Origin of the sequence: Streptomyces sp. NPDC088400, assembly GCF_044753355.1 — a bacterium.
Classification (GTDB): Bacteria; Actinomycetota; Actinomycetes; order Streptomycetales; family Streptomycetaceae; genus Streptomyces.
Genome location: NZ_JBIVMZ010000009.1, coordinates 57,672 through 172,136, shown reverse-complemented (window position 1 = coordinate 172,136; position 114,465 = coordinate 57,672). Strand labels below are relative to the sequence as shown.

The 114,465-nt window shown below is 69.0% G+C and carries 100 protein-coding genes, 2 tRNA genes, 1 pseudogene and 1 riboswitch (2 of these 104 running past the window's edge); of the genes and pseudogenes, 32 read left to right on the top strand and 71 right to left on the bottom strand.

The genetic code is table 11. The features are described from left to right. The 5 genes from ACIQD6_RS23330 to ACIQD6_RS23310 form a co-directional block, all read right to left on the bottom strand. A protein-coding gene (locus ACIQD6_RS23330) for a class F sortase (protein WP_401885238.1) crosses the window boundary here: on the bottom strand, nt 1-229 show its 5' portion. It extends 407 nt beyond the left edge of the window; the window shows 229 of its 636 coding nt (coding positions 1-229); its start codon is at nt 227-229; the stop codon falls past the left edge of the window. Nucleotides 230-359: 130 nt separating this feature from the next. Further along, on the bottom strand, nt 360-1,148 hold the full coding sequence (locus tag ACIQD6_RS23325; protein WP_401885235.1) for a hypothetical protein: 789 nt from the start codon (nt 1,146-1,148) through the stop codon (nt 360-362). Between the two features lie 210 nt (nt 1,149-1,358). Further along, the gene (locus tag ACIQD6_RS23320) at nt 1,359-2,138 is read right to left on the bottom strand and encodes an HAD-IIA family hydrolase (protein ID WP_401885233.1); all 780 of its coding nucleotides are present in this window, start codon (nt 2,136-2,138) and stop codon (nt 1,359-1,361) included. A 234-nt stretch (nt 2,139-2,372) separates the two neighbouring features. After that, nucleotides 2,373-3,302: a hypothetical protein gene (locus ACIQD6_RS23315; RefSeq protein ID WP_401885232.1), complete on the bottom strand. Its 930-nt coding sequence runs from the start codon at nt 3,300-3,302 to the stop codon at nt 2,373-2,375. Between the two features lie 233 nt (nt 3,303-3,535). Further along, nucleotides 3,536-4,699, bottom strand: a complete 1,164-nt coding sequence (locus tag ACIQD6_RS23310) for an ROK family protein (RefSeq protein WP_401885571.1) — start codon at nt 4,697-4,699, stop codon at nt 3,536-3,538. Nucleotides 4,700-4,957: 258 nt separating this feature from the next. Here ACIQD6_RS23310 and ACIQD6_RS23305 point away from each other — a divergent pair, with 258 nt between their 5' ends. Together ACIQD6_RS23305 and ACIQD6_RS23300 are read left to right on the top strand one after the other, a co-directional pair. Continuing rightward, on the top strand, nt 4,958-6,058 hold the full coding sequence (locus tag ACIQD6_RS23305) for a Gfo/Idh/MocA family oxidoreductase (protein ID WP_401885229.1): 1,101 nt from the start codon (nt 4,958-4,960) through the stop codon (nt 6,056-6,058). Continuing rightward, nucleotides 6,055-6,588 (top strand): heme-degrading domain-containing protein, encoded by a 534-nt coding sequence (locus ACIQD6_RS23300; RefSeq protein WP_401885228.1) that lies wholly within the window; start codon nt 6,055-6,057, stop codon nt 6,586-6,588. Before ACIQD6_RS23305 ends, ACIQD6_RS23300 begins: the two co-directional genes overlap by 4 nt. A 116-nt stretch (nt 6,589-6,704) precedes the next feature. On the opposite strand, the gene ACIQD6_RS23295 is transcribed toward ACIQD6_RS23300, so the two are convergent. The 5 genes from ACIQD6_RS23295 to ACIQD6_RS23275 form a co-directional block, all read right to left on the bottom strand. Beyond that, nucleotides 6,705-7,562, bottom strand: coding sequence for a fumarylacetoacetate hydrolase family protein (locus tag ACIQD6_RS23295; protein WP_401885226.1), 858 nt, complete (start codon nt 7,560-7,562; stop codon nt 6,705-6,707). Nucleotides 7,563-7,814: 252 nt separating this feature from the next. Continuing rightward, the gene (locus ACIQD6_RS23290; protein WP_401885224.1) at nt 7,815-8,582 is read right to left on the bottom strand and encodes a YidC/Oxa1 family membrane protein insertase; all 768 of its coding nucleotides are present in this window, start codon (nt 8,580-8,582) and stop codon (nt 7,815-7,817) included. A 106-nt stretch (nt 8,583-8,688) separates the two neighbouring features. Further along, on the bottom strand, nt 8,689-9,006 hold the full coding sequence (locus tag ACIQD6_RS23285; RefSeq protein WP_401885221.1) for a DUF6412 domain-containing protein: 318 nt from the start codon (nt 9,004-9,006) through the stop codon (nt 8,689-8,691). 216 nt (nt 9,007-9,222) lie between these two features. Next, nucleotides 9,223-10,800 carry a sodium:solute symporter gene (locus ACIQD6_RS23280; RefSeq protein WP_401885218.1) on the bottom strand — a complete coding sequence of 526 codons (1,578 nt, stop codon included), beginning with the start codon at nt 10,798-10,800 and terminating at the stop codon, nt 9,223-9,225. Beyond that, nucleotides 10,797-11,033, bottom strand: a complete 237-nt coding sequence (locus ACIQD6_RS23275; protein ID WP_401885217.1) for a DUF3311 domain-containing protein — start codon at nt 11,031-11,033, stop codon at nt 10,797-10,799. The genes ACIQD6_RS23280 and ACIQD6_RS23275 overlap by 4 nt, the downstream gene beginning before the upstream one ends. Before the next feature lie 72 nt (nt 11,034-11,105). On the opposite strand from ACIQD6_RS23275, the gene ACIQD6_RS23270 reads away from it, so the two are divergent. The 3 genes from ACIQD6_RS23270 to ACIQD6_RS23260 all read left to right on the top strand — a co-directional run bounded on the left by ACIQD6_RS23270 (nt 11,106) and on the right by ACIQD6_RS23260 (nt 13,620). After that, nucleotides 11,106-12,104, top strand: a complete 999-nt coding sequence (locus ACIQD6_RS23270) for an SEC-C metal-binding domain-containing protein (protein WP_401885214.1) — start codon at nt 11,106-11,108, stop codon at nt 12,102-12,104. A 76-nt stretch (nt 12,105-12,180) separates the two neighbouring features. After that, on the top strand, nt 12,181-13,125 hold the full coding sequence (locus ACIQD6_RS23265) for a NaeI family type II restriction endonuclease (RefSeq protein WP_401885212.1): 945 nt from the start codon (nt 12,181-12,183) through the stop codon (nt 13,123-13,125). 9 nt (nt 13,126-13,134) lie between these two features. Continuing rightward, nucleotides 13,135-13,620 (top strand): very short patch repair endonuclease, encoded by a 486-nt coding sequence (locus ACIQD6_RS23260; RefSeq protein WP_401885210.1) that lies wholly within the window; start codon nt 13,135-13,137, stop codon nt 13,618-13,620. On the opposite strand, the gene ACIQD6_RS23255 is transcribed toward ACIQD6_RS23260, so the two are convergent. Together ACIQD6_RS23255 and ACIQD6_RS23250 are read right to left on the bottom strand one after the other, a co-directional pair. Continuing rightward, entirely contained in the window at nt 13,555-14,868 is a 1,314-nt protein-coding gene (locus ACIQD6_RS23255) for a DNA cytosine methyltransferase (RefSeq protein ID WP_401885207.1), read from the bottom strand. The two genes, ACIQD6_RS23260 and ACIQD6_RS23255, sit on opposite strands and share 66 nt — an antisense overlap. Before the next feature lie 92 nt (nt 14,869-14,960). After that, nucleotides 14,961-15,668: an HNH endonuclease gene (locus ACIQD6_RS23250; protein WP_401885204.1), complete on the bottom strand. Its 708-nt coding sequence runs from the start codon at nt 15,666-15,668 to the stop codon at nt 14,961-14,963. A 152-nt stretch (nt 15,669-15,820) separates the two neighbouring features. Here ACIQD6_RS23250 and ACIQD6_RS23245 point away from each other — a divergent pair, with 152 nt between their 5' ends. After that, entirely contained in the window at nt 15,821-16,912 is a 1,092-nt protein-coding gene (locus ACIQD6_RS23245) for a DNA cytosine methyltransferase (RefSeq protein WP_401885202.1), read from the top strand. Between the two features lie 48 nt (nt 16,913-16,960). On the opposite strand, the gene ACIQD6_RS23240 is transcribed toward ACIQD6_RS23245, so the two are convergent. The 3 genes from ACIQD6_RS23240 to ACIQD6_RS23230 form a co-directional block, all read right to left on the bottom strand. Continuing rightward, complete coding sequence (locus ACIQD6_RS23240) at nt 16,961-18,793, bottom strand: DEAD/DEAH box helicase (protein WP_401885199.1); 1,833 nt, start codon at nt 18,791-18,793, stop codon at nt 16,961-16,963. Continuing rightward, nucleotides 18,790-20,205, bottom strand: coding sequence for a transcriptional regulator (locus tag ACIQD6_RS23235; RefSeq protein ID WP_401885197.1), 1,416 nt, complete (start codon nt 20,203-20,205; stop codon nt 18,790-18,792). Before ACIQD6_RS23235 ends, ACIQD6_RS23240 begins: the two co-directional genes overlap by 4 nt. 84 nt (nt 20,206-20,289) lie before the next feature. Then, the gene (locus ACIQD6_RS23230; protein ID WP_401885569.1) at nt 20,290-20,973 is read right to left on the bottom strand and encodes a hypothetical protein; all 684 of its coding nucleotides are present in this window, start codon (nt 20,971-20,973) and stop codon (nt 20,290-20,292) included. A gap of 304 nt (nt 20,974-21,277) precedes the next feature. On the opposite strand from ACIQD6_RS23230, the gene ACIQD6_RS23225 reads away from it, so the two are divergent. Further along, a complete protein-coding gene (locus tag ACIQD6_RS23225; RefSeq protein WP_401885195.1) occupies nt 21,278-22,033 on the top strand; it encodes a hypothetical protein in 756 nt (251 codons plus the stop codon). A gap of 5 nt (nt 22,034-22,038) precedes the next feature. Here ACIQD6_RS23225 and ACIQD6_RS23220 read toward each other — a convergent pair whose 3' ends face one another. After that, the gene (locus ACIQD6_RS23220) at nt 22,039-22,671 is read right to left on the bottom strand and encodes an ATP-binding protein (protein WP_401885193.1); all 633 of its coding nucleotides are present in this window, start codon (nt 22,669-22,671) and stop codon (nt 22,039-22,041) included. Nucleotides 22,672-22,888: 217 nt separating this feature from the next. On the opposite strand from ACIQD6_RS23220, the gene ACIQD6_RS23215 reads away from it, so the two are divergent. Further along, on the top strand, nt 22,889-23,734 hold the full coding sequence (locus ACIQD6_RS23215; protein ID WP_401885192.1) for a helix-turn-helix domain-containing protein: 846 nt from the start codon (nt 22,889-22,891) through the stop codon (nt 23,732-23,734). After that, on the top strand, nt 23,734-23,946 hold the full coding sequence (locus ACIQD6_RS23210) for a DUF397 domain-containing protein (RefSeq protein ID WP_401885190.1): 213 nt from the start codon (nt 23,734-23,736) through the stop codon (nt 23,944-23,946). Before ACIQD6_RS23215 ends, ACIQD6_RS23210 begins: the two co-directional genes overlap by 1 nt. Before the next feature lie 57 nt (nt 23,947-24,003). Here ACIQD6_RS23210 and ACIQD6_RS23205 read toward each other — a convergent pair whose 3' ends face one another. After that, nucleotides 24,004-25,248: a DNA cytosine methyltransferase gene (locus ACIQD6_RS23205; RefSeq protein WP_401885189.1), complete on the bottom strand. Its 1,245-nt coding sequence runs from the start codon at nt 25,246-25,248 to the stop codon at nt 24,004-24,006. A gap of 130 nt (nt 25,249-25,378) precedes the next feature. On the opposite strand from ACIQD6_RS23205, the gene ACIQD6_RS23200 reads away from it, so the two are divergent. Beyond that, on the top strand, nt 25,379-26,593 hold the full coding sequence (locus ACIQD6_RS23200; protein ID WP_401885187.1) for a restriction endonuclease: 1,215 nt from the start codon (nt 25,379-25,381) through the stop codon (nt 26,591-26,593). A gap of 367 nt (nt 26,594-26,960) precedes the next feature. Continuing rightward, nucleotides 26,961-27,872 (top strand): hypothetical protein, encoded by a 912-nt coding sequence (locus tag ACIQD6_RS23195; protein ID WP_401885184.1) that lies wholly within the window; start codon nt 26,961-26,963, stop codon nt 27,870-27,872. 14 nt (nt 27,873-27,886) lie between these two features. On the opposite strand, the gene ACIQD6_RS23190 is transcribed toward ACIQD6_RS23195, so the two are convergent. Both ACIQD6_RS23190 and ACIQD6_RS23185 read right to left on the bottom strand, forming a co-directional pair. Then, nucleotides 27,887-28,837, bottom strand: coding sequence for a hypothetical protein (locus tag ACIQD6_RS23190; RefSeq protein ID WP_401885182.1), 951 nt, complete (start codon nt 28,835-28,837; stop codon nt 27,887-27,889). Between the two features lie 338 nt (nt 28,838-29,175). Beyond that, nucleotides 29,176-30,717: a DUF445 family protein gene (locus ACIQD6_RS23185; protein ID WP_401885179.1), complete on the bottom strand. Its 1,542-nt coding sequence runs from the start codon at nt 30,715-30,717 to the stop codon at nt 29,176-29,178. A gap of 158 nt (nt 30,718-30,875) precedes the next feature. Here ACIQD6_RS23185 and ACIQD6_RS23180 point away from each other — a divergent pair, with 158 nt between their 5' ends. Continuing rightward, nucleotides 30,876-32,201: an SGNH/GDSL hydrolase family protein gene (locus ACIQD6_RS23180; RefSeq protein ID WP_401885177.1), complete on the top strand. Its 1,326-nt coding sequence runs from the start codon at nt 30,876-30,878 to the stop codon at nt 32,199-32,201. Nucleotides 32,202-32,353: 152 nt separating this feature from the next. On the opposite strand, the gene ACIQD6_RS23175 is transcribed toward ACIQD6_RS23180, so the two are convergent. From ACIQD6_RS23175 to ACIQD6_RS23160, 4 genes are all read right to left on the bottom strand, one after another. Beyond that, nucleotides 32,354-33,100, bottom strand: a complete 747-nt coding sequence (locus tag ACIQD6_RS23175; protein ID WP_401885174.1) for a DUF1707 domain-containing protein — start codon at nt 33,098-33,100, stop codon at nt 32,354-32,356. A gap of 31 nt (nt 33,101-33,131) precedes the next feature. Further along, a complete protein-coding gene (locus tag ACIQD6_RS23170) occupies nt 33,132-34,199 on the bottom strand; it encodes an ATP-binding cassette domain-containing protein (RefSeq protein ID WP_401885172.1) in 1,068 nt (355 codons plus the stop codon). A 137-nt stretch (nt 34,200-34,336) separates the two neighbouring features. Next, nucleotides 34,337-35,185 carry an ABC transporter permease gene (locus ACIQD6_RS23165; protein ID WP_401885568.1) on the bottom strand — a complete coding sequence of 283 codons (849 nt, stop codon included), beginning with the start codon at nt 35,183-35,185 and terminating at the stop codon, nt 34,337-34,339. A 103-nt stretch (nt 35,186-35,288) separates the two neighbouring features. After that, nucleotides 35,289-36,089, bottom strand: coding sequence for an ABC transporter permease (locus ACIQD6_RS23160; protein WP_401885171.1), 801 nt, complete (start codon nt 36,087-36,089; stop codon nt 35,289-35,291). A gap of 314 nt (nt 36,090-36,403) precedes the next feature. On the opposite strand from ACIQD6_RS23160, the gene ACIQD6_RS23155 reads away from it, so the two are divergent. Beyond that, nucleotides 36,404-38,932, top strand: coding sequence for a transglycosylase domain-containing protein (locus tag ACIQD6_RS23155; protein ID WP_401885168.1), 2,529 nt, complete (start codon nt 36,404-36,406; stop codon nt 38,930-38,932). Nucleotides 38,933-38,991: 59 nt separating this feature from the next. Here the strand turns inward: ACIQD6_RS23155 and ACIQD6_RS23150 are convergent, their stop codons facing one another. The 3 genes from ACIQD6_RS23150 to ACIQD6_RS23140 form a co-directional block, all read right to left on the bottom strand. Further along, nucleotides 38,992-39,312: a DMT family transporter gene (locus ACIQD6_RS23150; protein WP_401885165.1), complete on the bottom strand. Its 321-nt coding sequence runs from the start codon at nt 39,310-39,312 to the stop codon at nt 38,992-38,994. Nucleotides 39,313-39,344: 32 nt separating this feature from the next. After that, a riboswitch (guanidine-III (ykkC-III) riboswitch) is annotated at nt 39,345-39,431 on the bottom strand. Between the two features lie 108 nt (nt 39,432-39,539). After that, nucleotides 39,540-39,842: a GroES family chaperonin gene (locus ACIQD6_RS23145; RefSeq protein WP_401885566.1), complete on the bottom strand. Its 303-nt coding sequence runs from the start codon at nt 39,840-39,842 to the stop codon at nt 39,540-39,542. A 212-nt stretch (nt 39,843-40,054) separates the two neighbouring features. Continuing rightward, the gene (locus ACIQD6_RS23140) at nt 40,055-40,375 is read right to left on the bottom strand and encodes a DUF3618 domain-containing protein (protein ID WP_401885163.1); all 321 of its coding nucleotides are present in this window, start codon (nt 40,373-40,375) and stop codon (nt 40,055-40,057) included. Nucleotides 40,376-40,531: 156 nt separating this feature from the next. On the opposite strand from ACIQD6_RS23140, the gene bcp reads away from it, so the two are divergent. The 3 genes from bcp (at nt 40,532) to ACIQD6_RS23125 (ending at nt 42,882) form a co-directional block, all read left to right on the top strand. Beyond that, entirely contained in the window at nt 40,532-40,999 is a 468-nt protein-coding gene (bcp, locus tag ACIQD6_RS23135; RefSeq protein WP_401885161.1) for a thioredoxin-dependent thiol peroxidase, read from the top strand. Nucleotides 41,000-41,160: 161 nt separating this feature from the next. Further along, on the top strand, nt 41,161-42,657 hold the full coding sequence (proP, locus tag ACIQD6_RS23130) for a glycine betaine/L-proline transporter ProP (RefSeq protein WP_401885159.1): 1,497 nt from the start codon (nt 41,161-41,163) through the stop codon (nt 42,655-42,657). A 141-nt stretch (nt 42,658-42,798) separates the two neighbouring features. Then, nucleotides 42,799-42,882, top strand: a tRNA-Leu gene (locus tag ACIQD6_RS23125). 82 nt (nt 42,883-42,964) lie between these two features. Here the strand turns inward: ACIQD6_RS23125 and rdgB are convergent. From rdgB to ACIQD6_RS23105, 4 genes and pseudogenes are all read right to left on the bottom strand, one after another. Continuing rightward, nucleotides 42,965-43,567: an RdgB/HAM1 family non-canonical purine NTP pyrophosphatase gene (rdgB, locus tag ACIQD6_RS23120; RefSeq protein WP_401885157.1), complete on the bottom strand. Its 603-nt coding sequence runs from the start codon at nt 43,565-43,567 to the stop codon at nt 42,965-42,967. A 59-nt stretch (nt 43,568-43,626) separates the two neighbouring features. After that, nucleotides 43,627-44,088 carry a hypothetical protein gene (locus ACIQD6_RS23115; protein WP_401885155.1) on the bottom strand — a complete coding sequence of 154 codons (462 nt, stop codon included), beginning with the start codon at nt 44,086-44,088 and terminating at the stop codon, nt 43,627-43,629. A gap of 142 nt (nt 44,089-44,230) precedes the next feature. Next, a complete protein-coding gene (gene rph / locus ACIQD6_RS23110; protein ID WP_401885152.1) occupies nt 44,231-44,962 on the bottom strand; it encodes a ribonuclease PH in 732 nt (243 codons plus the stop codon). Between the two features lie 128 nt (nt 44,963-45,090). Beyond that, nucleotides 45,091-45,342 (bottom strand): annotated as a pseudogene (locus ACIQD6_RS23105) (glucose PTS transporter subunit EIIB); the annotation flags it as partial. A gap of 246 nt (nt 45,343-45,588) precedes the next feature. Here ACIQD6_RS23105 and ACIQD6_RS23100 point away from each other — a divergent pair. After that, entirely contained in the window at nt 45,589-46,881 is a 1,293-nt protein-coding gene (locus ACIQD6_RS23100) for a PTS transporter subunit EIIC (protein ID WP_401885151.1), read from the top strand. Between the two features lie 347 nt (nt 46,882-47,228). Next, nucleotides 47,229-48,506 carry a PTS transporter subunit EIIC gene (locus ACIQD6_RS23095; RefSeq protein WP_401885149.1) on the top strand — a complete coding sequence of 426 codons (1,278 nt, stop codon included), beginning with the start codon at nt 47,229-47,231 and terminating at the stop codon, nt 48,504-48,506. Between the two features lie 109 nt (nt 48,507-48,615). On the opposite strand, the gene ACIQD6_RS23090 is transcribed toward ACIQD6_RS23095, so the two are convergent. From ACIQD6_RS23090 to clpS, 8 genes are all read right to left on the bottom strand, one after another. After that, the gene (locus ACIQD6_RS23090) at nt 48,616-49,368 is read right to left on the bottom strand and encodes an MBL fold metallo-hydrolase (protein WP_401885148.1); all 753 of its coding nucleotides are present in this window, start codon (nt 49,366-49,368) and stop codon (nt 48,616-48,618) included. A 278-nt stretch (nt 49,369-49,646) separates the two neighbouring features. Then, entirely contained in the window at nt 49,647-50,597 is a 951-nt protein-coding gene (locus tag ACIQD6_RS23085; RefSeq protein ID WP_401885146.1) for a PLP-dependent cysteine synthase family protein, read from the bottom strand. Continuing rightward, on the bottom strand, nt 50,597-50,899 hold the full coding sequence (locus tag ACIQD6_RS23080) for a MoaD/ThiS family protein (RefSeq protein ID WP_401885144.1): 303 nt from the start codon (nt 50,897-50,899) through the stop codon (nt 50,597-50,599). Before ACIQD6_RS23080 ends, ACIQD6_RS23085 begins: the two co-directional genes overlap by 1 nt. Nucleotides 50,900-51,001: 102 nt before the next feature. Beyond that, nucleotides 51,002-51,118: a putative leader peptide gene (locus ACIQD6_RS23075; protein WP_401885142.1), complete on the bottom strand. Its 117-nt coding sequence runs from the start codon at nt 51,116-51,118 to the stop codon at nt 51,002-51,004. A gap of 98 nt (nt 51,119-51,216) precedes the next feature. Then, nucleotides 51,217-51,630 (bottom strand): Mov34/MPN/PAD-1 family protein, encoded by a 414-nt coding sequence (locus ACIQD6_RS23070; protein WP_401885139.1) that lies wholly within the window; start codon nt 51,628-51,630, stop codon nt 51,217-51,219. 220 nt (nt 51,631-51,850) lie between these two features. Continuing rightward, nucleotides 51,851-53,350 (bottom strand): amino acid permease, encoded by a 1,500-nt coding sequence (locus ACIQD6_RS23065; protein WP_401885138.1) that lies wholly within the window; start codon nt 53,348-53,350, stop codon nt 51,851-51,853. A 374-nt stretch (nt 53,351-53,724) separates the two neighbouring features. Continuing rightward, complete coding sequence (locus tag ACIQD6_RS23060) at nt 53,725-54,303, bottom strand: DUF2017 domain-containing protein (protein WP_401885136.1); 579 nt, start codon at nt 54,301-54,303, stop codon at nt 53,725-53,727. Further along, entirely contained in the window at nt 54,303-54,608 is a 306-nt protein-coding gene (gene clpS, locus ACIQD6_RS23055; protein ID WP_401885134.1) for an ATP-dependent Clp protease adapter ClpS, read from the bottom strand. The genes ACIQD6_RS23060 and clpS overlap by 1 nt, the downstream gene beginning before the upstream one ends. 226 nt (nt 54,609-54,834) lie before the next feature. Here clpS and ACIQD6_RS23050 point away from each other — a divergent pair, with 226 nt between their 5' ends. Next, nucleotides 54,835-56,163 (top strand): nicotinate phosphoribosyltransferase, encoded by a 1,329-nt coding sequence (locus ACIQD6_RS23050; RefSeq protein WP_401885133.1) that lies wholly within the window; start codon nt 54,835-54,837, stop codon nt 56,161-56,163. Between the two features lie 206 nt (nt 56,164-56,369). After that, nucleotides 56,370-56,966, top strand: coding sequence for a nicotinamidase (locus tag ACIQD6_RS23045; protein ID WP_401885131.1), 597 nt, complete (start codon nt 56,370-56,372; stop codon nt 56,964-56,966). A gap of 117 nt (nt 56,967-57,083) precedes the next feature. On the opposite strand, the gene ACIQD6_RS23040 is transcribed toward ACIQD6_RS23045, so the two are convergent. Continuing rightward, complete coding sequence (locus ACIQD6_RS23040; RefSeq protein WP_401885129.1) at nt 57,084-57,437, bottom strand: hypothetical protein; 354 nt, start codon at nt 57,435-57,437, stop codon at nt 57,084-57,086. A 124-nt stretch (nt 57,438-57,561) separates the two neighbouring features. Then, on the bottom strand, nt 57,562-59,958 hold the full coding sequence (locus ACIQD6_RS23035) for an immune inhibitor A domain-containing protein (RefSeq protein WP_401885127.1): 2,397 nt from the start codon (nt 59,956-59,958) through the stop codon (nt 57,562-57,564). Between the two features lie 453 nt (nt 59,959-60,411). Between ACIQD6_RS23035 and ACIQD6_RS23030 the strand changes: the two genes are divergently transcribed. Then, nucleotides 60,412-60,717 carry a hypothetical protein gene (locus ACIQD6_RS23030; protein ID WP_401885124.1) on the top strand — a complete coding sequence of 102 codons (306 nt, stop codon included), beginning with the start codon at nt 60,412-60,414 and terminating at the stop codon, nt 60,715-60,717. Between the two features lie 96 nt (nt 60,718-60,813). Here the strand turns inward: ACIQD6_RS23030 and ACIQD6_RS23025 are convergent, their stop codons facing one another. After that, nucleotides 60,814-61,596, bottom strand: a complete 783-nt coding sequence (locus ACIQD6_RS23025) for an RDD family protein (RefSeq protein ID WP_401885123.1) — start codon at nt 61,594-61,596, stop codon at nt 60,814-60,816. A 191-nt stretch (nt 61,597-61,787) separates the two neighbouring features. Next, nucleotides 61,788-63,455: an RDD family protein gene (locus ACIQD6_RS23020; protein ID WP_401885121.1), complete on the bottom strand. Its 1,668-nt coding sequence runs from the start codon at nt 63,453-63,455 to the stop codon at nt 61,788-61,790. A gap of 729 nt (nt 63,456-64,184) precedes the next feature. Between ACIQD6_RS23020 and ACIQD6_RS23015 the strand changes: the two genes are divergently transcribed. Beyond that, nucleotides 64,185-64,661: an SsgA family sporulation/cell division regulator gene (locus ACIQD6_RS23015; RefSeq protein WP_401885119.1), complete on the top strand. Its 477-nt coding sequence runs from the start codon at nt 64,185-64,187 to the stop codon at nt 64,659-64,661. A gap of 109 nt (nt 64,662-64,770) precedes the next feature. Here the strand turns inward: ACIQD6_RS23015 and ACIQD6_RS23010 are convergent, their stop codons facing one another. Continuing rightward, on the bottom strand, nt 64,771-66,138 hold the full coding sequence (locus tag ACIQD6_RS23010) for an FAD-binding oxidoreductase (RefSeq protein ID WP_401885117.1): 1,368 nt from the start codon (nt 66,136-66,138) through the stop codon (nt 64,771-64,773). A gap of 98 nt (nt 66,139-66,236) precedes the next feature. Here ACIQD6_RS23010 and ACIQD6_RS23005 point away from each other — a divergent pair, with 98 nt between their 5' ends. Then, nucleotides 66,237-67,862 (top strand): tetratricopeptide repeat protein, encoded by a 1,626-nt coding sequence (locus ACIQD6_RS23005; protein WP_401885115.1) that lies wholly within the window; start codon nt 66,237-66,239, stop codon nt 67,860-67,862. Between the two features lie 97 nt (nt 67,863-67,959). On the opposite strand, the gene hppD is transcribed toward ACIQD6_RS23005, so the two are convergent. Next, nucleotides 67,960-69,039: a 4-hydroxyphenylpyruvate dioxygenase gene (gene hppD / locus ACIQD6_RS23000; protein ID WP_401885564.1), complete on the bottom strand. Its 1,080-nt coding sequence runs from the start codon at nt 69,037-69,039 to the stop codon at nt 67,960-67,962. 335 nt (nt 69,040-69,374) lie between these two features. On the opposite strand from hppD, the gene ACIQD6_RS22995 reads away from it, so the two are divergent. From ACIQD6_RS22995 to ACIQD6_RS22975, 5 genes are all read left to right on the top strand, one after another. Beyond that, complete coding sequence (locus ACIQD6_RS22995) at nt 69,375-69,863, top strand: Lrp/AsnC family transcriptional regulator (protein WP_401885112.1); 489 nt, start codon at nt 69,375-69,377, stop codon at nt 69,861-69,863. A gap of 74 nt (nt 69,864-69,937) precedes the next feature. Continuing rightward, a complete protein-coding gene (locus ACIQD6_RS22990) occupies nt 69,938-70,585 on the top strand; it encodes an ABC transporter permease (protein WP_401885110.1) in 648 nt (215 codons plus the stop codon). 64 nt (nt 70,586-70,649) lie between these two features. Beyond that, on the top strand, nt 70,650-71,924 hold the full coding sequence (locus tag ACIQD6_RS22985; RefSeq protein ID WP_401885562.1) for a betaine/proline/choline family ABC transporter ATP-binding protein: 1,275 nt from the start codon (nt 70,650-70,652) through the stop codon (nt 71,922-71,924). Next, nucleotides 71,921-72,778, top strand: coding sequence for an ABC transporter permease (locus tag ACIQD6_RS22980; protein ID WP_401885107.1), 858 nt, complete (start codon nt 71,921-71,923; stop codon nt 72,776-72,778). The genes ACIQD6_RS22985 and ACIQD6_RS22980 overlap by 4 nt, the downstream gene beginning before the upstream one ends. Further along, nucleotides 72,778-73,881 carry a glycine betaine ABC transporter substrate-binding protein gene (locus ACIQD6_RS22975; protein ID WP_401885105.1) on the top strand — a complete coding sequence of 368 codons (1,104 nt, stop codon included), beginning with the start codon at nt 72,778-72,780 and terminating at the stop codon, nt 73,879-73,881. Before ACIQD6_RS22980 ends, ACIQD6_RS22975 begins: the two co-directional genes overlap by 1 nt. A 77-nt stretch (nt 73,882-73,958) precedes the next feature. Here the strand turns inward: ACIQD6_RS22975 and ACIQD6_RS22970 are convergent, their stop codons facing one another. From ACIQD6_RS22970 to ACIQD6_RS22955, 4 genes are all read right to left on the bottom strand, one after another. Next, a complete protein-coding gene (locus ACIQD6_RS22970; RefSeq protein WP_401885102.1) occupies nt 73,959-74,747 on the bottom strand; it encodes a S16 family serine protease in 789 nt (262 codons plus the stop codon). A 124-nt stretch (nt 74,748-74,871) separates the two neighbouring features. Next, a complete protein-coding gene (locus ACIQD6_RS22965) occupies nt 74,872-75,513 on the bottom strand; it encodes an IclR family transcriptional regulator (RefSeq protein ID WP_401885101.1) in 642 nt (213 codons plus the stop codon). Between the two features lie 527 nt (nt 75,514-76,040). Next, nucleotides 76,041-77,831 (bottom strand): DEAD/DEAH box helicase, encoded by a 1,791-nt coding sequence (locus ACIQD6_RS22960; RefSeq protein WP_401885099.1) that lies wholly within the window; start codon nt 77,829-77,831, stop codon nt 76,041-76,043. Between the two features lie 162 nt (nt 77,832-77,993). Next, entirely contained in the window at nt 77,994-79,529 is a 1,536-nt protein-coding gene (locus ACIQD6_RS22955; protein WP_401885097.1) for an MFS transporter, read from the bottom strand. 279 nt (nt 79,530-79,808) lie between these two features. Here ACIQD6_RS22955 and ACIQD6_RS22950 point away from each other — a divergent pair. Beyond that, a tRNA-Cys gene (locus ACIQD6_RS22950) sits at nt 79,809-79,880 on the top strand. Nucleotides 79,881-80,086: 206 nt separating this feature from the next. Here ACIQD6_RS22950 and mycP (ACIQD6_RS22945) read toward each other — a convergent pair. The 15 genes from mycP (ACIQD6_RS22945) to ACIQD6_RS22875 form a co-directional block, all read right to left on the bottom strand. After that, a complete protein-coding gene (mycP, locus tag ACIQD6_RS22945) occupies nt 80,087-81,205 on the bottom strand; it encodes a type VII secretion-associated serine protease mycosin (RefSeq protein ID WP_401885095.1) in 1,119 nt (372 codons plus the stop codon). A gap of 164 nt (nt 81,206-81,369) precedes the next feature. Further along, on the bottom strand, nt 81,370-82,725 hold the full coding sequence (locus tag ACIQD6_RS22940; protein WP_401885094.1) for a hypothetical protein: 1,356 nt from the start codon (nt 82,723-82,725) through the stop codon (nt 81,370-81,372). A 44-nt stretch (nt 82,726-82,769) separates the two neighbouring features. Continuing rightward, nucleotides 82,770-83,258 (bottom strand): hypothetical protein, encoded by a 489-nt coding sequence (locus tag ACIQD6_RS22935; RefSeq protein WP_401885093.1) that lies wholly within the window; start codon nt 83,256-83,258, stop codon nt 82,770-82,772. Between the two features lie 290 nt (nt 83,259-83,548). Beyond that, nucleotides 83,549-84,919 (bottom strand): type VII secretion-associated serine protease mycosin, encoded by a 1,371-nt coding sequence (gene mycP / locus ACIQD6_RS22930; RefSeq protein ID WP_401885090.1) that lies wholly within the window; start codon nt 84,917-84,919, stop codon nt 83,549-83,551. 32 nt (nt 84,920-84,951) lie between these two features. After that, nucleotides 84,952-86,490, bottom strand: coding sequence for a hypothetical protein (locus ACIQD6_RS22925; RefSeq protein ID WP_401885087.1), 1,539 nt, complete (start codon nt 86,488-86,490; stop codon nt 84,952-84,954). A gap of 39 nt (nt 86,491-86,529) precedes the next feature. After that, a complete protein-coding gene (locus tag ACIQD6_RS22920) occupies nt 86,530-87,030 on the bottom strand; it encodes a hypothetical protein (RefSeq protein WP_401885086.1) in 501 nt (166 codons plus the stop codon). Between the two features lie 178 nt (nt 87,031-87,208). Beyond that, on the bottom strand, nt 87,209-89,518 hold the full coding sequence (locus ACIQD6_RS22915; RefSeq protein WP_401885083.1) for a xanthine dehydrogenase family protein molybdopterin-binding subunit: 2,310 nt from the start codon (nt 89,516-89,518) through the stop codon (nt 87,209-87,211). Then, nucleotides 89,515-91,041 carry a 2Fe-2S iron-sulfur cluster-binding protein gene (locus ACIQD6_RS22910; protein WP_401885081.1) on the bottom strand — a complete coding sequence of 509 codons (1,527 nt, stop codon included), beginning with the start codon at nt 91,039-91,041 and terminating at the stop codon, nt 89,515-89,517. Before ACIQD6_RS22910 ends, ACIQD6_RS22915 begins: the two co-directional genes overlap by 4 nt. Then, complete coding sequence (locus ACIQD6_RS22905) at nt 91,038-91,934, bottom strand: FAD binding domain-containing protein (RefSeq protein WP_401885078.1); 897 nt, start codon at nt 91,932-91,934, stop codon at nt 91,038-91,040. Before ACIQD6_RS22905 ends, ACIQD6_RS22910 begins: the two co-directional genes overlap by 4 nt. A 304-nt stretch (nt 91,935-92,238) precedes the next feature. Continuing rightward, on the bottom strand, nt 92,239-93,888 hold the full coding sequence (locus ACIQD6_RS22900; RefSeq protein WP_401885077.1) for a beta-N-acetylhexosaminidase: 1,650 nt from the start codon (nt 93,886-93,888) through the stop codon (nt 92,239-92,241). A 98-nt stretch (nt 93,889-93,986) separates the two neighbouring features. Then, nucleotides 93,987-94,826, bottom strand: coding sequence for a carbohydrate ABC transporter permease (locus ACIQD6_RS22895; RefSeq protein ID WP_401885075.1), 840 nt, complete (start codon nt 94,824-94,826; stop codon nt 93,987-93,989). Further along, nucleotides 94,823-95,971 carry a carbohydrate ABC transporter permease gene (locus ACIQD6_RS22890; RefSeq protein ID WP_401885074.1) on the bottom strand — a complete coding sequence of 383 codons (1,149 nt, stop codon included), beginning with the start codon at nt 95,969-95,971 and terminating at the stop codon, nt 94,823-94,825. Before ACIQD6_RS22890 ends, ACIQD6_RS22895 begins: the two co-directional genes overlap by 4 nt. 5 nt (nt 95,972-95,976) lie before the next feature. Beyond that, nucleotides 95,977-97,281, bottom strand: a complete 1,305-nt coding sequence (locus ACIQD6_RS22885) for an extracellular solute-binding protein (protein WP_401885073.1) — start codon at nt 97,279-97,281, stop codon at nt 95,977-95,979. A gap of 386 nt (nt 97,282-97,667) precedes the next feature. Then, the gene (locus ACIQD6_RS22880; protein WP_401885072.1) at nt 97,668-97,961 is read right to left on the bottom strand and encodes a DUF3039 domain-containing protein; all 294 of its coding nucleotides are present in this window, start codon (nt 97,959-97,961) and stop codon (nt 97,668-97,670) included. Nucleotides 97,962-98,096: 135 nt separating this feature from the next. Then, the gene (locus tag ACIQD6_RS22875) at nt 98,097-98,657 is read right to left on the bottom strand and encodes a YqgE/AlgH family protein (RefSeq protein WP_401885070.1); all 561 of its coding nucleotides are present in this window, start codon (nt 98,655-98,657) and stop codon (nt 98,097-98,099) included. 263 nt (nt 98,658-98,920) lie between these two features. On the opposite strand from ACIQD6_RS22875, the gene murA reads away from it, so the two are divergent. Continuing rightward, nucleotides 98,921-100,261 (top strand): UDP-N-acetylglucosamine 1-carboxyvinyltransferase, encoded by a 1,341-nt coding sequence (murA, locus tag ACIQD6_RS22870; RefSeq protein ID WP_401885069.1) that lies wholly within the window; start codon nt 98,921-98,923, stop codon nt 100,259-100,261. Nucleotides 100,262-100,603: 342 nt separating this feature from the next. Here murA and ACIQD6_RS22865 read toward each other — a convergent pair whose 3' ends face one another. The 8 genes from ACIQD6_RS22865 to ACIQD6_RS22830 all read right to left on the bottom strand — a co-directional run bounded on the left by ACIQD6_RS22865 (nt 100,604) and on the right by ACIQD6_RS22830 (nt 111,415). Continuing rightward, nucleotides 100,604-100,885, bottom strand: coding sequence for an HU family DNA-binding protein (locus tag ACIQD6_RS22865; RefSeq protein ID WP_004571953.1), 282 nt, complete (start codon nt 100,883-100,885; stop codon nt 100,604-100,606). 466 nt (nt 100,886-101,351) lie between these two features. Further along, nucleotides 101,352-102,788, bottom strand: coding sequence for an NAD-dependent malic enzyme (locus ACIQD6_RS22860; RefSeq protein ID WP_401885067.1), 1,437 nt, complete (start codon nt 102,786-102,788; stop codon nt 101,352-101,354). 439 nt (nt 102,789-103,227) lie between these two features. Then, nucleotides 103,228-105,795: a HelD family protein gene (locus tag ACIQD6_RS22855; protein WP_401885066.1), complete on the bottom strand. Its 2,568-nt coding sequence runs from the start codon at nt 105,793-105,795 to the stop codon at nt 103,228-103,230. A gap of 62 nt (nt 105,796-105,857) precedes the next feature. Continuing rightward, nucleotides 105,858-106,709: a zf-HC2 domain-containing protein gene (locus tag ACIQD6_RS22850; protein ID WP_401885065.1), complete on the bottom strand. Its 852-nt coding sequence runs from the start codon at nt 106,707-106,709 to the stop codon at nt 105,858-105,860. After that, nucleotides 106,706-107,293 (bottom strand): sigma-70 family RNA polymerase sigma factor, encoded by a 588-nt coding sequence (locus tag ACIQD6_RS22845; RefSeq protein WP_401885063.1) that lies wholly within the window; start codon nt 107,291-107,293, stop codon nt 106,706-106,708. Before ACIQD6_RS22845 ends, ACIQD6_RS22850 begins: the two co-directional genes overlap by 4 nt. A gap of 508 nt (nt 107,294-107,801) precedes the next feature. After that, nucleotides 107,802-108,404, bottom strand: a complete 603-nt coding sequence (locus tag ACIQD6_RS22840) for a CGNR zinc finger domain-containing protein (RefSeq protein ID WP_401885061.1) — start codon at nt 108,402-108,404, stop codon at nt 107,802-107,804. 208 nt (nt 108,405-108,612) lie between these two features. Next, complete coding sequence (locus ACIQD6_RS22835; RefSeq protein ID WP_401885060.1) at nt 108,613-109,752, bottom strand: uroporphyrinogen-III synthase; 1,140 nt, start codon at nt 109,750-109,752, stop codon at nt 108,613-108,615. A gap of 283 nt (nt 109,753-110,035) precedes the next feature. Continuing rightward, nucleotides 110,036-111,415 (bottom strand): nitrate/nitrite transporter, encoded by a 1,380-nt coding sequence (locus ACIQD6_RS22830; RefSeq protein ID WP_401885059.1) that lies wholly within the window; start codon nt 111,413-111,415, stop codon nt 110,036-110,038. Nucleotides 111,416-111,912: 497 nt separating this feature from the next. On the opposite strand from ACIQD6_RS22830, the gene ACIQD6_RS22825 reads away from it, so the two are divergent. Together ACIQD6_RS22825 and ACIQD6_RS22820 are read left to right on the top strand one after the other, a co-directional pair. Further along, complete coding sequence (locus tag ACIQD6_RS22825) at nt 111,913-113,298, top strand: family 2B encapsulin nanocompartment shell protein (protein ID WP_401885057.1); 1,386 nt, start codon at nt 111,913-111,915, stop codon at nt 113,296-113,298. Then, nucleotides 113,285-114,465 carry the 5' portion of a SufS family cysteine desulfurase gene (locus ACIQD6_RS22820; protein ID WP_401885056.1) on the top strand. 187 nt of this gene lie beyond the right edge of the window, so 1,181 of the gene's 1,368 nt are visible here — the first part of the coding sequence; it begins with the start codon at nt 113,285-113,287; the stop codon falls past the right edge of the window. Before ACIQD6_RS22825 ends, ACIQD6_RS22820 begins: the two co-directional genes overlap by 14 nt.

Below are 114,465 nucleotides of genomic sequence, written 5' to 3'. Positions count from 1 at the left end.
CCAGGCCGCGCGCCTCGACCGGGGCCGAGATCCCTATCGACGGGATGTCCACGCGCCTCGGGTCCGCCGGCTCCACGGGTGTGCGGGGTGGGGGCAGCGGACCCGCCAGCGGGCGGCCGACGGCAGCCACATCGCCGGTGGTGGGGGCCGAGTTGGCGCCGGGGCCGTTGGCGTCGCGGCCCCAGAGCCACAGCCCGAGCAGCAGTACGGCCCAGGCCACACCGGTCATCAGCCGGCCGCCGCCGGGCGCACTCGTCGTACTGCTTGCACTCCTCGTACTCGTCGTACTCCTCGTGCCCGAGGCGCGTCTCGCGCCCCCGGCACCCACCGCGCTCCTCAGGCCGTCCCCGAAGGGCATGTTAGTCCGAGTCCCGCGCGCCCGTACGGTTGCGGCGCACGCTCCGGAAGGCCACGGCGACCGCCGCGACGCCCGCCAGAACCAGGCCGATCACCGCGTGCTGGGTGCCCGGTCCGGGCGAGCCCGCCTTGTCCCCCGAGGCGGCCTTCTCGCCTGAATCCGCGGCGAGTTGTGCCGTACCGCCGCCTCCGGCCCGTACCGGCGCGGTGGGCCTGGAGAGGTGGTCCGGACGTGAGTGGTGACCGGGCTGCGACTGGTGATCAGTCCGTGACTGGCCATCGGGCCGCGACTGGCCATCGGGCCGCGACTGGCCATCGGGCCGCGACTGGTCACCGGGCCGCGACTGGCCATCGGGCCGCGAGCGGGGATCGGACCGCGACCGGCTGACGATGTCGAAGCTGCCGGAGTCCGGGTGACCGTGTCCGTCGCACCTGATGTCGATCTTGTGCCGTCCCTCGGTCGCGGACGATCTGATCCTGGCGTGACCGGACAGCGGCACAGGGCGGTCCCGGTCCCTGCTCGACGCGGCCTGGTCGCGGTTCCAGTCCTCGCCCCAGGCGCGCGTGGAGAGCGCCGCGTCGGTGTCGAAGACCCGGGACCTGGCCACGGCCGTACGGCTCTTGCAGCCCTCGGCCCGGATCTCGATCGTGCCGCCCGGGGCGACCGTGGACGGGATGACCGTGACCCGTACGGAGTCATGGGCCTGAGCGGCGGTGGTGCCGAGGACCGGCGCGACCACCAGTACGGTGGCAGCACACGTGGCACGGAGAGCGATCAGCGTTGGACGCATGGTGAACCTCCTGGTGCCTAGAAGACTCACCCTCGCGACGGGTTCTCGCATCCGCAGCGGCGCGATTGCCTGCCGACAGCGGTCCGACTGCCTGCCGACAGCGGTCCGACTGCCTGCGGACAGCGGTCCGACCGCCTGCTGCCGCCGGTCCGGTCACCTGCCCCCGAACGTGCCCCCGGACCTCGCTGACGTGCTCAGACGCTCAGACGCTCAGACGCGGTCGATGAGATCGGCGATCGAGTTGACGACCGTGGAGGGTCGGAAGGGGTAACGGTCGACATCACCCGGTGTCGTCACCCCGGTCAGCACCAGGAAGGTCTCCATTCCCGCCTCCAGACCGGCCAGCACGTCGGTGTCCATCCGGTCGCCGATCATCGCGCTCGTCTCGGAGTGCGCGCCGATGGCGTTGAGGCCGGTCCGCATCATCAGCGGGTTCGGCTTGCCCGCGAAGTACGGGTCCTTGCCGGTGGCCTTCGTGATCAGCGCGGCGACCGCCCCGGTGGCGGGCAGCGGGCCCTCGGTCGAGGGGCCGGTCTCGTCGGGGTTGGTGCAGATGAACCGCGCACCGCCGTTGATCAGCCGGATCGCCCTGGTCAGGGCCTCGAAGCTGTACGTACGGGTCTCGCCCAGCACCACGTAGTCCGGCTCGTGGTCGGTCAGGATGTAGCCGATGTCGTGCAGGGCAGTGGTCATCCCGGCCTCGCCGATGACATACGCCGTACCGCCGGGCCGCTGGTCCTCCAGGAACTTGGCGGTGGCGAGCGCCGAAGTCCAGATGTTCTCCACCGGCACGTCGAGGCCCATCCGGGCGAGCCGGGCCTGGAGGTCGCGCGGGGTGTAGATGGAGTTGTTCGTGAGGACCAGGAAGGGCCTGCCCGACTCCCGCAGACGCTTGATGAACTCGGCGGCGCCGGGGATCGGAACGCCCTCGTGAATGAGGACACCGTCCATGTCGGTGAGCCAGGACTCGATCGGCTTGCGCTCTGCCACGGGACTGTTCTCCGCTCTGCGGTGGCCAATAATCCACTGTCCGACACGCCCAGCCTAACCATGGCGTTCGAAGATCCGTGCGGGTGTCCACCGCTCGGTCGGAGCGGGCAGGAGCGGAGGCGGACAGGCGAGCGAGCGGGGTGGGCGGAAGGGGTCGGGTCGCCGGGGTGCGCCGGGCCGGGTGTCCGGGTGTGCCGGGCCGGATGTCCGGGTGTGCCGAGGTACGCGTGGGTATCAGTAGCGCTCGGTCCGCAACCGCCGGATGCCCGCGAACAAGATGGCTCCGGCGACGCACAGCGCCAGGGCGGCGGTGATATGGCTCAGGGGGTCGCCATCGGTGCCGGTGCGGGCGCCCGCGACTTCATGGTGCCCTCCGGAACGCTGGGGGCCGGGGGTGCCGGAGGCATTGGGGTCGCCCGGGGCGCCAGGGTTGCCGGACGCGCTGGGATTGCCGGAAGCGTGGGGGTTGCCGGAAGCGTGGGCACCCGTACCGGCGTCACCGTCGCGGCTCCTGGCGCCCTCGCCATCCCTCCCCGGCTCGTCGTCGACCCCGGCCTCACCGACCTCGAAGCGGTAGTCGTTGGACTCGCCCACCCAGTCGCCGTCGTCACCGCGCCGCTGGACGGTCGCGGCCGTCATCACGACCTCGTTCGGGCTCGTGTCCGCCGCGAAGGCCAGCCGCGCGCGAACGGTGACGGTCCGGCCCGCCGGTACGTCGAATCCGGGGGAGCCGTCGTCCAGGACGCCGATGATCTCGTCCTGGTCGGACTTCTCCAACGACAGCATCCGCCAGCGCTTGTGGTCGTCGCGGGTCTCCAGCGTGACCTGGGGATTGCCGAGCGTCCGGTCCCGGTCGACGAGGACGACGACGGGGTGGATGTCGCCGCAGAGCCGGTCGGTGGTGTTGGTCAGGTCGAGATACCAGGTCCCGGCGTCGCCCCCGGGCCGGTAGGAGGAGGGCCCGCCATGGATACGGGTCTCGATCGGGAAGTCGCGGCCGGACGCCTTCGCGCACGTCGGACGCCGGTCGGCCGCCCCCGCGCCGTCGGGCGCAACTGCCGCTGCCGCCAAGGTGGTTGGCGTGCACACGGGCAGTACCGCGAACGAGACCGTCACAGCCGTGGTGACTCCGGTGGCGAGGGCATGACGCAGACGTAGACGCATGAGTGACGTGGCCTTTGCTGGTCGCGAAGCGGGCGGGACGATCGGGATGGGTGCGGCATCGGCGGCATGGGCGGGGCGTCGGAACGCAGGCGCCCGGTCGGCCGGTTCGGCCGCCACCAGGCTCAGAATTCGGACTCCCCGACGCTGCCATGCCCCGGCGTCCCGCTCCGGGCGCCATGGCCCCGAACGGCCGGGCCCTCACACGAATGCACCTCATCGGCCCAGTCGCGAGGTTACGAGCGGCGGCCCAGGCCGTGGCCGAACAGCGGCGCGAGGACGAGTTGCGCCGCGCCTTCCGCCACCGGGTGCGCGCCTCCTTCCGCCAGGGTGACGGGGACGGCCGCGCACCGGGCGCGGTCGGCGACGACGGCGCCCACTCCCCGTACGAAGCACTCCTCGTGCGCGGCGATCGTCCGGCCGCCGAGCAGCACGCGGTCGATGTCGAGCAGCTCGACCAGGTTCGCCGCCCCGGCACCGAGCACCCGCGCCGCCTCCGCCGGCTCGCCTCGCGCGACCGCCGCCAGGCAGAGCGCCTCGATACAGCCACGGTGTCCGCAGTCGCACACGGGCCCGTCGAGCTGGATGACCTGGTGGCCGAACTCGCCCGCCCCGGTGCGTCCGCCACGGTGGAGCGCGCCACCGAGGACGAGGCCGGCGCCCAGCCCCGTACCGAGATGGAGGTACGCGAAGGAGTCGCCGGGCCCGCGCAGGGTGAGGCCGAGGGCGACGGCGTTGGTGTCCTTGTCGAGGACGACGGGCAGCTGGAGGCGGGCGGCGAGGGCATCACGCAGCGGGAAGCCCTCCCACTGCGGAAAGCCGGTGACGCGTCGCGGGACGCCGGTGACGTGGTCGAGCGGTCCCGGCATCGCGACCCCGACACCCAACACGTCCCGCGCGCCGGGTGCCGTATCCGTACGGGTACGCGCGCCGGTATCCGTACGGGTACGCGCGCCGGTATCCGTACCGGTGCGCGCGCCGGTATCCGTAACTCCGGCGTCCAGCCGTACCGCGTCCGCCCGTACCGCCTCCACCTGCTCCGCCGCCGCCTCGACCACCCGCTCCGCTCCCGCGCCGAGGTCGAACGGGACGGTCCGTACGGCGACCGGTGTGCCGGACAGATCCATCAGGACCGCGGTGAGTTCGTCGCGGTCCAGGTGGAGACCCACGGCGTGCGCGGCGGAAGGGACGAGCCGCAGTACGGTCCGGGGCTTGCCGCCCGTCGAGGCGCGGCGGCCGGCCTCCGCCGCCATGCCCTCCGTACGCAGCCTGGCCGTGATCTTGCTGACCGCTTGCGGGGTGAGCCGGGTGCGTTCGGCGAGTTCCAGTCGGCTGATGCCGCCCTCACCGGCGGCGCGGAGCAGGTCGAGGACCAGTGCCGCGTTGTGGCCGCGCAGCATCAGCAGATTGGCGCCCCAGCCGGTCGTGTTCCCCGGCTCGTCGGCGCCCGTTGCCGGGGCGGCGCCCGTCACCTCATCGGCGCCCGTCACCTCGCCGGGGCCCGTTGCCTCGCCGGGGCCCGTTGCCTCGCCGGGGCCCGTTTCCACCTGGCCCGCGCCCGTCTGTCCCTGATCGGCGCCCGTATCCGTACCCCTGTTCACACCGGCCATTGTGCACCGGCCTTGCACTTTGGCAACAGCGTTGCTTAAGTGGAATGCATGACTGGTACAGGCACTCCCCTGCGCGTCGGGCTCGTGGGCTACGGGCTCGCGGGCTCCGTCTTCCACGCCCCGCTGATCACCGCCGCCGAGGGGCTCGTCCTCGACACCGTCGTCACCTCCAGCCCGGAGCGCCGGGCGCAGGCGCGCGCGGAGTTCCCGGACGTACGTTTCACCGCCTCGCCGGAAGAGCTGTGGGCAGGGGCGCGCGCGGGCGAACTGGACCTGATCGTCATCGCCTCCCCCAACAAGACGCACGTCCCGATCGCGGCGTCCGCCCTCAGGGCCGGTCTGCCCGTCGTCGTGGACAAGCCGCTCGCGGGCAGCGCGGCCGAGGCGCGTGAGCTGGCCGCGCTCGCCGAGGAGCGCGGGCTGCTGCTCTCCGTCTTCCAGAACCGCCGCTGGGACAACGACTTCCTCACGCTCTCCCGCCTCGTCAAGTCCGGTGAGCTGGGCGACGTACAGCGTTTTGAATCCCGGTTCGAGCGCTGGCGCCCCCAACTGAAGGGCGGCTGGCGCGAGTCGGGCGCGGCGGAGGAGATCGGCGGGCTGCTGTACGACCTGGGCAGCCATGTCGTCGACCAGGCGCTGGTGCTGTTCGGGCCGGCGGTACGGGTGTACGCGGAGCGGGACGTACGGCGTCCGGGCGCCCAGGCCGACGACGACACCTTCATCGCGATCACGCACGCGAACGGCGTCCGCTCCCATCTGTACGTCAGTGCCACCACGGCCCAACTCGGCCCGCGCTTCCGGGTGCTGGGCTCGGCGGCCGGTTACGTGAAGCACGGCCTGGACCCGCAGGAGGCGGCCCTGCGCAGCGGCAGGCGCCCCCGCGCGGAGAGGGGCTGGGGCGTGGAGGGCGAGTCGCTGTGGGGCCGGATCGGCGCGGGCGAGTCGGCGCTGACGGGCGGCGGCAACCCGGTGGAGACCGAGCCGGGCGACTACCCGGCGTACTACGCGGGGATCGCCACCGCGCTGCGCGAGGGCACCGCACCGCCGGTGACGGCGCACGAGGCGGCGGCGGCGCTCGACGTACTGGAGGCGGCGAAACTCTCGGCCGCCGAGGGCAGGACGATCACACTGGAGGTCACGCACTCATGAGCAACCCCACGGCCGCCGAACCGGAGGCGCGGGAGCTGGAGGCGCAAAAGCTTGAGGCACGGAAGCTGGAGGCGCGGGAAGCCGTCGCCGAACTGGAGGCGCAGGAAGCGCGCCTGACGCTTCCTCACTTCACGTACGACGACGCCTGGATGCTGGGCAACCTGCTGGTCGAGCTGGCGCGCGAACGGAACGCGCCGGTGGCGATCGACATCCGCCGGGGCCCGCAGCAGCTGTTCCACTGCGCCCTGCCGGGCTCGTCGGCGGACAACGACGCGTGGATCGACCGTAAGCGCCGGGTGGTCGAGCGGTACGGCGCCGCCTCGTTCCTCGTGGGGACCCGTTTCCGCGCGAAGGGCACGACCTTCGAGGAGTCGTCCCGCCTGGACCCGGACCTGTACGCGGCGCACGGCGGTTCGTTCCCCATCGCGGTGGAGAACGCGGGGATCGTCGGCTCGGTGACGGTCTCGGGCCTTCCGCAGGCGGAGGACCACGCACTGGTGGTGGAGGCGCTGGAACGACTGCGGGGGTGAGGCGAGGGAGTGGGGTGGGGCGCGCGCTTGTGTGCGCCCCACCCCCACTCCTTGCGCCGGGTGCCCTTGAGCTCCCTACGCGTCCTTCAGTTCTCCCTACGCGTCCTTAGTTCTCCCTACGCGTCCTTCAGTTCCTGCCGCTGACGGCCCAGCCCGTCGATCTCCAGCTCCACCACGTCCCCCGCCCGCAGGTACGGCTTCGGCTCCGGCTTGCCCATGGCCACCCCGGCCGGCGTCCCCGTGTTGATGACATCGCCCGGGTACAGCGTCATGAACTGGCTGACGTACCGGACGACTTCACCCACCCCGAAGATCTGCTCCGCGGTCGTCCCGTCCTGCTTGAGCTCGCCGTTGACCCGGAGCCTGAGCGGCAGCGCCTGCGGGTCGGGCACCTCGTCCGCCGTCACCAGCCAGGGGCCCAGCGGGTTGAACGTCTCGCAGTTCTTGCCCTTGTCCCAGGTGCCGCCGCGCTCGATCTGGAACTCGCGCTCGGAGACGTCGTGCGAGACGGCGTACCCGGCGACATGCGCCAGGCCCTCCTCCACGGAGTCCAGATAGCGGGCGGTCCGTCCGATGACGACGGCGAGTTCGACTTCCCAGTCGGTCTTACGGCTGCCCCGGGGTACGAGGACGGTGTCATGAGGTCCGATCACCGTGTCCGGCGCCTTGAAGAAGATGATCGGCTCGGCCGGGATCTCCGCACCGGTCTCGGCGGCGTGATCGTGGTAGTTCAGCCCGATGCACACGATCTTGCCGATCCGGCCGAGCGGCGGCCCGACCCGTACCCCGTCGGCGTCGAGTACGGGCAGTTCGCCGGAGGCCCCGGCCGCCCTGATCCGGTCGAGCGCGGCCTCATCGGCGAGCAGGGCACCGTCGATGTCCGTGACCAGGGCCGACAGGTCCCGAAGGGTTCCGTCCTGGTCGAGCAGCGCCGGGCGCTCAGCCCCCGCCGTACCGACACGCAGCAGCTTCATGGTCTGTGTCTCCCTCTGACGGGGTGGATCCGGCCGACGGGGTACGTCCCAAGCCGGTGGGCGCGACCGCCGGCGGACTCGGCCGATCCTGCAAGACATCGGATCACCCCGCAATACCCGGTTCACACACTGGACTCACTGCCGACCGACCGACCGACCGCCCACCCCACCCGCGACCGCTACTGCCCGACCCTCGCCGCGAACCATTCGCCGCGAACCGTTACGCGGCACCCGGTCTCGACCGGACAGGGCCTACGCGGCACTCGTCGCGCTCGCGGCCCGCACCCCCGCGACCCGCATGTCCCGGTAGAGGAAGTACCGCTCGACCGCCGTCCAGGTCGTGCTGGTCACCACGTACAGCGCGGCGGCCAGCGGTACGAAGCCGACGGTGAAGAGCGTCGCGAAGGACATCAGCGGCATCATCTTCGTCATCGTGCCCATGCCCGGCACGGGCTGCCCGTCGGGTCCCGCCGGCATCGTCGTCGGATTGGCCGCCATCTGGCGCTTCGTCTGGTGGAAGGTGAACGTGGCGACACCGGCGACGATCGCGAAGAGGGCTACGTACACGATCCCCGCTCCGCCGAACAGCCCGCCGTCCGACAGCGCGTCCGCCCAGCGGTCGCCGAGCGGCGCGGCGAAGAGCGAGTGGCCGAGCAGTCCGTTCGGCTCGCCGCCGATCTCCCGGCTGGAGAAGAGGTGGTACATCAGAAAGAACGCGGGCATCTGCAACAGGCTCGGCAGGCAGCCGGACAGCGGCGAGACCTTCTCCTTGGCGTGCAGTTCCTGGAGCGCCTTCTGCATGCGCTCGGGGTTCTTGCCGTGCTTCTTGCGCAGCTCGGCGATCTGCGGCGCGAGCTTCGTACGGGCCTTCTGGCCACGGGCGGACGCCCGGGAGAGCGGGTGGACCGCGAGCCGTACGCAGGCGGTGAAGAGGATGATCGCCGCAGCGGTCGCTCCGGTGTGGAAGAGCGGCTGGAGCAGATCGGCCAGGTGTCCGACCAGGCTGGCGAAAACGGACATGGTGAGTAGCCCTCCGTGGGGTCTCTCGTCGTGCCGGATGGATGCGACTCGGCATGACGGACCCACGCGGGGTGCGACAGGAACGGAGAGAGGGTGCCCTGTGCCCCTACGCGGCCGTCGGCAGGCGACGGCCCGGGGCTCGGGGCCTGGTGCGGCCCGAGGCGTCGGGATCCCGTTGGGGCAGGAAGGCGGTGCGTTGCTCGCGGTCGCGGATGGCCGTCCGTACCCGGTGACGCGGTACGGCGGGCACGGAGCGCGCGCTGATCACGGCGCAGACGACGAGCGCGGTTCCCACGGCGGCGGTGGCGGTGGCGGCGAGCGCGACGGTGGCGGTGAGGCCGCCGGCGTCGATGAGCAGGACTTCGGCGAGGAGGAAGAGCAGCAGACCGGCGGGGCGCAACTGGCGCAACGTGCTGCGGACCATGTCCTGCTCCCTTCTCGTCCGGTTCATCCGATGCGTGGTGCGAGTGTCATTTCAGTACAGCGCAACCACTCCAGCCGTTATACACGATCGGGCTACATCGGCTGAAGCCGCTGACGGAGACGGAGCGGGGCCCGGCCGAACCGGATCCTGCGGGTCCGGACCGGGCCGCGGATCCGGTTCGGACCGGGCCGCGGATCCGGTTCGGACCGGGCGTCGCTACGGACCGGGCGTATCGATCGCGCCACCCGAAGAGCCCGAGGCGCCCGGAGCGGCCGAAGCCCCGGAAATACTGGATGCGCCCGGACCGACCGGGTCGCAGGCGAGCACGTCCCCGTCCACGTCCCCGTCCGGCCGCCGGTCCCGGCCGCCCGCGTACGTCACGGCCAGCGCGACCAGCAGGTTCGCGGCGAGCGCGACGACCCCGGCGTTCATGCCCCACACCGGATCGTGACCGGTGAAGACCAGCCCGCACACCGCCCCCACCCCCACCGCGAGCCCGGTCAATCCACCGATCAGGGTGAACCTCCGCCACACCAGACCCAGCAGCATCATCGGCAGGAGCTGCGCCATGCCCTCGTACGAGATGAGGGAGAGCCGTACGAGCGTGCTGGGCGCCACGTACGTCAGCACGAGCGCGATCGCGCCCGCCGCCACGACCACCACCTGCGCGGCGCCCTTCTCCCGGGTCCGCCAGCGCGGTACGAGCGAGAGCACGCTGCGCCCCCACATCGTGCCGATCACCAGCATGAACACGGCCATCGGCACCACCGACGAGAGGGCCGCCGCCACCCCGATGATCCCGACCGCCCAGGCGGGCAGCGAGTCGACGACGAGCTTGAAGAGCGCGAGGTTCGAGTCGGCGCCGGTGAGACCGGGGACGACGAAGAGCGCGGCCATCCCGAGCAGCATGGGGACGAAGAGCAGCACGTTGTAGGCGGGCAGCCAGATCGCGTTACGGCGCAGCGCGTCGGCGTCGCGCGCGCCCAGATACCCGGCGACGGTCGTGGGGAAGATGACGACGGTCAGCGCGTTCAGCAGCGAGGTGGTGATGAACCACGCCGTGCCCAGCCCGCTCGCCGCCTGTCCGGGCTGATGTCCGGGCAGGGTCAGCCACTCCCTCTTCTCGGCCACGAGCCGGTCGAGGAGCGGTCCGTACCCGTCGAAGTAGTGCAGCGGCACATAGACGGCGAGGAACCCGAGGGTGCCGATCACCAGCACGTCCTTGAGCACCGACACCCAGGCACTGCCCCGCAGCCCGCTGACCACCACAAACCCGGTGGTGACCGCGAAGCCGAGGAAATAGGCCCAGTCGAGGCTGATCGCTCCGTACGAGATGGTCGAGACGACCACGCCCATGCCGGTGATCTGAAGCTGGATGTACGGCAGCAGGAAGACGGTCGCGAGTACGGCGACGAGCGCGCCGAGCCAGGGCCGTCCGAAACGGTGGGCGAGTATGTCCGAAATCCCCACCAGATCATGGCGCCGGGCGTACTCCCACAGCATGGGCCCGACCACATAGCCGACGGCGTAACCGCAGGACATGTAGGCGACCACGTAGAGCACGGGGGCGCCGTAGTTGTAGCCCCAGCCCGCGGCGCCCAGATAGCTGAAACTGGTGTAGCTCTCGCCCGCCATCAGCACCCAGATGAAGACGGCGCCGAGGCTGCGCCCGCCCACGGACCACTCGGCGAGCCCGCCGGTGCCTCCGCCTCGCCCCCGTACGGCGAGAAGCCCAAGTCCCACGGTGCCCACCATGAAGACCGAGAAGATCGAGGTGGCGATCACCGCGTTCATTCCTCGCCCTCCCCCGATATCGGCTGCGGCGCCGACCGCCGCCGCAGCCGCTGATCGCTGCGCCACGTCAGCCATACGGCGAAGGGCGTGGCCACGGTCGCGCCGAGCAGCCACAGGAAGAGGAAGGGCAGCCCGAGGATGACGGGATCGACCCGGTTCGCCCAGGGCAAAACCACCAGGAACAGTACGAAGGGAACGAGCAACCAGAGCAGATGAGGACGGTGTCGAAGCACGTCAGGACCTTAGACGGCCCGTCCCGGCCATCCCCCTCCGCCCGTGCCCCGTACAGCAGTACGGTGTGCATCATGCGCCCCGATATGCCTGCCGATCACACCACGGAAGCCGAGCGCCTGCTGCGCACGGCTGCCCAGTACCCCGAGGACCACGAGCCCCTGTTCCTCCAGGCCGCGGCCCATCTGGAACTGGCCGGCGACCGCGACCGCGCCGCCGGCCTCTACGACACCCTCCTCGCGGCCTCCCCCGACCACCCCCACCTGGTGAAGGCCCTCAAGGCCGCCAACCTCTGGGAGTACGGCCACGAGGCCGAGGCCCGCGCGATCATCGACGGCCTGCGCACCGCCGCCCCGCTGGACCCGGCGCCCTGGGAGATCGTGGCGGAGACCCTGGAGCACCACGACGAGCTGGAAGAGGCCCACGACTCCTTCACCACGGCCCTCAACCTGCTGCTCACCCCGAGCGAGGAAGTCCCGTACGCCACCCACACCCTGCTGATCGGCCGCCACCGCGTCCGCCGCCTGCTGGGCCTGGACCACGACCCCTGGGACGCCCTCGCCGACAGCGTCCACCCGTCGCCCGTCGGCCTGGACGAACTCCACGACCCCAAGCGCCTCTGGTCCCTGGGCTCCGACAACCCGGCCGAACTCCAGGCCGAGATCGCCCGCCTCCGCGCCGAACTGGGCTCCTACCGCACGGCCCTCTCCCGCCCGTTCCCGGTCGCGGTCCTGCACTGGCCGGCCCCGGAACTGAGCGAACTCCTCGCCGCGTACCCGACCCTGACCGCCGAGTACCCCTCCCACGAGGCCCACCTCACCCAACTGGAAGCCTCCCTCCGCGACCTGGCCTCCACGGGCACCCCCAACCTGGGCATCGTCACGGCCACGGTCCCCTCGTACGAAGCCTTCGCGGCCTCGGAACAGTCCTCCCCCTCCAACGCGGACCTGCTCCCCCAATACGCCACCACCCTGGCAGCCCGAGGCCGAGCCACCCCTTGGCCCCCGCCCCGCAACGCCACGTGCTGGTGCGCTTCGGGTCGGCCGTACCGCGAGTGCCACGGCGCGGGCTGACTCTCGCCCAGCCTTTTGGGCCACTTTCACCCCCGGATTATTCCGGCAGGGTCCAGAACAGGAGCGAAATTTCCATATGGCACGGCTCGTCCTACAACAGCCCGGAGAGATCTGCACAAACGCGGATAAAGGGGAGCATTCTCTCCTTCACCCGAAAGATGACTCCGAACTGCAGGATGTTCTCGGTTGGTTCAGCGACTACCCCGTCGGCGAGTACTACACCGAGGCAATCCGTAATTCGATCGACTACGTCCTTGACGGCGGCAGAACTGGCCGTTTTGACCTGCTGTCGCCGGAAGTTCACCCTGGTGAGCGTGCATCGGTCGGCGCGAAACTGGAGTACGAAGTCCTGCGGATATTCAACCTCTCGAAGGCCAAACCGCTGGATACGCTGATCGCCAGAGCTCCCGTGGACATCAAGGCCACGGTTGGGGACAACTGGGCTATTCCAACAGAAGCACACTGCCAGCTATGCATCTGCACTCAAATACGACTCAAGGAAAATCGGCACCGCTCCTGGCTCGTCCGAGCGCATCGGTCTTGGCTGTACCGGGGCAAGGGCAATAAGGACCGTAAGCGCGGGCTTGCCGTCCACGCTCGCGACCATTGGAGCGTGCCGCTTTACGACTGGGCCAACCTTCCCGTCAACCCTCTTCGGTACCTCACCGAGGAACAGGCAGACGAAGTCCTGGCGAAGAAACCTGGACAAGTTAAGCGCCTGCTGAAGATGTTCGAGTATCTGGAAGGGCATGTCATTCCCAGGAATTCCATCCTTACAGTCGGCGCAGGGAAAGACGACCCCGTACGCCGCGCCCGAGAGGCGCGGGGTGAGGCAGAGCGCGCTGGACGTATCCTGCTATGCGGCGACTGGGTAGAGTCACGCAACATCGCTGCCGCACGTGGAATTTCCCTACGCCCTGGGGAATGGCTTGCGCTGAGCATAGACGACGCAATTAAGCTGAATAAGGAGTCTGCTTCACAGACCACCATCGCGGAGCCAGAGCCCAGCCAACTATTCTAAGAAAACGCGATGCCAACTCCCGAGGAGTCAACAGCGGTGCCTGAGCCCGAAGCATGGATCCCGCCGGATGGTTCGTGGGCTTCCTCTGCGGCGAGGCGGCGGAACATGCAGGCGATCCGGAGCCGGGACACGAAACCGGAGCGGGTGATCCGGCGACTCGTCCATGCCAACGGCCTACGCTATCGAGTCGCGGCTAGGCCTCTGCCTGACCTTCGCCGAACTGCCGATCTGGTTTTTCGTCCAGCGAAGGTCGCAGTTTTCATCGATGGCTGCTATTGGCATGGCTGCCCCGAGCATTACGTGCCGCCAAAAACCAATTCAGGCTACTGGTCAGACAAGGTCGCCCGGAACATCGCCCGCGACCGTGACACTGACCAGCGCCTGAACGACGCGGGCTGGCTGGTCATCCGCTTCTGGGAACACCAAGATTCAGACGCCTGCGCCCTCGCGATCACTAACGCCGTGCGGCAGCGTCGGCACGATCTGCTCCTGTAGCGGATCCGCCACCCCTGCTTCCTTCTTCTCGTCTCGCTCGTGGGCCGCTCGCAGCACCTTAGCGATCTCACTGCCCACAGCGTTGGCGACGGGGGGCGGAAAAGCATTTCCAACCTGTCGGTACTGGGCCGTCTTCCCTCCGGAGAAATTCCAGTCACCGGGGAAGCCTTGAATGATGGCAGCTTGACTAACTGTCAGCATAGGACCGTCGGGGCCGAAGAGATCCCGCTGATGACTATTCTTCACAAGGCAGTCTGCTGGACTATTGGCAACCCCTAGCCCAGAAACACCCAACTGCCGCCATGCAGCCTTTGCGCGGCTTGGACCAAGATCAGCTCCGCCATGCTTCTTGGAGCCCCCGACCAAAGTCGGCGCGATGCCGCCGTCTGGCCTCGGAGCCGCTTTCGCTGCCTTATCTTTCCACTTATCAAGGCACCGCTGAGCGGTCTCTGCTACCTCGCCACCCATCTCCAAGTATGGAGTGTATCTTTCTTCCATTGAAATTTTAAGCGCATCAAATACACTCTGCCGTTCGACAGGGCGCTCGACAGGGCGCCTCGCGGGCCAGACAAACTCTAGATTCCCCAGAACGTCCTTTCGGATAGCGACAAGAACAGCCCGAGGGCGCAGTTGAGGAACTCCGAAGTTACTCGCTTCCAGTACATCCCACTCGCACACCTTGTAACCAAGGCCCAGGAAGTTTTCCTCTACACCATCTTCCGGCCTCTTAGCCCGCCCCCCTTGCATACGCGCCTTGATATATGTCCGATAGTCCTCAAATTTGGCATCCATGATACCTCGAACGTTTTCAATCATCACCGCTCTAGGGCGAAGCTCGTCAACAAGTTCCAGCATTCGAGGAAATAGATCCCGCTCATCGTCCTTCCCCAACTGCTTACCAGCGTGCGAGAAAGGAGGGCAGGGAACACCGCCAGCGAGTAGATCAAGACGCTCCCTCTTGAGAGGGCCACCCAAGAATTTAACAGGCTTCTCCAAGCCACCCTTAGGGTTCTTCTTATCTGGGAGCGGCTTAAATTCGTTAACATCTCCAGAAACTACGTCGCAGTAGTCTCGCTCCCAGCTCCACCTTTTCAGATCCCTGATGTTGTCTTTCAAGGTCTGCACGGCATGCTTGTCAATCTCGACAAGCGCAAGGTGCTTGAAATCAGCCTCATGGAGACCGATTGCCTGCCCTCCCGCCCCCGCACAAATCTCAATAGATGTCAGGATGTGTTCGCTGGGCCCCATCGGCTCCTCCTGGTGTGACTGATGCAGACACGCAAGTGTCGCATCTACCACAGACAGAGCTCTCGACGCTTGGCCCGCCTCAGCTGACGCGTTCAGCTCTCCAGCAGATCATGCAGATCTTGCTTCATCTCATCCCGAACTGCGGCCGGGAGCTGCCGGTACATGCCCCATGCCTGCTGCACCGGGCTCAGCGGCCGGACATCGCCCGCCATCCAGGCGTGCAGCTCCCGCTTCTGCCGTACAGGAAGCTCCCGGACGCGAGCCCAGACCTGTCCACGGCTCATCTGGACCCCGGTCAGATCCCTTACGGACTCGTTGCACCTTGCGCACTCAGTGATGAGGTCTTCCGCTTCAGCGCCACTCCCCGCAGCATGCGGGTTCACGTGACCGAGCGTGAGCCGGGCATGCGTGCCGGGTTCGCCTGGGTATGCCTCAGCCGCACCAACGCCACAGCGCCGGCACATGTGGCCGTCCCGCTCATAAACAAAGCGCCGCGTCTTCGCACTGATCTGACGAAGACCAGCAGCCCGGTGCTCCTGCTCCCAGACGGGCAGCCCGATCGTCTCCAGATACAGCTGATCCGGTTGCAGGCTCGGCATATCCCGGTTCGTCTTGATGACCCAGCCCGCCGGCCGCAGGTCCCGCATGCGCCGGTCGACCTGCTCAGCACCGCTGATCGCCGCACGCAGGGCCGCTTTTGAGAAGGTACCGCCTTCACCTATTTCGTCTCGCAGCCACAGAGCCACCCGAACCCGCGTACCAAGGTCCGTATTTCGCCAGTCCAGATCCGGAGTCGGCATCAGTCGATCACTCCACTTCGTTCGCACACATTTGCTAACAGTAGACGTTTCGAGTGGTCAAGATAGCTTGCCGCCACTTGCCGAGGCAAGTGGCGGCAAGCTGACCGCCATGTGTTGCGCCGTCTCCAGCGCCAGTAACGAAGAGGACCTGCATGGCTCACACGAATCAGCGTCTGTCTGACTCTGCCGCCCCCACGTGCATCGAGATCTGCGCAGGGGGAGGAGGTCAGGCTCTCGGGCTGGAGCGCGCCGGCTTTACGCACACCGCTCTGGTTGAGCTCGACCACGACGCCGTCGCCACACTCCGCACAAATCGTCCTGGCTGGAACGTTCTTGGCACCGACGTACAAGGAGTCTCAGCGAGTGACCTCCACGCCTCAGGGCAGTCTGTCGGACTGCTCGCAGCGGGCGTACCCTGTCCTCCGTTCTCCTTGGCAGGCAAGCAACTTGGCGCAGCAGACGAACGTAACCTCTTCCCCGCTGTGCTGAACCTCGTCGCGGCGCTCCAGCCGAAGACCGTCATGATCGAAAACGTCAAAGGCATCCTCCAGGCCAAGTTCGCCTCATACCGTGCGGATGTCCTCGGTGAACTATGGGCCCATGGGTACTGGACGAGTTGGCGACTCCTGCGGGCCTGCGACTACGGCGTGCCGCAACTCCGGCCACGGGCGGTCCTCGTAGCCGTGCAGCGCAACAGAGCCAGCCAGTTTCGCTGGCCGGAGCCGACCGCCTGCCCCAAGACAGCCCCCGGAGTCGGCAGCGTTCTGTACGAGTCAATGGCCTCCGGCGGCTGGGAACTCGCCCGTCAATGGGCGGACCATGCCTCCCGTATCGCTCCCACGCTGTGTGGCGGCTCACGCAAGCACGGGGGTGCAGACCTCGGTCCTTCCCGCGCGCGCCATGCGTGGGCGCAGCTTGGCGTAAACGGATCCAGCGTTGCCGACGAACCACCGCAGCCGGGAACGCCGTTGCCCGTCAGACTCACCATCGCCCAGATGGCATTGCTTCAGGGTTTCCCTGCTGACTGGAAATTCTCCGGCGGCAAGACATCTGCGTACCGGCAGATCGGCAACGCGTTTCCGCCGCCGGTCGCCGAAGCTGTCGGCAGGAGCCTGGCCGATGTGCTGGCTCAGGACGGTGCCCCGGCGGGATACCGCATTCCCCATGTCGACTCGACAGGGAACGCCCCGTCCGGCAGCAGCCCGCGTCCTTCGTTGTCTTGCAGGCCGGGCGTCATCGCATAAGGCGGGACAGCAAGCCGCGCTGACTGCCAGCGTCCGCATTCGGGACCGTCACCGAGCAGCGGCTGCATCGACATGCCTCAACAGCGCTCGGACATCGGCCATATCCATGCCGGCAGCGGCGGACGGTTCTTCCTCCAGATCTGCCAGCTGCTGAACGGACGGATCGTCCAGGATCCGCCCCATGAACTCCAGCTTCTCTTCGAGCCTGAGCGCGACCACTTCATCAATGGTGCCCTCAGTCGCGAGGACCGTGACACGGGTCTCTGTGCCGGGCGCGAGGCCCAGGCGGTGGATGCGGTCCAGACTCTGCAAAAAGCGGCCAGCCATGAAGTCCCGGTCCACGTAAACCGCGTCATGACAGACGTGGTGCAGGCTGATGCCTTCGCCCAGAGTGGCCGGGTTGGACAACAGGACATGGCAGTCCGGGTCTTCCCTGAAGCGACGGATCTGTTCTTCACGGTCGGGGGTACCGCCATGAACAACGGCGGGCTGGTAGGCCGAGAACATGCGCTCCATCGTGGTGAGGCTGCGGACGAAAGTCGTCCAGACCAGTGTCTTACGGCCAGCTTCTGCGTTCTCCCCGACGATCTTCAGAGCCTCCTTGTACTTCGGGGAAAGCTCGTGCCGGGGAAGGTTCCTCATGATCGAGTACAACGACTCGCCCTCCGGAACCTCAAGCGGCGGAACCTGATACGTCAGGGGTGCGTACCGGCTTTCGCCCTCCACCAAGAGCGCAGGGCTCGTGGCTGCCATCAACAGACGCAGCATCGCCTTGCCCAACGCGTCGAATTCATCGCGTGAGGCCTCAGCCCTGGCCGTGAAGCGCCCGACCAGGGCGTCGTATACCTCGCGGTGATGTCCGGGCATCTTCAGATACCTGATACGCGTTTGGAAGGGCGGCAGTCCCAGCTCGTTCTTGGTCGTCCGGGTGAACAATGGCCGCAGCACTGAGCTGGCATGCGCGAGGTCCCCGCCGTCGACAGCCTCTGTGACAACCCGGCGGCCGTGGCCAGGCCATACGAACGACAGCAGGTTCTCCAGATCCCTCGCGCCGTTCGGTGCTGGTGTGCCAGTGAGGATGAGCCGACGACGGCTCAGCGGGCCCAGAGCCATGCACGCGCTGCCGTAGATCCCCCGCGCCCCGAGCTTCATCCGGTGGGCCTCGTCAAGAATGACCATCGAAGGCACAGCGCGTAGCCAGGAAGCAAGCCCGGCCAGCGACTTGTCCAAACGCTCGTAGTTCACGATGAGGATTTCGGCCCGCGGATCGGGGCTCCTCGCCATGACCGTGGTGAGCGGTGGTTCCTTGAAGCAATGCTCACTCTCAAAGAGCCAGGACTCGTAAGCGGACTTCGGGCTAACGACCAGTAGTCGCCGGACATCTCCGCGCTCACGCATCGCCGCGTAGACGGCAAGACCGACACGGGTCTTGCCCGCCCCGGGCACGCTGAAATTCGCACCGTGTTGAAGGGAAAGCAGCCGTGCGATGTCTCGCCGTTGGAAATCGGTGAGGTCAGCACACCAGTCCGTCCCCAGCAACTCGCTGACCGTGCCGCCGTCCAGAATGGCCGTGCCGCCGGGCTCCTGCTGAAGTTGCTGCTCGGCCTGGTCCGCGTCATCGAGAACGCTGCCGACCAGCGCACCAAGCTCGTCCTCCCAGTGAACGGAGTCTGGATACGGCCAGTCGGCAAGGACGTCAACTCCCACCAGGAAGTCGTCAAGCGACAACTCCAGTGTGAGCGGGCCACGCTGGCCACCCGCAGGAAAGCGGGCAGCCAGACGGGTCAGCTCTGCACGGAACGGCTCATCAGCCCGCAGCACGGCCTTGGTGCGCGAGACGTCGAATGCGATCCGCAGAGACGGTTCTGCGGACTGTGTCACGATGCCTCCGGACGCACAGCTTCGAGCAGCCATGCGACGCCGTCGCCGGGCACTTCAATGCTCTTCGCAGCCGCGCGGGCGAGCTTGTCGAGGCTGCCCTTCAGCTTGAGCACCGCCTCGTCGAAGATCTCCTCGTCGAGGCTCCCCGAAGCACGGGCCAGAACCATGTCAGTGACACACTGATCGATGTCCTGGCAGGCATCGTGAAGCCGGTCGGGCGCGGCCTGCTTCCGCTTTCGGACCCGTGCGTCCTTGCCGGCCGGTTCAAGCGCGTCCTCAATGGCGCGCTTCGCCTGCTCAAACACTTCGGCAGCCCGCTGATGCTCGTCAACGGTAACGGTCTTGACCGAGCGTTCGACGGCCTTGGCTCGGAGGACAGCATCGGTGAACGCTCGGGCAGCCACTACGTCCGGCACCGCGGACTTCACTGCCCGGTTGATGCCAGGAATCTTGCGCTCCGCTGTCTCAACTGGCACCGCCTTGAGATTCTCCGGCAGTCGGTGGTCCAGGTAGCGGCTCCGAAATTCGGACTCGATGAGACGGACATCTGTCTTGGAGAATTCCAGCGCGATCGCTGCCAGCCGGCTCTCCTTAAGAAGCTCCGCCTTCTCCCTGTTGGCCTTGGCCGCCTTGCCGTAGGCACGGTGGAGTTCCCGCAGTTTCTCCTGAGCGTCTTCGAAGTCAAGCAACCGAAGCTGCGCCTGCTCCGTCTTGGACCTCGCCGTCAGATCCTTGAGGCACGCCAGAACCCAGAGGTCCTGCTCAGCGGTCGTAGTCCGGATACGGAACTCCTTCGCGATGTCCGCGAGTTGGCGTCCTGCTGCCACCTCCTCCTCAATGGTCAGCAACCGGTTGATGTAGGAGTAAGGGCGCCGCGTGTCGTGCCGAAGCTGGAGCGACAGCTCGACGGAGTTGATGTCAGCCCACGTGCAGGACTCCGGCAGCACACCGACGCGGATATGTGTGACACCGAGCTCACGCAGAGCCACCGCCCGGGTGTTGCCATTGACGAGGACGCCCTCACGTGTAATGAGGCCGGGTTCGTTCTGTTTGAAGTCCTTGAGGCTCTCCTTGAGGTCTTCAAAGTCCTTGTCCCGCTTGTCCGGGTCGGACGGCTCGGCCTGGAGCAGGTACTCAAGGTAGTCCTGACTCTCGTCAGTCCAGGGGTCTTCTTCCAGGAGCCGGTCCTTGGCAGGGTCAAAGCTGCGCTGCGCCCGGATGCGGTGCGTACCGGGGTTGTAGTACAACGAATCCAGCGGCATATCAATGACTTGGACGACCAACGGCTTCGTCCGCCATTCGACCGTGAGGGTCTCCTGGACAGACGAGTCCGCTGCGAGCTCCTTGAGGCGCTGCTCAACCTGTTTCTGGTTCTCGGCGGCGAGCGGCGGCTGGCCGAAGTCGTTACTCACGGTGCTTCTCTCCTCAGATGACGTCAAGGCGATGGGTAGGCACGGTGGGGCCGCCTTTCCTGGCGGCCCCACTCACAGCACAGTTCAGACGGAGGGCAGCGAGAGGGCCTCGCGCACCTGGGCCCTCGACTCCGCCGGCAGCGAGCGGTAGTCAGCCCACAGGCGCTCGACGGTACTGAACGCACGCTTGTCTTCCGACACCCACCCAGTGAGCATCTTGCGCTCCAAGCCGCCAAGCTTTGCGACACTCGCCAAGAGGGCGCCCAGGTCTACGCTGTTTCCCCGCCCGCCCACACGGCAGCGGTTGCACTCGGCCACCAGTTCCACCTTCTCGCCGCCCGACGGCTGCTTCACCGTGCGGCGGGCGATGTCCAGCTGAGCCGACTCATACGAGCCGGCGTAAGTCTCTCCCGGAGCGATTCCGCAGGAGCGGCACAGGTGGCCGTCCTTCGCGAGAACCTCGCGACGCTGAGTCTGTGTCACCGAAACGCTGGCCTTGGTGGCCTTGCCAGGCTCCCAGACAGGTGCCCCCTGCTTCACGAACCGCTGCTCATGCTGTCCCAGGCTCGCGTCCTCCCGCTGGGTGTCAATCTGCCAGCCGTAATCACGCAGGTCGCGCACACGACGGTCAGCCTGACTGATCCCGGGGAAAGCCAACTTGATGTCTTCCTTGGTGAAGGTGCCATCCTCACCAATCACGGTGACCAGCCACAGAGCGGCGCGCTTCATCGTGCCGTACTTCGTGTCCGTCCACGACGGCAGTGCCATCACGTTGTTCCCCTTACGTAAGACGACAGGCGTGGCCTACACCGCATGCCTGGAAGTCACCCAGGAGCCGCAGCTTCAGCGAGTACCAACTCTTGCCTGAGCAGCAGCTCTTGCGCCAGCTTCCAGCGACTTTCGAGGTGGGATGGAATACTTCAACATCTTCCGGCGACACCGTTCGCTGACACACAATCAAAGGCGCTCGTCGTTAAGCGCGTCACGTGTCTGAGGAGTCACATTGCCGGACGGAACACAGCGGAGGTGGAAAGATCTGCCGGTCGGCATCTCTGCGCCACACCGACGATTCGTGAGGGCACTGCGAAGGGTTCGCGAGTGCAGCGGCCACACCCAAGCGACCATCGCCAGCCGGGCGAATCAGGCGGCGACGACGCTCTCGAACCACCTCAACGGCGGTCGTGTGCCCGAACCTCAGCTCCTCACGAGCTTCTACAAGGTGGTCGAGGAAGATGCCCGGGATGAAGGAGCGGAGCTACCTCACCCCCTCAACGCCCTCCTCGAAATGCGCTTGGCAGCTCTCAAAAAGCACTGCTCGTGCTGCGCGGTCGGCTACCCAGCGGATACCGGGGAGTCTCATGCCGACGAAGATGAGGCGCCGGCTTCGAGGCGTGTTCAGAGCTCTTCCCGCGAGCCAGGGTCTGACCAGAACGCAGCCGTCGCCACAGGCCCGGCTTCAAGTGCGGCGGCACGGACAAGGGTGCCGGTCCCCCTTTCCCAGGGGGACCGGCACCCCAAAATTCTCGCCGACGAGGATTGGTCCGAGCTCAGCATCCTGACCGGCTACCTCTCCGAGGGCCGACACCGCGACGCATACATGGTGCTCTGGAGCGCAGCTACGACCCTCCCATCGCATGACGTCACGGATGTCGTCATCGCATGCCGCTCAGCGGGACTAGACGATGAGGCCAACACTGTCCTCGCTAACGCCGGCGCGCGGGACGCCCAGGCCGTCCTCAACATCGCGTCCGCGTTTCACGACAGACGCTTGTATGAGGATGCGGGCCTGCTCCTCACCTCGGCCAGGCGAGGTAAGCAGGAGTTGTAACCACCTCAGGCTGCTTCAGCCTCGGCCTCGAAGTGCATCTGCGCCTTGTCCAGCAGACCGTCCGGGTCACCGCCTTGGGCGGCAACCCAGTGCAGCAAGTCCGCGATGAGGTCGGCAGCCGATTCTTCAAGGATCTGAATGGCGCGGCTCTGGAGTGGTGCCGGCGCTCCAAGGTCGTGCCGGTAACGCGTCAGCGCTGCCTCGCCTCGCAGCACTCTCCGTCGCTGTTCTTCCGGGTCGACGGAGAGCTCGCACCAGACAGCTTTGCCTGTCGCGGTGGGCACGGTGCCCCAGGCAACAGCCAACCCGGCCAGAAGGTGCAGACCGCGACCACATTCGTCATCACACCCGGCCGAGATCAGTACCGGCAGCCGATCGCTCTTGTCATGCAATTCGATCCTCAGACGGTCCCCGGCCGGCTCCAGCACAAGAGTCGCTGTCGCCCCCTCGCCAACATGCTTGATCACGTTAGAGGCCAGTTCACTGACAACCAGTTCAGCCTCTTCCGAGAACGCCGGCAGTCCCCACTCCGCCAGTTGACTCCTGACGGCCTCGCGCAGGCCCCGCACCGCCGTGGGCACGGCCTCAAACAGAAGCACGCTGCGGAGCTGAGTGCCGTTGTCTTCGCATCCGGACATGCGAGTCTCCCTTCCGCGCCACGCCAGCGCCAGGCGCGCCGTATCCGTACGGCTGCGCTGAGTAGCCGATCGACAGCGAGTATGGCACCGAGAAGTCTCTCCATGTAACTTCTCACAAGACTCTCTCGGGTGAATCTGCCGCCTCATCAACTCCGTCGCGCGTTTTATCTGTTGGCTGAGGCAGCGAAGGACCAGATCCAACGGAAGGCCGCTTGCCATGCCAGCGAGGACTACAACCCGCCGTCGCCAGCTCGGCGCGATGATGCGGAAACTCCGCGCGCGGAAGGCGATGACGCTGGAGGAGGCTGGTCGGCTCGTTGGGGTGTCGAAGGCCACCGTCAGCCGGTACGAGACTCAGGAAGGGCCGGTGAAGTGGCCCATCGTGGACGCGTTGTGCCGTGAGTACGACGCCAGCGACGCTGAGCGCAACGCGGTCGTGTCACTCGCCAAGGATGCCAAGCAACAAGGCTGGTGGGGCCCGTTCAGTGACTCCATCCCTGCGGACATGAACCTGTTGCTCACCCTTGAGGACGAAGCTGTACGGGAAGACCATTTCAGCTGCGTTTACGTGCCGGGTCTCCTCCAGACCCGTAGCTACAACACCGCTATCCAGCAGGCCAACGAGATGCGTCTGACGCCAGAGGAGATCGAACTACTCGTCGACATCCGCATGAAGCGGCAGGAGATCCTCCACCGCACCAGGCCGCCCCACCTCTGGGCGATCCTCGATGAGTCGGTGATACGGCGCGTGGTCGGGTCACGGCAGATCATGCGCGAACAGCTTGGCCACCTCCTGGAGGCCAACGAATCGCCGCACATCACCCTCCAGATCCTGCCGTTCGCGAGAGGAGCCCACACAGCCGCGCTGGGGAGCTTTGTGGTTCTGGGCGGTGCCGAGCCGTCACTGGACGTTGTCTATGTCGATCTGCATGTCGGTTCCGTCTTCATGGAAAAGGACGAAGAACTGGACCGATACCGACTTGCGTTCGACTACCTTCGCGCACAAGCGTTGGACATGGCCGCGTCATCGGCCATGATCCAGCGCGTACGCGAGGAGATGTGATGGTTACAGCGCCCCAGCCCACCGAGAGCCTCATGTGGTTCAAGTCCTCTTACAGTGGCGGAAACACGACAGAGTGCCTGGAAGTGGCTCGTCTGGAGAACGGCACAGTCATACGGGACTCAAAGAACCCTGAGGGACCTCGGATCTTCTTCCGCAATAAGGCCACTTGGGTCAGGTTCATCATCGCTCTGCAGAACCAACAGCTCAGCTGATCCAGGTAGTTGGTGTATTTCCCCCCATCCGTCGCACCCCGACGTCACCGGAAAACTTCACGACGAGGAGGCGGTCCGGCGCAAATCCGCCCGCTGCAGTGTCAGAACACTCAAGTGCTGATGGATGATGCCAGCCAGGGCTCGACCGAGACCGACAGGTACAGCGTTACCGATTTGCTTTGCAATCTGAATCTTAGTTCCGTACCAGCGGTAGTCGTCGGGGAAGCCTTGGATGAGAGCCGCCTCGTAGTGAGTGATGGGGCGGTTCTCCACCGGGTGGAGGTAACGTCCCTTCTCGGGTTTGAAGAACTCGGTTCGGATCGTTACTGAGGGAGAGCCGCTGCGGAGCCGCCCCATGACATCACGTGAACCACTGTGGTGTTTGTCCCAGCTCAAGGTACTCAGGGCCTTCTCGGCGCCGTCGATCACAGTCATTTTCCCCCTGAGGTCGTCACGGTTTCCGCCCTGAGGAATGGCTGCGTAGCGAGCCACAGACAAGGGCGTTGGCGTACGGCCAAAGTGCAACTCATCAGTTCGGTAGGGCCCAGCGAGACCACCCGACACACGTCGCGCCGGAAGTTCGGTCCCTGTGATCTCGATACGTGCCGAGCGACGAAAGATCGAATCTACCGGCACCCATTCCAGCAAGGGGACGGCCCCGCCGAACAGTACGAGTTCGTCCTCGATCACCGGAATTTTCGTGTGGGTTGGTGTGGGGTGTTGCAACGGAGCACCGAAGTCCCGGTGGGTGCCAATGACAATCACGCGCCTGCGTGTCTGCGGAACACCGTAGTCGGCCGCATTGAGGATCGCTGTCGACAGTTCATAGTCCGCGAGGAGACCGTCAAGCCGAACGGCATCTTGCAAGCGTTCATATTCCGGTGACTTGAGGAACCGGTCCACGTTCTCCAGGACGAAGACCTTCGGCCTTACGACAGCCACGACTCTGAGGTACTCCTCCCACAGAGTGTTGCGTGGGTCGCTCGGGTTCTGCGCCCCAAGCCCGGAGAAGCCTTGGCAAGGGGGACCGCCGGTGATGACGTCAACTTCATCGGCGAACGGGTACGGATCAAAGTCCTCTATGACTCCGCAGAAGGGCACGTCCGGATGGTGGTTGGCTGCGTACGTGGCCGCGGCGGCGGGGTCGCTCTCCACAGAAGCGACGGGCCTGAAGCCGGGAACGTCACCCTCCGGCCCAACCCCGTACGAGCCGAAGCCCGCAGTGAACCCTCCGCAGCCTGCGAACAGGTCCATCGTCCGCAGAGGCTCCGTGTGCTGACGTGAGGAATCACTGAGTTTCATGGTGTGGATCTTAAAGAGCAGCACTGACACCGCGTCCCAGCTTGGGTCTTGGTCTCAGCTGACGTCCGGCCCCGCTCCGGGACAGATCGCCGGATAGGGAGTGTCAGAGACAGCTGGTAAATACTAAGATATGACTCTCACTGTTGCTCCTGAGCCGCACGTCGCGTTCGCAGACCTGAGCACGTCAGACCTGGTGGTGGATGCTCTCTACGCCGGCGGTTCCAACGGCAACAGCGGTGATGACCCTATCGCCAAGCTGATCCCAGGGGTGGGCAACCAAGGGGGCTTCCGGCACAAGGGATCCCCCGCCAAGGGGACGGTCCGCCTGTCGGTGCTCTACACCACTGGTGGGGCGGTGGACTGGCCCGATCATCTCGACGTTCAGACCGGCACGTTCACCTACTACGGGGATAACAAGACGCCAGGACGGGACCTGCACGACACTCCGCGATCCGGCAACCAGCTGCTCCGCGATGCCTTCGATGCCTCACATCGTTCAGCCGCTGAGCGGGCCGCCGCTGTGCCACCGTTTCTTCTTTTCGAGAAGACTGGAACCGCCGGGCGATCTGTACGGTTCCGGGGGCTCCTGGCTCCAGGCGGGCCAACCATGACGTCGGACGACGAGCTTGCTGCCATCTGGCGGACTACCGACGGCCAACGCTTCCAGAACTACCGTGCCCGCTTCACCGTGCTTGACCACGCCAGGATTTCCCGAACGTGGATTCAGCACGTGCTGAGCGGAGGCAGCCCTCTCACGAGCGACTGTCCCCCCGCATGGCGAAATTGGGTCGAGGGACGTATCTACCGTCCCCTGGTGGCACCCTCCACCACCGTCATCAGGTCCAGGGCGGGCCAGTTGCCAGAAGACGACGAAGGAAAGGCGATCCTCGAAGGTATCCGGGAGTACTTCCGAGGTCGCGAGCACGACTTCGAGAGCTGCGCAGTTGCTATCTGGCGGCTGATAGCACCCAGCACAGGCAGCGTCGATGTCACTAGGCCCAGCCGCGACGGCGGACGCGACGCGGTCGGCACCTACATCCTCGGACCGACGGTCAACCCGATCGCCATCGACTTCGCCTTGGAGGCGAAGTGCTACGCGACGAGCAACTCCGTGGGCGTTAAGGACGTATCCCGCCTTATCTCTCGTCTGAAGCACCGGAATTTCGGAGTTCTCGTCACGACGTCGTACTTCCATAAGCAGGTGCAGGAGGAGGTGCACGAGGACGCCCACCCCATCTCTCTCGTCTGCGGCCGCGACATAGTCGATGTCTTGCGCCAGCACGGACGCACGACCGTCAGCGCAGTGCGCCAGTGGCTGGAGCAGAGCTTCCCGGGAACGCAATAGAGCTTTCTGGCCCCGGTGCGCTCGGAGCTTGAGCTTCGGGGGCGAGCGCCAATGGCACCGGGGCTTTGAGCTGGGGGATTGAGGCGGCTGGTGGGCTTGGGGCTCAAGGTTCGGGGGTCGAGCCACGTTTGTAAGGATTGGTTGGTTCTTCTTTCCCACCCACCCTCCCTGTCGACCTAGTTGACTCTTCGGGGTCGACTTGCCACTCAGAGTTACTGCGGTCTAGCGTGCCCCCAAGACGTAAGCGGCCCCCGCCTGGTGCGCCAACACCGGACAGAGGCCTCACCACACAAGATCGGCAGAGATCCTCATGGCTGACATTCAGTTTAGTGATGCCCCGCCCCCGGCACACGCGGCTCCGCACCCGATGGCCAATCCCGGTTACGGCAAGCGTTCGGCGGCCGAGCAACAGAGTCCCGCTCCAGGGGACTTCGCGCATCTTCCGGCCCGTGAAGCGGCCATCGCCGGGTTCATCGACCGGTTGCCGGACGGGGCGGACATCTCCGTGAAGGCCCTCGCCAAGGTGCTGGACTACGGGCAGTGCGCGTTGCGTACTGCCCTCAACCGCCTTCAGCGGGCCGGGCATCTGCGCAGGGGCCGTGAGCATGTGGTCGGGTCGGGCGGTGCGCGGTGGGTCACCCGTACGTGGTTCTCCCGTACGGCCCGGGACAACGCCTGGTGGGCCTCGTACGTCACCGGATCCAGCGTTTCCGGCGACGTGCCGGACGCCCCCTCTACGGCCGCTTCCGCCGAGCCCGTCCGCCTTTCGGATTGTTCGCGGGTTCCGGAACGCTCGCGGGCCTACACCGTGCTCGTCGCCGTCGGCCGCAGGAACCCCGCCGTGTCGCTGTCCGCCGCCGACTGCGCGGCCCTGGAGCCGCTGGCCGCCGAGTGGTTCGTACGAGGGGCCACCGAGGAAGACGTTCTGCGCACCCTCACCGATGGGCTCCCCGTGCCCGTCCATCATCCGGCCGGGCTCATCCGCGAGCGGCTCAAGTCCAAGCTCCCGCCCGTCCCTTCGGCCTCGGAACGGCCGCCGCTGCGGGTCATGGAGTGCGCCACGTGCCGTGCCCCCGGCCGCCCCGAGGCCCTGGTCGACGGCGATTGCGGCGCCTGCCGGGGTGAGCCCGAGCCCGTACGGCGGTCCGCCCGGCTCTCGTCGGACACCGTTCACGCACGCGCCGCCGAAGCCCGCGCCGCCGCCTCCCGTCCGTCCGCGTCCACGGTGTCCACGGCGCGGCGGTCGGCCCGCTTGAGCCGGGGCCCGGCCCGTACATAAGCCCGGGTCCCGGCTCAGGCGGGCGCGCCCAGCCGTACCTCCGGGGCGGCGCCCGCCGCGCCTGTGGCGAGGGCCGCGTGGAGTGTGGTCGTGAGGGTCTTCGGGTCGTCCCTGAGCTGGGACGGGGAGACCGACAGGACGGTGAGGCCGTGCCTGATCATGAGGTTGCGGCGGGCCATCGTGCGCTCCCAGTCCCCCGGGCTCAAGTGCCATTCGCGGGAGTCGATTTCGAGGACCACACCCGCGTACGGCCAGTAGGCGTCGGGGCGGGCCAGGAAGGTGCCGTCGAGCAGGTACAGGTCCTGGTTCCACAGGGGGTCCGGGATGCCGGCCTCGCGCAGGAGCGGGCGGGCGGCGGCCTCCGCGACCGAGCGGACTCCGGCCGTCAGTCCCTCCAGCGTCGTCGCGACCCGAGGGTCGCTCCCGTGGCGACCGGAGCGCAGCACGGTGGTGAGTTCCTCAAGTGTGCAGCGGCCTCGTTGGACGACCTCGGCGAGCAGGGCCGTCACCGCCGCCCGGCCGGTCAGGGACGGGATCGCGTCGGCGGGGGCGCGGGGCAGCGACGCGCAGGGCAGGCCCCGTACCGGCAGGCGTCGGCAGGGGCGGTCGGTGCGGTGCACGCGGACGTACGCGCGGCTGCGCGGGTTGCGCGTACCGGGTACGAGTACGTCGACCGTGCGCAGCCGCGTCACCGGCCCCGCCGCCCGGATCTCGTACAGCGCGAGCGCCGCCGTGCCCGTGAGCAGGGCCCCCTCCCCCGCGAACAGGAGCGCGGCGCGCAGGCGTTGACGGGGGCTCGGGGCGCCTGTCTGGAGGAGGATCACCCGGGGGAGTAATCGCTGCCAGGGGCCGCCCGGGGTGCAGCGTCGGGCGATGGTCGACGTGGCCCAGCCCAGGCCGACGAGTTGCCGGGGAGTGGCGAGGCCGTCCTGGGCGACGACCAGTGGATCGGTGTGCGTACGCATGGGTCCTGCATGCCCCCACCGAACGTGCGACTACCCTGCGTTACGAAAACGGCGGACACTCGCCACGCGCCGCCTCCGCCAACGCCCCTCTCCCGTACCCGATTTCCCGCCTCCCGGGCATTTCCGTACACGAAGGCCCCGCAGAAAAGTTTTTTCCGGGACGTTGAACAGGGCCGGACCGGCCTCCGTACTTAAGAGCAACTCCCCCATGGTGGCTGGGCGCGTGAACGGACGACAGGGTCCGGATCACGCGCCCAGCAACTTTTTACGCACCCGGCGCCTTACGCACCCGGCCCCTTACGCACCCGGCCCTTTGCGCACCCGGCACCGGTCCGCCGCTACGCGCCCAGCGCGTGCGACACCGTGTAGATCAGCAGGCCCGCCAGCGCACCGACCACCGTGCCGTTGATCCGGATGAACTGAAGGTCACGGCCGATGTGCGCCTCGATCTTCTTCGACGTGTCGTCGGCGTCCCAGCTCGCCACCGTGTCCGAGATCAGGGACGTGATCTCGGCGCGGTACGTCGAGACGAGATACGAGGCCGCGTCCTCGATCCACCCCTCCAGCTTCCCCTGGAGGCGCGTGTCCGTCGCCAGCCGCGAGCCCAGCGACAGCAGCGACGCCCGCGCCCGCAGGCGCAGTTCGCTGCGGTCGTCCTCCGCCGCGGACATGATCATGGCGCGTACGGAGGACCAGGCCGAGGCGATGATGTCCTGCACCTCGGGACGCGCGAGCAGCTCCGACTTCAGGCGCTCCACCCGCGTCCGGGTGTCCGTGTCCGACTGGAGGTCGGCGGCGAAGTCCCGCAGGAAACGGTCGATCGCGCCGCGCGCCGGATGGCTGGGCATGTCGCGCATCTCCGTGATGAAGCGCAGCAGTTCCTTGTAGACGCGGTCGCCGACCCTGCGGTCGACGAAGCGCGGCGTCCAGCCCGGCGCCCCGCCCTGGACCGCGTCCGTGATCGAATCGCCGTGCTCCACCAGCCAGTCGTGCGCGCGGCCGCAGATCAGGTCGACGGCACGGTGGTGGGCGCCGTCGGTGACGACCTTGTCCAGGGTCTTGCCGATGCCCGGAGCGATCTCGACGGCGTCCGCGCGGCGGGTGATCGCCTCGCCGACGACCGCCTGTACATCCGAGTCCCGCAGGACGGTCAGCGCGCCGCGCAGCGCCGTGGACAACTCGGCGGTGACGCGGTCGGCATGGGCCGGTTCGGCGAGCCAGGCGCCTAGCCGGCGGCCGATGCCCAGGGCGTGCAGCCGGGTCCGTACGACCTCGGCCGACAGGAAGTTCTCCCCGACGAACGTGCCGAGCGAGGCGCCCAGTTGGTCCTTCTTGTGCGGAATGATCGCGGTGTGCGGAATGGGCAGGCCGAGCGGGCGCCGGAAGAGCGCCGTCACCGCGAACCAGTCGGCGAGCGCGCCCACCATGCCCGCCTCGGCCGCCGCGGCCACATAGCCGGGCCAGCCCTCCACCCCGGAGTTCTTCGCCCAGGTGGCTAGGACATAAATCACAGCGACCAGCAGGAGCAGACCGGTCGCGGTGATCTTCATCCGGCGGACGCCGCGCCGCTTCTCCTCGTCGGCGGCGGTGTACGAGAACGAGCCCAGGCCCAGGGGCGCGCGCCCGCCGGTCGTCCCGGCGGAAGGCCTCACGGAAGAACCCGTGCCAGGCCCGGCAGAAGGCCCCGTAGAAGGGCCCGCAGAGGGGCCCGTGGCGGGCCCCGCAGAAGACGTGGCAGGCCCCACCACAGGCTCCGCGACAGGCCGTTCGGGCCCGTTGGCAAGCTCCCCGGGCCCCGTCGCCGGCTCCGTCGAGGGCCGCTCGGACCCCGCGTCGCCACCGCCCGGCTCCGGCGCTTTCTCAGGATCTGTACGTTCCATCCGCTCCACCCGTTCGCGTGCACTTCCTACCCAAACCCACCTGAAACCCCGCCCCCGCACAGTGTCTCCTCCCCAGGTACTCCTGGGCGCTACGTCGAGTTCCCAGGCGATGCCGGATGATGTGTTCCGTACGTCGGTGTGAGGGAGACACGGGGGCCATGGCCAGGTATCGAGGATTCGCCCTGCTCGGGGCGCTTGTGGCAGTAGTGGCGCTGGTGTGCGCCGCGATAATCGGCGGGTTCGGCCTGCTCGGCAACGGCTCGGGAGCTCTCTGGGGCGGCTCGGGCGACGGCTCGCGGGACTCCCGCGCCCAGGGCCGTACCCCCGTCGGGACAGCCGCACCCGCGTCCTCCGATTCCTGGACCGGCACCTGGGCCGCCGCTCCGGTCGGCGTCGAGCGGTTCGCACCCCTCGGCTTCCCCGGGCGCACCATCCGTAACGTCGTGCACACCAGCATCGGCGGCACCAGCGCCCGGATCACCCTCTCCAACCTCTACGGCACCAGCCCCCTGGTGGTCGGCCGCGCCTCGGTCGCGGTCGGAAACGGGGGCGCCCAGGCGGTCGCCGGGACCATGCGGCAGCTGACGTTCGGCAGGAAGCCGACCGTGACCATTCCGGCCGGGGGTCAGATCGTCAGCGATCCGATGCCGATGCGGGTGCCGTACGACAGCGATCTGCTGGTCTCGCTCTACACCCCGCAGGCCGGCGGTCCCGTCACGTTCCACTCGCAGGCGATGCAGACCTCGTACCTCGCCAACGGCGACCGTACGGTCGACCCCACCCGGACCGCGTACACCCAGCCGGCCAAGGTCTGGCGCTATGTGACCGCCGTCGACGTCCTCAACCGTGATGCGCCGGGCGCGGTCGTCGCCTTCGGCGACTCGATCACCGACGGCGTCAAGTCGACCGACGACGCGAACCGCCGCTGGCCCGACGTCCTCGCCGCCCGGCTGCGCGGCCAGCACATGGGCGTGCTCAACGAGGGCATCGGCGGCAACCAGGTCCTGGGCGACTCGGTCACGGGCCGCGCCGGCGCGGCGGGCGTCTCCCGGTTCCAGCGCGATGTCCTCAACCGGGCCGGGGTGAAGGTCGTCGTCATCGACCTCGGCATCAACGACATCCTGCGCGGCCGCGAGACCGACCCCACCAAGATCACCAACGGACTCAGGGAGCTCACCCGGCAGGCGCACGCGCGCGGAGTGCGCGTCGTCGGCTCGACGCTGACACCGTTCGGCGCGCACCGGGCGTACAACCCCGTCACCGAGTCCGTACGCGACCGGGTGAACGAGGAGATCCGGTCGGGCCGGGTCTTCGACGAGGTCGTGGACTTCGACCGGGCGCTGCGCGATCCGTACGCGCCGGACCGGATGCGGCCGGTGTACGACTCCGGGGACGGGCTGCACCCGAGCGACGCGGGCTACCGCGCGATGGGGAGCTACCTCAACCTCCAGTCCCTGGTGGGCAAGGCCCGGGCCGACCTCTGACGGGCCCTCGGGCCGGCGCCGGGCGTCCCTCGGCCGGCGCCGACGTACCTCAGCGGTCCCGGAGACCCGGAAAGCCCAGCGGTCCCGGAAGCCGGGCGGTCAGGGCGGCCCTCAGCCGTCCCGGAAGCCCGGCGGTCAAGGCAGCCCGGCGGTCAGCCGAGCTCCTTGCGCTCCCGGGCTTCGGGATCCCGCGTTTCCTCCAGCTTCCGCAGCTTCCGCTCCTCCTTGAGCCGGCGCTTCTCCGCCTTCCGTTCCTTGCGGTGCACCCCGACTCCGCCCATCAGCGCGAACCCGGTGACGACCACCCGAGGTGACCCGGGCGCGACCGGCACGTCCACGTCCCCCTCCTCGCCGAATCCGCCCATGAACCCGAAGCCCCTGACCTCGACGTCCATGCCGGGTGGCACGACGATGCCGATGCCGCCCATGACGGTGAAGCAGCGGATCACCACGTCGCGCTCCTCGAATCGCGCCTCGCGCAGATCGATCTCGCCGCCCGCCTGGAAGACGCCCGCCGTGAACGTGCGGCCCACCGTCCACCTGCCCTTACGGCTGAACCCGCTCCAGAACGCGAAGGCCCCCTTGGACGTGGCCCGCTCCCTGCCGATCCGGTCCGCCCATACGCCGTCACCACCGCGCGGTCCGGGTACGGCTGCCCCGTCCATCGGCGTCAGGTCCGCCGTCGTGCCCGGCGCGGGCAGGTCCCGTACAAGTGGCACCAACTCGCCATGTGTACGCGCCTTGTAGGCGGCCCCCAGCCGCTCGTCGAACTCCGCCATGTCGAGCCGTCCCTCGGCCACGGCCTCGCGCAGCCGCTCGGCGACCCGCTCCCTCTCGGCGTCGGAGGCCCGTGTGTCGGCGTGCACATCGGGGCGCTTGTCAGGCCGCTCGCTCGTCATGTCAGCAGATTAGCCAACAATGAGGCATAGCTCACACAGTTGAACGATCGGCATACATCTTCGCGATCACCGACTCGATGTCCGGCTCTCGCACCGAAAGATCCATCAGCGGACACTCCGCGGCGATCCGCGCGACCAACGGCGCCGCCGAAGCCGTCGCGGGAAAGGCCAGCCACTGGCGGGGCCCTTCCACCTTCACCACCCGCGCCCCCGGCAGTTCGATCGGCGGAAGCTCGCGTTCCAGGTCGACGACCAGCGTCCGCTCGCTCTCGCCCACCTCGTGCAGCCCGCCCAAGGCCCCGTCGTACAGCAGCCGGCCGTGGTCAATGACCATCACGCGCTTGCAGAGTTGCTCGATATCGGTCAGATCGTGGGTGGTCAGCAGCACCGTCGTGCCGCGCTCCGCGTTCAGGTCCCGCAGAAACTCCCTGACCTTGGCCTTGGAGACCACATCGAGCCCGATGGTCGGCTCGTCCAGATAGAGCACCTCGGGGTCGTGCAGCAGCGCCGCCGCGATATCGCCGCGCATCCGCTGGCCGAGCGACAACTGCCGTACGGGTACGTCCAACAGCTCGCCCAGGTCGAGCAGTTCGACACAGCGCTCCAGATTCACCCGGAAGCGCGCGTCCGGGACGCGGTACATCCGGTGCATCAGACGGTACGAGTCGATCAGCGGCAGGTCCCACCACAGCGTGGTGCGCTGGCCGAAGACCACGCCGATGCGCTGCGCCAGCCTCGTGCGCTCCCGGGACGGATCGATGCCCGCGACCCGCAGGCGCCCGGCGCTGGGGGTCAGGATGCCCGTGAGCATCTTGATGGTGGTGGACTTGCCGGCGCCGTTCGGGCCGATGTAGCCGACCATCTCGCCGCGCGCCACCCGGAAGCTGATGCCGTCCACGGCCCGCACCTGGTGCTTCTCGCGGCGCAGCAGCCCTGCCCGGCGGCGGACGTCGAAGACTTTCTCGATCCCGTCCAGTTCGATGAAATCCGCGCCAGCCACGGAAGCCGCGGAATGTACGCTTCCGCCCGCGCTGTCCGTGCCGTCCGTGCCATCCGTGCCGTTCGTACCGTCCGTGCCGTCCGTACTATCCGTGCTCATGAATGCTCCACCCAACTCTCCTCGTACGACGACCCGTTGAAGCCTCTGACTCCCCGTGCCTGGCTCCCCGTACGTACCTGACTCCCCGTGCCTGGCTCCCCGTACGTACCTGACTCCCCGTGCCTGGCTCCCCGTACCTAGCTCCCCGTACTGCGGTACGCCCTGAGCCCCAGCCGCCACGCCAGCCCCGCCGGCACACAGCACGCCACGGCCACCACCGGCGGCAGGAACGCGACGGCGTCCGGCAGCCCCAACGGGTCCTCGCGGCCCAGGATGTACAGCGCCGGCAGCCAGTTGACGAAGGCCAGCGGCACCAGGAACGTCACCCCGCGCACCAGGTCCTTCGCGAAGACCGTCGGCGGATACTGGAGCAGCGTCGTCCCGCCGTACGTGAACGAGTTCTGCACCTGTGAGGCGTCCTGCGCCCAGAACTGGAACGCCGCGCCCGCCACGAACACCGCCGCGAAGATCGTCGCCCCGCTCAGCAGCATCATCGGCAGCATCAGCACCCGCACCGGCGTCCAGTCGATGTCCACCGTCAGCAGGGCGTAGCCCAGCACCAGCAGCCCCTGGAGGACCCGGCCGACCCTGCGCAGCGCGAACCGGTCCGCCGCCACCTGCGCCAGTACGGGTACGGGCCGCAGCAGCAGCGTGTCGAGCGTGCCGTCACGCACCCGGCGGCCCAGCCGGTCCATCGAGCCGAGCAGGAGGTCGGCGAGGCCGAAGGCCGTGGCGGACGTCCCGTACAGAAAGGCCACCTCGGGCAGCGCGTAGCCGCCCAGGGCGTCCACCTGCGAGAACATCAGCATGATCGTCACGAAGTCGAAGGCGGTCACCGCGAAGTTCCCGAACGCGGTCATCACGAAGGACGCGCGGTACGCCATCGTGGACCGCATCCACATCGCCACGATCAGGCCGTACGCCCGGAACCCGTCCCGCAGGGCCTCGCGCCGGGACGCGCGCGGAATCCACAGATCGGCGGGCACCTCCCCGGAGCCCTGAGATCCCCCGGAGCCCCGGGACGCGCCGGGGGCCCCGGGCTCCTCCGCACGGACCTCGTCGACTCCCGCCGCCGCCCGAGCCGTCTCCTCAGCCACCCTGGACCACCACCCTCCGTGTCGCGACGGACTGGAGCGCCCGCCCGGCCGCCAGCAGCGCCAGCGCCCAGGCCGCCTGGAACGCGTAGGCCGTGACCAGGTCCCAACCGGTGCGTCTGCCGAGGAAGATGTCCGCCGGGATCTGGAGCAGCGAGGACCAGGGCAGCGCCCGCGCGACCTCGCCGAGCAGGCCCGGGAAGATGTTCAGGGGCAGCAGCATCCCGGAGAAGAACGTCCCCACCAGCATCGTGATCTGCGCCGTGCCCGCGCCGTCCATCAGCCAGAACGCGGAGAGCGCGACCATGAAGCGGATCGCGAAGCTCACCACGACGCCGAGCACCACGGCGACCAGGAACGCCACCCAGGTCAGCGGGTTCACCGGCAGCGCGAGGTCGAAGGCGAACGAGCCGATCACCATCGGAGCGATCCCGCGCCCCAGCAGGTGGAAGGCCGCCCGGCCCAGGTCCCCGGCCAGCCACCACAGCTGGAGGTCGGCGGGCCGGTAGAGGTCGACGGCGATGTCGCCGGTACGGATCCGCTCGATCAGTTCGTCCTCGAAACCGCCGCCCATCATGACGCAGGTCATCAGCAGCGCCTGGCCCAGCCACACGAAGGTGACGGCCTGGGACAGGTCATAACCGCCGAGGTGCGGGCGTTCACTCCACAGAGCCGTGAAGGTGTAGGCCACGATGAACCCGAAAACGGTGTTGGTGAACGCTCCCGCCAAGGTCTCCACGCGATACGTCGCATAGCGCCGGAACCCGCCCACGGCCACCACCGCGTACAGCCGCACAACAGCCCCTCCCCTCGCCCCTCCCGAGCGCCCGGACCGGCCCGGCTGACCCGCTGACCAGCGCCGAAGCCGCCGGTCGGCCCCGTACAGCCGTCCAGGCACCAAAGCGCCCGAGCCTAGTCCAGCGGCATCAGCCGTCGCGACCGAATATCCGGCCGCCGCTCCGGCCGTCTCCCGCCTCCGCCCCACCTCCCCCTCTGCCATGTTTCATGGTGATGCGCGGCGTTTCATGGGCTTGTACATCGAATCACCTGATACGACACCGTTATGCCGGAGAGTGAACCACCGGCCATGGCCGAGGAGTCTTCGCACATATGAGTGACGAGCCGCAGCAGGGCTGGGCCCCACGGGATCCCTCGGCCGCCGGTCCCGGGTCTTCTCCGGACGAGGAGAACGCGAACGGCAAGGGCGCCGGCGAGAAGTCCGCGAGCGGGAAACGCCCCAGGCGCACCGGCTGGCGCAGAATCCTCCCCACCTGGCGCGTGCTGCTCGGCGGACTCCTGCTCTGCGCGTTCGTCCTCGTCCTCGGCTTCGTCGTGGGCTACAAGATCGTCGATATTCCGGCCGCCAATGTCGCGGCCACCGCGCAGACGAATGTGTACCTCTACGCGGACGGCACCCAGATCGCCCGGGACGGCGAGATCAACCGCGAGAACATCAAGCTCGCCCAGGTCCCCGTGTCCGTGCAGCGGGCCGTGCTCGCCGCCGAGGACCGCGGCTTCTACAACGAGCCCGCCGTCGACCCGCAGGGCATGGTCCGCGCCGCCTGGAACACCGCCACCGGCAAGGGCACCCAGGGCGGCTCCACCATCACCCAGCAGTACGTCAAGAATTACTACCTCGGCCAGGAACAGACCATCGTCCGCAAGACGAAGGAATTCTTCATCGCGATCAAACTCAACCGCGAGCAGACCAAGGGCCAGATCCTCCAGGGCTATCTCAACACCAGCTATTTCGGCCGGAACGCGTACGGAATCCAGGCCGCCGCCCAGGCCTATTACGGCAAGAACGTCCAGGACCTCAGCACCGCCGAGGGCGCCTATCTGGCCTCCCTCCTGAACGCGCCCAGCGAATTCGACGTCGTCGTCCACCCGGACAACAAGCCCGCCGCCGTCGCCCGCTGGAACTATGTGCTCGACGGCATGGTGAAGGAGAACTGGCTCAGCCCCGACGCCCGCGCCGGCGCCGACTTCCCGGTCCCCGGCAAGGTCAGGCACTCCACGATCGGGCTCTCCGGGCAGCGCGGCTACATCGTCCAGGCCGTCGGGGAGTATCTCGCCGACAACAAGATCATCGACGAGAAGACGCTGGCTTCCGGCGGCTACCGGATCACCACCACGCTGGAGCGGAAGAAGCAGAACGCCCTCGGCAAGGCCGTCAGGGACCAGGTCACCTCCCAGCTCGACAGCGAGCGCGCGGCCGACCGCAATGTCCGCGTCGGCAGCGCCTCCATCGACCCGGAAACCGGTCATGTCGTCGCCATGTACGGCGGCATCGACTACACCCGGCAGTACGTCAACAACGCCACCCGCCGCGACTACCAGGTCGGCTCCACCTTCAAACCGTTCGTCTTCGCCTCCGCCGTCGACAACGAGTCCGAGACCCAGAACGGCCGGCGCATCACCCCGAACACCGTCTACGACGGCGACAACCACCACATGGTCGAAGGCCCCGACGGCTCCACCGGCTACGACCCGGCGAACGAGGACGACGTCGACTACGGCCCCATCCCCGTCCGGACCGCCACCGACAAGTCCGTCAACGCCGTCTACGCGCAGATGGCCGAGGACGTCGGCCCGGCCACGGTCCGGGACACCGCCGTCGCCCTCGGCCTCCCCGAGAACACGCCCGACCTGGCGCCCTACCCCTCCATCGCGCTCGGCCCGGCCACCCCGAGCGTCCTGGACATGGCAGGGGCGTACGCGACACTCGCCAACCACGGCATGCGCAACCCGTACACCCTGGTCAAGAAGGTCAGCAAGAACGGTACGAGCCTGGCACTGCCCCGCCCGACCACCGAACAGGCCGTCAGCCGCGAGGCCGCCGACACGACGACCTCCATCCTCCAGAGCGTCGTCGAGAGCGGCACCGGCACCGCCGCCCGCGCCGCGGGCCGCTCCGCCGCGGGCAAGACGGGCACGGCGGAGGACGACAAGGCCGCGTGGTTCGCCGGGTACACACCGAACCTGACCACCGTCGTCGCGATCATGGGCGCCGATCCGAAGACCGCCCGGCAGAAACCGCTGTACGGAGCGCTCGGCCAGGCCAGGATCAACGGCGGTGGAGCACCCGCCCAGATCTGGGGCCAGTACACGGCCGCCGCGCTCCAGGGCACCGCCCCGGCCGAGTTCGAACTGCAACTGGAGGACGGCGCGGAGGAGGTCCAGTCCCCGGACGACCGGCGGTCGGACGAGCCCGGCACCCCCAGTACGTCACAGTCCCCCGGCAGCCGGGGACAGACCCAGGGCCAGACGTCCGAGGGCCAGAACCAGGGCCGGTCCCAGGGCCAGACCGGCGGCCGGACCCAAGGTCAGACACAGGGCGGCCGGACAGGTGGCGGCGGCACCAACGGCGGCCAGTCCCAGAAACCCACACAGAGCCAGAGCCAGGGCCAGACCTCCGAAGGCCGGACGCAGGGTCAGACACAGGGGCAGTCCGACGGCGGTACGGACACCGGGGGCGACGACACCGGCGGCGGAACGGGGGACGGCGGTACATCGACCGGCGGCGACAGCGCCGGAGGCGGCGGGCCCCCCGGGGACACGGGAGGTGGTACGCACGACACCAGCGGCCATCCGCCCGCCCCGGCTCCGGGCCACAGCCACACCAGACCGAGGGACTGAGGGGCGCCGCCTGTCACCGACACCGCCTGTCACCGACACCGCCCGTGACCTGCCTGTCGTCAGTGGCCCGACGTCGCCTTCAGCCCCACCACGGCCACCAGCAGCAGACAGACGAAGAAGATCCGGGCGGCGGTCACCGGCTCCCCCAGCACCACCATCCCGAGCACCGCCGCACCGGCCGCGCCGATACCGACCCACACCCCGTACGCCGTACCGATCGGCAGCGTCTTCGCCGCCTGCGACAGCAAGAGCATGCTCACGACGATCCCCGCCCCCGTGAACACACTCGGCCACAGTCGGGTGAAGCCATCGGTGTACTTCATTCCGATCGACCAGCCGACTTCGAGCAGACCGGCCACGATCAACAGAACCCACGCCACGACGGCACCTCCGGCACGAAACACGGACAACAGATGCGTCGTCTTTCGTTCGGGAGGCCTCGCCTCTTACCCGGTACGGCGCGTCTCGTCGGGGTCTTCTCAGGCTAGCAAAGGGCCGCGGACGAAAGGGAATCAGAGCCCGCCGGGGCCTGCCGGAGCCGGCCTGTCTGAGCTGGGGCCCACCGGAACCGGCCTGCCGGAGCCGGGGCCCGCCGGAACCGCGACCGTCAGAGGTACAGCCCCGTGGAGTCCTCGGACCCCTCGAACCGGTCCGCCGCGACCGCGTGCAGATCGCGCTCCCGCATCAGGACGTACGCCACCCCGCGCACCTCGACCTCGGCGCGGTCCTCGGGGTCGTACAGCACCCGGTCCCCCGGCTCCACCGTCCGTACGTTCTGCCCCACCGCCACCACCCCGGCCCAGGCCAGCCGCCGGCCGACCGCCGCAGTCGCGGGGATGACGATGCCACCGGACGAGCGCCGCTCGCCCTCCGGGATGTCCGTCCTGACCAGCACGCGGTCATGGAGCATCCGGATGGGCAGTTTGTCGTGTTGCTCGTGTTGGTTGTGGGGTTTCTCGCTCACGCCCCAGAACCTACCTGCCCGTGCGCGTCCCGTACGCCACAGGGGGCATCGCCCCAAGGCGTCCACGGCGGGGGCAACCGCGCCGCGCCCGGCCGCCCCGGGCACGTCCCCGGATCCCGTTCCCGGGTCCTGCTCCGGGGCACGCGCCCGCGGTCATGTCAGCCCCGGCGCCGCTTCGTCGACACCGCGAGCAGCCCCACGACACCGATCGCGACCAGCACCACCGGCACCACCCGCTCCAGCCGCGGCCCGCCGTCGGCCCCGACGAACTGCGCCCGTACGCCCGACACCGTCCTGTTCACCACGACGAACGCCCGCCCGGCCGTCTGATCCACTCGGGAGGTCACCCGGGCTTTCGCGTCGCCGACGATCGTCTTCGGATGCACGCGCACCCCGATCTCGTCGAGTGTCTCGGCAAGCTGCCCGCGCCTGCGGACGATGTCCGCCTCGATCTGCGCCGGGGTCCTGGAATCCGACACCGCGCTGCCTCCGTGGTCGTGTCCGGTAAACCTTCATCGACAGTCTGTCAGCTCCGCCGCCACCGCACCCGACGGCACCCCCGATTACGCTCGGCCGCGTACGCCACGTACACCGCGTACACCCTGACCGTCACACCCGCTCCACCGAGGAGAACCATGAGCGAGCGCCTCCAACCCGGCGACACCGCCCCCGCCTTCACCCTGCCCGACGCGGACGGCAAGGACGTGTCGCTCGCCGACCACAAGGGCCGCAAGGTCATCGTCTACTTCTACCCGGCGGCGCTCACCCCCGGCTGCACGAAGCAGGCCTGCGACTTCACGGACAACCTCGATCTGCTCGCCACCGCCGGCTACGACGTCATCGGCGTGTCACCGGACAAGCCGGAGAAGCTCGCGAAGTTCCGCGAGAAGGAGAACCTCAAGGTCACTCTGGTCGGCGACCCGTCCAAGGCCGTCCTGGAGACGTACGGAGCCTTCGGCGAGAAGAAGATGTACGGCAAGACCGTGACCGGCGTCATCCGCTCGACGATCGTCGTCGACGAGGAGGGCAAGGTCGAGCAGGCCTTCTACAACGTGCGGGCGACCGGCCACGTCGCGAAGATCATCAAGGATCTGGGCATCTGAAAAATCCGGGTTTTTTGACGGATCCGGGCCTCTGAGCTGCCCGTTTCCGAGGAAGCTCCGTGTGACCGAGGTCCCACTTCGGTGGGACTTCGGTTTGCGAACGCCACGATCGCGCAGAAGGTTCCCTTGGAGTGTTCACCACCGAGGAAAGGACCACGCCAATGGCCGGCCCGGAGCACGACGAGGTGGCCGACCCCGCCGCGGTCAAACGTCATCCCGCTCTCTTCCGCACCATCCGGCAGCGGAAGAACCCCAAGCTGCGCCGGTCCGACATCACCGTCACCGACGAAGCGGCGGTCAAGAGGGCCGTGAAAGCCGCCTCCCTGGGCAACGCCATGGAGTGGTTCGACTTCGGCATCTACAGCTACCTGGCCGTCACGATCGGACATGTCTTCTTCCCTTCCGGGAACCCGACCGTCGAACTGCTCTCCTCCTTCGCGACGTTCGCGGTCGCGTTTCTCGTACGCCCGCTCGGCGGCATGTTCTTCGGCCCGATGGGCGACCGGCTCGGCCGCAAGAAGGTCCTCGCCCTCACGATGATCATGATGGCGATCGGCACCTTCGCCATCGGCCTGATCCCCTCCTTCGCGACGATCGGCTTCTGGGCACCGGTCCTGCTGATCTTCTTCCGGCTGGTCCAGGGCTTCTCCACCGGCGGCGAGTACGGCGGCGCCTCCACCTTCATCGCGGAGTACGCCCCCGACAAGCGCCGCGGCTTCTTCGGCAGCTTCCTGGAGTTCGGCACCCTCGCCGGATACATCGGCGCCGCGGGCCTGGTCACCGCACTCACCGCCGCGCTCGGCTCCGACGCCATGGAAGCCTGGGGCTGGCGCGTCCCGTTCCTGGTCGCGGGGCCACTCGGCCTGGTGGGTCTGTATCTGCGACTGCGCCTCGACGAGACGCCCGCCTTCCAGAAACTGGAAGCGGACAGCGCGCGTGCCTCCGAGGCGGCGGACTCCGTGGAGATCACCACGAAGGAAGACCTCTCCAAGATCTTCCGGCAGCACTGGCCGGCGCTGATCCTGTGCATCGGCCTCGTCGGCGCGTACAACATCACGGACTACATGCTGCTGTCGTACATGCCGACGTACCTCTCGAACGAACTGGACTACAGCGAGACCCACGGACTGCTGATCCTGCTGGCCGTCATGGCCTTCCTGATGCTGATCATCAGTCAGGTCGGCAAGCTCAGCGACCACTTCGGCCGTAAGCCGCTGCTGATGAGCGGCATGCTCGGGTTCCTGTTCCTCTCGCTCCCGGCCTTCCTCCTGATCAGGCAGGGCAGCATCCCGGCCATCGTGATCGGCATGCTGATGCTGGGCCTGTCCCTGGTCTGCCTCCTCGGCACCATGTCGGCGGCGCTCCCGGCCCTGTTCCCGACGGAGGTCCGCTACGGCTCGCTCTCGGTCGGCTACAACCTCTCCGCGTCCCTCTTCGGCGGCACGACTCCGCTGGTGATCACGGGCCTGATCGACCTGACCGGCAGCAACCTGATGCCCGCGTACTACGCGATGGCGGCGGCGCTGGTGGGCGTGATCGCGGTGGCGTGCATGAAGGAGACGGCGCAGCAGCCGTTGGAGGGCTCGCCGCCGTCGGTGGAGACGAAGGAAGAAGCGGCGGAACTGGTCCAGTCCCAGACGCCGGAACCGAAGTTCTGACCGACCTCGCCTGAGCGCGAACGCACGGCCCGCACCGCAGAAGTCGGTGCGGGCCGTTCCGTTTCCGGACCGGGCGGAGGATGGTCGCCACCACTCATATGCTCGCCCGGACTCCGGCCCGCTACCATGACAGGCGGACTGGCGGCCGTGATGGAATGGCTAGACATGCTGGGTTTAGGTCCCAGTGGGTTAACACCCGTGTGGGTTCGAATCCCACCGGCCGCACCTCGCGCGATGGCCCCGTCCGATGTGGGACGGGGCCATCGGCATCGGTCAGGTCAGCCCAGCAGCTCGCGTACCGCGTCGGTCAGCCCAGCAGGTCCCGTACCGCCGGGACCAGTGCGCGGAACGCCTTGCCCCGGTGGCTGATCGCGTTCTTCTCCGCCGCCGACAACTGCGCGCAGGTCCGCGTCTCGCCCTCCGGCTGGAGAATCGGGTCGTAGCCGAAGCCTCCCGAGCCCGCCGGGGTCTCGCGCAGGGTGCCCAGGAGGCGGCCCTCCACGACGCGTTCCGTGCCGTCCGGGAGGGCGAGAGCCGCCGCGCAGGCGAAGTGAGCGGCGCGGTGCGGGGTGTCGATGTCGGAGAGTTGGGCCAGCAGCAGGTCGAGGTTGGCCCGGTCGTCGCCGTGGGTGCCTGCCCAGCGGGCGGAGAAGATGCCGGGGGCGCCGCCCAGGACGTCCACGCAGAGGCCGGAGTCGTCGGCGACGGCGGGCAGGCCGGTGGCGGTGGCCAGGGCGTGGGCCTTGAGGAGGGCGTTCTCGGCGAAGGTGACGCCGGTTTCCCTGACGTCGGGAATGTCGGGGTAGGCGTCCGCGCCGACGAGGTCGTGGGGCAGGCCCGCGTCGGCGAGGATGGCCTTGAGTTCGGTGATTTTCCCGGCGTTGCGGGTGGCGAGGATCAAGCGGGTCATGCCCCCAGTATCGGCCCCGCCCGGGAGCGCCCTCCCGCTCCTCCGCGCCTCTGCGCCTCTCAGGGCGTGCAGATCTTGCCTATCTCCGATGCCGCGTCGGTGATGGGGGCGAGGTCGGGGGTCTCGTCGCCGTTCTTGACGGACGTACGGACGTTGTCGACGCCCTTGCCGAGGTTGTCGACGGCCTTGCTGAGGTCGGCGTTGTCGGTGGTGTCCCCGAGGTTGTCGATCTCCTTGTCGATGTCGTTCAGGGCCTCGTCGACCTTGAGCGGGTCGTCCCCGACGCTGGAGACGGCCTTCTGGAGATCGCTGACGCTGCCCGCTATGGCGTCGGCGGTCTGCACGCAGTCCAGCGCCTTGTCGAGGGCTCCGCAGCCGACGGTGAGGGGCAGGGCCAGCGCGGCGGCGGCCAGGGCGAGCGGGAGGCGGCGCCGGCGTGCGGACGTGGTCGTGGACCGTGCGGTCGCGGACTCGGGCCGTGCGGGCGTGGATGCGGACTCGGACCGTATGGGCGCGGACATGGCGCGGTTCCCTTTCCGGGGGTTGGCCGGGCGCACGGTTCGGTCCGTGCGCCCGTGCCGGTGGAGACGCTCGTGGGGGTCTTCTTGGTTGCTTCTTTACCCGGGTGCCCGTCGATGCGAAGGGCCGTCGGTCAGCGGTCGGTCAGCGGACCTGTTCCAGGGCTGTCTGCTGGAGGGCCGCCAGGTCCGCGCAGCCGCCGGTGGCGAGGTCGAGCAGGGCGTTCAGTTCCTTGCGGTCGAACGGTTCGGCCTCGGCCGTGCCCTGGACCTCGACGAAGCGGCCGTCGCCGGTGCAGACGACGTTCATGTCGGTCTCGGCGCGGACGTCTTCCTCGTAACAGAGGTCGAGCAGGGGCACGCCGTCGACGATGCCGACGCTGACGGCGGCGACGGTGCCGGCGAGGGGGCGCCGGCCGGCCTTGACGATCTTCTTGCCCTGAGCCCAGGTGATGGCGTCGGCGAGGGCGACGTACGCGCCGGTGATGGCGGCGGTGCGGGTGCCGCCGTCGGCCTGGAGGACGTCGCAGTCGAGCACGATGGTGTTCTCTCCGAGCGCCTTGTAGTCGATGACCGCGCGCAGGGAGCGGCCGATCAGGCGGCTGATCTCGTGGGTGCGGCCGCCGATCTTGCCGCGTACGGATTCGCGGTCGCCGCGGGTGTTGGTGGAGCGGGGCAGCATCGAGTACTCGGCGGTGACCCAGCCTTCGCCGCTGCCCTTGCGCCAGCGGGGGACGCCTTCGGTGACGGAGGCGGTGCAGAAGACCTTCGTGTCACCGAAGGAGATGAGGACGGAGCCCTCGGCGTGCTTGCTCCATCCGCGTTCGATGGTGACGGGGCGGAGCTGTTCGGGGGTGCGGCCGTCGATTCGAGACATGGACGTGAGCCTATCGGGACGTAAAGGAGGGGCCTGTTCCGGTGGTACGGATCAGGCCCCCGTTATCCGGATCACCCCCGGGCGGGGTGACTTCCGGGCGTCACATTCCGGGCTTCAGATTCCGGGCTTCACATCATGTCTTCGATTTCCCCGGCGATGGGGTCCGCGTCGGTGCCGATGACGACCTGGATCGCGGTGCCCATCTTGACGACGCCGTGGGCTCCGGCGGCCTTCAGGGCGACCTCGTCGACCAGGTCGGGGTTGACGACCTCCGTACGGAGGCGGGTGATGCAGCCCTCGACCTCTTCGATGTTGTCGAGCCCGCCGAGCCCGGCGACGATCTTCTCAGCCTTGGTGGCCATGTCTTTCTCCCTGACTCTCTGAACTCTCTGAACTCGCTGAACTCGCTGAGCTCTTTGAACACTCTCGAAAAGCGCGGTACCGGTCTATTCCCGATCCGTCCCGCCTGGTCCGTTTCGTCACGGTAGCGCACGGTTGGGCCATCTTCACGAGCGCGCGATCACCGCGTACCCAATGATGACGATCACCGGCACCCTGCCCGCGACCGGCCCCCGGGAGCCTATCGCAACTGGTCTACACCAGTCGTGAACGACGGGAGAGCACCGATGAGTTCCGACAGCACGGCAGCGCCGCCGCCCAGCCCGGCCGGGCCGGCGAGGCGGCGCGGGAGCGGGTGGAACCGCCTGTTCCAGGGGCTGCAGAAGATCGGACGGAGCCTCCAGCTCCCGGTGGCCGTCCTGCCCGCCGCCGGGCTGCTGATCAGCCTCGGGAACCTCTTCACCGCCTATCTGCACGGCGCCTTCTGGGACAGGACGGCGAAGGTCTTCACCCAGGGCGGTACGGCCATCCTGGACGGCGCGTTCGGGCTGCCGCTGCTCTTCGCCATCGGGGTCGCGATCGGCTTCGCCAAGAAGGCGGACGGCTCCACCGCGCTCGCCGCCGTCGTCGGCTTTCTCATCTACCACAACGTCCTGGCCGCCTTCCCCGTCGGCGGCTCGGTGACCAAGGCGCTGCCCGAGGGCATCCCGCAGAACCCCGGCGTGCTCGGCGGCATCCTGATCGGGCTGCTCACGGCGGTCGTCTGGCAGCGCTTCCACCGTACGAGGCTGGTGGACTGGCTCGGCTTCTTCAACGGCCGCCGCCTGGTACCGATCCTGATGGCCTTCATCTGTCTCGTCCTGGGCGTGGCCTTCGGGCTGTTGTGGCAGCCCGTGGGTGACGCGCTGACCTGGTTCGCCAAGCATCTGATCAGCCTGGGCGCCTGGGGGGCGGGCATCTTCGGTGTCGCCAACCGGCTGCTCATCCCCATCGGCTTGCACCAGTTCCTCAATACGTTCTTCTGGTTCCAGGCCGGCAGCTTCACCAAGCCGGACGGCACGGTCGTCCAGGGCGACCTGACGCGGTTCTTCGCCGGGGACCCCTCGGCCGGCCAGTTCATGTCGGGCTTCTTCCCGATCATGATGTTCGGCCTCCCGGCCGCCGCGCTCGCCATCACACACTGCGCCCGCCCCGAACACCGCAAGCGGATCGGCGGGCTGATGTTCTCCGTCGCCCTCACCTCGTTCGTGACCGGTGTGACCGAACCGCTGGAGTTCTCCTTCATGTTCGCGGCGCCCCTGCTGTACGGCGCGCACGCGTTGCTGACGGGAGCCTCGATGGCGATCACCTGGGCGCTGGGGGTGCACGCGGGCTTCAGCTTCTCGGCCGGACTGATCGACTACGTCGTCAACTGGCATCTCGACACCAAGCCCTGGCTGATCATTCCGATCGGGCTGTGCTTCGCGGTGATCTATTACGTGGTCTTCCGCTTCGCGATCAAGGCGTTCAACATTCCCACTCCGGGACATGAGCCGGAGGAACTGGAGGAGGAGGGCGAGGAGCAGAACACCAAGGCCTAGGCCCTGTCGGGGCTGTTGGGGCTCGTGGGGCACACCGGCCCCGCCTGCCCCTCCCCCGTCCCTGTCCCCGCCCCCGTCCCCGTACGAGTGATCGACAGGCCTCCGGACCGGACGTCCGGGGGCTTCTGGCATGCTCTCTCCGGCAGGCCTTCCGGCAGGCCCTGTTCGGCCATTTCACAGGCCAGGGACCTGGCGCATTCCTTAGCCAGCCCCTACCGTGTACAACTGGTCTACACCACTTGAAGGTGTCGGCCACACGGCCCCGCGCCGCGTTTCCTCAGACGCCGCCCCCCTTTTTTCTCTCCCTGTCCCCCGGCGGCGCCTTGCCCGGATCATGGAGGAAGTTGATGTCCACGGCCAGCGCCGCCACGGCGGACGAGAAGCCCCCCGCTCAGAAGAAGGGCGGCGGCGCGATGTCCGTGATGCAGCGCATCGGCCGCAGCCTGATGCTGCCGGTCGCCGTGCTGCCCGCCGGCGCCCTGCTGGTGCGTCTCGGCAACGCCGACATGCTCGGCCGCGACTCGTTCCCGGCGTTCATCACCAAGATCGCCGGCTTTATGGCGGCGGGCGGCAACGCCATCCTGGACAACATGCCGCTGCTGTTCGCCGTCGGCATCGCGATCGGCTACGCGAAGAAGTCGGACGGCTCCACCGCGCTCGCCGCCGTCACCGGCTATCTGGTCTTCAAGAACGTGCTCGCCACCTTCACCGACTCCAACCTGCCCAAGGTGGCGGAGGTGGTGGACGGCAAGATCGTGATGACGAGCGCGCCCGTCGACGCGAAGGTCCTCGGCGGTGTCGTCATGGGCATCGTCGTCGCGCTGCTCTACCAGAAGTTCTACCGGACCAAACTGCCCGACTGGGCGGGCTTCTTCGGCGGTCGCCGGCTGGTGCCGATCCTCTCCGCCTTCGCCGGTCTGGTCATCGGCATCGTCTTCGGTTACATATGGCCGGTTCTCGGCACGCTGCTGCACAACTTCGGTGAATGGCTGGTCGGTTCGGGCGCCGTCGGCGCGGGCATCTTCGGCGTCGCCAACCGCGCGCTGATCCCCGTGGGCATGCACCACCTGCTGAATTCGTTCCCCTGGTTCCAGGCCGGTACGTACGACGGCAAGAGCGGCGACATCAACCGCTTCCTGGCGGGCGACCCGACGGCCGGGCAGTTCATGACCGGCTTCTTCCCGATCATGATGTTCGCCCTCCCGGCGGCCTGCCTCGCGATCACCCACTGCGCCCGCCCCGAGCGCCGCAAGGTCGTCGGCGGCATGATGCTCTCGCTGGCGCTCACCGCGTTCGTCACCGGTGTGACCGAGCCGATCGAATTCACCTTCATGTTCATCGCCCCGGTGCTGTACGCGATCCACGCTGTACTGACCGGTGTCTCCATGGCCCTGACCTGGGGACTCGGCATGAAGGACGGCTTCGGCTTCTCGGCCGGCGCGGTGGACTTCTTCCTCAACCTGGGCATCGCGACCAATCCATGGGGACTGGCCCTGGTGGGGCTCTGCTTCGCGGCGGTCTACTACGCGGTCTTCCGCTTCGCGATCATCAGGTTCAACATCCCGACGCCGGGGCGCGAGTCGGACGAGGAGCTGGCGGAGCTCCAGAAGGCCGAGGCGAAGTAGCCTCCGCGCGCGTAAGACCGACCAGCAATTGCCGGTCGGTCCCAAGTACGCGGGTGGGCCCGGCCGTTGAGGACAACGGCCGGGCCCACGGCGTTCGGCGGCCGTCCGGTCAGATCTCGTAGACCGTTCCTGGAACGGCCAGTTCCGCCGGGCCTCCGTACACCTCGCGGGCGTCGGCCAGGTTCTGTCCGGCGTCCGTCCACGGCGGGATGTGCGTGAGGACGAGCCGGCCCGCCCTGGCCCGGGCCGCGTGGGCGCCGGCCTCGCGGCCGTTGAGGTGCAGGCCGTCGATGTCTTCCTTGCCGTACGTGAAGGCCGCCTCGCAGAGGAAGAGGTCCGTGTCCTCGGCGAGCTCGACCAGCGGGTCACTGACACCGGTGTCGCCGGAGTACGTGAGGGACCGGCCGCCGTGCTCGACCCGGATGGCGAACGTCTCGACCGGATGGGCCATCTTCTCCGTACGGACCGAGAAGGGCCCGATCTGGAAGGAGCCCGGCTTGAGCGTGTGGAAGTCGAAGACCTCGCTCATGGACTTGTCCGTCGGAGTGTCCGCGTAGGCCGTGGTGAGGCGCTGCTCCGTGCCTTCGGGGCCGTGGACCGGGATGGGGTCGCAGCGACCGCCGTCGAAACGGTAGTAGCGGGCGACGAAATACCCGCACATGTCGATGCAGTGATCGGCGTGGAGATGGCTGAGGAAAATGGCGTCGAGGTCGTAGAGACCAACGTGGCGCTGCAGCTCGCCAAGGGCGCCATTACCCATGTCGAGGAGCAGCCGGAAGCCGTCGGCCTCTACGAGGTAGCTGGAGCAGGCGGATCCCGCGGCGGGGAAGGAGCCCGAGCAGCCGACGACGGTGAGCTTCATTGAGCGTGAACCTCCGTGGCATGGAAGGAGGGGCGACGGGGGCGTGCGATTTGTCGAGCGTAAAGCGCGAAACGGCTGGTCGCTCCTCCAGGACGGGCGGTTGTGGGGGAACTCACCTGCGCTGTCACCGGTTCGGATGGTCCTCTTGCGCGGTGGCGTCGGGCGGGGTATCGGGGGCCCGGCCGGGAGACGTACCGCGTACGGAAGCGGCCCCTGTCTCCCCCTCGGAGGGAGGAGACAGGGGCCGTGAGACGTGCAGCTGAGAACTGCTGGGAGCGTTACGCCCAGAGCTGGCCCTGCAGCGCCTCGATGGCCTCTTCCGTCGTGGCCGCCGTGTAGACGCCCGTCGAGAGGTACTTCCAGCCGCCGTCCGCGACCACGAACACGATGTCCGCGCTCTCGCCCGCCTTGACGGCCTTCTTGCCGACGCCGATCGCCGCGTGCAGCGCCGCGCCCGTCGAGACGCCCGCGAAGATGCCTTCCTGCTGGAGCAGTTCACGGGTACGGGTCACCGCGTCCGCGGAGCCGACCGAGAAGCGGGTGGTCAGTACGGACGCGTCGTACAGCTCGGGGACGAAGCCCTCGTCGAGGTTGCGCAGGCCGTAGACCAGGTCGTCGTAGCGCGGCTCGGCGGCGACGATCTGGATGTCCTTGACCTGTTCGCGCAGGTAGCGGCCGACGCCCATCAGGGTGCCCGTCGTGCCGAGGCCCGCCACGAAGTGGGTGACGGAGGGCAGGTCGGCGAGGATCTCCGGGCCGGTGGTGGCGTAGTGGGCGCCCGCGTTGTCGGGGTTGCCGTACTGGTAGAGCATCACCCAGGAGGGGTTCTCGGCCGCCAGTTCCTTGGCCACGCGTACCGCCGTGTTGGAGCCGCCCGCCGCGGGGGACGGGACGATCTCCGCCCCCCACATGGCGAGCAGGTCACGGCGTTCCTGGGAGGTGTTCTCCGGCATGACGCAGACGATGCGGTAGCCCTTGAGCTTGGCCGCCATGGCCAGGGAGATGCCGGTGTTGCCGCTGGTGGGCTCCAGGATCGTGCAGCCCGGGGTGAGCCGTCCGTCCTTCTCGGCCTGTTCGACCATGTGGAGGGCGGGCCGGTCCTTGACGGAGCCGGTCGGGTTGCGGTCCTCCAGCTTGGCCCAGATCCGGACGTCGTCCGACGGGGACAGCCGTGGGAGCCGTACCAGCGGCGTGTTGCCGACCGCCGCCAGCGGGGTGTCGTACCGCATCAGGCCGGGTGCGTTTCGAGCGCGCCGCCGGCCACGGCCGGGAGGATCGTGACGCTGTCGCCGTCGGCGACCTTGGTGGTGATGCCGTCGAGGAAGCGGATGTCCTCGTCGTTGAGGTAGACGTTCACGAAGCGGCGGAGCTCGTTGCCCTTGGCGGGGTCGACGAGGCGCTCCCGGATGCCGGCGTGACGCGTTTCGAGGTCGGCGAAGAGCTCGGAGATGGTGTCGCCCGTGCCCTCGACGGCCTTGGCTCCGTCGGTGTAGGTGCGGAGGATGGTCGGGATGCGGACCTCGATGGCCATGACATGGGCTCCTGTTCGGGAGATGGCGTGACGGGCGCGCGGCTCAGGCCCCCGCGCGAGGGGGTGGTGCGAAAAACGGAGAACTGCGCTCGGGGCCGTCGCTCAGCCGGCAGCGCTGTCGGGACAGATGGCACTGGCGAGGCGGCACAGATCGACGTGCAGCCGCGCTACGAGCAGCGGGGTGCTCGGCGTCTTGTCGCTCACGTCGGTGGAAACCATGCGGTCATCGTATCGATTCCCGGTCCGCGCTCGGGCATGGGATCTCGCATGGTGGATGGATGGCGTTCGCCAGGTGGACAGTGCCGCTTTCCGGCCGGTCAGACGATCTCCACGTCCTCTTCGGTGACCTTGCCGTCGACGATGCTGTACGAGCGGAACTGGAAGGGGCCCGCGTCGTCCGTGTCGGCGGTCGAGACCAGGACGTAGTGGGCGGCCGGCTCGTTGGCGTAGGTGATGTCCGTACGGGACGGGTAGGCCTCGGTCGCGGTGTGCGAGTGGTAGACGATCACCGGCTCCTCGTCGCGGTCGTCCATCTCGCGGTAGAGCTTGAGCAGATCCGCCGAGTCGAACTCGTAGAAGGTGGGCGAGCGCGCGGCGTTGAGCATGGGGATGAACCGCTCGGCCCGCCCGCTGCCGGCGGGACCGGCGACCACGCCGCACGCCTCGTCGGGGTGGTCGGCTCGCGCGTGCGCGACGATCTGGTCGTGCAGGGCCTGCGTAATGGTGAGCATGGAGAAAATATAAAGGGGCACGCCAGAGCGCCGGGCGGGCGGTGCGCGGGAGGCGGTTCAGGCAGTACGCGGGCGGTGCGCCGATGCGGCACGGGCCGTACGCGGGAGGCAGCTCAGGTCGTGCGCAGGCGGTACGCGGACAGCGCGACGGCCCCCGGACCGGTGGCGTACACGCTGTGTACGTGCCAGGGTCCGGGGGCCGTGAGGTGGCGGGGAGACGTCAGCCGGTCGGGCCGCCGCCCGGCGCCCCGGCGTAGCTGGCCTCCGGGGGCGCACCGTCCCCGACCTGCGGGGTGCGGCGCTTCAGGAACTGCCAGCCGACCGCCAGGCCGACCGCCCAGGCGGCCCCCACGTACAGACAGACCCGCGCGTCCTTGTCGTACGCGATCAGACAGGTGACGAGGGCGAGGAAGGCGACGGCGACCCAGCTGAACAGCGTGCCGCCGGGGGCGGGGAAGGACGAGGCCGGCAGCAGGCCCGCCCGTACACCGCGGCGGTAGCGGATGTGGCTGATGAGGATCATCATCCAGGTCCAGATGCCGGCCGCCGTGGCCACGGAGGTCACATAGCCGAAGGCCTTCTCCGGCACGATGTAGTTGAGGATCACACCGATACCCATGAGCGTGACCGAGATGGCGATGCCGAAGGCCGGGGTCCTGCGGGAGTTGAGCCGGCCGAAGACCTTCGGGGCCTCGCTGTTGGCGGCGAGGTCGCGCAGCATCCGGCCGGTCGAGTACATGCCGGAGTTGCAGGAGGAGAGCGCGGCGGTCAGCACGACGAAGTTGACGATGCCGGCCGCGAGCGGGATGCCCATCTTCTCGAAGGCGTGCACGAAGGGGCTGGCGCCCTCGGAGAACTCGGTCCACTTGACGACGGCGAGGATGACGGAGAGCGCGCCCACGTAGAAGACGATGATGCGCCACGGAAGCGTGTTGATCGCCTTGGGGAGGGTCTTCTCCGGGTTCTCGGACTCGCCCGCGGTGACGCCGACGAGCTCGACGGCGAGGTAGGCGAACATGACGCCCTGGAGGGTCATCAGGCTGGAGCCGATGCCGTTGGGGAAGATCCCGCCGTGCGCCCAGATGTTGGAGGCGGAGGCGGTCTCACCGGCGTCGGAGAAGCCGAGAGTGAGCACACCCAGACCGATGACGATCATGCCGATGATCGCGGTGACCTTGATCATCGAGAACCAGAACTCGACCTCGCCGAAGATCTTCACCGAGATCAGGTTGACGCCGAAGAGCACCACCAGGAAGACCAGCGCGCTGACCCACTGCGGGATCTGGGGGAACCAGAAGTGGATGTAGATCGCGGCGGCGGTCAGTTCCGCCATGCCGGTGACCACCCACATCAGCCAGTACGTCCAGCCGGTGGCGAAGCCGAAGAACGGGCCGAGGAACTCACGGGCGTACTCCGCGAAGGAGCCCGAGACCGGCCGGTAGAGGAGCAGCTCGCCGAGCGCCCGCATGATGAAGAAGATCACGACGCCGGCCAGGGCGTACATGAGGATGATGCTGGGACCGGCCTTGGCGATGTTCGCTCCGGCACCCATGAAGAGGCCGACACCGATCGCGCCGCCGATCGCGATCATCTGGACCTGTCGGCTGCCGAGTCCACGCTCGTAGCCCTCTTCGGCCGTGACACCGGCGGGCTGACTGCCGCCGGCCGGGCCTCCCGAGGTGCCGTCGCCGCCGTACTTGTCGACCTGCGGAGAGGTCATGGTCGTGTGCCCTTTCTCCACACCGATCCGCGCCTCGCTGGCTTGCGGATCGGTTCCCGATCCCCCCGGACATAGATGGAGTGCTACCGACGGTCGGCCGGCGAAATCACCCCCGGGGACAGGGGTGGAGTCCCCGGGGGGTCGTGCAGATCTATCACGCCTGATCGACTGATTTCGTCCCGCCACTGTGGCTCACCCCACAGGAAGAAGCGGACAAATCGCCCCTGAGATCTCAAAGATCCCCAGGGGTTTGACGGGATCGTTATCCGGAATTGAGCATCCGCTGAGCGTCCGGAAGGAGGACCTGAGGGGGTTCCGGGAGGGAGAGGAGAAGAACGGAAGGAGACGGGCCAAGGGCTGTCCCGTGCGTCCGGTCAGAACATCAAGGTCTCCACGAGCGTCTCCTGGAGCGCCCCGAGCCAGAGGTACGCCATCACCATCGGCTTGCGCGGGTCGGAGTCCGGCAGCCGGTACAGCTCGCCGCTCTCGTCCTCGTCCGAGACCTCCAGGCGCGTACCGATCGTGAGCCGCAGATCGTTGAGCGCGCCGAGCCAGTGCCGGCAGTCCTCGGGGGTCAGTTTCAGTACGGCGCCGCCCTCGCCCGCCGAGACGAGCGCGTCCAGCGAGCGGACCATCGCCACGCCGTCCTCGCGCTTGCGGCTGCGCAGGTCGTTCTCCGTGAACCGCCTGAACTCCGAGGAGTATCCGCGCAGTTCGTCGTCGTCATCGCCGTACGCGTCCGGGAAGAGCCGGGCGAGCGCCGGGTCGGCGGGTGGCTCGCTGGGGCCTTCGGTGAAGAGCGAGGCGAGCGGGTCCTCGCCCTGCGCGGGCTCCTCGCCGGGGCCGATCAGCTCCAGCAGCTGTACGGCCAGGGAGCGCAGGATCGAGATCTCGACCTCGTCGAGCGCGACGGCCGCTCCGCCGCCCGGGATCGCCTCGAACTGCCCGGCCATCAGGTGCGGTCCTGCGAGAGGGTCGCCCAGAGCCCGAAGCCGTGCATCGCCTGCACGTCGCGCTCCATCTCCTCGCGGCTGCCGCTGGAGACGACCGCGCGGCCCTTGTGGTGGACGTCGAGCATCAGCTTGTGCGCCTTGTCCTTGGGGTAGCCGAAATAGGTCTGGAAGACGTACGCCACATAACTCATGAGGTTGACCGGGTCGTTGTGGACGATCGTCACCCACGGCACATCAGGTTCCGGGACGACGTACGTCTCCTCGGCCGATTCTGGGCGTTCGATCTCAGTCGGAGCAACACTCACGGTTCGGGACGACCTTCTTCTCTGCCGGGGCGTGCGGGCGGAACGGGGCCTGCTTGAGCCTGTGGACAAGCCTGCCGGCGGGCCTGCTCGGGCCTGCCGGAACCGAGGCTCCGCGCCCCGGAATTCACAGCCTCACATGACCATGCTGCCACCCGGCAGGGCGTGTCGCACAAACGGCCTCTTAGAAATCGTCAATGTGACGAGTATTCGGGGGTAGCATCGTCGTATGAACACTGCGGACCTTGGGCTGCCGGTGGACGTGCCGTCGACCGCGCTCTTCACCGATCAGTACGAGCTGACGATGCTCCGGGCGGCGCTTCACGGCGGTACGGCCGACCGCCGCTCCGTCTTCGAGGTCTTCACCCGGCGGCTGCCCGAGGGGCGCCGCTACGGGGTCGTGGCGGGCACCGGGCGCGTGCTGGACGCCGTGGAGAACTTCCGGTTCGACGCGGATGTGCTGGGCTTCCTCCGCGAGCACGGGATCGTCGACGAGCCGACGCTGGAATGGCTCGCCTCGTACCGCTTCCGGGGCGACATCTGGGGCTACCCGGAGGGCGAGGTGTACTTCCCGGGCTCGCCGATCCTGCGCGTGGAGGGCACCTTCGCGGAGTGCGTGCTGCTGGAGACCGTGATCCTCTCGATCCTCAACCACGACTCGGCGATCGCCGCCGCGGCCTCCCGGATGTCGGCGGCGGCGGGCGGGCGCCGGCTGATCGAGATGGGCGCGCGCCGCACGCACGAGCTGTCGGCGGTCGCCGCCGCGCGCGCCGCGTATGTCGGGGGCTTCGACACGACCTCGGACCTGGCGGCCGGGTTCCGCTACGGCATTCCGACGGTGGGCACGAGCGCGCACGCCTTCACCCTGCTGCACGACAACGAGCGCGACGCCTTCCAGGCGCAGGTCGACTCGCTCGGGCGCGGGACGACGCTGCTGGTCGACACGTACGACGTGGCCGAGGCCGTGCGGACCGCCGTGGAGATCGCGGGCCCCGAGCTGGGCGCCGTGCGCATCGACTCCGGCGATCTGCTGCTGGTCGCGCACCGGGTGCGGCAGCAGCTGGACGAGCTCGGCGCGGTGAACACCAAGATCGTGGTGACCTCGGACCTGGACGAGTACGCGATCGCCTCGCTGGCCGCGGCGCCGGTGGACGCGTACGGGGTCGGCACCCAGCTCGTCACCGGCAGCGGGCAGCCCACCTGCTCCATGGTCTACAAGATCGTCGCCCGCGCGCAGTCGGCGGACCCGAAGGCCCCGCTCCAGGCTGTGGCGAAGAAGTCGCTGGGCGGGAAGACCTCGGTCGGCGGCCGCAAGTGGGCCGCGCGGCGGCGGGACGCGGAGGGGTACGCCGAGGCCGAGGTGCTCGGCACGGGCCCGGTGCCGCCGTCGCTGCTGGACCGGCAGCTGCTGGTCGAACTGGTCAAGGGCGGCGAGGTCGTCGCGCGCGAGCCGCTGGACGCCGTACGCGACCGGCACATCGCGGCGCGGGCGGGGCTGCCGATGTCGGCGGTCCAGCTGTCGCGGGGGGAACCGGTGATTCCGACGGAATACGTCTGAGGCGACGGAATACGTCTGAGGCGACCGAGTACGCGTGAGGCGACCGGGCATGTGTGAGTCGACCGGGCGCAGGTGAGCCGATGGGCTGAGCGGTCTCCCGCCCGGCGGCCGGAGTGTCTAGGCTCACACCCCCACCCGTCCCCCGCTCGTCCGCCCAGCGCTCGTCCGGCCCCCGCTCGTCCGTCCCCCACCGAAGGACCACCGCCATGCACCGCGCATTGATCGTCGTCGACATCCAGAACGACTTCTGTGAAGGCGGCAGCCTCGCGGTGACCGGGGGCGCCGACGTCGCCGCCGCCATCACCGATCTGATCGGCCAGGCGTCCGCCGGGTACCGGCACGTGGTCGCCACCCGCGACCACCACGTCGACCCGGGCGACCACTTCGCCGCCCCGCCCGCCGTCCCGGACTACGTCCACTCCTGGCCGGTGCACTGCGTCGCCGGTACGGAGGGTGTGGGCTTCCACCCCAATTTCGCCCCCGCCGTCGCCTCCGGCGCGATCGACGCGGTCTTCGACAAGGGCGCGTACGAGGCGGCGTACAGCGGCTTCGAGGGCGCCGACGAGAACGGTGTCGGGCTCGCGGACTGGCTGCGGGCGCGCGAGGTCACCGAGGTCGACGTGGTCGGCATCGCGACGGACCACTGCGTACGGGCGACGGCGCTGGACGCGGCCCGCGAGGGCTTCGTCACGCAGGTGCTGCTCGACCTGACGGCCGGGGTGGCCGCGGGGACCACGGAGCGGGCGCTGGAGGAGCTGCGTACGGCGGGTGTGGAGCTGACCGGGAAGCCGGTCGTGCCGTAAAGACGGACCGGCGGCCAAGCACGACCGGCGGCCCGGTCAACCGGTCGTGCAGGAGCCCGGAAGGCCGGGAAGCAGCCCGGAACCGGCCACGCGCACGGCGAGGCCCGGGGAAACCCGTCAGTAGCCCGTGGGTCCGGCCTTCTCGTACCCCATCGGGCTCACCCTCGCCGCGGGCCGCATCAGCGCCCGTATCGGCTGCCAGAGCTGCTCCAGGCACTCCGGGGTCGCCCGCCACAGCAGGCCCTCCGGGTGGTGCAGGACCGCGGTGATCTCGTCCAGGGTCGGCGGCTCCGCGTTGCCCCGCAGATAGACCGCCCGCAGTCCGAGATTCCGCAGCCTGGTGAGGGCGCGGGCCCGGTTCACCGCGTGGACCAGGACGCGGACCGTATCGCCCTCGGCGGCCGGGCTGGGCAGGGTCAGTGCCACCACCACGGTGCCGCCGGGGAGCTTGCTGAAACCTCCGCCGGCCATGTCTTCCCTCTCCCCCGTAAGACGTCGTGTCAATAAGAGTTCGTAGGACGCACCTAAACACGAACGGCCGCCGCCCGCTAGAGGGCGACGGCCGATCATGGTCTTGACCTGGGGTTACTTACGGTTACTTGCTGGAGGGGCCCACCTTGACCGTCATCGTGCTGCCGTCCAGCGGCTGGTTCACGATGCTGATCTTGGTGTTGGTGTCAGTAACCTTGACGCTCGCGGTCGGGTTGTCCTCGCTCCAGTACGTGCCCTTGCGGTCGTCGAAGACCGGGGACCCGAGCTGCGGCGCGATCCGCGTCAGCGCGTCCGCCTTGTGCAGCGACAGACCGGACGTCGGCCGCCAGCTGAAGGCCGAGTCGTACGCCTGCACCCTGTTGCGCATCAGCGTGCCGTCCGCCCACTTCAGCGGCTTGGCGTGCGAGTCGATCGGCAGGACCAGACCCTGGCCCGGGTGCTGGCTGGTGTTGTTGTTCAGCTGCGAGGTGTCCCACTGCCAGATCAACAGACCGGGCTGGTAGGCGTAGTGCTCGACCTTGGCGTCGTTGGGCGCCTTGAAGCCGAAGTTGTACGGGCCGGTCTTCAGGGTCTTGTCGTACGAGACGTACTGACGGTTCTCGGCGATGTAGTACTGCTCGTAGTCCTTGGTGAAGGACTCACCGATGCGCGAGAAGCCCTTGCTGGTCCAACCCGCGTCGTCGGCCTCGGCGTTGTCCGTGAACAGCGGCGAACCGTCGGCGCTCACACTGATCTCGTCCGCGGTGAAGCCCTTGCCGCCCGCGCCGCCGTCCGTCTGGTAGCGGAAGCGGAGGTCGATCTTCTGGCCGGCGTAGGCGTCCAGCGAGTAGACGAGCTTCTTGTACGCGCCCGAGACATCCGTCAGCGCCGGCTTGTCGGCGGCGTCACGGGGGATCGCCTTGCCGTCCGCCGTACCGTCGACCGGCGTGTAGTTGGCGCCGCCGTCCGTCGAGACCTCGGCGTACAGGTAGTCGTAGTTGGCCTCGATGTCCCACCAGCCCTGGAGCTCCAGGGAGGCCTTGGACTTGCCGGTCAGGTCGACCGGGCGGGCGAGCGTGTTCTTGAGGTCGTCACCCATGCCGCTCCACCACTGGTGGGAGCCCTCCGTGGGCTTCACCACCGAGGTGGTCGTGGACTTCTTGGGCAGCTCGACGACCAGCGCCTGCGGGTTCTTGGTGTTGTACGCCGAGACGCCCAGCTTGTGCGTGGAACTGGTCGCGGCCTTGCCCTTGGCGTAGTTGAGCCAGCCGAGCTGGAGCTTGTCCCAGGCGGTCATGTCGCCGGGCAGGTCACCGATCTCGTTCTTGCCGGTGCCGAGCCAGGAACCGGACGACATCAGCGTCCAGAAGCCGGTGGAGTTCTCGCCGCCCGCGGTGTCGTAGTGGTCGGGCAGGCCCAGGTCGTGGCCGTACTCATGGGCGAAGACGCCGAGTCCGCCGTTCTCCGGCTGCATGGTGTAGTCGCCGACCCAGATGCCCGTGTCGCCGATCTGGGTGCCGCCGGCCTTGTTGTCGGCCGGGCCCGTGCTGCCCGCGTTCGTGCCGTACGCGTACCAGCGGTGCGCCCACAGGGCGTTCTCGCCCTCGGCGCCGCCGCCGGCCGACTCGTCCTCGCCCGCGTGGACGAGCTGGAAGTGGTCGATGTAGCCGTCGGGCTCGTTGAACTCGCCGTCGTTGTCGAAGTCGTAGCGGTCCCACTGGTCGTACTGGGCGAGGTCCGCCTTGATCTGGGCGTCCGTCCTGCCCTGGGCCTTCTGGTCGGCGGTCCAGGCGGTGACGCCGTCGCGCACCGCGTCCCAGACGTTGGCGCAGTTGGTGTCGCCGCAGTAGTTCGAGCCGTAACGGGCCTCGTTGTACTTGACCTTGACCCAGTCGGAGACCTCGCCGTCGACCGAGTAGCGCCCGGAGGACGTCTTCTCGTAGTAGGTCTTCAGCGATTCCTTCTGCTTGCCCTTCTTGTCCTTGCCCTCACCGAAGTAGAGGTCCTGGAAGTGGGCCTGGTTGTAATCGGCCTGCCAGGCGGTGGAGTTGTCCACCGTACGGTCGGGCTCGGCTATCTCGTTGTGCAGCGGGCCGCGCTCGCCGCCGTACTTCTTGACCGGCGCCTGGGGACCCTCGGGGCCGTCCGGGTCGTACATCGTGGTGTTGTCGACCTCGTCGCCGAACTCCACGAGGATGGTGAAGATCTTGTCGGTCTTCTCCCTGCCCAGCTCGACGTACTTCTTGTTGCCGAGCTTGACGACCGAGGAGCCGCCGCGCTTCTCCATCCGGGCATCGCCGGATATGACCTGCTGGAGCGCCGCCTCGCGCTGCTGCGACTGCTGCTTGCTGAACGGGCCTTCGAGGTCGTGTTCGACATCGCCCTTCTGCGGCGCCGGATCGCGGCGCTCGACACCCGCGGGAGCGGACGAGGGGTTGTCCTGGGCCTGGGCCGTGGTGAAGGCTGAAGCGGTCGCCGCCGTCGCGGCCAGGGCCACGATCACCGCGGACGTTCGTCTCACCCGTTGGTTTCTGATCACTTGATGCGTTTCCTCCCCGGCGCACACGGTCCGCGGAACGGGAGTGAGGGATCCGCGCGCGTATGCGCGACATAAGTGACGACATTCGACCGGAGTTAAGGGAGAAAAGCCAGCCCTTGACTTGAACGGTCCAACTGCATTATGTGACTACCCGACTCCGTTATCCGAACCTGGCGAGAATCGGACAACAGGCGCACCGAATCCATCTGTTGGCAGGGGTGATGACTCCATGCGCCCCCCGTGCGACGGCACCACGGGCCGGCCCATGCTTACGTCCCGTTCCACTCGGGCATCCACCGTCGTAGAGTCGCTTGACAGTGCGACCGACTTGCGAACTACGTGCGAGATGGGCCCAACACCCCCCATATCTCCGCTCCATATCTCCGCCTCCATATCTATGCCCCCAGATCGACGCCCCGAGGGACGGATACCGCCATGCCGCGTCCGACTGCCGCCCAGCTCGCCTACGGCTCCGCCACCGTCATCTGTTCAACCCTCGTCATGCTGCTGCTCTCCGGCACGACGACCGGAATCGGGGTCGCGGTGATCGCGATCGCCGCGCTGGGGCTGGGACTTCTGGTCGCCCTGACCGTGACGGCACCGGGCAGGTCGCGGACGGTGGGCGTGGCCCGTTCCCGCCGGACGGCCGCGCCCGGGGAAGCCCCGGAGGTCCAGGTGCCGGGCCAGCGCGTCCGTACGGGCGGCGAGGCCAGGGTCCGCCAGCACTCACTGCGGCGCTGAGCCGGCAGAACAGAAGGTCCGGGTCTGCTGTCGGGTGCGCGGGCCACGGGTCTGCGGGCCACGGGTCTGCGGGCCGCGGGTCTACAGGCCTCGGGTCTACAGGCCTTCCTGTCGCTCCTCCTCCGCCGTCACCACAACCGTCCTGGCCGCCTTGTCGTGCAGGCCCTGCCGATATGGGCGGCTGGCCAGGATCGTCACGATGATGACGAGCCACCAGACACAGAAGCAGCAGATCAGCGCGGGCAGCCAGAGCACGAGCGCCCGCAGCAGCGAGGAGCCGGTGTCCGGCACGGTGCCGTCGTTCAGCATCGCGACCCGCAGCCTCAGCCAGCGCTTGCCGAGGGTCTGCCCGTACTTCTTCGTCATCAGGGTGTCGTAGCCGACGTACGCGACACAGGAGATGAGCGACCAGAACCACTGTCTGCCGGTGTTCACCTCGCTGGAGAAGTCGTTCCAGCCGCCGCCGTTCGAGCCGTCGCCCCAGCCGCCGCCCGCGAACACCGAGATGACCGCCAGCGGGATGAAGATGATCAGCGCGTCGATGACACGGGCCGCGAACCGCTTGCCGAACGGTGCGAGCGGGGGCATCCCGGCGAGCGGATCCCCGCCGTACGGGCCGCCGCCGTACGCGTTCGGGTCATAGGGAGGCGCGGAGGGCGGCGGGTGGTCACCGCCGTAGGGAGAGCCGTACGGGGAGCCAGGAGGCGGACCGGGCGGTGGCCCCGGCGGTGGTTCGTGAGGCGGTTCACGGGGCGGTTCGTTGGGGGGTTCACGCGGTGGCTCGTGGGGCGGGCCGCCCGACGACGGCGACCCCTGCGGCCTCTTGAGGAACGGGTCGTCATCGGGTGGCGGGCCGGGCGGCGGCTGATCGTTGCTCATGGGGGCAGTGCACCGCGCCGGACAGGGGCCCGCAACGGCTTACCCGCCGTTCGGGGGAACGCCCCCGGTGGCCCCGCCCGATGGACCCGTCCGGCGGTCCCGTCTCCGGTCCCGCCCGGCGGTCCCGCCCCGTCTCGTCCTTCGTCCTCTTCCTCGTCCTCTTCTTCCTCGGCCTTCGTCCGCTTCCTTCGTCAGCCCGCGACGAAGGTATGGGCCACCTTGTCGTGCCAGCACTGCCGCCACGGCCGGTCGAACAGGCACCACACCACGTTCAGGACACCCAGGACGAGCACCCCGAGCACGCTGTAGACCAGCCAGCGGCGCACCGCCGCCCCGAAGGCCGGGGCCTCGTGGGTCTCGATGTCCCGCACTTCGAGTCCGCACAGCTTCTTGCCCAGCGTGCGCCCCCACTTGGCGGTCGGCAGCGCCTCGTACAGCAACCCGACGATCAGCAGGGCGACAAGGACCCCGCCGAGGTAGGAGGCGGTCGTGGCGTCGAGCAGCCAGACGGTGACGGTCTCACCGGTCTGCCGGGCCGCCTCGATCTTCTGGTCGATGTGGGTACGGGCCTTGGCGAAGAGCGGTACGGCGAGGGCGCCCACGACGACACCGAGGACGAGGGTGTCGATCAACCGGGCCGCGAGCCGCTTGCCGAGGCCCGCGGGCCTGGCCGCCGCCTGGGCCTGCGCGGCTTGCAGGAACGGGTCGCTGACCGGGGGCTTCCAGGGCACGACGGGCTGGTCGGACCCGTCGGGCCGGGCGAGTTGGTGGGCCTGCTGGGGCCAGGAGGCGGAGCCCCCACCGACGCCGGAGCTGATGGGCGAGGCCGGGCCGGCCACGCCGCCGTGGCCGGCCGACGGCTGCGTCAGGGGCTGAGCCGCGGGCTGCTGGGACTGCGGGGACGGGAGTTGCGGGGCCTGCGGAGACGGAGGCAACTGGGACGGACCCGGCTGCTGCGGGGTCTGCTGCGGCTGGGAGCGTGAGGGGAGCAGTGGCTTGGGCTGCCCGGGCGCCGTGCCCGTACCGGATCCGCCGCCCGGGTTCAGCGCGCGGATCGCCATCGTGCCCTCGGCCTGACCGGTCCGGCCGGAGTCGGCCTCCTCGTCCTTCGCACGCCGTGCGGCGCGCAGGGCGCGCATGGTCATGGTGCTGTCCGGCGGCTGGCCGCCCTCGCGCGGGGCCGGCAGTCCGGGCGTACCGGCCGCGGCTTCCTGGCCGGCGTCGGACCAGTCGGACCCGGCTCCGGACTCCGGGCGGGATCCCGTTCCGGAGCCCCGCCTGCCGCCGGGCCTGCCACCGGGTCGCGTGGCACGGATCGCGACCGTGCCCTCGGAGGGCGGCCGGCCGTCGTCCGGGCCGGGGCCCAGCGTGCGTACGCCGGGCAGGGCACCGCCGGTCGGGTCGGAGGGCGGTCGCGCCTCGTTCGGCGAATCGGCGGGCGCCGCTGTCTGACCGGGGATTCGCGGGTCCTGGCCGGGGGTTCGCGGGTCCTGGCCGGGGCCGCGGGGATCGTCGCCGTGGGTACGGGGGTCCTGGCCGGGCGCTCCCCAGGAGACCCGGGCGTCGCGTTCGCCGCCGAAGCCGGTCTGCCGCGAGGCGTCGGCCTGCCATGCGGACGCGGGCTCCTGCCGGGACCCGCCGGACGGCTCCTCGTCGAGGAAGACCGGCCCTGTCTCATCCACGGGCGGCCCGGAGGCCGCCGAGGTGCCCGGCATCGCCTCGCCACCCTGGGGCGCGGGCCGGCTCGTGCCGGGCACCCAGGAGGCACCGTTCCAGTACCGGACATATCCGGGGATGGACGGGTCTGGGTAGAACCCTTCCCGGGGTACGTTCCCGCCGTCACCAGGAGGAGTAGCCACTGACCCCAACTCCGTTCACTCACACCACGATTGACCTGTCCGGGCCGTCCAGCGCCGATCGATCTCCGGCCGAGCGGCCGAGAAAGCGCGGCCGGGCTCCGGTGCCGGACATGTCCACGGGCTGTGCGTCGCACGTCCCGCAGCGCCGGGCGCGTACCTCCGCTTGTCCAAGGAAGACAGTAACGAAGAACGCGGGGCGCCGAAGAGGGAGACCAGCAGAAAGGACCGTATTCGAGCAGCAGACCGAAGACGTCGAAGCGAAGCGTAAGGCCGTGGGGTGAACTCTGTTCGCCAAGGCGTACGGACGGCCCGACGCCAGTGCGTACAAAGGAGACGCCGGTACGCACAAAGAAGCGGTCGATCCCGACAAAAGTCAACCGTCGCGACGCGATTTCCCCGATCCGGCTGACAGGCGATCCGGTTTCGGCGCGGACGGGTTTGTCCGTGGCACGTGATGACCAGCCGCGCGGGGTGACGAGTGCGCGCCGCGTGTGACTGATCCGCGCAGCAATGAGCACCAACCTTCCACATCTCCCGCGCGTTACCGGCGGCCTCCCGCGCACCAGGCCTCCTCTCTCATCCTCATCCCGTCCTCGCGGAAGGTCGTCGCGCCGAGGCATCCCCGGAAATTCATCGCCGAAAGTCGCGTCATAAAGCAAAGGGCAGGGCCTCTCTCCAGGTACGGCCCCTTCGCCGGGCCCCGCCGAAGCAGGAGAGGAAGTGCCGTTCATGCACACCGTGGTGGAACGCGAGCTGGAACTGAATCTGGTGCTGTCGCCCGAGCGCAGCATCCCCGTACCCGCCCGCCTGACCTATCGCACCGACGATCCGTACGCCGTGCACATCGTCTTCCACATCGGGTCCGACACCCCCGTGCACTGGACCTTCGCCCGTGAGCTGCTGGTGGAAGGGGTGTTCAGGCCGTGCGGGCACGGGGACGTACGGATCTGGCCGACCAAGGTCGACCGGCGCAGCGTGCTGTGCTTCGCGCTCTCCTCCCCCGACGGCGACGCCCTGCTGGAGGTGGCCTCGGAGGCGGTGTACGCGTGGGTCGAGCGGACGCTGAGAATCGTGCCGCCGGGGACGGAGGCCGAGCGGCTCGGCCTCGACGACGGGCTGGCCGAACTGCTGACCCCGACCCCGGCCGACGATCTGTGGCTACGGGACCCGTGGCCGTCGGACGAGTCCGTGGACGGCGAGGCGTAGATGAGTGAGTCCGTGGTGCGGGACGCCGGACCCGTGGTGCGAGGAGCAGGGCCCGGCCCCGGCCCCGGAAGAGCCCTTGTCGGGAGACGAGCCCTCGCCGGAAGAGCTCTCAGAAGAGCTTTCCGGGGTTGAGCAGTCCCAGCGGATCGAATGTCCGCTTGATATCGCGCTGCAACTCCAGCCCCACCGGCCCCAGTTCACGCGACAGCCAGTCCTTCTTGAGGACGCCCACCCCGTGTTCGCCGGTGATGGTGCCGCCCAGTTCCAGGCCGAGCGCCATGATCTCGTCGAAGGACTGCCTGGCCCGCCGGGATTCGTCGGGGTCGGCCTGGTCGAAGCAGACGACGGGGTGGGTGTTGCCGTCGCCCGCGTGGGCGCAGACGCCGATGGTCAGGTCGTACTTCGCGGCGATGGCCGCCGTGCCGTCGAGCATCGCGCCGAGCCGCGAGCGCGGTACGCACACGTCGTCGATCATCGTGGCCGACCGGACGGTCTCCAGCGCGGGGAGCGCCAACCGGCGTGCCTTGAGCAGCAGTTCGGACTCGGCGGCGTCGTCGGCGGGGACCACTTCGGTGGCGCCGGCGGCGGTGCACAGTGCGCCGACGGCGGCCAGGTCGGCGGCGGGGTCCGGGGTGTCGAAGGCCGCCAGCAGCAGCGCCTCAGTGGTTTCGGGGAGGCCCATGCTGGCCATCGCGTTGACGGCGCGGACGGTCGTACGGTCCATGATTTCAAGGAGGGACGGGGTGTGGCCGCGCTCCATGATGCGGCAGACGGCGTCGCACGCGGCGGCCGCGGAGCCGAACTCGGCGGCCAGAGCCAGCTGTTGGGGCGGCTGGGGCTTGAGCGCGAGGACCGCCTGGACGACGATGCCGAGGCTGCCCTCCGAGCCGACGAAGAGCCGGGTCAGGTCGTATCCGGCGACGCCCTTGGCGGTACGGCGGCCGGTGGTGAGGAGGCGGCCGTCGGCGAGGACGACGTCGAGGCCGAGGACGTACTCCGCGGTGACGCCGTACTTGACGCAGCACAGCCCGCCGGAGGCCGTGCCGATGTTCCCGCCGATCGTGCACATCTCCCAGCTGGAGGGGTCCGGCGGGTAGCAGAGGCCCTGCTCGCCGACGGCCCGGGAGAGGGTGGCGTTGATGACGCCCGGCTCGACGACGGCGATCCGGTCGACGGCGCTGATCTCCAGGATCCGGTCCATTTTCGTCAGGGAGAGCACGATGCACCCGTCCGAGGCGTTCGCGGCGCCCGAGAGTCCCGTACGGGCGCCCTGCGGGACGACGGGGACGCGCAGCGCGGTGGCCGTGCGCATGACGTGCTGGACCTGTTCGACGGAGCGGGGCAGGACGACCACGGCGGGTGCGCCCGCCTCGCAGAAGCTGGCCATGTCATGGGCGTAGGAGGCCGTGATGTCCGGATCGGTGATCAGGGCTTCGGCGGGGAGCCCGGCCCGCAGCTGTGCGAGGAGATCATCCATGATCCCAGAGTCGCATCCGGGGCCATCGGTGTGAACCCGTCTGCGATCCCGGGCGGTACGACGCGGTGTACTCATCATATTGACGCACAGTAACCCCCATGAACCCCATGAACCCCGTGAAGACGGAGCAGGTCGGACAGGTCGGGCAGGTCAAAAGGGCGGCGCTGGCCGCCGGGGTCGGTGCGGTACTGGTCGGGGGCGTGCTGCTGTTCGTCCCCGACGAGATCCCGCCGCCCGCGCCGGGCCCCGAGGCACGCGCGATGGCCGCGACGGGCACCGGGGTACCGGCCGCGCTCCCGGACCTGACCGCGCTCATCAACAACCGGGAGGGCTGGCTGAGCGAGCACCCCGAGGACGAGCAGGCATGGGCGCTGCTCGGCCAGGCGTACGTACAACGCGGGGTCAGGCAGGCGGATTCGGCGGACTACCCGAAGGCCGACCGGGCGCTGCGCCGGGCGCTGGCCGTACGGTCCGCCAAGCCCGGCGAGCGGGGAGGGGACGGAACAGCGGGAGAGGCGGGAGATCACGCGAAGTCCGGCGTGGACGCCAAGCCCGGCGGGCCTGCCGCCGCGCACGGCAGCGTGGAGGCGCTGACCGGCCTCGCCTCACTCGCCAACGCCCGGCACGACTTCGCCACCGCCAGGAAATGGGGCGAGACGCTGCGGAAGCAGGACCCCGGTCGGTGGACCGCGTATCCGGTGCTGATCGACGCGTACAACGGGCTCGGCGACTACCGGGCGGCGGGCCGGGCCCTGGACAAGCTGACGGAACTGCACTCCGGGGCCCCGGTCCTGGCGCGTTCCGCCGCGGTCTTCCGCGACCGCGGCTGGCGGGAGGACGCGGCGGCGAAGGCGGACGAGGCGGCGGCCCGCGCCAGAACGCCCGCGGAGAAGGCGGAAGCGCGGCACACACAGGGCGAGTTGGCCTGGGAACGCGGCGAACCGGCCGAGGCCCTGAAGCACTACGACGCGGCGCTGGCGGCGGAACCCGGCCGGCCCGCGACCCTGGCCGGCCGGGCGCGGGCGCTCGCCGCCCTGAGCCGGACGGACGAGGCGTACCGCGACTACCAGACGGCGCTGGAGAAGCAGCCCCGCCCCGAATACGCCCTGGAACTGGGCGAACTGTACGACTCGGCAGGCCTGGACGGAGACGCCCGTACGCAGTACGCGGTGCTGGCCAGGCAGACCGCGAAGGCGCGGCGGGACGGCGTGAACGAGGCGCTGGTCCTCGCCCGCTTCGAGGCCGACCACGGGAACCCGCGGGCGGCGGTCCTGCGGCTGAAGGCGGAGTGGAAGAACGGGCGCCGGAGCATGGAGGTGGCGGACGCGCTGGGGTGGGCGCTGTTCCGGGCGGGCCAGGGGAAGCAGGCGCTGACGTACGCGAAGAAGGCGACGGACCAGGGGCTGCGGAGCGCGCTGTTCTCGTACCACCGGGGGGAGATCGAGCGGTCGCTGAAGATGCACGGTCCGGCCCGCCGCCACATCGAGGAGGCGCTGCGGACCAATCCGCACTTCTCACCGCTGCTCGCGCCGAAGGCTCAGAAGGCGCTGAACAAGCTGGGGGAACCGGAGGAGGGCGGACCGAGGGACATGTACGAGGACGCGGAGCCGGAGGGTACGGAGCGGGAGGGAGCGGAACCGGACGGCACGGGGCCGGAGAGTACGAAGTCTCCCGCCACCGGAACCGCGGAGAGGCGTACGCCGGCTTCCGCGCCGGCACTGTAGGCGTCGGCGCTGTAGGCGTCGGCACTGTAGGAGGGAACGGAGACGGGGAGCCGGGGCGTGCTGCGTACCGCGCCACGCCCCCTCCGGACAGCGTGCGTCACAGATTCCCGCGCTTCTCCTGCTCCCGCTCGATCGCCTCGAACAGCGCCTTGAAGTTCCCCTTGCCGAAGCCCATCGAGCCGTGCCGCTCGATCATCTCGAAGAAGACCGTCGGCCGGTCCTGGACCGGCTTCGTGAAGATCTGCAGCAGATACCCGTCCTCGTCCCGGTCCACCAGGATCTTCAGTTCGCGCAGGGTGTCGACCGGCACCCGGGTCTCCCCCGCCCACGCGCCGAGGGTGTCGTAGTACGAGTCGGGGGTGTCCAGGAACCGCACGCCCGCGGCCCGCATCGCCCGCACCGAGGCGACGATGTCGTTCGTGGCGAGCGCGATGTGCTGGACGCCGGCCCCGCCGTAGAACTCCAGATACTCGTCGATCTGCGACTTCTTCTTGCCGACCGCGGGCTCGTTGATCGGGAACTTCACCTTGAGCGTGCCGTCCGCGACGACCTTCGACATGAGCGCGGAGTACTCGGTGGCGATGTCGTCGCCCACGAACTCCTTCATGTTCGTGAAGCCCATCACCTTGTTGTAGAAGCCGACCCACTCGTTCATCCGGCCGAGTTCGACATTGCCCACGCAGTGGTCGATGGCCTGGAAGGTGCGCTTGGCGGCGGGCTCCACCATCGGGTCGGCCGCCTCGTAGCCCGGCAGGTACGGGCCGTCGTAACCGGAGCGTTCGACCAGGGTGTGGCGAGTCTCGCCGTACGTGGCGATGGCGGCCAGGACGACGGTCCCGTTCTCGTCCTTGGTCTCGTACGGCTCCTGGATCCCGCGGGCGCCGTGCTCGGTGGCGTAGGCGTACGCGGCGCGCGCGTCCGGGACCTCGATCGCGAGGTCGACCACGCCGTCCCCGTGCGCGGCGACATGCTCGGCGAGGAAGCCGCCCCACACGGAGGAGGGCTTGACGACGGATGTGAACACGAAGCGGGCCGAGCCGTTGGTGAGGACGTAACTCGCCGTCTCGCGGCTGCCGTTCTCCGGTCCGGAGTAGGCGACGAGCTTCATTCCGAAGGCCGTGGAGTAGTAGTGCGCGGCCTGCCTGGCATTGCCGACCGCGAAGACGACGGCGTCCATGCCCTTCACCGGGAAGGGGTCGGCCTCGCGCGCGGTGCGGGGGGCGGTGTCGACGCGCGCGGTGTCGGTGTTCGTCGAGATGCCGGTGTTCGTCGAGATGTCGCTGTTCGTCGAGATGTCGGAGCGCTCGGAGTGCATCGAGGTGTCAGCCATGGGCTCAGCGTCTCCCCGTTCCACAAGGTGCGCAACAGTTTGCGTTTTCACTGGTCATTCTGTACAGCACAACGCGAGAATGACGGGGCGATCTGCACAGGATGACCATGGAACGGCCCGGCTGGACGACGCGGCTTGCCCGGCTGGACGACGCGACGGAGAACCGGATGAGGGGACGAGACATGAACACGGACGGAATCGACGGACTCGACGGCAGGCTCATCGTGCTGCTGGCGCGGGAGCCCCGGATCGGGGTGCTGGAGGCATCGCGCCGGCTCGGGGTGGCGCGCGGAACCGTCCAGGCACGGCTCGACCGGCTTCAGTCGAATGGAGTCATCCGGGGATTCGGCCCGGCCGTCGATCCGGCCGCCCTGGGCTATCCGGTCACGGCGTTCGCCACGCTGGAGATCAAGCAGGGGCAAGGAGCGGACGTACGGGCCCATTTGACCACCGTCCCCGAGATGCTCGAACTGCACACCACCACCGGTCAGGGCGACATGCTCTGCCGTCTCGTGGCCCGCTCCAACGCCGATCTCCAGCGGGTGATCGACCTGGTTGTCGGATTTGATGGCATTGTCCGGGCCTCCACGGCGATCGTCATGGAGAACCCCGTACCGCTGCGGATCATCCCGCTGGTGGAACAGGCCGCCGCGGACTCCGGCCAGGACTGACGGGACCGAGACGTACAGGGTCACGGTCGCGGAGGACCGATACGTACGAACCGATACGTACGAGGGGAGCACGCGTGAGCTTCTTGACCTATCTGTCCGATCAGCACCAGCAGTTGCTCACCGACGCGCTCCAGCACGTCAGCGCGGTCTTCCAGTGCATGGTGATCGCCACCGCGCTGGGCATCGTCATCGGGGTCCTCACCTATCGCAGCCCGTGGGCGGGGAATCTGGCGATCCTCTCCACGGCCTCCCTGCTGACGATCCCCTCGCTGGCCGCGATCGGCCTGCTGATCCCGCTGGTCGGGCTGGGCGTGGCGCCGACGGTGATCACGCTGACGCTGTACGGGCTGCTCCCCATCGTCCGTAACGCCGTGGTCGGACTGCGCGGGGTGGACCCGGCCCTGGTGGACGCCGCGAAGGGGATCGGGATGTCGCGGACGGCCCGGATGCTGCGGGTGGAACTGCCGCTCGCCTGGCCGCCGATCCTCACCGGGATCAGGGTCTCCACCCAGATGCTGATGGGGATCGCCGCGATCGCCGCGTACGCCTCCGGGCCGGGCCTCGGCAACGAGATCTTCCGCGGGATCGCCTCACTGGGCAGCGCCAACGCGCTCAACCAGGTGCTCGCGGGCACGATCGGCATCGTCATCCTGGCCCTGCTCTTCGACGCGGCGTACGTCCTGCTCGGCAGGCTGACCATCCCGAGGGGGATCCGTGCCTGAGCCGGTCTCGCCCGCGGCCGACGCGTCCGGCGTCCACGATTCCTCCGGGGCTTCCGGCACCAGGGTGTCCCCAGTTTCCGCCTCCGGGGCCGGCATCGAGCTGGAGGGGCTCACCAAGCAGTATCCCGGCAACCCCCAACCCGCCGTGGACAACATCTTCCTGGAGATCAAGCCCGGTGAGACGGTGATCCTGGTGGGGCCGTCCGGCTGCGGCAAGTCGACCACCCTCAAGATGATCAACCGGCTGATCGAGCCGACCTCCGGACGGATCAGGATCGGCGACGAGGACGTCACCGGCATCGATCCCGTCAGGCTGCGCCGCAAAGTCGGTTACGCGATCCAGTCCTCCGGCCTCTTCCCGCACATGACGGTCGCCGAGAACATCGCTCTCGTCCCGAAGATGGTCGGCTGGTCCAGGTCGAGGGTGAAGGACCGGGTCGAGGAGATGCTCGATCTGGTCGGGCTCGACCCGCGCGAGTTCCACGGCCGCTATCCGCGCCAGCTCTCGGGCGGCCAGCAGCAGCGGGTCGGGGTGGCGCGGGCGCTCGCCGCCGATCCGCCGGTGCTGCTGATGGACGAGCCGTTCGGCGCGGTCGACCCGATCACCCGCGACCACCTCCAGGACGAACTGATCCGGCTCCAGTACGAGTTGCACAAGACGATCGTGTTCGTCACCCATGACTTCGACGAGGCGATCAAGCTCGGCGACCGGATCGCGGTCCTCCGGGAGCAGTCGCACATCGCGCAGTTCGACACCCCGGAGGCGATCCTCACCAATCCGGCCGACGACTTCGTCTCGGGCTTCGTGGGCGCGGGCGCGGCCCTGAAGCGGCTCAATCTGACGCGCGTACGGGAGGTCGAGATGGCCGACTTCCCGACCGTGACCGTCGACGACCCACTCCAGTCGATCTTCAACAAGCTGCGCGCGGGATCGCACAACGAACTGCTGCTGCTGGACCGCAGGAACCGCCCGTACAAGTGGCTGCGGCGCGGCGATCTGATGCGCGCCAAGGGCTCGCTCGCGCGGGCGGGCCAGCTGGTGCACGACACGGTGACCAGGGACGCGACGCTGCGCGACGCGCTGGAGGCGGTCCTCACCGACAGCGGTGGGCGGGTCGCGGTGACCGGGCGGCGTGGTGAGTACATCGGGGTGGTCGACATGGAGACCCTGATGAACTCCGTGCACGAGATGCTGGAGGCCGACCGGCTCACCGCCTTCGAGCACCAGCACGAGCAGGCGGACCAGCGTCTGGCGGAACACTCCGAGTACGCGGAGCGCGGCGAGCGAGTCGAGCACCCGGAGGGACGGCCCCAGGAGGGCGGCGGTGCGGACGCATGAACTCCCCGACGCGGCACGAGGGTTCGCCGGGCGACCGGCCGCCGGGCGAGCACGACGTCAAGGGCCTGGCCTTCCGGGACGAGGAGGAGGAACCCGCGCCGCCGCCCGCCGCGCCGAAGCGCCGCATCACCTGGCAGAAGCTGGTCACCCTGCCGATCGTCGTCACCCTCATCCTGCTGGCGACATACCTGTGGATCACCAACATCCAGCTGGACGCGATCGCCCGGAACTCCCTGTCGGGCGGCAATGTGCAACTGCGCCTGTGGCAGCACATCCAGCTCACCGCGATCTCCACCTTCTGGGTGCTGATCATCGCGCTCCCGCTGGGCGTCGCGCTGACCCGGCGGGGGCTGAGCAGGGCCGCGCCGCCGTTCACCGCGCTGGCCAACGTCGGGCAGGCCGCGCCCGCGATCGGGCTGCTGGCGCTGCTCGTGATCTGGCTGGGGATCGGCCCCTCGACGGCGATCACGGGCATGGTGATCTACGCCGTACTGCCCGTGCTCTCCAATACGGTGGCCGGGCTGCGGGCCATCGACCCGGAGCTGGTGGAGGCCTCCCGGGGCATCGGCATGTCGGCGGCGGGGACGCTGTCCAAGGTCGAACTGCCGCTGGCCGTACCGCTGATCCTGGCGGGGGTACGGACGGCCCTGGTGCTGAATGTCGGTACGGCGACGCTCGCGACCTTCGGCGGGGGCGGCGGGCTCGGTGACCTGATCACCTCGGGCATCCAGACACAGCGGATGCCGGTCCTGATCATCGGCTCGGTGCTGACCGTGTGCCTGGCCCTGGTGGTGGACTGGCTGGCCTCGCTGGTCGAACTGTTCCTGACTCCGCGCGGGTTGGAGGAGGGCTGATGCGGTCAGGGGCGCGCGGCACGGGACCGTACGAACGCGCGGAGCCGCCGTACGGACGCACGGGACCGTACCGACGCACGGGACCGCCGTACGGGCACACGGGACCCTACCGACGCACGGGAACGTACCGACGCACGGTCCTGGCCGGGGCGGCGGCCCTGCTGCTGGCCTGCGCGGGGCTCGCCGGCTGCGGCCTGAAGAGCGGCTCCCCGATGGTGGACGACGTGGTGCCCGGCCGACTGGGCGTGGGACAGCCGCTGAAGGGCGCCTCGCTGACCGTCACTTCGAAGAACTTCAGCGAGAACATCATCCTCGGCGAGATGATCGGCCTGATCTTCAAGGCGGCGGGCGCCGAGGTGCTCGACCGTACGAACCTGCCCGGCTCGATCAGCGCGCGCGAGGCGATCATCAAGGGCGACGCGGACGCGATGTACGAGTACACCGGCACGGCCTGGATCACCTATCTGGGGCACCAGAAGCCGATCGTCAACGGAGAGAAGCAGTGGGCGGCGGTACGGGACGCGGACCGTCCCAACGGGGTGACCTGGCTGCCCAAGTCCACCCTCAACAACACCTACGCCCTCGGGATCAACCGTGCCAACAACAGGAAATACCGGCTCAGGACGCTCTCGGACGTGGCCGCCCTGGCGAAGCGGAACCCGTCGGCGGTGACGATCTGCGTGGAGAACGAGTTCGCCTCGCGCGACGACGGTCTGCCCGGAATGCAGAAGGCGTACGGCATGCGCCTGCCCGCCGCCAACATCAAGAAGATGGACGCCGGGATCATCTACACCCAGGTGTCGAAGGGCGGTTCCTGCCTGCTGGGCGAGGTGTTCACCACCGACGGCCGGATCAAGGCACTGCACCTGGACACCCTCAAGGACGACCGGCACTTCTTCCCCATCTACGACGCGGCTCCCGCGCTGCACACGCCGACGTACAAGAAGTACCCGGTCATCGCGAAGCTGCTGGACCCGCTGTCGAAGCGGCTGAACACGGCGGTGGCGCGGGAGTTGAACGCCAAGGTGGATGTGGCGGGTGAGGATCCGCACCTCGTGGCGAAGGACTGGCTGATCAGGGAGGGGTTCATCAGGAAGGGGTGAGCTGGACGGACCAGTGGGTCAGAGGTGCTGGGGCCCGGCACCGTTCCGTACAGCCGCCGTCAGCAGCTTCAGCAGCTTCAGCAGCTGGGGACCTTGCCGCCCTTTTCCAGCGCCCGGAGCGAGGACACCGCGCCCTTCAGCGTGGTGACGGGAACGAGCCGCATCCCCTCGGGAAGCTCGGACTTCGCGTCCGCGCACTCCGCCTGCGGTACGAGGAAGACGGTCGCCCCGTCGCGCCCCGCCGCCTGCGTCTTGAGGGAGACCCCGCCGACCGGGCCGACCTTGCCGTCGCCGGTGATCGTGCCCGTACCCGCGATGGTGCGGCCGCCGGTCAGATCGCCGCCCGAGCCGTCGCCGTCGAGCTTGTCGACAATGCCGAGGGCGAAGAGCAGCCCGGCGCTGGGCCCGCCGATATCGGCGAGCCGGAGGGTGACGTCGACCGACTTCGGATCCTTGTCCAGATAGCCGAGGGCCGCCTGGGTCGCGGAATCCTGCGACTCGACCATGTCGTGGACGTTGCGCTTCTCGATCTCCTTGTCGGAGTCGCCCGACGGATAGACCGCCTCGCGCGGCAGCACCGCCCGGTCCGTACGGAACCAGCCCTCGACCACATCGCCGAAGTCGACGTCGGTGGCCGGGCCGGTCGCCACGATCGTCGTCATCCGGAGCTGGCCCTTGGCCGCCCGGGTGGGCGCCTTCTTCACGGTGATGACCGGCCGGTCCTGGTGGTTGCCGAGCACGTTCACGGTCGACCCGGGCTGCGCCACGGCGTACGGCAGCGGCGCGACACCGACGACGACGAACAGCACGACGATCGGGACGGCACAGAGGGCGAGGACGCTGGGGCGCGAGAGGCGAGAGAACACGGGTGTCAATCTATCTTCCGGACGGAATGCCCGGTCCGGGGCTCCGCCCGGGCACGGGCGGTGGGCACCGGCGCTGTGAAAGTACTGCGAACGTGTGGCGGAGGACCGGCCGGACAGGGCCCGCTCAGCGCAGCGCGTCCGCCACTTCCCGGGCCGCGTCCACGACGCGCGGCCCCACCCGTTCCGGTACGCAGTCCGCGAGCATCACCACCCCCACGCTGCCCTCTATGCCGGTCACCCCGACCAGCGCGGCGGCCGCACCGCTGGCGCCGGCCTCCAGCTCACCGTGGGTGAGGGTGCAGCGCGGCTCGGTGAGAACGGTCTGGCGGGCGGCGAGGATGGCCCGGCCTGCGGCGCCCCGGTCGAGCGGATGGCGGAATCCGGCCCGGTAGGCGACGTGGTAATCGGTCCAGGTCGGCTCGACGACGGCGACGGCCAGGGCCTCCGCTCCGTCGACGAGGGTCAGGTGCGCGGTGGCTCCTATGTCCTCGGCGAGCGAACGCAGGGCAGGCAGGGCCGCTTCCCGTACCAGCGGATGCACCTGGCGGCCCAGGCGCAGCACGCCGAGGCCGACCCTGGCGCGGCCGCCCAGGTCGCGGCGGACCAGGGCGTGCTGTTCGAGGGTCGCGAGCAGCCGGTAGACGACGGTTCTGTTGACACCGAGTTTGTTGGACAGCTCCGTGACGGTCAGACCGTGATCGGTGTCGGCGAGCAGTTTGAGGACACGCAGTCCCCTGTCGAGCGTCTGGGAGGTCTCCGCGGTCACGACGCCCTCTCCTTCGGAGTGAGTGGCGACGGCTCTCTCACGAAACCTGCGGCACCGGTCCCATCGGTTGCACACGGAGAGTCCGTCGGCGGGCCATGGCACACCGGCCGGCTCCGCGGCGGCGCTGCCGCGGAATGGTTGCGTTTCGTGCGGGGACAGTAACCAGGGACACCGCTCAGCGGAAGTCCTCGTCCAGAATCCGGTCAGGCAGGGAGAGTTGATCTCCATTCGCCGTAAATTCGAGGGCAAAATACGACAGAACACAGATCCCGGATGATCAATTAGGGATCAATACGGCATGTGGAGTGGCCGCGGGGAGCGGTGACGGCCGCTGCTGGATGCCCGGAGCGGTCACCCCGTACGAGAATTGCCACGGTGCCTCACGCATATCTCTACGGCTTCACCGCAAGCGGTTTCCGTGCGTCCGGGTACGGGGGGACCCAGGGGCGCGGGCCAACGGGGCGGGGGGACGACGACCGAGGGCCCGAGCCTCCCCCACACGGTTGACCGGGCATACGACATCGGCGTCACCGCATCCGGGTGGCCCACTCCTGCACCTTCGCGATCCGCTCCCGGATCTGCCCGGCCGTCGCCTCGGCGCTCGGCGGCCCGCCGCACACCCGGCGCAGCTCCGTGTGGACCACCCCGTGCGGCTTGCCGCTCTGGTGGACGTACGCGCCGACCATCGTGTTGAGCTGCTTGCGCAGCGCCAGCAGTTCCTTGTGGGAGACCACCGGACGCCGCTCGGCCGGCAGCTCCAGCAGGTCGGCCTCCTCGTCCGGCTTCTTGCGGCTGTGCGCGATCTGCCGGGCCTGCCGCTTCTGGAGCAGCATCTGCACCTGGTCGGGTTCCAGCAGCCCGGGGATGCCGAGGTAGTCCCGCTCCTCCTCGCTGCCCGGGTGCGCCTGCATGCCGAACTCGGCGCCGTCGTACAGCACCCGGTCGAAGACGGCGTCGGACTCCAGGGCCTCGAAGGGCAGCGTGTCCTGCTCCCCGGTGTCCTCGTCCTGTTCCTTCTCGGCCTCCGCCATCTCCTTCTCGGACTCGGCGTACGGGTCCTCGTCGCCGTCCTTCTTCGGCTTGTCGAGCACATGGTCGCGCTCGACCTCCATCTCGCTGGCGAAGCCGAGCAGGCCGGGGATGGTGGGCAGGAAGACGGAGGCGGTCTCGCCGCGGCGCCGGGACCGTACGAAACGGCCCACGGCCTGCGCGAAGAACAGCGGGGTCGAGATGGTCGTGGCGTACACGCCGACGGCGAGGCGCGGCACGTCGACGCCTTCCGACACCATGCGGACCGCGACCATCCAGCGGTCGTCGCTGTCGGTGAAGTCGTCGATCCGCTTCGACGCGCCGCCGTCGTCGGACAGGACGACGGTCGCCTTCGAGCCGGTGATCTCGCGGATGAGCTTGGCGTACGCGCGCGCCGAGTCCTGGTCGCTCGCGATGACCAGACCGCCCGCGTCCGGGATGCCCTTGCGCACCTCGGTGAGCCGCTGGTCGGCGGCGCGCAGCACGTTCGGCATCCAGTCGCCACGTGGGTCGAGCGCGGTGCGCCAGGCCTGCGAGACGGCGTCCTTGGTCATGGGCTCGCCGAGCCGGGCCTCGATCTCGTCCCCCGCCTTGGTGCGCCAGCGCATGTTGCCGCTGTAGCTGAGGAAGATGACGGGCCGGACGACGCCGTCGCCGAGGGCGTTCCCGTATCCGTAGGTGTAGTCGGCGGCCGAGCGGCGGATGCCGTCGTTGCCTTCCTCGTACGCCACGAAGGGGATCGGGTTGGTGTCGGACCGGAACGGCGTACCGGTCAGCGCGAGTCGCCGGGTGGCGGGTTCGAACGCCTCCAGGCAGGCCTCGCCCCAGGACTTGGAGTCGCCCGCGTGGTGGATCTCGTCCAGGATGACCAGCGTCTTGCGCTGCTCGCAGCGGTTGCGGTGCAGCATGGGCCGCACGCCGACACCGGCGTAGGTGACGGCGACGCCGTGGTACTCCTTGCTCACCGGCCCCGCGCTGTAGTCCGGGTCGAGCTTGATGCCGATCCGCGCGGCGGCCTCCGCCCACTGCTTCTTGAGGTGCTCGGTCGGCGCGACGACGGTCACCTGCTGGACGACATGGTGGTGCAGCAGCCAGGAGGCGAGCGTCAGCGCGAAGGTCGTCTTTCCGGCGCCGGGGGTCGCGACGGCGAGGAAGTCACGGGGCTGCACCTCGAGATAGCGGCCGAGGGCACTCTCCTGCCAGGCACGCAGCTTGTTGGCGGTGCCCCAGGGGGCGCGGCCGGGGAAGGCGGGTGAGAGATGGTGGGAGGAGGAGGCTGTAGTAGTCACGGTCTCCGGTTCGGGCGCTCGGGCTGACGGGGCTACGGGCGAGGCACGGGCGGGGGTGCGTATAACAACCGGGCCACCCTACCGGTGGCGCGGGGGCTTCCTCCCACGAAGGGGGCTCCGGGCGGGAAGGTGCGACGGGGGCCACACGCGGATACGCCACCGCTACGTCACCGCTTCTCCTCGCCCCGGTACCCGTACCCGCGTCGCCACCCACACCCCCACCAGCGCCACCACCGCCATCGGCAGGAACACCGCCGCGAAGGCCGCCGGGTGCGAACCTGTGGCGACGGCCGCGGCCCCCGCCGCCTCCGTGGTGGCCGTGGCCGCGTGGCCGCTCATCGCGCCGCCGCCCAGGGCCGCGAAGGCGGCGCCGCCCGCCGCCAGGAGCAGTACGTTCGAGAGCCCGTCGGAGATCTGGAGCGCGGCCGAGTTCGTGCCCGCCTCCTGGGGTGCCGAGAGCTTGAGCAGCAGCACGCTCGTCGAGGCGATCACCGCGCCCATGCCGAGGCAGCCGACGCCCCAGGCGATGCCGACGATCCATACCGGTACGGACGCGATCAGCACGCTCGGCACGGTCGCGATGGCCAGGGCGACCAGCACCATCCCGCCCGCCATCAGCCGCTCGCGGTACGGCTCCGCGCGCGGACGGGACTGTATGTACGAGCCGAGCGCCCAGGTCGCGCCGCCGACCGCGAGCGAGAGCCCGGCCATGGTGGGGGACAGTCCGCGCTCGGTGACGAGCATCAGCGGGACGAAGCTCTCGGCCGCGACGAAGGACCCGGCGGCGACCCCGCGCAGCAGCACCACGGATGGCAGCCCGCGGGCCGCCCGCCAGGTGCCGCCGGGCAGCAGCCCGAGGACGGCCGGTACGAGCAGGGCGGCGCCCGCCACGGCCGGGAGGAGCGAGAGCGGGCGCAGGTCCTGGCCCGCGTACTGGAGCAGCCCCGCACCCACCGAGATCCCGAGGGCGAGCCGGATCCTGCGCCGGTCGAAGGTGGCGGGAGCCGCCGAGGGGTCGGCCGGGCCGGACGCCGTCCGCCGGATCGCGGGCAGCGCGAGCGCCAGCGGCGGGACCACGAGGACGGGGATGCCGATGAAGACCCAGCGCCAGCCCAGCTGTTCGGTGACGGTGCCGGCGGCGAGCGGTCCGACCACGGAGGGGACCACCCAGCTCGCGGCGAACGCGGCCATGATCGCGGGCCGCAGCTTCTCCGCATAGGCGCGGCTGACGACGACGTACAGCGCGACGATGACCAGCCCGCCGCCGAGCCCCTGGACGGCGCGGCCGAGGATGAACAGCCACATCGTGCCGGCGGTACCGGCGAGCAGCAGCCCGGCGCCGAAGGCGCTGATCCCGGTGGCGAGCGGCGCGAGCGGCCCGCTGCGGTCGGCCCACTGGCCGGCGAGCACCATGGCGAACAGGCTGGTGGTGAAGTACGACGAGAAGGCGAACGCGTACAGCGGGATGCCGTCCAACTCCCGCGCGGCCACCGGCATGGCGGTGCCGACGGCCATCGCCTCGAAGGCGATGAGCAGGACGACGGAGACGATGCCGATGCTGAGAGCCCGATGTTCGGGATCCAGCACGCCGCCCCGGCCGACGGCCTCAGCGGGTATCGGTGCGTCGGCTGACGCATCAGACGTGTCGAACGTGTCGGCGGGAGCGACGTCCGCGTCGCCTGGCTCCAGGGCGGTCATGGACTCAGCGTAAGGAACAAACACCCGGTTGGGCCCTGTCGCGAGGCGGAACGGCACTGGTCCCTTGGTCGTACGCCCAGGGCCGACGCGGAACGTTCCCGGCGGAGACGGCCCCGGCGGTGACGGGCCCGGAACGTTCCCGGCTGTGACGGGCCCCGGCCCCTTGACCGGTGGCGGCTCCCGGACCATGAACGGAATGTGGCAGTCGCATTGCAGCCCGAGCGAGAGTCTTGAGCTGCGCGCACCCTTCCGCTTACGGTCGATAACAGCGAAAGACAAGGCCGTGTGCCCGAGTGGTTTAGGGGCTCGCCTGCAAAGCGAGTTACGTGGGTTCGATTCCCGCCACGGCCTCGACGGCCCGCCATGGCCCTCACTGGAGAGCCGAATGCGGCCGCCCCCGCAAACCCGGGGACGGCCGCATTTCGCGTACGAGCCCGGTGAGCCGCGACGGGGCTGGTCCTGGGCCGACTGCTGCGTGAGTTGCAGAACGGATCAGGGCGAAGACAGAAGCTGCTTGGGACTACACGAAAATCGACGAAGCCGACTGACGAAGCCGGCTATGGGGCAACACCGCGCCGAGAACGGACCAGCACCACCGCGACCGCACCGCCGACGAGCAAGGCCGCACCGATTCCCACGCCGATCCAAAGACCGCTATTACCGCTCTCCTCGGACACGGTGGCCTCTGCAGGCTGCTTCGCGTCGCCCCTGCCATCCTTGTCACTCCCGGCGCCGCCTGCGCCCTGTGCCCCCTCGGGAGAAGGCGACGGTGAGGCGGCGGCAGCGAGGTCGGGCAGCGGAAACTCATCGGCGGGACCCGGGTCACCCGGGGTCTTCAGCGCGCGGAGCGGACGTACGGCGCCGTAGCCGATGGAGTCATTGCGCTTCTCGCCGCTCGTAGGCTTACCGATGGTGTTGAGCATGACGCGGAGGACTTGATTGTTGGTCCACTTCGGATGCTTGGACCAGACCAGTGCGGCGGTCGCTGACGCGATGGCGGTGGCGTCACTGGTGCCACTGGTCTTGCACAGGCCTGTCTTTCCCCCACAGGCGTGGACCATCTCTTCGCCGGGCGCCGATATGTCTACCTCTGGCCCGTATCGGGACACATTGGTCCTCTTAAGTTGTTTGTCGATAGCTCCGACACCAATGACACCTGGGGTACTGGCCGGGAATCCCTCCAGATTCCCGGATTCAGCGTTATTTCCAGTCGCGGCGAAGACCAGAGATCCCTTTTCGACAGCGTACTTGACCGCGTCCGTCAGTCTTTTCGATCCCTTGCGTACGCCGAGGGAGATATTAATGACTTTGGCTCCCTCGTCAGCTGCATATCGGATAGCCACAGGCGTCGACTCATTGAACTCCTTGACCTCTGAGTCCTTGTTGGCGCCCCAACCAGAGTCCCGCACCCGGATCGGGAGAATCTTGGCTCCTGGCGCGAGGCCGAACGCGCCGTCTCCCCCACCACTCTTGCCCGTTCCGGCGATGAGCCCGGCCATGCCCGTACCGTGCCCGCTGTAGTCAGAGTGCTCGTCGCCGTCCTCAGCCGGGGCCAAGTCCTTTCCTCTCAGAACCTGGCCCAGAAGGTCGGGGTTTGTATTAGCCACCCCACTGTCGATCACTGCGACAGTCACACCCTTGCCCGTACTGAGCTGCCAGATCTCCTCGGCACCCATGGCATCCAGATACCACTGCTGAGAGCGGATGGAATCCGCGTAGGCAGGCGTCGCCCCACTGCCCGCCAGCGCCAGACCCAATACTGCCAAGACAGTTGTCCGGCCTCGGCCCATCCCGGGGCTACTCCTATCCATCCGTTTTCCCACGCCGCTTCCTTACACGATCAATCGATTACCGGGGGCACGATGCGTCGGCGGTTTTGCTGCCAGGTTTCCTCGTCTTCGACGAGGTAATCCGGCCGCTCACCCTTCGCCTCGTTACCCTCCCCGGAGGTGCCACGACGCACCAGGCCCGAACCTCCAGGAGTGAAGGCACGACCACCGCTGGTTCCAGGCTGCCGCGCACGCCCCCCGACGATGCCACCGGGCTCCCCCGTGAACCGACGCCCCCCGGTCATACCGCTCTGTCCAACTCCGCCCATGCCACCGCCCGCGCCGTGCGCCATCGGTGGGCGACCGTGTATCCCGCTCTCCCCGCCGATCACCGTTCCCCTCGGCAAGGCGCCAGGTCGGCCTGGGCCGGCCTGGACAGGACGGCCACCAACGATTCCCTCGCTCGGCAGGCGCCCAGCGGAGCCGCTAGCAACTCCGCCGGCCCGCCCAGGCAACAACGGCTGACGCGCGCCAGCGCCGGACCGCCCTTCGCCGAACGGGCCCGGCGACGTGCCACCTCCTCCAAGAGATGGTGGAATCATTCCCGGCCAGGTGCCCCCTGGACCGTCATTCCTTCCGACAACTGCTGGGCTGTTGGGCGTCACGGAAGGAGTGGTCGGCGGCTGCTGCGTATCGACGCCGGCAATCTCGGTTGTCGACGTCGGTTCCGGCCGTATCGCCTTGGAGGACGCCCCATCCACGTAGGCCGTGGAAGCCATGGACCGATCAGCCACGCCTCCGCCGCTCATCCCGTGAGCCTGATCGTCGCTTCTGGAGTCGGTCCCACTAGCCCCATCACCGGTGCGGGCCAAATCCTGGAAAGCGTCGTCCTGCTGCTTTCCGCTCGGGACGAACTCGGTCGGTGGCGGCTGGAACGTCGGCAGCTCCAGCTTCGCCATCTGCGTCTGCGACTGCTGGTACGACTGAGCCAGCCTCCGCATCTGGGCCGCCGCCTCCAGGCGGTTCATCTCGGGGAGCGGCTCCAGCGGCGACGCGGGCGTCACAGCAGTGGCGATCGGGCCCTTTTCTCGCGGGATGGCGCTCTGCGCCTCGGTGATCGCTTCAGAGGCCCGCCCCAGCCACTTCGAGGCTTCGTCGCTGTAATCGGCCAACCGGAAGGTCGCACCGGACAAACTCGAGCCCCACTCGACAAACGCCCGGTTGCCCTCGCCCTTCCATTCCACGCGCTCCGGGCGGAACTTGAGCTCCTGCGCGATGGAGCGGATCTCCCCCGCCGCTGCGGCGAGGCTGTCGGCCGCCGCCTGCACCGCTCCGCTCTCCGCCTGGTCCAGCCATGCCAGCATCTGCTTGTGGGACATGCTCTCGAAGGGCGTCGCTCCGCCCCCGCCCTGGTCCTTGCCACCCATTCGGTTCCCCGTTCGTCGCCCGTAGTCCTCAGACCACCACGTCGCTACCTGATGCCTTCAGCGCTCGTCTCGCTGCTTTCGGGCTTCGGTTCCTTGCCTTCCTTGCCCGACTCCGGGTGCTGGGCTGTCGGATCGCGACGCGGGTCGTAGTGCTTCTCCGCGCTCGCGTAGATGGCGCGCATCCGCCTGCGGATGTCGTCGTCCAGCCCCTCGAAGCCATCCTTGGAAGCGACCACCGCGATGCCCATGCCCTCAAGTGAATCCGCCAGCAGCTTCGACAACTGCTTCAGCTGATCGATGACCGTCTCGTACGCGGTGGACAGACCGGCAGCCTCTGCCCACGCGCCATCGCCCCCGCCGAACTGCGCCCGTCCCAGGGGTTCGGCGCCGACCTTCTTCGGGCCGGCGGGCGAACCGTTGAGATTGATGATCAGCTGATCGATGCGCGCCTTGAACTTGATCATCGACTGCGGGTCGTAAAGCGTGGAGGCCAGCACAGGGTTGACCCTGCGCAGGGCTTCCTCGTCGGTCAAGGGTGTTGGCCCCGCTCCACCACCGTCCGCGCTCAGCACAGATGCCTCCCCCGTGTTCTCCAACAACCTCGGTCATTACTCTAGCCAGCGCCACCGACACTCCACACACTAGGCTTGCATGTGCAACAGGGACGACACCAGCGCTAATTGGGGCGGCAGCCGACTGAGACCAGATCGCAAGGTGGCACTGGGCCAGGTAACGGAGCTCGTGCCGGCGAGCGGCCCTCCCGCCAGCAACGGCGCAACCGGCCCGGCAGGATGATGCGGTCAACGGCTACACCCCGGGAACCTCATACATCGTGTCGCCCCGGGCCGGACTGCTGGGGGTTGTAGGGCGGGTTCTGCGGCGGGTATGGCGGCTGCTGCTGGTACGGCGGAGCCGGGGCGAAGGCCGGAACCGGCGGCTGGGGAAGGGCGGTCGCGCGGCGGCGGGAGCGGATGACCGGTACTGCGATGGCCGCGCCGAGAAGCACTGCGGCGCCGATACCGAGACCGATCCAGAGGCCCGTGTTACCGCCGTCGTCCGACGCGGCGACCGCCCCGGACTGCTTGTCGTCGTCCTTCTTGTTGCTCTCGGTACCGCCCGTGGCGGCCTCGGAGCCCTCGGACGAAGGCGACGCCGAGGGTTCCGCCGCAGCCAGGTCGGGCAGCGGGTACTCGCCGGCCGGGCCGGGGTCGCCCGGGGTCTTGAGAGCGATACGAGGGCGGACGGCGCCGTATCCTCCTAGGTCGGTACGAGCCTTACCGCTTTTCGCCTTGCCTGCCGTGTTGATCAGGACGCGGAGCACCTGGTTGTTGGTCCACTTCGGGTTTTTGGACCAGATCAGCGCGGCGCTGGCGGAGGCGAGCGCACTGGCATCGCTCGTACCGTGGCTGTCACATATCTGCGTACCGCCGGGACATGCCGAAACCATGTCCATTCCGGGGGCGGTGAGGTCTACCTGCGGGCCGTGCTGCGACTCCGCCGTCACCTCGGCATTCCTGTCGATTGCCGACACACCCACAACGCCCGGCGTCGCTGCCGGGTACATAGGTGGGTTCCCCTTGTCACCTTCGTTACCGACTGCGGAGAAGACCAGCGAGCCCTTGTCATGGGCGTACTTGACAGCCTCGGTGACATTTTCCGCTGTCTCTGTTGATCCCTGCGAGATGTTGATGACCTTTGCGTTTTTATCGGCCGCGTGCCGGATCGCCCTGCTGAGCGACTCTGTCCACAAAGGGACATTGATCGCCAGCTTCGTCCCTTCGTTCACCTTGGGCAACCTGATAGGGAGAATCTTCGCCCCAGGTGCGAGGCCAAATGCCCCCTGCCCGCCAGGCCGCTTGCCTGTTCCCGCGACCAGGACGGCCATCTGCGAGCCATGTCCCTCGTAATCCGAGTACTCATCGCCCGGTTCCTTCGAGAGGTTGAGTCCGGGCAGGACCTGCCCCGCCAGATCCGGCAGGCTCTTGTCCACGCCCGTGTCGATGACCGCGACGGTGACGCCCTTACCCGTGCTCGTACGCCACATCTCATCGGCTTTCATGGCATCGAGATGCCATTGCTCCTCGCGAATCGTCTCGGCGTGGGCCGGTGTTGCGGCAATGCCCACCAGCAGCGTCCCCAGGACTGCGGACACCGCCCGCGCATTCCTCACTGCTCGACGGCTGCTGGTGTGCATCTGATTCCTCTTGCCGAATGCGTGCAGGGTCATTAGTCGATGACGGGCGGAACAATGCGGCGGCTGCCTTGCTGCCAGGTCTCTTCGTCCTCGACCAGATAGTCCGGACGCTCGCCGTTCTCCCGTTCCTCACGAGATCGGGGGCGACGTGGGCCGGGCGGAATCGCGCCGGAACGCCCATTACGGGTGTCACCATCTGCCGGTGCCTTACGAACGAGACCGGACCCTCCCGGGGTGAAGGGCTTCCCCGAGGCTCCCTGCTGGCGAGGCTTGCCCCCGACAACGCCCCCGGACTCCGAGGCGAGCCGACGTCCCGCGGCCATTCCTCCCTGGCCGATCCCCGCGCCGGGGCCGTGGGGCATGCCCATGCCTGCTCGGCCCTGGCCGTAGCCACGGCCTTGGCCTGTCTCTCCCCCGATGACCGTGCCGCGAGGGATTCCGCCGGTCGGACGGCCCGAGTTCTGCGGAACGGGCCGACCGCCCACGATGCCGTTCTGCTGCGGCATCCGCCCTGGCGGAACGGTGCTTGCGGAACCCTGCCCAGGCAGCAACGGACCACGGATGCCGGTACCCGTTCGTCCGCCGGTCGGGCCGGAATTCGGCGGAGTGACGCCCCCGCCGAACGCGGGCGGGATCACGCCGGGCAGCGGCGGAGAACCGAGTCCGTCAGGCTTGCCGCCTACCGGCGCAGTGCTCTGTATCGGAGACTGTGAAGTGGGCGTCTGAGGCAGCGTCGTCGCTCCGTCGATCTCCATGTCGACCGGACGGTCCGGCACCACCGTGGAGGGCGGCGTCACCCGCGAAACGCTCTCCAACGGCAGGGAACCATTCTGGATCGACGAAGACGAATCCGACGCCGAAGACGAGTACGAATGGGCCGACGACTCACCGCTGCTTCCGCCTTCGGTGACCGAACCACCGCCCCGTCGGCTCGAGTTGCTCAGCGACCGTGCGGGCGGCGGCATGAACTGCCCCGGCGGCGGCGGAAACATCGGCGGCTGCAAAGACATGATCTGGTCGCCCGAGCCGGTGTACGTCTGCGCCAGCCGTCTCATCTGGTCGGCCGCTTCGAGTCGGGCGGACTCCATCCCCGCCAGAGCGGTGCTCTCTTGGTTGCGGTACTTGGACAGGTCCTTGGGAGCGCCCGGATCGTTCTGGGCGGCCTTCAGAGTGCTTCGCGCTTCCTTGGCCTGCGTTTCGAGCGCTGTCGGCCTCCCCGGGACGCCGCCGTCCTTGGCATAGGCGATGGCGGTGGCCACCTCGGCCAGCGACGAAGAGGCCTGCTTGCTGTACTTGGCGAGTTCGAGGGTGGCCATGGCCGCCTGGTGACACCAGTTACGGAATGCCTCGCCGCCCTCCCCGTCCCACACGACGCGGGTCGCGTGCCCCTTGAGGCCCATACCGATCTCATCGATCTTCGACGAGGCATCGGACAGCTTTTTCGCAAGCCTCGAAGCCGACTCGCTGCTGGCTCCGTCGAGCATGTCCAGCAGTTCCTGATGGGTCTTGGACTCGAAGTCGGTCTGCTCGAGTCCCGGTGTCTTGTGGCTCGACTTCGGCTGGTCAGCCATGTCTCATCCCCACTCCCACTGCTCCCCCGTTCGCCCCCATCAGAATCCCTGCTTCCCGTCATCGGGCCGCGCGCCGCCGTCGCCCTGTTGCGCGCCGGCCTGCTGAGCCTGCTCCTGCTGATACGCCCTGGACTCCTGCCCAAGCCGCCGCATACGCTGCCGAATGTCCTCGTCAATCGACTCGTAGCCGGTGCGGGACGCCTGAACTGCGATGCTCAAGCCCTCCATCTGCATGGCGAGCATCTTGGAGAGCCTCTCCAACTCGTCATGGACGATGGTGTACGCGCCGTACAGGTACGCGCTCTCCTTGAGGGCCGGCGTACCGAGGTGGCTCTGCAGCAGTCGATCGCCGGAGACCTTGTCGGGCGACGCCTCGGATTCCTCAAGCTCGACGAGCAGTTCGTCGACCTTCGTCTTGAACTGCCCCATCGTTTCGAATTCCGCGGCTATCTTCTGCGCGGCCATCACGCCACCCGCGAACGGAATCATCGCCAATGCCGCGAATGTCCCCGCCGTCGCTGCCCCGTTGTCCTCCGGCACCGCTGCCTCCCCCGTTGAAACAAAGCTGCGGAGGCCAGCTTAGCCAGCGCCAGTGACACTCCGCTCCCCCGAGGCTCCCATGTGCAACGCGGATCACATCACTGCGATTTGGGCGCTGCCCGGCTACGACAGCCCGGCCGCGAGAGCCCGCTACGAAACCGCCGCGCACGGGAGCCTGCTACGAAGGAGAGACCGCCACCGCCGCCTGCGGCCTGATCGGAAGTCGGCTCACCGGGCGGCCCGTTGCCGCGCGGACCGCTGAGGCGACCGCTGCCGGGGCCGTGACCACCGGGGCCGCGCTGGCCGGTTTGGCGCCGAAGGGGGCCACCACGTCGCGTTCTTCGATCAGTTTGACGATGCGGACGTCCGGGGCGTCCAGGGAGGTCGGGAGCGCGTAGCCGGTGAGGTCGGGGCGGCGGACCAGGCCGCGGGTGGTGCGGAGGTTTTCCGTCAGGGCCGTGCCGATGCCCTGGGTGACGCCCGCTTCGATACGGGTGGCCAGCTGGGCCGGGTTGAGGATGCGGCCCACGTCCTGGGCCACCGCCATCTCCACCACCCGGATCGAGCCCAGTTCGATGTCGACGTCCACGACCGCGCGAATCGCGCAGAAGGCCATGCCCACGAAGGCGTCGCCCTGGCCCGACTCGTCCAGCGGCTCGGTGGGGTGGGGGCGGCACTGGGCGGTGGCCCAGAGCTCCTTGCCGTCCATCGCCTCCGTGACCGTGGTGGACAGCACCCCGTCGTACGAGGTGATCTTGCCGTCCGTGATCTGGAGCAGCTCGGTGGACATCCCGAACTTGTGGGCCAGCGGCTGGAGCAGCTGCGTACGGACCATCTTCGCCGCCCGCTCGACCGCGCCGCCCGAGACCCAGGTGTGCCGGCCGTGGGCCGCCGGGCCCGCCGGGGGCTGGTCAGTGTCGACCGAGGCGACATGGACCTCTTCGATGCCCAGGGTCTCCTGCACGATCTGCCGGGCGAGGGTGGAGAAGCCCTGGCCGGTCTCGACGGCCGCGCAGATGACCGTGGCCACGCCGTCGTGGACCTTGACGGTGGCCGTGGAGACCTCGTCCGCGCCCTCGGCGCCGAGCATGTGGACCATGCCGATGCCGTAGCCGACGCCTCGGCGTACCGCGCCCGGTTCGCCCGCGCCCTCCGGGCCGCCGGGCAGCAGCCAGGCCGCCTCCGGGGTGTCCTTCGGGAGGGCGGGCAGCGGGAAGTCGCGTACGGCCTGGAGCAGTTCGGCCACCGGGGCCGGGCAGGTGACCGTCTGGCCGGTGGGGAGGATGTCGCCGGTGGCGAGGACGTTACGGAGGCGGAGTTCGGCCGGGTCGAGGCCGAGTTTGGCGGCCAGCTTGTCCATCTGGCCCTCGTAGGCCGCGCACACCTGCATCGCGCCCTCGCCCCGGACATGGCCGGACGGCGGGTTGTTGGTGCGTACGGCCCAGCCTTCGATGAAGGCGTGCGGGACGACGTACGGGCCGCAGGCGAAGGACACCGCGGCCGCGAGGGACTCCGACGAGGAGTCCGCGTACGCGCCCGCGTCCAGCAGGATCTGTGCCTCGACCTTGACCAGCCGGCCCTCGGCGTCCGCGTGGTGGCGGTAACGCAGCAGGGTCGGGTGGCGGTGGGCGTGGCCGAGGAAGGACTCCTCGCGGGTGGCGGCCAGTTTGACCGGGCAGCCGGTGCGCAGGGCGAGCAGGCCGAGCGGGATCTGGAAGCCCGGGTCCTCGCGGTCGCCGGTGGCTCCGGGGACGCCGGTGACGACGACCTTGACCCGTTCCGGGTCCAGGCCGAAGCAGGCGGCGGCCAGGTCGCGGTCGGTGTGCGGGTCGGTGGACGCGGTGTAGAACTCGACGCCGCCGTCGGGTCTGGGCACGGCGAGGCCGGCCTCGGCGCCGATCGGGGCGGGGTCCTGGCGGCCGATGCGGTAGAGCCCCTCCACGATGACCTCGCCGTTGACCGCCGAGTCGCCGTAGCGCAGCGGGATGTGGCGGATCAGATTGCCGTCGGGGTGCAGCGGCTCGGCGGCGAAGGCCTTCTCGGGGTCCGTGACCGGGTCGAGTACTTCGTACTCGACGGCGATCGCGGCGGCGGCGAGCCGGGCCGTGTCGGGATGGTCGGCGGCGACCGCGGCGATGGCCTCGCCGTGGTGGCGTACGACCTCCGAGGCGAAGACGGGCCGGTCGACGACCCGCCTGCCGTACGAGGGGTCTCCCTGGACGTCCTCGTGCGTGACGACGGCGCGTACGCCGGGCATCGCCGCGGCGGCCTCGGTGTCGATCGAGACGATACGGGCGTGCGGGTGCGGGGAGCGCAGGATCGCCGCCCACAGCAGTCCCTCGGCCCACAGGTCGGCGGCGTACGGGAACGTGCCCTCGGTCTTCGCGCGCGCGTCGGCCGGGGAGAGTGATGCGCCGAGCCCGTGCGCGGGCGGCTCCTGCTGGGGGCCGTCGAGCGTCGGGGTCTCGGTGGCCGCGTCGTTGCTCACGCCATGCCTCCGTCGGGCGAGTGCGGGGGCTGGGCGCTGCCGGCCCCTGGGGGTGCCTGGTGCGGGATTCGGGCTTCTTCGGAGGCCGCGGCCGCGGCCTCCGCGCTCGCCGTGCGTTCGGTGACGACTTCGCTCACCGCGTCGAGTACGCCGCGGTAACCGGAGCAGCGGCAGAGGTTGCCGCAGAGTGCCTGGCGGGTCTCCAGCTCGCTGGGGGCGTGGTTGCCCTCCAGGAGGTCGTGGACGGTCATGGCCATGCCGGGGATGCAGAAACCGCACTGCACCGCCCCGCACTTGGCCAGCGCCCGCTGGACGTCGGAGGGTTCGCCGTCGGCGGCCAGCCCCTCGACCGTGCGGACCTCGGAGCCGGCCGCGGTGGCGGCGGGCACGAGGCAGGAGGCGACGAGCCGGCCGTCGACCTGGACGTTGCAGGCGCCGCATTCACCCTGCGAGCAGCCGTCCTTGGCGCCGGCGAGGCCGAGGCGCTCGCGCAGTACGTACAGGAGCGACTCCCCGATCCAGGCGTCGGTAACGGGGCGGTCGGCGCCGTTGACGCGCAGGACGTAGGAGCCGGAGGGGTGTTCGGCGCTGTCGCTGCTGGTGGAGAGGGGCTCCTCCGCCGGATCCGGTGCCTGCCCGGGATCCGGCTGCGCGTCCGACTGCGGATCGGCCAGGGATTCCGCCGCGTGCTCCGCTTCCGGTACGGCTCCGGGAACGCCCTCAGGGGCGTGTCCCGTCCCGCCTTCCGGCGCCGTCCCCGGCAAGCCGGCCAGATCGGGCCCGATGCCCTGCTCAGGCCCTCCCGTCACCGGGCCCGGCCCGTACTCCGGCGCCTCGGTGAGGCCGTTGGCGGCGTGGTGGACGCCGTTGGCGGCATCGACGGCGCCCTGTACGCCCTCCATGCCCTCCGGGCCGGCAGCGCCGTCCCGGACAGCCGGTTCCGACAGAGCCGCCCACGGCGCGGCGGCGCCGCCCGGGAGCGTCGTGGGCGGGCTGCCGCCGTTCCACTGGGATGCCAGCATCGATGTGCTGAACTCACCCGATTCGTCCGGCAGATCCCCCTGGGCGACCGGGATCGTCCAATGGCCGGTCAGCTCCGAGGGGTCCCCGGTGCCCGAGGCGGGCCCGGCGCCCCCGGCCGTACCGTCACCGCCGTCGGTGAAGTTCCACTGCCCGCTGTGCCCCGGCGCCTGCGGTTCGTAGCCGCTCGGCAGGTGCGGCTCCGGCCATCGCACACCGTTCGCCCCGGCGTCCGGATGCTGCGGGGCCCAGCCGCCCGGCATCGACGGATCGACCGCCGCCGGGTCTCCCGGCGGCGGTGCCTGCGACATGATCTGCGGCGGTACGTATCCGTGCCCCGGCGCGGCCAGTGGCGCGTCGAAGACATCCTCCGGGGGCAGTTGCACGAAGGCGGTCGCCTCCGCGTCGTACTCCCCGCCCTGCGGGATCGGCTGCCAGGCGCCCTGACCCTCGGGGCCCGGCCCCTGGCCGGAGCCCGAGCCGGAATTCTCATTGGTGGTCACGACAGCGCCCTCCCCAGTGCTCGTCGGGCCAGCGCGGCGACGGTGCGCCGCAGGTGCAGTACGGCGGCCGACGGCGGGGGTGCCTCTCCCCCGTCGGCCGGCGGCGCCGGATCCGGGATGCAGGCGGCGGCCACGTACTCGCCGAAGGCGGCGAGCGCCTCCTGCGCGAGGCCCCGCGCGCCGTCCCAGTCGATGAGTGAGGCGATCCAGCGCTCGGCTTCCAAAGGACGCAGCGGCATGGGCGCGATCGCGCCGACCGCGCAGCGCACGCCGCGCCGCGCCGGGTCGAGCACGACGGCGACGGACGCGGTGGCGCGGCCGGGACCGGTCCGTCCGGTCGCCTTGAGGAAGACCTGCGGTGCGTGCAGCAGAGGCACCCGTACGAAGCCGATCAGCTCGGCGGGCTCCAGCATCTCCCGGCCGGCCAGCAGGTGCGAGACGGGGAGCTCACGGCGCGCGCCGCCGGGGCCCGCGACCACCAGGTCGGCCTCCAGGGCGGCCAGTACGGGCAGCGCGTCGCCGGTCGGCGCCGCGGTGGCGATATTGCCGCCGAGCGTGCCCGCGTTGCGGATCTGGGGCGGTCCCGCCGCACGCGCGGACGCGGCGAGTGCGGGGATGAGGGCCGCGAAGTCGGGCCTGCCCATGCGCGCGTGGGTGAGACCGGCGCCGAGCACGGCGTGACCGTCCTGGTAATGCCAGCCGCGCAGTTCGCTGATCCGGCCGAGGCCGACGAGGCCCGCGGGCCGCAGCAGGCCCTTGTTGACGGCCGCCATCAGATCGGTGCCACCCGCGACGGGCACGGCGGCAGGCATCGCGGTGAGCGCCGCCACGGCCTCGTCGAGCGAGGCCGGCAGCGTCACGGACTGCGCCGTCTGCGGTGCGTGCGTGGTCAACCCAGCTGCCCCTTTCCGGTGTCCCGGTGTCCCGCCTGTGTTGCCGTACCGTACGTGCTCACAGCCCGGACGAGGCAACTCTGGCACATCTTCCGAGCCGTCCGGCGCGAGGGTCCACGAAGGACGGATCCGTCCCCGAGCTGGGGGTAGGTCCGCTTTCGCACCTCTTCGCCGTCACATACGGAATGCCACGCTTCGGCGCTCCTTATGCGACATATCCTTACGGATTACCAGGATCACCTGAACTCACGGTCCCAGCAGCACGGATGGGGCACGGACATGGGGCACACACCTGCGACCGGGCTCACACGTTCGGGGGCGCCCCCTCGATCGGGCGTCCCAGACGGGCGCTGTTTCCGTCGGGCGCGGGGCGGCGCTGCCACGGCAACGGGCCACCAGGGGGCCGGTATTCGACGCCGAGGGCGTCCAGGCGCCGGTAGTGCTCGGCCATCCGCTGTTCGAAATCGGCGAAATCGCGCTCCGCGGGGGCAGGGAGGGGCGACCAGGCGACCTCGGCGAAGGCGGCCAGGCGCGGGAAGACCTGGTAGTCGACGCGGGAACGGTCCTGCATCACCTCGGTCCACACATTGGCCTGGGTCCCGAGGACGCGCGCCGCCTCCTCCTCGGTCAACTGCGGTGGTACGGGCTCGAAGCGGTACACGTCCTCCAGCGTGCGTACGTATCCGATCGGCATCGGCTCGTCCTCGCCCGGCGCCTGCCGGTGGTCCAGATACACCTGCTGCTCGGGGCACATGACGACGTCGTGACCGGCCTTGGCGGCGGCGATCCCGCCCGCGTACCCGCGCCAGGACGACACGGCCGCGCCCGGCGCCAGGCCGCCCTCCAGGATCTCGTCCCAGCCGATGAGGCGTCGTCCGCGTTCGGTGAGCCAGCGGTCGAAGTGCCGGATGAACCAGGACTGGAGTTCGTCCTCCCCGCTCAGACCCAGTTCCGCGATACGGGCCTGGGCGGCCGGGGACTCCTTCCACTGGTCCTTGAGGCACTCGTCCCCGCCGATGTGGATGAAAGTGGAGGGGAAGAGTCCGAGGAGTTCTTCGAAGACGTCCTCGTAGAACCGGAGGGTGTTGTCAGTGGGGGCGAGTACGTTTGCGGTAATGCCCCAGGTGTCCCAGACGGTGAGGGAGGTCGTGTCGATGACATCGGTGTTGCCGAGTTCCGGATACGCGGCGACGGCCGCCTGCGAGTGGCCCGGGATATCGATTTCGGGGACGACGGTGATATGCCGCTCGGCGGCGTACGCGACGATCTCCCGGATGTCGTCCTGGGTGTAGTAACCGCCGTGCGGCTTCTCCTCCCACAGCTCGGAGGCGCGGTGGCCCCATTTGGTGCGCGGGCGCCAGGCGCCGACTTCCGTCAGCCTCGGGTGGCGTTTGATCTCGACGCGCCAGCCCTGGTCGTCGGTGAGATGGAAGTGGAAGACATTCAGCTTGTGGGCGGCGAGGAGGTCCAGATAGCGCAGGACACCGTCCTTGGGCATGAAGTGCCGTGCCACGTCGAGCATCATGCCCCGCCAGGCGAAGCGGGGCGCGTCCTCGATGACGGTCATCGGCACGGACCACTCCCGCCCGGGATCGACCGGTGACCTTCGGTACGCGTCGGGGCCGAGCAGCTGGCGGAAGGTCTGCGCCGCCCAGAAGACCCCGGCCGCGCTGCCGCCTTCGACCCGGACGGCGTCCGCGTCGGCGGTGATCCGGTAGCCCTCGGGGCCCAACTCCCGGCCGATGCCGGGGCTGACGGCGAGAACGATCCGGTTGTCGCCCCCGGCGCCCTCCGGGAGCGGCAGCCCGGTCGCGGCCCCGACGGTCGTACGGAGCCACCGGGCCACCCCCTCCGTGCCGGGGCCCGCCTCGACGACCGTCTCCTCGTCGAGCGGGTACGTGCCCCCCGCGCGGAGCACCGGCCAGGCTCGCAGGGGATCGGGGATCAGATCCATCTCGTCCGTCCTTTCGGTCCTTGAACCTTTAATCCTTGATCACTGATCCTCGACCACTGACCCTCGACCGTTAATCCCTGACCGTTAAACCCTGACCGTTAATCCTTGACCGCGCCGCCGAGTCCGGAGACCAGGCGTCGCTGTACGAGTACGAAGAAGACCAGCACCGGAACGGTCATGACGGTGGACCCGGCCATGATCCCGCCCCAGTCGTTCTCGTCCGGTTTGAAGAAGACCAGCAGCGCCATGGGAAGGGTCGACTGGGAAGTGTCGCTGATGATGAAGGACTTGGCGAAGAGGAAGTCGTTCCAGGTCGAGATGAAGGAGAAGACACTCGTCGCGACCAGCCCCGGGAAGACCAGCGGGAAAAGGATCTGCCACAGGAACCGGGTACGGCTCGCGCCGTCGATGTAGGCGGCCTCCTCCAGCGCCTCGGGGACCGCCTTGACGAATCCCCGCAGCATCCAGACGGCGAACGGCAGCGAGAAGGCGAGGTGCGGCAGGACCAGCGAACCGAGCGTATTGAGCAGGCCGGCATCACGCATCAGGAAGAACAGCGGAATCGTCAGCGCCTCGATCGGCACCATCTGCGCGACCAGGAACATGATGAGCAGGGTCGTCCGGAATCGGAAGCGGAAACGGGTCACCGCCGTCGCCGCGAGAAAGGCGATGAGCGCGGACGCGATCACGACCGTACCGGCGACGGCCAGGCTGTTGAGGAAGTACCGCCCGAATTCCTCCTGTTCGAAGACGCGACGGAAGGAGTCGAGCGATGGGGAGAGCGTCCAGGGGCGGGCCTCGGTGGACTGGATCTCGCCCTGCGGTTTGAACGCGGAGAGGACCATCCAGTACAGCGGAAAGGCCACGATCACGGCGATGACGAGGGCCGATGCCTCGGCCGCCAGCCGCCAGGGGCGGCGTATACCGAGCAGGTTCACAGTTCTTCTCCCCTGCGCCGCAGCAGTCGCAGATAGACGAGCGTGACCGCCAGCAGAATCAGCAGCATGACCACGCCGATCGCCGAACCCAGGCTGTACTGGGAGGAAGCGAAGGCCTTCTGATAGGCGTAGACATTGAGTACGAGATTCTGTCCGGCGATTCCTCCGCCGTTCGTCATCACATAGATCTGGGTGAAGACCTTGAAGTCCCAGATGATCGACTGGATGGTGACGACCACCAGGATCGGCCGCAGCATCGGCGCGGTGACGGACCGCCAGATCCGCCACTGCGAGGCGCCGTCGAGCGAGGCCGCCTCCAGCACCTCACCGGGGATCGCCCTGATGCCCGCGTACACGGTCACCATCACGAACGGGAACGAACACCACACCACCTCGAAGAGCACCAGCGCGAAGGCGCTGTAGCGGCCGTACGTCCAGGAGAAGTCGCCCAGCCCCAGCAGCCGGTTGACCGGGCCGTAGTCCGGGTCGAAGAGGAAGACCCAGACCGTGGAGCCGGTGATCGCGGGGGTGGCCCACGCACCGAGGGCGGCGAGCATCAGCGCGAGGCGCGGCACGGCCCGTACGCGCGTCAGCAGTACGGCGAGCGCGCAGCCCACCACGAGGGTGGCGACGACGCACCCGGCGGCGAACAGCACGGTCGCGAGCAGCACCTGCCAGAACTGGCCGTCGCCGAAGAGCGTGGCGTAGTTGCCGAAGCCCTGGAAGGAGGTCGGCTGCCCGCCGCTGACCTGGGCCTGGGTGTACTCCAGGAAGGAGATCAGGCCGAGTTGGTAGATCGGGTAGATGAGCAGCCCGCCGAGGACGACCAGGGCGGGCGCGAGGTAGAACCAGGGCGTCCAGCCCGCCTGCCCGGCCCGCCGGGGAGCCCGCCCCGGCCCCTTACGGGCGCCGGACGGCGCAGCGGACGGCGCGGCGGGCCCGGCCGCGACGGCGAGCGCCGCGCCCCCGGCAGACCGCGCGGAGGGGACAACGGGGCTTCCCTGAACGGAGCCGCCCTGCGCGGCCGTACGGTCCGCTCCGGCCGTAGCACCGCCGTCCGTAAGGCCCCCGGCCTCGGCGCCATCGGACGCGGCGCCATCAGCCGTGAGGTGGCCGCTCCGGCGGTCGCCGGTGTCGTTCGTCATCGCGCTCAGCCCGCGGACGTGAACGCCGCGTCCATCTTCTTCGCCGCGTCGTCCGACGCCGCGGCGACGTCCTTACGGCCGCTGACGATCTCCTGGAACATCGTCGGGAGGACCAGCGAGGAGTCGATCTGCGCCCAGCCCGGCGACGCCGGAACGAACTTGGCGCCCGCCCCCAGCGTCTCCACGAAGGGCTCCACGAACGGCTGCTTCTTCGCCGAGTCCGCCAGCACATCCGTGTACGTCGGCAGGAAGCCCATCGCGTCGAACAGCTTGGCCTGCGTGTCCTTTCCGGCGATCGACTTCATCAGGTCCACGGCGAGCGTGCGGTGCGAACTGCTCTTGAGCACACCGATGTTGTTCCCGCCCGCGAACGCCGGCGCGACCGATCCCTCCTTCACGCCCGGCAGCGGTACGACCGCGTACTTGCCCTTCGCCGCGCCCGCCTCGACGGCCGCATGGCTGAAGTCGCCGCCTATCGCCATCGCGGCCTTCCCGGAAGCGAACGCCGTCACCGTCGCGTTGCCGCCCATCGAGGCGCACTTGGCGGCCGGACAGTTGTCGTCGCCGAAGAGGGAGGTGTACGCCTCGATGCCCTTGCGGGCCGCCGGACTGTTGACGGTGGCCCTGAACGAGCCGCCGCTCTTCTCGGCGAGTTCGCCCCCGTTCGCCCAGACGAACGGCATGGCCCCGTAGGTGTACGCGCCGCCGACCGCGAGCCCGTACAGACCGGGCTTCGCCTTGTGGACCTTCTTGGCGGTGGAGATCAGCTCCGCCTGGCTCCTGGGGGCGGAGAGCCCCAACTCCTCGAAGACGTCGGTGCGGTAGTACAGGGCGCGGACGCCGACGAAGAACGGCGCTCCGTAGATCTTCCCGTCCACCGTGGCGGACTGCTCGGCCGTCGGGTCGGTGTCCTTGGCCTCGTCCCAGGCCTTGAACTCCTCGGTGACATCGGCGAGTCCACCGTCCTTGACGTACCCGGCGGTGTCGGTGTTGCCGTACTCGATGAGGTCCGGGGCGCTCTTCGGGTCGTTGAAGGCTGCCTTGACGCGCTGGGCGCGGGTCTCGACCGGGATGTACTCGACCTCGACCTTCGCCCCCTCGTGCCGCTCGCGGAAGGCGGCGACAGCGGCGTCGACGACCTTCTCCTTGGGCTTGTTGCCGACCTCCTGGAAGAGCCAGACGCGCAGCGTGCCGCTCTTCTCGTCCTTCGTCGCGCTGTTGTCGGAGGTCTGCGGGGCGCAGGCGGTGGCGGTGAGGCCGGCGAGCACCAGTGCCGCGGCCGGGGCGGCAAGGCGGGCAGAAAGCTTCATCCGGGATCCCTACGGGTATCGGCGCTGCATCATGACGTGCATCGGCGTTGCATCATGCGCAACGAACGTTTCGTGCTGCACAACTCGCTGGAGATTAAGCGCGGCTGGACACGCCGACAAGTGGTCTCAACCAATCTGTGACCGCGAGATGCGCCCGCACGTGGATGCCCGCACGTCGATGAGCCGGCCCGCGGACAGGACTTCGGAACAGGACGACTTCAGACAGGACGACTTCAGACAAGACGACTTCGGACGGGGCTGTCGGACGCGCCCGGCCGGCGCCCGGAAAACGACGCACCCACCCCCGGCGCCACGGAAAACGCGGACGGCCCCCGGGAGGCACGCTCACGCGCGCCCCGGGGGCCGTTCCAACGGAGGACGGGCCGCTACTTCTTGCCCTTGTCCTTGCCGCCCTTGTCCTTGTCCTTGTCCCCGCCGGGGCCCATGGACTCGTAGATCTCTTTGCACATCGGACAGACCGGATACTTCTTGGGGTCGCGCCCCGGTACCCAGACCTTCCCGCACAGTGCGACCACGGGAGTGCCGTCGAGGGCACTCGCCATGATCTTGTCCTTCTGGACGTAGTGGGCGAAGCGCTCGTGGTCGCCGTGCGACACCTCTGGCGTCGGCTCCACGAGGGTGCTCGTACCTGCCCCGCGCTCGGGCTCAAGAGTGCTCATAGCAGCCAAGGGTACCCACGCCGGGAGCGTCCTGGAGGCGCTGGGTCCCTGCACTCCGGAGCCGGACGCTCACGCATCGCTCCGACACGCCGTACGGACACCGCGCCCCGCCCGGTCGGTCCGTCCGCCGGTCCGTCAATTGAGCGACGGATCGTCCGCGTACGTCGCGACCATGGCCAGTTGGCTCCGCTGCCGCCGCAGCACCGCCCGCCACAGCCCCTCCGGCCGCGGCGACGACACGTCACCCGGCTCCGAATCCACCACGTACCACGCGCCTTCGCTCAGTTCGGAGTCCAGCTGCCCCGGACCCCAGCCCGCGTATCCGGCGAAGATGCGCAGCGAGCCGAGCGCCCGCGCGAGCAGTTCCGGCGGGGTCTCCAGATCGACGAGACCGATCGCGCCGTGCACCCTGCGCCACCCCAGCGGCCCCTCCTCGCCCGGGATCACGGCGAGGCCGAGCGCCGAGTCCAGCGAGACCGGGCCGCCCTGGAAGACCACACCGGGTTCGCCCGCCAGCTCTCCCCAGGACTCCAGGATGTCCCCCACCCCCACCGGAGTCGGTCTGTTGAGGACCACGCCGAGGGAGCCCTCCTCGTCGTGATCGAGCAGGAGGACCACAGCGCGGTCGAAATTCGGGTCACCGAGGGCGGGTGTGGCGACGAGCAACCGCCCTGTGAGCGAGGACACCTCGGTCATGCGAGACATGATCCCGCATATTCGCCTTCCGCGGGGCGCGCGCGGCAGAGTATGCGTGAACCCAGCTCAGGGCGCACCGCGGCAGCGGGAGCGCACGGCTTCGGGAAAAAGAGAACGGTGACACTCCGCAAGGGATGCGGCACCGTACGTGTCACGCCGGATTTATTACCCGTCCGACGCTCCCCAGGCCTTACGGGACAGAGGGTCCGGCCCCGTACCCTTTTCCTTGGCCACCTGCCCGCCCACTCCGGAACGCGAGATTCATGACCGGCACAGACGATGTAATGCTTGTCCACGGCGGAACCCCGCTGGAGGGCGAGATCCGCGTTCGCGGTGCGAAGAACCTGGTGCCCAAGGCCATGGTCGCAGCGCTCCTGGGCAGCGGCCCGAGCCGGCTGCGCAATGTGCCCGACATCCGCGACGTACGTGTCGTACGGGGACTGCTCCAGCTGCACGGCGTGACCGTACGCCCCGGCGACGAACCGGGCGAGCTGATCCTCGACCCGACACACGTCGAGAGCGCCAACGTCGCCGACATCGACGCCCACGCGGGCTCGTCGCGCATCCCGATCCTCTTCTGCGGACCGCTGCTCCACCGGCTCGGCCATGCCTTCATCCCGGGACTCGGCGGCTGTGACATCGGCGGCCGGCCGATCGACTTCCACTTCGACGTGCTGCGCCAGTTCGGCGCGACAATCGAGAAGCGGGCGGACGGCCAGTACCTGGAGGCCCCGCAGCGGCTGCGCGGCACCAAGATCCGGCTGCCGTACCCGTCGGTCGGCTCGACGGAGCAGGTGCTGCTGACGGCCGTCCTGGCCGAGGGCGTCACCGAACTGTCGAACGCGGCGGTGGAGCCGGAGATCGAGGACCTCATCTGCGTACTGCAGAAGATGGGCGCGATCATCTCGGTGGACACCGACCGGACGATCCGGATCACCGGTGTCGACCGGCTCGACGGCTATACGCACCGGGCGCTGCCGGACCGCCTGGAGGCCGCCTCCTGGGCGTCCGCGGCGCTGGCCACCGAGGGCAACATCTACGTGCACGGCGCGCAGCAGCGGTCGATGATGACGTTCCTCAACACCTTCCGCAGGGTCGGCGGTGCCTTCGAGATCGACGACAAGGGCATCCGCTTCTGGCACCCGGGCGGCTCGCTCAACGCCATCGCGCTGGAGACGGACGTACACCCCGGCTTCCAGACCGACTGGCAGCAGCCGCTGGTGGTGGCCCTGACGCAGGCCTCGGGGCTGTCCATCGTCCACGAGACGGTGTACGAGTCACGGCTCGGCTTCACCTCCGCGCTCAACCAGATGGGTGCGCACATCCAGCTCTACCGGGAGTGCCTGGGCGGCTCCGACTGCCGCTTCGGGCAGCGCAACTTCCTGCACTCGGCGGTCGTGTCGGGCCCGACCCGGCTCCAGGGCGCGGATCTGGTCATCCCCGACCTGCGCGGCGGCTTCTCGTACCTGATCGCGGCGCTGGCGGCCCAGGGCACGTCCCGGGTCCACGGCATCGAACTGATCAACCGCGGTTACGAGAACTTCATGGACAAGCTCGTCGAGCTGGGCGCGAAGGTCGAACTCCCGGGCGGCGCGCTTCTCTGACCGCCCGCCGGCCGGCCACCGGGAGGAGGCCGGTCACCAAGAAGCCGCCCGGACCGGCCGCTTCCCGTACATCACCGCCTGTGGCCCCGCTCCGAGGAGCGGGGCCACAGGTGTCTCCGTGACGGGTACAGGGGCACACACGCCCCGCCCGGCCCCTTCTGAGTGTGTGTTGTCCGGCCCCGTGCCCCACCGCCCGCGTTCCGGCACGTGTGACCCGTGCCCCACCGGCCGCGTTCCGGCCACGTGTGACCCGCGTCCGGACACACAGCAGGGGCGGCCGTCCGGTTCGGACGGCCGCCCCTGTGCGTTTTTCCCGGGCCCGGTCTGGGCTCGGGAGAGGTCTTACTTGCCCTTGGCGGCTTCCTTGAGCTTGGAGCCCGCGGAGACCTTCACGCTGTAGCCGGCCGGGATCTGGATCGGGTCGCCGGTCTGCGGGTTACGAGCGGTGCGAGCGGCACGGTGGGTGCGCTCGAAGGTCAGGAAGCCGGGGATGGTGACCTTCTCGTCGCCCTTGGCGACGACTTCGCCGACCGTCTCGGCGAGAGCGGCCAGCACGGCGTCGGCGTCCTTGCGGGTCACCTCGGCACGGTCGGCCAGGGCGGCCACCAGCTCACTGCGGTTCATGTTGTTACTCCCGTGTTCTTCTTGCCTGTAAGGCGTGAGATCGAAGCCGATGCTGCCAGGGCCCTCGGACAGTCCCCGGACCCGGGTCTGCTGACAGACCCTCGCGCCCGAATACGCATCCTGCCCCCACCAGCGGCGGGAAAGCCAATCCGGCACCCTCCGGAGTCACACGAAAGCGCCACTGCCTCGTCGTCGTGACGTTCCGTCGACTCTGTGGGGACTCCTTGGAGCCTTGGCCTTGGAGCCGTGAACCCCCGGAGGCCCTGAAAACCTCCCTGGAGCGGCGGGGCTCATGGACCGCCACCCTAGAGGGGCCCGTGGGGCCCGGCGAATCGCGACGCGCCGGGCGTCGGGCGGACGTACGGCACACCACGGGGTACCCGGCGTGGGACTCACCACAGGGTGAGTGTCCCCGCCGGACCGCGGTGTGCCGCCGTGAACGGTCGGCTACCCCGTGCCCCGTGGGTTACGCGTGGGTGCTCGGTGCCGACTCCGTCACACCGGCCGCCTTGGCGGCGTCGCGCACCGCACCCGCCACCGCGCCCGCGACCTTGTCGTTGAAGACCGAGGGCACGATGTAGTTCGGGTTGAGCTCGTCCTCCGTGACGACGTCCGCGAGGGCTTCCGCCGCGGCCAGCATCATTTCGGTGTTGACCGTACGGGACTGGGCGTCCAGCAGGCCTCGGAAGACACCGGGGAAGACCAGCACGTTGTTGATCTGGTTGGGGAAGTCGGAGCGGCCGGTGGCCACGACCGCGGCCGTCTCGCGCGCGATCCCCGGGTCGACCTCCGGGTCGGGGTTCGCGAGCGCGAAGACGATCGCGTTGTCCGCCATGGCCGCGACGTCGCCGCCGTCCAGCACGTTCGGGGCCGACACACCGATGAAGACGTCCGCGTCGACCACGGCCTCCTTCAGGGTGCCGGTGACGCCCTCGGGGTTCGTGTTGTCGGCGATCCAGCGCAGCGGCGACTCGGGGGCGGCGTCGACCAGGTCCGCGCGGCCCGCGTGCACCACACCGTGGATGTCGGCGACCACCGCGTGCTTGACGCCCGCGGCGATGAGCAGCTTGAGGATGGCCGTACCGGCCGCGCCCGCACCGGACATGACGACCCGTACGTCCCCGAAGGCCTTGCCGACCACACGCAGCGCGTTGGTCAGCGCCGCCACCACCACGATCGCGGTGCCGTGCTGGTCGTCGTGGAAGACCGGGATGTCCAGCGCCTCGCGCAGCCGTGCCTCGATCTCGAAGCAGCGGGGCGCGGAGATGTCCTCCAGGTTGATGCCCGCGAAGCCGGGGGCGATCGCCTTGACGATCTCGACGATGGCGTCGGTGTCCTGGGTGTCCAGGCAGAGCGGCCAGGCGTCGATGCCGGCGAAACGCTTGAAGAGGGCCGCCTTGCCCTCCATCACGGGCAGCGCGGCCTTGGGGCCGATGTTGCCCAGGCCCAGGACGGCGGAGCCGTCCGTGACGACCGCCACGGAGTTGCGCTTGATGGTGAGCCGGCGGGCGTCCTCGGGGTTCTCCGCGATCGCCATGCAGACCCGGGCCACACCCGGCGTGTAGATCATCGAGAGATCGTCACGGTTGCGGATGGGATGCTTGGACTGCATCTCGATCTTGCCGCCGAGGTGCATCAGGAACGTACGGTCGGAGACCTTGCCGAGGGTGACCCCCTCGATCTTCCGCAGTTCCTCGACGATCTCGTCCGCGTGGCCGGTGGAAGACGCGGCGATGGTGACATCGATCCGCAGCTTCTCGTGGCCGGAGGCGGTCACGTCCAGGCCGGTAACAGAGCCGCCGGAGGACTCCACAGCAGTGGTCAGCTGGGAAACCGCGGTACCACTCGCGGGAACCTCCAGCCTGACCGTCATCGAGTACGAGACGCTGGGCGCCGTTGACATGACCGTGTTCCTCTTCTTTCCCTAGCCTTATTGCCGCTCCGCCGACCGAGGTCCTTGCGGTGCTTACCGATGGTCGCACCTACCCGTGGGTAGCAGGTAAAGCCCTGGGCCCCAGGAAAGTGTTTTCCATCATACGAGAGGGTCCGGAGCATGCCTGGTCGTGGCGTTCGCAACGGAATGACGGAATCCACGGCGCACACGGCCCGCACGGCCCGCACGGCCCGCACGGCACAACAGAAGCAGGCCTTCACCAACTACGGGTGAAGGCCTGCTGACATGAGAGGTGAAGAGGTGGCACCGACCCGCCATGCTCGCCTCGCGGCAAGTGGTCGCTCGTAGCGACGAAGGTTGGGCCCGGGGGCTTGGATCGGGCCGGTGCCACACCCAGGCTAACAAACCACCCCGGGAAGTGATTCCTCCAGCGCGAGTTGACCGGGAATCAATCCCGGAGCAGGTCCGGTACTCCCTGCGCGTCCGGCTCGTCGCGGGCCGCCGAGACCACCGTGAGCTGCTGGGTCGCCCGGGTGAGCGCCACGTACAGCACCCTCAGACCCGCCGGGGACTCGTCCGCGATGTCCGCCGGGGACACCACGACCGTCGCGTCGTACTCCAGGCCCTTGGCCTCCAGGCTGCCCAGCGCCACCACCCGGTCGCCGAGCCCGGCCAGCCAGCGCGCCGCCTGCTCGCGCCGGTTCATCGCCACGACGACCCCGACCGTGCCGTCCACCTGGTCCAGCAGCCGCCGCGCCTCCGCCCGTACGGTCGCGGCCTGGTCCCCGTCCTGTACGACGCGGAAGCGCGGCCGTACGCCCGTGGAGCGCACCGCCCTCGGCGACTCCATCCCGGGCATGGCGAGAGTGAGGACCTTGGCCGCCAACTCGGCGATCTCGGCCGGGTTCCGGTAGTTCACCGTCAGGGTGAAGCGGCGGCGCGGGCGGCTGCCGAGCGCCTCGTCGCGGGCCTCGGCGGCCTCGTCCGGGTCGGACCAGGACGACTGCGCCGCGTCGCCGACGACCGTCCAGGTGGCGTGCCGGCCACGGCGGCCGACCATCCGCCACTGCATGGGTGTCAGGTCCTGTGCCTCGTCGACGATGACGTGCGCGTACTCCGTACGCTCCGCCGCCAGCCGCTCGGCCCGCTCGCGCTGCGACTCCTCGCGCTGCGGCATCAGTTCCTCCAGCCCGGTCAGCTGGTCCAGCGGGTCGAGGTCGCGGCGCTTCCTGGGGCGCGGCGGCGAGCCGAGGAGCGTCTCCAACTCGTCCAGGAGCGCCACGTCGTGCACGGACAGCGGGCCGTCGCCGTCGGCGCCCAGCCGCTTGAGCGAGCGGGCGAGGCGCCGGGTCTCGCCCTGGTTGAGGATGCGGCGCGACCAGCGGACCAGCCGCCGCTCGTCGGCCATCGCGGCGAGCACCCCACGCGGGGTCAGCTCGGGCCACCAGGCGTCCAGGAACTCCAGGAAGGAGTCCTCGGAGGTGATGTCGTCGTCGAAGCCGCCGCGCAGTTCGGCGGCCAGTTCGGCATCGCCCTTCGACGTGTACTCGTCGGCGCGCGCGGCGGCTCCGGACTTCGCCCAGAGGGCGTCCAGCAGGAGTCTTCGGGCCCGTGGTCGGAGCAGGTTGACGGGGGCGGTGCCGCCGAGCACGGACTGCCGGATGCGGTTCAGCTCGCCGGCCTCCAGCTCCAGCCTGCGGCCGAAGGCCACGACCCGGAGCAGGTCGGTCCGTACGGTCCGGGCAGGCGTATCGCCGTCGGAGGCGCCGGAGCCGTCGGAGCCGTCGGAGCCGTCGAGGGTCTCGCTCCCGTCGCCACCGAAGTCGCCGAAGGCCAGCTGGCCGGTCCGCTCGTCGCCGAAGGCCGGCCGGCCGGTCTGCTGCCCGCCCCGGGTCCTGGCCCGTCCGCCGCCGCGCGCCTCGGAGGACCCCGGCCCGGTCAGAGCGCCTTCGAGCGCGCCCCTGGCCGCCTTGCGCAGCACCTTCAGCATCCGCGCCGAGCCCTTGACGCGGGCCACGGCCGGTTCGTCGTACGCCGTGGCCTCCGCGCCGTCCACCAGCGACCCGACCGCCCGGATCGCCACCTGCCCCTCCTCGCCCAGCGAGGGCAGCACGCCCTCCGTGTACGCGACGAGCAGCGGCGTCGGCGAGACGACCAGGATGCCGCCCGCGTACCGCCGCCGGTCCTGGTAGAGCAGATACGCGGCACGGTGCAGCGCGACGGCCGTCTTGCCGGTCCCCGGACCGCCCGCCACCTCGGTGACGGACGCGGCGGGCGCCCGGATCACCAGGTCCTGCTCCGCCTGGATGGACGAGACGATGTCCCGCATGGTGTGGCTGCGCGCCTGGCCGAGCGCGGCCATCAGCGCGCCGTCACCGATGACCGGCAGCGCCTCGCCGTCGAGCGAGGCGGTCACCTCCGGGCGCATCAGGTCGTCCTCGACCCCGAGGACCTGGCGGCCCTTGGAGCGGATGACCCGGCGCCGTACGACCCGGCCGGGATCGACCGGTGTGGAGCGGTAGAACGGCGCGGCGGCGGGCGCGCGCCAGTCGATGACCAGCGGTGAGTAGTCGGAGTCAAGAACGCCGATCCGGCCGATGTGCAGCGTCTCGGCGATCTCGGCCGTCCGGTCGGGGCGGATGGCGTCGTCGGCCGGTTCGACCGAGGTGAAGGCGCCGTCCGGGCCCTTCTTCCCGTCCTTGCCCGGCAGCAGGTCGATCCGGCCGAAGAGGAAGTCCTCGAACTCGTTGTTCAGCCGGTTGAGATGGATACCGGCCCGGAAGACCTGGGCGTCACGTTCGGCGAGGGCTCCCGGTGTGCCTACCTGCCCCCGTTTGGCGGCATCGTTCATCAGAAACTCCGCCTCGTGGATCTTCTCCTCGAGGCGGCGGTACACCTGGTCCAGATGGCGCTGTTCGACGCCGATCTCACGGGCGCGTACGGAGTCGTGCCCCGTGTCGCGTACGGGATCGACGACGGGTCCAGCGGATTCAACAGCGGCATCCTGCGCGGCCACCGAGGCCCCCTTCATGACGTGCGTCGGGCAGCCGTCAACCGTACGCGAAGGGGGCGGGTATGTCAGGCGTCGATCTCGACCAGTCGCTTGCCGTCGAACGTACGGACCTCGAAGTGATCGATGTCGTCCTGGTCCATGGCCGTACCGCCCTGGATGTAGAGGGGGCTCTTTCCGGCCGGGTTGGGGCTGTCCGGGAGGCCGTATCCCCATTCGGGCACCGACCAGGAGGCGATGACCTCCTCATCACCGGTCTTGGAGAAAGCGATCAGGCTGCACTTGAGCGGGCCCTTGACGTTCTTCAGCTCCAGGGCGGCCTCCGTCCCCCAGGCCTTCGGATCCATGGCGACGGTCGCGCTGACCCCGGTGGTGGCGTCCGTACCGCTGACCTTGTCCGTCATGAGCTTGAAGTCTTCGCCCAGGGTGGTGGGACGCGCCTCCACGCCGGTCGCCTTCTCGCCGCCCGACAGGGTGGCGACCCCCAGGGGCCCGCCGATGATCAGCGCCGCGGCGGCGGCGATCAGATACATGCCCCGACGCTTGCGCTGGGCGCGCTTGACGGCGACCTCGTCGACGAGGCTGTCGAGGAGGCTGGGAGTGGGCTGTACGGAGACGGAGGGCGTCGGCAACTGGGACAGGGGTGTGACTGGTGGGGACATCTGGCCCGGTGGAGACATCCGGCCCGGTGGGCCCGGTGGCGCGAGGGACGCGAACGGGTCCGGGTTGTCCGCGAGAAGAGCCAGCATCGGCTCCATCCCCGCGAACTCCTCCATGTGGACCGCGCACACCCGGCAGCCGGCCAGATGAGCCTCGAAGGCGATGGCGTCCGATTCGTCGAGAATGCCGAGTACATACGCGCCGACGGCTTCGTGCACCGTGCCTTCGTCGCCCCGTCCGTACTGCTCGTGCGTGGTCATGCAGAGACCCCCCTCTCCTCCAGCGCGAGCTTCATGGAACGCAGTGCGTAGAACACGCGTGAGCGGACGGTCCCGCTGGGTATGCCGAGCGTCTCGGCCGCCTCGTTGACCGTACGTCCCTTGAAATACGTCTCTACGAGGACTTCCCTGTGAGCAGGGGTCAAATCCTCGAGTGCATCAGAGAGCGTCATCAGCCACAACGCCTTGTCGATCTCGTCCTCCGCGGGCATGACCTCCAGCGGTGACGGATCGACTTCCTGCGGCCGGGCCTGCCGGCTGCGGTGACCGTCGATGACGATGCGCCGGGCGACCGTCACCAGCCAGGGTCGGACAGAGCCGGTCGCATTGTTGAGCTGACCAGCGTTCTTCCAGGCACGGATGAGCGTCTCCTGCACGACGTCCTCGGCTCGTTGGCGGTCGCCCGCGACGAGACGCATGACGTAGGCGAGCAGCGGTCCGGCATGTTCCCGGTAAAGAGCTCGCATCAACTCCTCGTCAGGCGCGGGAGAGTTGGTGCGCGGTGTCGCGCTCCGGTGTCGGGCCCGGTGAGGGCGGTCATCGGCCACGGCCGCATCCTTGCGCACCTAAACCTCCCGGTCGAGACCTTCATGGCTGCTTCTCCCTCATGACTACGGGTACACACCCGGGGACGCTCAATGAGCCGGGAAAAACTTTCAAGATCTTTTACGGGCGTCAGGGGGCGGCATGGGCGGTTCCGCCCCGGTCCGGACCCTATGCAGATTCCATGTAGAGCCCATGGAGGTCTTGTCCAGAAGCCGCAGAGAACCTGTGTGCACTTGGCCGAAAATCGCGCAAGAACCTTGCGATAACGAGGGCGGCGAGGGCTTCCGCGCGCCCCTCATGTGCTCCTCGTACGGCAACACGCCCGGGTTGAACCCCGAATCCGGCCGAGTTGACCAGGCTTCAGGCCCGGATCGCGCCCGCGTTCGGTTTCGAGGCGGGCCGGCCCGGGTTTGGGTTGGTCCGGTTCCGGTCTGTTCAGGCCTGGATCTCCGGTCTGTTCAGGCCTGGATCTCCGGCCTGTTCAGGCCTGGGTCTCCGGGCCACAACAGGCCCGGGGTTCGGGTCTGTTCAGGCCTGGGTCAGCGCCGCCCTGCGACGGTGTCTTGCTACCCGCTCGCGGTTGCCGCACACCTCACTGGAGCACCAACGGCGGCGCCGGCCCCGCGAGGTGTCCACATACACACGCCGGCAGTTGTCCCCCTCGCACTGCCGGAGCCGGGCCCGCGCGGCCGGGTCGGTGAGCAGTTCCAGGGCGTCCCTGGCCACGGCGGCCAGCAGCGCCTCGCACGCCGGCTCGGCGCTCAACGCCCGTACGAGCGTGCCGTCCGCGCCCCGTACGGCCCTGATCCCCAACGGGGGCCCGGCGGCCAGCGCGTTGACCCGCTCCAGGGCCGCGGACGCCTCGCGTCCCTCGATCTCGGCGCGCACCAACCGCTCGATCGCGGCGCGCAGTTCGGCGAAGGACCGTACCCAGCGGGCGTCCGCCTGCGCGAGCCTCGTGCCTTCCGGCAGCAGGCCGGCGGCGATCAGCCACCGGCCGAGCGGTACGGAACCGTCGAGCCGCTCCCACCCTCGTGAGGCCGCCTCTCCGGTCGCCACCAGGTCCAGGCAGACGCGCCCGGAGTCGAACCGCCACTCGTACGAGCCCATCGAGCCCATGCCCGCCGCCATGCGCCTGTCACCGCCTCGGGTTCACCGGTGGGTGCCGTGTCGTGCCGTGCTGTGTCGTGTCGCAGCGCCGTGCAGTGCCGTCCTCTTCAGAGTGCCTGCCCCGGGGCGCGCCCGTAACCCCTGGCACCGGACATGGATCAGCGGCCGCGCACATGATGGCGCGGCCGCGTCCGGCGGGCCGTCGTGCGGGAGCCTCGCTCCCCGTACCTCACGTATCCGCGTACTTGGTGTCGGCGGACGGGTCCAGCGCCAGCCGGTAGCCGCGCTTGACCACGGTGTGGATCAGCTTCGGCGCGCCCAGCGCGGTCCGCAGCCGGGCCATCGCGGTCTCGACGGCGTGTTCGTCGCGGCCCGCGCCCGGGAGCACCCGCAGCAGTTCCGCCCGGGACACCACCCAGCCGGGCCGGCGGCTCAGTGCGTGCAGCAGGGCCATCCCGGCGGGCGGCACCGGCCGCAGATCGCCGTCGACGATCACGGCGTGGCCCCGGATCTCGACGCGGTGGCCCGCGACCGGCAGCGCCCTGACGCGTCCCGGCAGCTCCGCGCAGAGCACCTGGACGAGCGGCCCGAGCCGGAAGCGTTCCGGCTGGACCGTGTCGATGCCGTGCGCCTGGAGGGGCAGCGCGGTGACGGGCCCGACACAGGCCGCCAGTACGTCGTGGTGCAGGGCGGCGATCAGTTCCGGCAGCTGTCCGCGCTGTTCGGCGCGGGAGAGCAGCGAGGCGGCGGCGGGCGCGCTGGTGAAGGTGACGGCGTCCACGGTGCGCGCGAGGGTCGCGTCGATGAGGCGGTCGACGGGGGCGATGTCCTGTGGGGGCATCCAGCGGTAGACGGGTACGACGACGACGTCGGCGCCCCCGGCCCGTAGGGACTCGACGAATCCGGGGAGTGGCTCGCCGTGCAGTTGCAGCGCGACCCGGCGGCCCTCGACGCCCTCCTCCAGGAGCCGGTCCAGCACCTCGGCCATCGACTCGGACGACGGCGACCAGGACTCGGTGAGCCCGGCGGCCCGGATGGCGCCCTTCACCTTGGGCCCGCGCGCGAGCAGCTCGACGCCGCGCAGACAGGCGAGCAGGTCCTCGCCGTGCCCCCAGCCGTCGGCGGCCTCCACCCAGCCCCGGAAGCCGATCGCGGTCGTCGCCACGACCACGTCGGGCACCTGGTCGATCAGTTCCTTGGTGGCGGTGAGCAGCTCCGCGTCGTCCGCGAGCTGCACGATCCGCAGCGCGGGGGCGTGTACGACGGAGCCGCCGCGGCGCTGGATCAGCACGCCGAGCTCCTCGGCCCGCCGTGCCGCCGTGACGCCGATCGTGAATCCGGCGAGGGGGCCGTGCTGCTCGGCGTTCATACCTCTCCTCACCTCGTGTCCCACTCGTGTCGTCCCGCTCGTATTACCCGTGCTCGTGTTGCCCGTGCTCGTATGACCCGTGCCCGTGATACCCGAGCTCGTACTGCTCGTTTCGTCTCACTCGTGCTGAAGCGACCGACCCTGTCAAGGGTGCGTGACAGGCTCGGTTCGCCCGCATGTCGGCGTTGTTACGTACCGCTCCGCCGCGTCCGGCCTCACCGGGTCCCGCTCCACCACGTGGAGCGGCCCCGTGTGCGGCCCGTGAGCGGATCCGGCCTGCGGATCACACCTCCGCGTAGCTGAGCCCGGGCTTCGTCCCGGTGGCCCGGACGGGTCCGGCCGGTACCTTTCGAAGGTATACCGCCCAGGTGAGACCCGCGCAGACGGCGTAGAAGAGCAGGAACGTGACGAACGCCGCGGTGCCGGTGCCCGCCGTCTGGAAGGACTGCCGGAAGGCGAGATTGATGCCGAGCCCGCCGAGCGCCCCGACGGCGCCGATCAGGCCCATCGACGCCCCGGACAGCCGACGCCCGTACGCGGCGGCCGCTTCACCGGTCATGCCCTGGTCCAGCGCCTTCGCCTGGAAGATGCCGGGGATCATCTTGTACGTCGACCCGTTGCCGAGCCCGGTCAGCAGGAACAGCGCGACGAACCCGACGAGGAAGACGCTCAGCGACTCGATCAGCGAGGCGAAGACCACGACGGCGGTCGCGGCGGCCATCGCGGCGAAGTTCCACAGGGTGATGCGGGCGCCGCCGTACCGGTCGGCGAGCCTGCCGCCGACGGGCCGTACGAGCGAACCGAGCAGCGGCCCGATGAACGTGATCGACGCGGCCTGCAACGGCGTACGCCCGAACTGCGTCTGGAGCACCAGGCCGAACGCGAAGCTGTATCCGATGAACGACCCGAAGGTCCCTATGTAGAGGACCGACATGATCCACGTGTGCCGGTCGCGTACGGCTTCCTTGGCCGCCCCCGTGTCGTTCTTCACCGGCGCCAGATTGTCCATGAAGAGGGCCGCGCACACGGCGGCGACGACGATCAGCGGGATGTACACCCCGAGGACGATCCGCGGCTGCGCGGCCCCGGCGGTCCCGATCACCAGCAGCCCGACGAGCTGGACGACCGGCACCCCGATGTTCCCGCCGCCCGCGTTGAGGCCCAGCGCCCAGCCCTTCTGCCGCAGCGGGAAGAAGGAGTTGATGTTGGTCATCGACGAGGCGAAGTTTCCGCCGCCGACCCCGGTGAGCGCGGAGACGATCATGAAGGTGGTGTACGAGGTCCCCGGCTCCATCACGGCGAAGGCCGCGCCGGTCGGCAGGAGCAGCATCAGCGCGCTGAAAATCGTCCAGTTGCGTCCGCCGAACCGTGCGACGGCGAAGGTGTACGGCACCCGTGCGATCGAGCCGACCAGGGTGGCCATGCCGATCAGGAAGAACTTCCCGGCGGGGTCGACGCCGTACTCGGGCCCCATGAACAGGACCATGACCGACCACAGGGTCCAGATGGAGAAACCGATGTGCTCGGAGAGAATGGAGAAGACCAGATTGCGCCGGGCCACCCGCTCCCCCGTGTCCTTCCAGAAGGCATCGTCCTCCGGATCCCACTGCTCGATCCAGCGGCCTCCTTCGCGCGCTGCGGTGGTGGTGGTCGGGGCAGTCATCACGCCTCCACGGACGGGAATCGAATGGTGGTTCCTGACCGTAGGTACGACGCGTTTCGCCCCGATGCCTCAAGGTGACCAGCGCGCAACCTTGCTCTCACCCGTGCCTGGACATGACTGTGAGCAGCCGGTCGGAGTCGTCCCCTCGGACGGTGTCCCACGCGAGAGCCGACCCGACACCATATAAATCACACGAAATGAATTACACATTAATCGAATGGATTATTTTAGGCCGACTGTGTGCTGTCGGCATTCCCGCTCAGAGGCACCTTCGGCGCCGTTCTCTTACGGGCGTTCCCCCCTTGCTCCCTCCTTATCGGCTCGTGATCGGCTCGTGATCGCGGGAAGACGGCAGGACGGGTGCACGTAGTGGTGAATGCGTCCGTTCAACGTTCGAAGAGTTCAAGACTGCTGCGATCACCTGATCGATTGTGGCGGATGATCGCAGACGTGATGGTGACGGGGCACTGATTCCCACCGTCTCTCCGGAGGTCACCATGAACGATCACCAGCTGAGTCTCGGTCCCGATGCCGCACGGCAGTTGGCCACCACCACCAAGACCCGGCCGCAGATGCGCGCGATCACCCCGCGCTATCTGCTGCGGGCGCTGCCCTGGGTGGACGTCGAGTCCGGCGTCTACCGCGTCAACCGTCGCCGCACTTTCGTGCTGGGCGACGACAGGATCAGCAGCTACAGCGACAACGGCACTCACCGTGTCGTGGTCGAGGATCTGCGGGAGATTCCCTACCTGCGCGAGGCCGATTCGGAATTGCTCACCGAACTGGCCGGCTCGTTCACCGCTGTCACCTTCGAGGCCGGACAGGTCCTGGCCACGGAAGGCGAACCCTGCGAGCAGCTGTGGGTGTTCGTCCAGGGCAAGGCGGAGAAGCGGGTCACCGGCCGCTACGGCGAGGAAGCCGTCCTGGAGGTGATCGGAGACGGCCAGTTCTTCGACCTCGCCTCCTGGACCCGCGACGCCCCCATGCCCCACCAGGTCAAGGCGCTGACGCGCGGAGTGGCGTTATGTATCGGCCGCGGTGAGCTGTCCCGGCTCAGCGACCGCGACGAGCGACTGCGAGCCGCGCTGGACGCCTACACCGCCGACGGCGCGCCGGAGCCGGGATCCGAGGTGCCGGTGGACCTCGCCTCGGGCCACGTCGGCGAACCGGACCTGCCGGGAACGTACGTCGAGTACGAGGACACCCCACGCGAGTACCACATGAGCCTGGCCCAGACCGTGCTGCGCGTGCACAGTCGCGTCGCCGACCTCTACAACGAGCCCATGGACCAGACCAGGTCCCAGGCCGATCTGACCGTCCAGGCGCTGCGCGAGCGCCAGGAGGCGATGATGCTGAACCACCCGGAATTCGGCCTCTTCCACAACGTCGCCCCCGGCCAGCGCGTACAGGCGCGCACCGGCGCACCCACGCCCGACGACCTCGACGAGTTGCTGACCAGGGTCTGGAAGCAACCGGCGTACTTCCTCGCCCATCCCCGGGCGATCGCCGCCTTCGCCAGGGAGTGCACCCGCCGGGGAGTGCCCCCGTTGACGGACACCCGGTTCGGCAGCCCCCTGCTGACGTGGCGCGGTGTGCCGCTGCTGCCCTCGGACAAGGTGCGCTTCTCCGGCCGGGCCGGCGTGGGCACCACCGAGATCCTGCTGATGCGCGTGGGCGAGGCCGAGCAGGGTGTGGTGGGGCTGCGCCCGTCGAAGGTGACCGACGAGGTGGAACCGGGCCTGGCCATGCGGAACATGGGCATGGACCAGAAGGGCATCAACTCGTATCTGATGACGGCCTACTTCAACGCCGCCGTGCTGGTGGAGGACGCCACCGCCGTCCTGCAGAACGTCGAGGTGTCCAAGTACCATGACTACGTGTGACCTCGCGGGGCGCGAAGCTCCCGGAAGCCCGCCCGCGGCGGACCCTGTCCCCTCTGCCGCCCCCGCTCCCGCTGCCCCTGCCACTCCCGCTGCCGCCATCGCGGAGCAGCCTCCCGCAGGGCCCGGCGGTCACGGCGCCTTCTCCCCGGACATGGCGCGCAAGGACATACCCGTCCTGCACCGAACGGTCAACGGCCACCCCCTGGTCTGGCTCGACAACGGCGCCACCACCCAGAAGCCACGTCAGGTCATCGAGGCACTGACCACCTACTACGCCTCCGCCAACTCCAACATCCACCGCGGCGCGCACACCATGGCGCGGGAAGCCACCGAGGGATACGAACAAGGCCGCGCGGCGGTCGCGGATCTGCTGGGCGCACCCGCACCCGAGAGCGTGATCTTCGTCCGCGGAACGACCGAGGCGATCAACCTCGTCGCCCAGAGCTGGGGGCGGGACAACCTCGGCCCCGGCGACGAGATCCTGGTCCCGGTGCTCGAACACCACTCCAACATCGTTCCCTGGCAGCACATCGCCAAGGAGCGACGGGCCCGGGTGGTCCCCGTACCCCTCCAGCAGGACGGCCAGATCGACCTGGACGCCTACGCCGACCTGCTGTCCTTCCGCACCCAGCTCGTCGCGCTCAGCCATGCCTCGAACGTCCTGGGCACCGTGCCCCCCGTCCGGGAGATGACCGCGCTGGCCCACCGCTACGGGGCCAAGGTGCTCGTGGACGGAGCCCAGGCGGTCGCGCACTTCCCGGTCGATGTCCAGGACCTGGACGCCGACTTCTACACCTTCTCCGGGCACAAGGTGTTCGCGCCCACCGGCATCGGCGCCCTGTACGCCAAGCCGGAGGTACTGCGGAGCATGCGGCCCTGGCAGGGCGGCGGGAACATGATCGACTCGGTGGACTTCGGCCACACCAGTTACGCGCCCGTCCCGCACCGGTTCGAAGCCGGCACCGGCCACATCGCCGGAGTCGTCGGCCTTCTGTCCGCCCTCAAGTGGCTGACCTCCTTCGACCGGGAGGCGGTTGCCCGATACGAGACGGACCTCGCCGCCTACGCCCAGCAGGCTCTGGCCGCCCTGCCGGGCATGGAAATCCTGGGTTCCGCACCCGGCAGGGTCGCCGTCCTGACCTTCACCCTCGCGGGACATGAGCCGGC

Bases quoted from the DNA above. Each gene is read 5' to 3' on its own strand.
- ACIQD6_RS23065 (WP_401885138.1), bottom strand. From the start codon at position 53,350: ATGACCTCTCCGCAGGTCGACAAGTACGGCGGCGACGGCACCTCGGGA.
- ACIQD6_RS23220 (WP_401885193.1), bottom strand. From the start codon at position 22,671: ATGTCCGGATGCGAAGACAACGGCACTCAGCTCCGCAGCGTGCTTCTG.
- ACIQD6_RS22890 (WP_401885074.1), bottom strand. From the start codon at position 95,971: ATGACGAACGACACCGGCGACCGCCGGAGCGGCCACCTCACGGCTGAT.
- ACIQD6_RS23205 (WP_401885189.1), bottom strand. From the start codon at position 25,248: ATGAAACTCAGTGATTCCTCACGTCAGCACACGGAGCCTCTGCGGACG.
- ACIQD6_RS23305 (WP_401885229.1), top strand. From the start codon at position 4,958: ATGACTGGTACAGGCACTCCCCTGCGCGTCGGGCTCGTGGGCTACGGG.
- ACIQD6_RS23085 (WP_401885146.1), bottom strand. From the start codon at position 50,597: ATGCGGTACGACACCCCGCTGGCGGCGGTCGGCAACACGCCGCTGGTA.
- ACIQD6_RS23285 (WP_401885221.1), bottom strand. From the start codon at position 9,006: ATGGTCCGCAGCACGTTGCGCCAGTTGCGCCCCGCCGGTCTGCTGCTC.
- ACIQD6_RS22995 (WP_401885112.1), top strand. From the start codon at position 69,375: ATGAACACGGACGGAATCGACGGACTCGACGGCAGGCTCATCGTGCTG.
- ACIQD6_RS23030 (WP_401885124.1), top strand. From the start codon at position 60,412: ATGCCGCGTCCGACTGCCGCCCAGCTCGCCTACGGCTCCGCCACCGTC.
- ACIQD6_RS23300 (WP_401885228.1), top strand. From the start codon at position 6,055: ATGAGCAACCCCACGGCCGCCGAACCGGAGGCGCGGGAGCTGGAGGCG.
- ACIQD6_RS23315 (WP_401885232.1), bottom strand. From the start codon at position 3,302: ATGCGTCTACGTCTGCGTCATGCCCTCGCCACCGGAGTCACCACGGCT.
- ACIQD6_RS23155 (WP_401885168.1), top strand. From the start codon at position 36,404: ATGAGTGACGAGCCGCAGCAGGGCTGGGCCCCACGGGATCCCTCGGCC.
- ACIQD6_RS23295 (WP_401885226.1), bottom strand. From the start codon at position 7,562: ATGAAGCTGCTGCGTGTCGGTACGGCGGGGGCTGAGCGCCCGGCGCTG.
- hppD (WP_401885564.1), bottom strand. From the start codon at position 69,039: ATGGACGCCGTCGTCTTCGCGGTCGGCAATGCCAGGCAGGCCGCGCAC.
- ACIQD6_RS23255 (WP_401885207.1), bottom strand. From the start codon at position 14,868: ATGGGGCCCAGCGAACACATCCTGACATCTATTGAGATTTGTGCGGGG.
- ACIQD6_RS23325 (WP_401885235.1), bottom strand. From the start codon at position 1,148: ATGCGTCCAACGCTGATCGCTCTCCGTGCCACGTGTGCTGCCACCGTA.
- ACIQD6_RS22885 (WP_401885073.1), bottom strand. From the start codon at position 97,281: ATGAAGCTTTCTGCCCGCCTTGCCGCCCCGGCCGCGGCACTGGTGCTC.
- ACIQD6_RS22875 (WP_401885070.1), bottom strand. From the start codon at position 98,657: ATGACCGAGGTGTCCTCGCTCACAGGGCGGTTGCTCGTCGCCACACCC.
- ACIQD6_RS23070 (WP_401885139.1), bottom strand. From the start codon at position 51,630: ATGCTCACCATTACGCAGGCCCTGCACGACCAGATCGTCGCGCACGCG.
- ACIQD6_RS22940 (WP_401885094.1), bottom strand. From the start codon at position 82,725: ATGGGTGGCAAGGACCAGGGCGGGGGCGGAGCGACGCCCTTCGAGAGC.
- ACIQD6_RS23230 (WP_401885569.1), bottom strand. From the start codon at position 20,973: ATGGCACTGCCGTCGTGGACGGACACGAAGTACGGCACGATGAAGCGC.
- ACIQD6_RS23215 (WP_401885192.1), top strand. From the start codon at position 22,889: ATGCCAGCGAGGACTACAACCCGCCGTCGCCAGCTCGGCGCGATGATG.
- ACIQD6_RS23025 (WP_401885123.1), bottom strand. From the start codon at position 61,596: ATGAGCAACGATCAGCCGCCGCCCGGCCCGCCACCCGATGACGACCCG.
- ACIQD6_RS23210 (WP_401885190.1), top strand. From the start codon at position 23,734: ATGGTTACAGCGCCCCAGCCCACCGAGAGCCTCATGTGGTTCAAGTCC.
- ACIQD6_RS23010 (WP_401885117.1), bottom strand. From the start codon at position 66,138: ATGGATGATCTCCTCGCACAGCTGCGGGCCGGGCTCCCCGCCGAAGCC.
- ACIQD6_RS23050 (WP_401885133.1), top strand. From the start codon at position 54,835: ATGAACACTGCGGACCTTGGGCTGCCGGTGGACGTGCCGTCGACCGCG.
- ACIQD6_RS23280 (WP_401885218.1), bottom strand. From the start codon at position 10,800: ATGAACGCGGTGATCGCCACCTCGATCTTCTCGGTCTTCATGGTGGGC.
- ACIQD6_RS22860 (WP_401885067.1), bottom strand. From the start codon at position 102,788: ATGTCAACGGCGCCCAGCGTCTCGTACTCGATGACGGTCAGGCTGGAG.
- ACIQD6_RS23190 (WP_401885182.1), bottom strand. From the start codon at position 28,837: ATGCGTACGCACACCGATCCACTGGTCGTCGCCCAGGACGGCCTCGCC.
- proP (WP_401885159.1), top strand. From the start codon at position 41,161: ATGGCCGGCCCGGAGCACGACGAGGTGGCCGACCCCGCCGCGGTCAAA.
- ACIQD6_RS23005 (WP_401885115.1), top strand. From the start codon at position 66,237: ATGAACCCCATGAACCCCGTGAAGACGGAGCAGGTCGGACAGGTCGGG.
- bcp (WP_401885161.1), top strand. From the start codon at position 40,532: ATGAGCGAGCGCCTCCAACCCGGCGACACCGCCCCCGCCTTCACCCTG.
- ACIQD6_RS22850 (WP_401885065.1), bottom strand. From the start codon at position 106,709: ATGACCACGCACGAGCAGTACGGACGGGGCGACGAAGGCACGGTGCAC.
- ACIQD6_RS23175 (WP_401885174.1), bottom strand. From the start codon at position 33,100: ATGACGAGCGAGCGGCCTGACAAGCGCCCCGATGTGCACGCCGACACA.
- ACIQD6_RS23250 (WP_401885204.1), bottom strand. From the start codon at position 15,668: ATGCCGACTCCGGATCTGGACTGGCGAAATACGGACCTTGGTACGCGG.
- ACIQD6_RS23195 (WP_401885184.1), top strand. From the start codon at position 26,961: ATGGCCAATCCCGGTTACGGCAAGCGTTCGGCGGCCGAGCAACAGAGT.
- ACIQD6_RS23245 (WP_401885202.1), top strand. From the start codon at position 15,821: ATGGCTCACACGAATCAGCGTCTGTCTGACTCTGCCGCCCCCACGTGC.
- ACIQD6_RS23060 (WP_401885136.1), bottom strand. From the start codon at position 54,303: ATGGCCGGGCAGTTCGAGGCGATCCCGGGCGGCGGAGCGGCCGTCGCG.
- mycP (WP_401885095.1), bottom strand. From the start codon at position 81,205: ATGGGTGCCGAGGAGATCTGGCAGCTCAGTACGGGCAAGGGTGTGACT.
- ACIQD6_RS23260 (WP_401885210.1), top strand. From the start codon at position 13,135: ATGCCAACTCCCGAGGAGTCAACAGCGGTGCCTGAGCCCGAAGCATGG.
- mycP (WP_401885090.1), bottom strand. From the start codon at position 84,919: ATGCACACCAGCAGCCGTCGAGCAGTGAGGAATGCGCGGGCGGTGTCC.
- ACIQD6_RS23185 (WP_401885179.1), bottom strand. From the start codon at position 30,717: ATGGAACGTACAGATCCTGAGAAAGCGCCGGAGCCGGGCGGTGGCGAC.
- ACIQD6_RS23080 (WP_401885144.1), bottom strand. From the start codon at position 50,899: ATGGCCATCGAGGTCCGCATCCCGACCATCCTCCGCACCTACACCGAC.
- ACIQD6_RS23115 (WP_401885155.1), bottom strand. From the start codon at position 44,088: ATGTCCGCGCCCATACGGTCCGAGTCCGCATCCACGCCCGCACGGCCC.
- ACIQD6_RS22900 (WP_401885077.1), bottom strand. From the start codon at position 93,888: ATGGATCTGATCCCCGATCCCCTGCGAGCCTGGCCGGTGCTCCGCGCG.
- ACIQD6_RS23170 (WP_401885172.1), bottom strand. From the start codon at position 34,199: ATGAGCACGGATAGTACGGACGGCACGGACGGTACGAACGGCACGGAT.
- ACIQD6_RS23075 (WP_401885142.1), bottom strand. From the start codon at position 51,118: ATGGTTTCCACCGACGTGAGCGACAAGACGCCGAGCACCCCGCTGCTC.
- ACIQD6_RS23015 (WP_401885119.1), top strand. From the start codon at position 64,185: ATGCACACCGTGGTGGAACGCGAGCTGGAACTGAATCTGGTGCTGTCG.
- ACIQD6_RS23045 (WP_401885131.1), top strand. From the start codon at position 56,370: ATGCACCGCGCATTGATCGTCGTCGACATCCAGAACGACTTCTGTGAA.
- ACIQD6_RS22840 (WP_401885061.1), bottom strand. From the start codon at position 108,404: ATGGCGGCGGGCATGGGCTCGATGGGCTCGTACGAGTGGCGGTTCGAC.
- ACIQD6_RS22980 (WP_401885107.1), top strand. From the start codon at position 71,921: ATGAACTCCCCGACGCGGCACGAGGGTTCGCCGGGCGACCGGCCGCCG.
- ACIQD6_RS23310 (WP_401885571.1), bottom strand. From the start codon at position 4,699: ATGCTGCGCGGCCACAACGCGGCACTGGTCCTCGACCTGCTCCGCGCC.
- ACIQD6_RS22925 (WP_401885087.1), bottom strand. From the start codon at position 86,490: ATGGCTGACCAGCCGAAGTCGAGCCACAAGACACCGGGACTCGAGCAG.
- ACIQD6_RS23200 (WP_401885187.1), top strand. From the start codon at position 25,379: ATGACTCTCACTGTTGCTCCTGAGCCGCACGTCGCGTTCGCAGACCTG.
- rdgB (WP_401885157.1), bottom strand. From the start codon at position 43,567: ATGACCCGCTTGATCCTCGCCACCCGCAACGCCGGGAAAATCACCGAA.
- ACIQD6_RS23040 (WP_401885129.1), bottom strand. From the start codon at position 57,437: ATGGCCGGCGGAGGTTTCAGCAAGCTCCCCGGCGGCACCGTGGTGGTG.
- ACIQD6_RS23180 (WP_401885177.1), top strand. From the start codon at position 30,876: ATGGCCAGGTATCGAGGATTCGCCCTGCTCGGGGCGCTTGTGGCAGTA.
- ACIQD6_RS23100 (WP_401885151.1), top strand. From the start codon at position 45,589: ATGAGTTCCGACAGCACGGCAGCGCCGCCGCCCAGCCCGGCCGGGCCG.
- ACIQD6_RS22830 (WP_401885059.1), bottom strand. From the start codon at position 111,415: ATGACTGCCCCGACCACCACCACCGCAGCGCGCGAAGGAGGCCGCTGG.
- ACIQD6_RS23090 (WP_401885148.1), bottom strand. From the start codon at position 49,368: ATGAAGCTCACCGTCGTCGGCTGCTCGGGCTCCTTCCCCGCCGCGGGA.
- ACIQD6_RS23270 (WP_401885214.1), top strand. From the start codon at position 11,106: ATGCGCCCCGATATGCCTGCCGATCACACCACGGAAGCCGAGCGCCTG.
- murA (WP_401885069.1), top strand. From the start codon at position 98,921: ATGACCGGCACAGACGATGTAATGCTTGTCCACGGCGGAACCCCGCTG.
- ACIQD6_RS22825 (WP_401885057.1), top strand. From the start codon at position 111,913: ATGAACGATCACCAGCTGAGTCTCGGTCCCGATGCCGCACGGCAGTTG.
- ACIQD6_RS22955 (WP_401885097.1), bottom strand. From the start codon at position 79,529: ATGACCGCCCTGGAGCCAGGCGACGCGGACGTCGCTCCCGCCGACACG.
- ACIQD6_RS23145 (WP_401885566.1), bottom strand. From the start codon at position 39,842: ATGCTCCATGACCGCGTGCTGGTCAGGACGGACATCCCGGAGGGCGAG.
- rph (WP_401885152.1), bottom strand. From the start codon at position 44,962: ATGTCTCGAATCGACGGCCGCACCCCCGAACAGCTCCGCCCCGTCACC.
- ACIQD6_RS22975 (WP_401885105.1), top strand. From the start codon at position 72,778: ATGCGGTCAGGGGCGCGCGGCACGGGACCGTACGAACGCGCGGAGCCG.
- ACIQD6_RS22880 (WP_401885072.1), bottom strand. From the start codon at position 97,961: ATGAGCACTCTTGAGCCCGAGCGCGGGGCAGGTACGAGCACCCTCGTG.
- ACIQD6_RS23265 (WP_401885212.1), top strand. From the start codon at position 12,181: ATGGCACGGCTCGTCCTACAACAGCCCGGAGAGATCTGCACAAACGCG.
- ACIQD6_RS22835 (WP_401885060.1), bottom strand. From the start codon at position 109,752: ATGAACGCCGAGCAGCACGGCCCCCTCGCCGGATTCACGATCGGCGTC.
- ACIQD6_RS23095 (WP_401885149.1), top strand. From the start codon at position 47,229: ATGTCCACGGCCAGCGCCGCCACGGCGGACGAGAAGCCCCCCGCTCAG.
- ACIQD6_RS23290 (WP_401885224.1), bottom strand. From the start codon at position 8,582: ATGTCCGTTTTCGCCAGCCTGGTCGGACACCTGGCCGATCTGCTCCAG.
- ACIQD6_RS22865 (WP_004571953.1), bottom strand. From the start codon at position 100,885: ATGAACCGCAGTGAGCTGGTGGCCGCCCTGGCCGACCGTGCCGAGGTG.